113 protein-coding genes and 1 riboswitch (1 of these 114 cut by a window edge) are annotated in these 111,163 nt (G+C 70.8%); of the genes, 64 read left to right on the top strand and 49 right to left on the bottom strand.

Features of this window, described 5'->3' with window-relative positions:
* From ORI60_RS37135 to ORI60_RS37125, 3 genes are all read left to right on the top strand, one after another.
* Window positions 1-714, top strand: partial view of an MFS transporter gene (locus ORI60_RS37135; protein ID WP_266042697.1) — the 3' portion only. 774 nt of this gene lie to the left of the window's left edge; 714 of the gene's 1,488 nt are visible here — the last part of the coding sequence; its start codon lies beyond the left edge, outside the window; the stop codon is at window positions 712-714.
* Window positions 701-1,318, top strand: a complete 618-nt coding sequence (locus tag ORI60_RS37130) for a class I SAM-dependent methyltransferase (RefSeq protein WP_266042696.1) — start codon at window positions 701-703, stop codon at window positions 1,316-1,318. Before ORI60_RS37135 ends, ORI60_RS37130 begins: the two co-directional genes overlap by 14 nt.
* 230 nt (window positions 1,319-1,548) lie before the next feature.
* A complete protein-coding gene (locus tag ORI60_RS37125; protein WP_266042695.1) occupies window positions 1,549-2,019 on the top strand; it encodes a cupin domain-containing protein in 471 nt (156 codons plus the stop codon).
* Window positions 2,020-2,041: 22 nt separating this feature from the next.
* Here ORI60_RS37125 and ORI60_RS37120 read toward each other — a convergent pair whose 3' ends face one another.
* The 4 genes from ORI60_RS37120 to ORI60_RS37105 all read right to left on the bottom strand — a co-directional run bounded on the left by ORI60_RS37120 (window position 2,042) and on the right by ORI60_RS37105 (window position 5,157).
* Window positions 2,042-2,554: a MarR family winged helix-turn-helix transcriptional regulator gene (locus ORI60_RS37120; RefSeq protein ID WP_266042694.1), complete on the bottom strand. Its 513-nt coding sequence runs from the start codon at window positions 2,552-2,554 to the stop codon at window positions 2,042-2,044.
* Between the two features lie 114 nt (window positions 2,555-2,668).
* Window positions 2,669-3,703, bottom strand: coding sequence for an aldo/keto reductase (locus ORI60_RS37115; RefSeq protein ID WP_266042693.1), 1,035 nt, complete (start codon window positions 3,701-3,703; stop codon window positions 2,669-2,671).
* Window positions 3,700-4,122 carry a DUF1761 domain-containing protein gene (locus tag ORI60_RS37110; protein ID WP_266042692.1) on the bottom strand — a complete coding sequence of 141 codons (423 nt, stop codon included), beginning with the start codon at window positions 4,120-4,122 and terminating at the stop codon, window positions 3,700-3,702. Before ORI60_RS37110 ends, ORI60_RS37115 begins: the two co-directional genes overlap by 4 nt.
* Window positions 4,123-4,203: 81 nt before the next feature.
* A complete protein-coding gene (locus ORI60_RS37105) occupies window positions 4,204-5,157 on the bottom strand; it encodes an AraC family transcriptional regulator (protein ID WP_266042691.1) in 954 nt (317 codons plus the stop codon).
* Between the two features lie 133 nt (window positions 5,158-5,290).
* Between ORI60_RS37105 and ORI60_RS37100 the strand changes: the two genes are divergently transcribed.
* Window positions 5,291-5,578: a DUF1330 domain-containing protein gene (locus ORI60_RS37100; RefSeq protein WP_266042690.1), complete on the top strand. Its 288-nt coding sequence runs from the start codon at window positions 5,291-5,293 to the stop codon at window positions 5,576-5,578.
* Window positions 5,579-5,599: 21 nt separating this feature from the next.
* Here the strand turns inward: ORI60_RS37100 and ORI60_RS37095 are convergent, their stop codons facing one another.
* Complete coding sequence (locus tag ORI60_RS37095; RefSeq protein WP_266042689.1) at window positions 5,600-6,403, bottom strand: helix-turn-helix domain-containing protein; 804 nt, start codon at window positions 6,401-6,403, stop codon at window positions 5,600-5,602.
* A gap of 101 nt (window positions 6,404-6,504) precedes the next feature.
* Here ORI60_RS37095 and ORI60_RS37090 point away from each other — a divergent pair, with 101 nt between their 5' ends.
* The 7 genes from ORI60_RS37090 to ORI60_RS37060 all read left to right on the top strand — a co-directional run bounded on the left by ORI60_RS37090 (window position 6,505) and on the right by ORI60_RS37060 (window position 12,223).
* Window positions 6,505-7,359: a helix-turn-helix transcriptional regulator gene (locus tag ORI60_RS37090; protein ID WP_266042688.1), complete on the top strand. Its 855-nt coding sequence runs from the start codon at window positions 6,505-6,507 to the stop codon at window positions 7,357-7,359.
* Between the two features lie 137 nt (window positions 7,360-7,496).
* Window positions 7,497-8,339 (top strand): SDR family NAD(P)-dependent oxidoreductase, encoded by an 843-nt coding sequence (locus ORI60_RS37085; protein ID WP_266042687.1) that lies wholly within the window; start codon window positions 7,497-7,499, stop codon window positions 8,337-8,339.
* A gap of 49 nt (window positions 8,340-8,388) precedes the next feature.
* Window positions 8,389-9,165, top strand: a complete 777-nt coding sequence (locus ORI60_RS37080; RefSeq protein WP_266042686.1) for an SDR family oxidoreductase — start codon at window positions 8,389-8,391, stop codon at window positions 9,163-9,165.
* 31 nt (window positions 9,166-9,196) lie between these two features.
* Window positions 9,197-9,775, top strand: coding sequence for a flavin reductase family protein (locus tag ORI60_RS37075; protein ID WP_266042685.1), 579 nt, complete (start codon window positions 9,197-9,199; stop codon window positions 9,773-9,775).
* A gap of 22 nt (window positions 9,776-9,797) precedes the next feature.
* The gene (locus ORI60_RS37070; protein ID WP_266042684.1) at window positions 9,798-11,171 is read left to right on the top strand and encodes an amidohydrolase family protein; all 1,374 of its coding nucleotides are present in this window, start codon (window positions 9,798-9,800) and stop codon (window positions 11,169-11,171) included.
* 30 nt (window positions 11,172-11,201) lie between these two features.
* The gene (locus ORI60_RS37065) at window positions 11,202-11,450 is read left to right on the top strand and encodes an Atu4866 domain-containing protein (RefSeq protein WP_266042683.1); all 249 of its coding nucleotides are present in this window, start codon (window positions 11,202-11,204) and stop codon (window positions 11,448-11,450) included.
* Window positions 11,451-11,494: 44 nt separating this feature from the next.
* Window positions 11,495-12,223, top strand: a complete 729-nt coding sequence (locus ORI60_RS37060; RefSeq protein WP_266042682.1) for a DUF1990 family protein — start codon at window positions 11,495-11,497, stop codon at window positions 12,221-12,223.
* On the opposite strand, the gene ORI60_RS37055 is transcribed toward ORI60_RS37060, so the two are convergent.
* Window positions 12,201-12,569, bottom strand: a complete 369-nt coding sequence (locus ORI60_RS37055) for a VOC family protein (RefSeq protein ID WP_266042681.1) — start codon at window positions 12,567-12,569, stop codon at window positions 12,201-12,203. The two genes, ORI60_RS37060 and ORI60_RS37055, sit on opposite strands and share 23 nt — an antisense overlap.
* Before the next feature lie 62 nt (window positions 12,570-12,631).
* On the opposite strand from ORI60_RS37055, the gene ORI60_RS37050 reads away from it, so the two are divergent.
* Window positions 12,632-13,084, top strand: a complete 453-nt coding sequence (locus ORI60_RS37050; protein WP_266042680.1) for a MarR family winged helix-turn-helix transcriptional regulator — start codon at window positions 12,632-12,634, stop codon at window positions 13,082-13,084.
* A gap of 4 nt (window positions 13,085-13,088) precedes the next feature.
* Here ORI60_RS37050 and ORI60_RS37045 read toward each other — a convergent pair whose 3' ends face one another.
* The 4 genes from ORI60_RS37045 to ORI60_RS37030 are packed head-to-tail and all read right to left on the bottom strand — an operon-like array spanning window position 13,089 to window position 16,500.
* On the bottom strand, window positions 13,089-14,270 hold the full coding sequence (locus ORI60_RS37045; RefSeq protein ID WP_266042679.1) for a glycosyltransferase: 1,182 nt from the start codon (window positions 14,268-14,270) through the stop codon (window positions 13,089-13,091).
* On the bottom strand, window positions 14,267-15,160 hold the full coding sequence (locus ORI60_RS37040) for a DUF3152 domain-containing protein (protein ID WP_266042678.1): 894 nt from the start codon (window positions 15,158-15,160) through the stop codon (window positions 14,267-14,269). The genes ORI60_RS37045 and ORI60_RS37040 overlap by 4 nt, the downstream gene beginning before the upstream one ends.
* Window positions 15,161-15,175: 15 nt before the next feature.
* The gene (locus ORI60_RS37035; protein ID WP_266042677.1) at window positions 15,176-15,889 is read right to left on the bottom strand and encodes a hypothetical protein; all 714 of its coding nucleotides are present in this window, start codon (window positions 15,887-15,889) and stop codon (window positions 15,176-15,178) included.
* Window positions 15,886-16,500 (bottom strand): hypothetical protein, encoded by a 615-nt coding sequence (locus tag ORI60_RS37030; RefSeq protein ID WP_266042676.1) that lies wholly within the window; start codon window positions 16,498-16,500, stop codon window positions 15,886-15,888. The genes ORI60_RS37035 and ORI60_RS37030 overlap by 4 nt, the downstream gene beginning before the upstream one ends.
* 168 nt (window positions 16,501-16,668) lie before the next feature.
* Here ORI60_RS37030 and ORI60_RS37025 point away from each other — a divergent pair, with 168 nt between their 5' ends.
* Window positions 16,669-17,040 (top strand): hypothetical protein, encoded by a 372-nt coding sequence (locus ORI60_RS37025; protein WP_266042675.1) that lies wholly within the window; start codon window positions 16,669-16,671, stop codon window positions 17,038-17,040.
* A gap of 40 nt (window positions 17,041-17,080) precedes the next feature.
* Here the strand turns inward: ORI60_RS37025 and ORI60_RS37020 are convergent, their stop codons facing one another.
* From ORI60_RS37020 to ORI60_RS37010, 3 genes are all read right to left on the bottom strand, one after another.
* Window positions 17,081-17,611, bottom strand: a complete 531-nt coding sequence (locus ORI60_RS37020) for a hypothetical protein (RefSeq protein WP_266042674.1) — start codon at window positions 17,609-17,611, stop codon at window positions 17,081-17,083.
* A gap of 124 nt (window positions 17,612-17,735) precedes the next feature.
* On the bottom strand, window positions 17,736-18,134 hold the full coding sequence (locus ORI60_RS37015) for a hypothetical protein (RefSeq protein WP_266042673.1): 399 nt from the start codon (window positions 18,132-18,134) through the stop codon (window positions 17,736-17,738).
* 3 nt (window positions 18,135-18,137) lie between these two features.
* A complete protein-coding gene (locus ORI60_RS37010) occupies window positions 18,138-18,953 on the bottom strand; it encodes a lysozyme (protein ID WP_416234554.1) in 816 nt (271 codons plus the stop codon).
* Window positions 18,954-19,171: 218 nt separating this feature from the next.
* Between ORI60_RS37010 and ORI60_RS37005 the strand changes: the two genes are divergently transcribed.
* On the top strand, window positions 19,172-21,487 hold the full coding sequence (locus ORI60_RS37005) for a transglycosylase domain-containing protein (protein ID WP_266042671.1): 2,316 nt from the start codon (window positions 19,172-19,174) through the stop codon (window positions 21,485-21,487).
* 181 nt (window positions 21,488-21,668) lie between these two features.
* On the opposite strand, the gene ligD is transcribed toward ORI60_RS37005, so the two are convergent.
* The gene (gene ligD, locus ORI60_RS37000; protein WP_266042670.1) at window positions 21,669-22,616 is read right to left on the bottom strand and encodes a non-homologous end-joining DNA ligase; all 948 of its coding nucleotides are present in this window, start codon (window positions 22,614-22,616) and stop codon (window positions 21,669-21,671) included.
* A gap of 231 nt (window positions 22,617-22,847) precedes the next feature.
* Here ligD and ORI60_RS36995 point away from each other — a divergent pair, with 231 nt between their 5' ends.
* On the top strand, window positions 22,848-23,252 hold the full coding sequence (locus ORI60_RS36995) for an ATP-binding protein (RefSeq protein WP_266042669.1): 405 nt from the start codon (window positions 22,848-22,850) through the stop codon (window positions 23,250-23,252).
* Between the two features lie 37 nt (window positions 23,253-23,289).
* Here ORI60_RS36995 and ORI60_RS36990 read toward each other — a convergent pair whose 3' ends face one another.
* The 3 genes from ORI60_RS36990 to ORI60_RS36980 are packed head-to-tail and all read right to left on the bottom strand — an operon-like array spanning window position 23,290 to window position 25,678.
* Window positions 23,290-23,622 carry an STAS domain-containing protein gene (locus tag ORI60_RS36990; RefSeq protein WP_266042668.1) on the bottom strand — a complete coding sequence of 111 codons (333 nt, stop codon included), beginning with the start codon at window positions 23,620-23,622 and terminating at the stop codon, window positions 23,290-23,292.
* The gene (locus ORI60_RS36985; protein ID WP_266042667.1) at window positions 23,619-24,869 is read right to left on the bottom strand and encodes a PP2C family protein-serine/threonine phosphatase; all 1,251 of its coding nucleotides are present in this window, start codon (window positions 24,867-24,869) and stop codon (window positions 23,619-23,621) included. The genes ORI60_RS36990 and ORI60_RS36985 overlap by 4 nt, the downstream gene beginning before the upstream one ends.
* Window positions 24,869-25,678: an alpha/beta fold hydrolase gene (locus ORI60_RS36980; protein WP_266042666.1), complete on the bottom strand. Its 810-nt coding sequence runs from the start codon at window positions 25,676-25,678 to the stop codon at window positions 24,869-24,871. Before ORI60_RS36980 ends, ORI60_RS36985 begins: the two co-directional genes overlap by 1 nt.
* A 136-nt stretch (window positions 25,679-25,814) precedes the next feature.
* Between ORI60_RS36980 and ORI60_RS36975 the strand changes: the two genes are divergently transcribed.
* Together ORI60_RS36975 and ORI60_RS36970 are read left to right on the top strand one after the other, a co-directional pair.
* On the top strand, window positions 25,815-26,561 hold the full coding sequence (locus tag ORI60_RS36975) for a GAF and ANTAR domain-containing protein (RefSeq protein ID WP_266042665.1): 747 nt from the start codon (window positions 25,815-25,817) through the stop codon (window positions 26,559-26,561).
* A gap of 97 nt (window positions 26,562-26,658) precedes the next feature.
* Window positions 26,659-27,066, top strand: a complete 408-nt coding sequence (locus ORI60_RS36970) for an ATP-binding protein (protein ID WP_266042664.1) — start codon at window positions 26,659-26,661, stop codon at window positions 27,064-27,066.
* Here the strand turns inward: ORI60_RS36970 and ORI60_RS36965 are convergent.
* The 4 genes from ORI60_RS36965 to ORI60_RS36950 all read right to left on the bottom strand — a co-directional run bounded on the left by ORI60_RS36965 (window position 27,060) and on the right by ORI60_RS36950 (window position 30,861).
* The gene (locus ORI60_RS36965) at window positions 27,060-27,785 is read right to left on the bottom strand and encodes a GAF domain-containing protein (protein ID WP_266042663.1); all 726 of its coding nucleotides are present in this window, start codon (window positions 27,783-27,785) and stop codon (window positions 27,060-27,062) included. The two genes, ORI60_RS36970 and ORI60_RS36965, sit on opposite strands and share 7 nt — an antisense overlap.
* Before the next feature lie 36 nt (window positions 27,786-27,821).
* The gene (locus ORI60_RS36960) at window positions 27,822-28,514 is read right to left on the bottom strand and encodes a GAF and ANTAR domain-containing protein (protein WP_266042662.1); all 693 of its coding nucleotides are present in this window, start codon (window positions 28,512-28,514) and stop codon (window positions 27,822-27,824) included.
* Window positions 28,515-28,698: 184 nt separating this feature from the next.
* Window positions 28,699-29,193, bottom strand: a complete 495-nt coding sequence (locus tag ORI60_RS36955; RefSeq protein ID WP_266042661.1) for a DUF1360 domain-containing protein — start codon at window positions 29,191-29,193, stop codon at window positions 28,699-28,701.
* A gap of 54 nt (window positions 29,194-29,247) precedes the next feature.
* Window positions 29,248-30,861 carry a RecQ family ATP-dependent DNA helicase gene (locus ORI60_RS36950; RefSeq protein ID WP_266042660.1) on the bottom strand — a complete coding sequence of 538 codons (1,614 nt, stop codon included), beginning with the start codon at window positions 30,859-30,861 and terminating at the stop codon, window positions 29,248-29,250.
* 150 nt (window positions 30,862-31,011) lie between these two features.
* Here ORI60_RS36950 and ORI60_RS36945 point away from each other — a divergent pair, with 150 nt between their 5' ends.
* The 8 genes from ORI60_RS36945 (at window position 31,012) to ORI60_RS36910 (ending at window position 37,425) form a co-directional block, all read left to right on the top strand.
* A complete protein-coding gene (locus ORI60_RS36945) occupies window positions 31,012-31,266 on the top strand; it encodes a hypothetical protein (RefSeq protein ID WP_266042659.1) in 255 nt (84 codons plus the stop codon).
* A gap of 157 nt (window positions 31,267-31,423) precedes the next feature.
* On the top strand, window positions 31,424-32,404 hold the full coding sequence (locus tag ORI60_RS36940; protein ID WP_266042658.1) for a transcriptional regulator: 981 nt from the start codon (window positions 31,424-31,426) through the stop codon (window positions 32,402-32,404).
* Complete coding sequence (locus ORI60_RS36935; protein WP_266042657.1) at window positions 32,401-32,616, top strand: sigma factor-like helix-turn-helix DNA-binding protein; 216 nt, start codon at window positions 32,401-32,403, stop codon at window positions 32,614-32,616. Before ORI60_RS36940 ends, ORI60_RS36935 begins: the two co-directional genes overlap by 4 nt.
* Before the next feature lie 68 nt (window positions 32,617-32,684).
* Window positions 32,685-33,413: a GAF and ANTAR domain-containing protein gene (locus ORI60_RS36930; protein ID WP_266042656.1), complete on the top strand. Its 729-nt coding sequence runs from the start codon at window positions 32,685-32,687 to the stop codon at window positions 33,411-33,413.
* Window positions 33,414-33,445: 32 nt separating this feature from the next.
* On the top strand, window positions 33,446-34,177 hold the full coding sequence (locus ORI60_RS36925; protein ID WP_266042655.1) for a GAF and ANTAR domain-containing protein: 732 nt from the start codon (window positions 33,446-33,448) through the stop codon (window positions 34,175-34,177).
* 196 nt (window positions 34,178-34,373) lie between these two features.
* Window positions 34,374-35,066 (top strand): GAF and ANTAR domain-containing protein, encoded by a 693-nt coding sequence (locus ORI60_RS36920; RefSeq protein ID WP_266042654.1) that lies wholly within the window; start codon window positions 34,374-34,376, stop codon window positions 35,064-35,066.
* Between the two features lie 178 nt (window positions 35,067-35,244).
* A complete protein-coding gene (locus tag ORI60_RS36915; RefSeq protein ID WP_266042653.1) occupies window positions 35,245-35,841 on the top strand; it encodes an NADPH-dependent FMN reductase in 597 nt (198 codons plus the stop codon).
* Window positions 35,842-36,615: 774 nt separating this feature from the next.
* Window positions 36,616-37,425 (top strand): AfsR/SARP family transcriptional regulator, encoded by an 810-nt coding sequence (locus ORI60_RS36910; protein ID WP_266042652.1) that lies wholly within the window; start codon window positions 36,616-36,618, stop codon window positions 37,423-37,425.
* On the opposite strand, the gene ORI60_RS36905 is transcribed toward ORI60_RS36910, so the two are convergent.
* The 3 genes from ORI60_RS36905 to ORI60_RS36895 are packed head-to-tail and all read right to left on the bottom strand — an operon-like array spanning window position 37,386 to window position 40,900.
* The gene (locus ORI60_RS36905) at window positions 37,386-37,898 is read right to left on the bottom strand and encodes a YceI family protein (RefSeq protein WP_266042651.1); all 513 of its coding nucleotides are present in this window, start codon (window positions 37,896-37,898) and stop codon (window positions 37,386-37,388) included. The genes ORI60_RS36910 and ORI60_RS36905 overlap by 40 nt on opposite strands.
* Before the next feature lie 25 nt (window positions 37,899-37,923).
* Entirely contained in the window at window positions 37,924-39,756 is a 1,833-nt protein-coding gene (asnB, locus tag ORI60_RS36900; RefSeq protein ID WP_266042650.1) for an asparagine synthase (glutamine-hydrolyzing), read from the bottom strand.
* A 10-nt stretch (window positions 39,757-39,766) separates the two neighbouring features.
* Window positions 39,767-40,900 carry a glycosyltransferase gene (locus ORI60_RS36895; protein ID WP_266042649.1) on the bottom strand — a complete coding sequence of 378 codons (1,134 nt, stop codon included), beginning with the start codon at window positions 40,898-40,900 and terminating at the stop codon, window positions 39,767-39,769.
* 193 nt (window positions 40,901-41,093) lie between these two features.
* Between ORI60_RS36895 and ORI60_RS36890 the strand changes: the two genes are divergently transcribed.
* Window positions 41,094-42,560, top strand: a complete 1,467-nt coding sequence (locus tag ORI60_RS36890) for an MFS transporter (RefSeq protein WP_266042648.1) — start codon at window positions 41,094-41,096, stop codon at window positions 42,558-42,560.
* Between the two features lie 49 nt (window positions 42,561-42,609).
* Here the strand turns inward: ORI60_RS36890 and ORI60_RS36885 are convergent, their stop codons facing one another.
* Window positions 42,610-42,996 (bottom strand): VOC family protein, encoded by a 387-nt coding sequence (locus tag ORI60_RS36885; RefSeq protein WP_266042647.1) that lies wholly within the window; start codon window positions 42,994-42,996, stop codon window positions 42,610-42,612.
* Window positions 42,997-43,147: 151 nt separating this feature from the next.
* Between ORI60_RS36885 and ORI60_RS36880 the strand changes: the two genes are divergently transcribed.
* Window positions 43,148-44,548, top strand: coding sequence for an MFS transporter (locus ORI60_RS36880; protein ID WP_266042646.1), 1,401 nt, complete (start codon window positions 43,148-43,150; stop codon window positions 44,546-44,548).
* Here ORI60_RS36880 and ORI60_RS36875 read toward each other — a convergent pair.
* Genes ORI60_RS36875 through ORI60_RS36855 form a run of 5 tightly spaced genes read right to left on the bottom strand, consistent with a single transcriptional unit; the run spans window position 44,538 to window position 48,403 of the window.
* The gene (locus tag ORI60_RS36875) at window positions 44,538-45,044 is read right to left on the bottom strand and encodes a GNAT family N-acetyltransferase (protein WP_266042645.1); all 507 of its coding nucleotides are present in this window, start codon (window positions 45,042-45,044) and stop codon (window positions 44,538-44,540) included. The genes ORI60_RS36880 and ORI60_RS36875 overlap by 11 nt on opposite strands.
* Before the next feature lie 13 nt (window positions 45,045-45,057).
* Window positions 45,058-45,546, bottom strand: coding sequence for a DUF3224 domain-containing protein (locus ORI60_RS36870; protein WP_266042644.1), 489 nt, complete (start codon window positions 45,544-45,546; stop codon window positions 45,058-45,060).
* Complete coding sequence (locus ORI60_RS36865; RefSeq protein WP_266042643.1) at window positions 45,546-46,457, bottom strand: LLM class flavin-dependent oxidoreductase; 912 nt, start codon at window positions 46,455-46,457, stop codon at window positions 45,546-45,548. The genes ORI60_RS36870 and ORI60_RS36865 overlap by 1 nt, the downstream gene beginning before the upstream one ends.
* Complete coding sequence (locus tag ORI60_RS36860) at window positions 46,454-47,083, bottom strand: antibiotic biosynthesis monooxygenase family protein (RefSeq protein ID WP_266042642.1); 630 nt, start codon at window positions 47,081-47,083, stop codon at window positions 46,454-46,456. The genes ORI60_RS36865 and ORI60_RS36860 overlap by 4 nt, the downstream gene beginning before the upstream one ends.
* 21 nt (window positions 47,084-47,104) lie before the next feature.
* Entirely contained in the window at window positions 47,105-48,403 is a 1,299-nt protein-coding gene (locus ORI60_RS36855; protein ID WP_266042641.1) for an NDP-hexose 2,3-dehydratase family protein, read from the bottom strand.
* A 292-nt stretch (window positions 48,404-48,695) separates the two neighbouring features.
* On the opposite strand from ORI60_RS36855, the gene ORI60_RS36850 reads away from it, so the two are divergent.
* Genes ORI60_RS36850 through ORI60_RS36815 form a run of 8 tightly spaced genes read left to right on the top strand, consistent with a single transcriptional unit; the run spans window position 48,696 to window position 57,517 of the window.
* Window positions 48,696-49,754 carry a glucose-1-phosphate thymidylyltransferase gene (locus tag ORI60_RS36850; RefSeq protein WP_266042640.1) on the top strand — a complete coding sequence of 353 codons (1,059 nt, stop codon included), beginning with the start codon at window positions 48,696-48,698 and terminating at the stop codon, window positions 49,752-49,754.
* Window positions 49,754-50,728, top strand: a complete 975-nt coding sequence (rfbB, locus tag ORI60_RS36845) for a dTDP-glucose 4,6-dehydratase (RefSeq protein ID WP_266042639.1) — start codon at window positions 49,754-49,756, stop codon at window positions 50,726-50,728. The genes ORI60_RS36850 and rfbB overlap by 1 nt, the downstream gene beginning before the upstream one ends.
* Window positions 50,729-50,732: 4 nt before the next feature.
* On the top strand, window positions 50,733-51,884 hold the full coding sequence (locus ORI60_RS36840; protein ID WP_266042638.1) for a 3-deoxy-7-phosphoheptulonate synthase: 1,152 nt from the start codon (window positions 50,733-50,735) through the stop codon (window positions 51,882-51,884).
* A gap of 9 nt (window positions 51,885-51,893) precedes the next feature.
* Window positions 51,894-52,673 (top strand): 2,3-dihydro-2,3-dihydroxybenzoate dehydrogenase, encoded by a 780-nt coding sequence (locus ORI60_RS36835; protein ID WP_266042637.1) that lies wholly within the window; start codon window positions 51,894-51,896, stop codon window positions 52,671-52,673.
* 20 nt (window positions 52,674-52,693) lie between these two features.
* The gene (locus tag ORI60_RS36830) at window positions 52,694-53,347 is read left to right on the top strand and encodes an isochorismatase family protein (RefSeq protein WP_266042636.1); all 654 of its coding nucleotides are present in this window, start codon (window positions 52,694-52,696) and stop codon (window positions 53,345-53,347) included.
* Window positions 53,344-55,185: a chorismate-binding protein gene (locus ORI60_RS36825; RefSeq protein ID WP_266042635.1), complete on the top strand. Its 1,842-nt coding sequence runs from the start codon at window positions 53,344-53,346 to the stop codon at window positions 55,183-55,185. Before ORI60_RS36830 ends, ORI60_RS36825 begins: the two co-directional genes overlap by 4 nt.
* 11 nt (window positions 55,186-55,196) lie before the next feature.
* The gene (locus tag ORI60_RS36820; RefSeq protein WP_266042634.1) at window positions 55,197-56,411 is read left to right on the top strand and encodes a 3-hydroxybenzoate 6-monooxygenase; all 1,215 of its coding nucleotides are present in this window, start codon (window positions 55,197-55,199) and stop codon (window positions 56,409-56,411) included.
* Complete coding sequence (locus tag ORI60_RS36815) at window positions 56,408-57,517, top strand: DegT/DnrJ/EryC1/StrS family aminotransferase (RefSeq protein WP_266042633.1); 1,110 nt, start codon at window positions 56,408-56,410, stop codon at window positions 57,515-57,517. The genes ORI60_RS36820 and ORI60_RS36815 overlap by 4 nt, the downstream gene beginning before the upstream one ends.
* Here the strand turns inward: ORI60_RS36815 and soxR are convergent.
* A complete protein-coding gene (gene soxR / locus ORI60_RS36810; protein WP_266042632.1) occupies window positions 57,514-57,954 on the bottom strand; it encodes a redox-sensitive transcriptional activator SoxR in 441 nt (146 codons plus the stop codon). The genes ORI60_RS36815 and soxR overlap by 4 nt on opposite strands.
* Before the next feature lie 124 nt (window positions 57,955-58,078).
* Here soxR and ORI60_RS36805 point away from each other — a divergent pair, with 124 nt between their 5' ends.
* Both ORI60_RS36805 and ORI60_RS36800 read left to right on the top strand, forming a co-directional pair.
* Window positions 58,079-58,600 carry a hypothetical protein gene (locus tag ORI60_RS36805; protein ID WP_266042631.1) on the top strand — a complete coding sequence of 174 codons (522 nt, stop codon included), beginning with the start codon at window positions 58,079-58,081 and terminating at the stop codon, window positions 58,598-58,600.
* 38 nt (window positions 58,601-58,638) lie between these two features.
* Complete coding sequence (locus ORI60_RS36800) at window positions 58,639-60,069, top strand: multicopper oxidase family protein (RefSeq protein WP_266042630.1); 1,431 nt, start codon at window positions 58,639-58,641, stop codon at window positions 60,067-60,069.
* 49 nt (window positions 60,070-60,118) lie between these two features.
* Here the strand turns inward: ORI60_RS36800 and ORI60_RS36795 are convergent, their stop codons facing one another.
* Entirely contained in the window at window positions 60,119-61,888 is a 1,770-nt protein-coding gene (locus ORI60_RS36795) for a sugar phosphate isomerase/epimerase and 4-hydroxyphenylpyruvate domain-containing protein (RefSeq protein WP_266042629.1), read from the bottom strand.
* Window positions 61,878-62,726 (bottom strand): shikimate dehydrogenase, encoded by an 849-nt coding sequence (locus ORI60_RS36790; protein WP_266042628.1) that lies wholly within the window; start codon window positions 62,724-62,726, stop codon window positions 61,878-61,880. Before ORI60_RS36790 ends, ORI60_RS36795 begins: the two co-directional genes overlap by 11 nt.
* A gap of 112 nt (window positions 62,727-62,838) precedes the next feature.
* On the opposite strand from ORI60_RS36790, the gene ORI60_RS36785 reads away from it, so the two are divergent.
* From ORI60_RS36785 to ORI60_RS36755, 7 genes are all read left to right on the top strand, one after another.
* On the top strand, window positions 62,839-63,483 hold the full coding sequence (locus ORI60_RS36785) for a TetR/AcrR family transcriptional regulator (protein ID WP_266042627.1): 645 nt from the start codon (window positions 62,839-62,841) through the stop codon (window positions 63,481-63,483).
* Between the two features lie 75 nt (window positions 63,484-63,558).
* Window positions 63,559-64,860, top strand: a complete 1,302-nt coding sequence (locus tag ORI60_RS36780; RefSeq protein WP_266042626.1) for an MFS transporter — start codon at window positions 63,559-63,561, stop codon at window positions 64,858-64,860.
* A gap of 230 nt (window positions 64,861-65,090) precedes the next feature.
* On the top strand, window positions 65,091-69,764 hold the full coding sequence (locus tag ORI60_RS36775) for a hypothetical protein (RefSeq protein WP_266042625.1): 4,674 nt from the start codon (window positions 65,091-65,093) through the stop codon (window positions 69,762-69,764).
* Window positions 69,733-70,191, top strand: a complete 459-nt coding sequence (locus ORI60_RS36770) for a hypothetical protein (protein WP_266042624.1) — start codon at window positions 69,733-69,735, stop codon at window positions 70,189-70,191. Before ORI60_RS36775 ends, ORI60_RS36770 begins: the two co-directional genes overlap by 32 nt.
* 42 nt (window positions 70,192-70,233) lie before the next feature.
* Window positions 70,234-70,671 (top strand): hypothetical protein, encoded by a 438-nt coding sequence (locus ORI60_RS36765; RefSeq protein ID WP_266042623.1) that lies wholly within the window; start codon window positions 70,234-70,236, stop codon window positions 70,669-70,671.
* Between the two features lie 64 nt (window positions 70,672-70,735).
* Window positions 70,736-72,169 (top strand): WGR domain-containing protein, encoded by a 1,434-nt coding sequence (locus ORI60_RS36760; protein WP_266042622.1) that lies wholly within the window; start codon window positions 70,736-70,738, stop codon window positions 72,167-72,169.
* Window positions 72,170-72,905: 736 nt separating this feature from the next.
* Complete coding sequence (locus tag ORI60_RS36755; protein WP_266042621.1) at window positions 72,906-73,685, top strand: metallophosphoesterase; 780 nt, start codon at window positions 72,906-72,908, stop codon at window positions 73,683-73,685.
* 217 nt (window positions 73,686-73,902) lie between these two features.
* On the opposite strand, the gene ORI60_RS36750 is transcribed toward ORI60_RS36755, so the two are convergent.
* On the bottom strand, window positions 73,903-75,345 hold the full coding sequence (locus ORI60_RS36750; protein ID WP_266042620.1) for an IucA/IucC family protein: 1,443 nt from the start codon (window positions 75,343-75,345) through the stop codon (window positions 73,903-73,905).
* 22 nt (window positions 75,346-75,367) lie between these two features.
* Here ORI60_RS36750 and ORI60_RS36745 point away from each other — a divergent pair, with 22 nt between their 5' ends.
* Window positions 75,368-76,729, top strand: coding sequence for an IucA/IucC family protein (locus ORI60_RS36745; RefSeq protein ID WP_266042619.1), 1,362 nt, complete (start codon window positions 75,368-75,370; stop codon window positions 76,727-76,729).
* Here ORI60_RS36745 and ORI60_RS36740 read toward each other — a convergent pair.
* Together ORI60_RS36740 and ORI60_RS36735 are read right to left on the bottom strand one after the other, a co-directional pair.
* A complete protein-coding gene (locus ORI60_RS36740; RefSeq protein WP_266042618.1) occupies window positions 76,719-77,732 on the bottom strand; it encodes a hypothetical protein in 1,014 nt (337 codons plus the stop codon). The two genes, ORI60_RS36745 and ORI60_RS36740, sit on opposite strands and share 11 nt — an antisense overlap.
* A gap of 81 nt (window positions 77,733-77,813) precedes the next feature.
* Window positions 77,814-78,164: a hypothetical protein gene (locus ORI60_RS36735; RefSeq protein WP_266042617.1), complete on the bottom strand. Its 351-nt coding sequence runs from the start codon at window positions 78,162-78,164 to the stop codon at window positions 77,814-77,816.
* 177 nt (window positions 78,165-78,341) lie between these two features.
* Here ORI60_RS36735 and ORI60_RS36730 point away from each other — a divergent pair, with 177 nt between their 5' ends.
* The 4 genes from ORI60_RS36730 (at window position 78,342) to ORI60_RS36715 (ending at window position 81,481) form a co-directional block, all read left to right on the top strand.
* Window positions 78,342-78,872, top strand: coding sequence for an NUDIX domain-containing protein (locus ORI60_RS36730; RefSeq protein WP_266042616.1), 531 nt, complete (start codon window positions 78,342-78,344; stop codon window positions 78,870-78,872).
* Window positions 78,872-79,753 carry an ABC transporter substrate-binding protein gene (locus ORI60_RS36725; RefSeq protein WP_266042615.1) on the top strand — a complete coding sequence of 294 codons (882 nt, stop codon included), beginning with the start codon at window positions 78,872-78,874 and terminating at the stop codon, window positions 79,751-79,753. Before ORI60_RS36730 ends, ORI60_RS36725 begins: the two co-directional genes overlap by 1 nt.
* Window positions 79,754-79,836: 83 nt before the next feature.
* The gene (locus tag ORI60_RS36720; protein WP_266042614.1) at window positions 79,837-80,808 is read left to right on the top strand and encodes a D-cysteine desulfhydrase family protein; all 972 of its coding nucleotides are present in this window, start codon (window positions 79,837-79,839) and stop codon (window positions 80,806-80,808) included.
* A gap of 25 nt (window positions 80,809-80,833) precedes the next feature.
* Window positions 80,834-81,481: a GTP pyrophosphokinase family protein gene (locus ORI60_RS36715; RefSeq protein ID WP_323055987.1), complete on the top strand. Its 648-nt coding sequence runs from the start codon at window positions 80,834-80,836 to the stop codon at window positions 81,479-81,481.
* Here ORI60_RS36715 and ORI60_RS36710 read toward each other — a convergent pair.
* Window positions 81,468-82,289 carry a MerR family transcriptional regulator gene (locus ORI60_RS36710; RefSeq protein WP_266042613.1) on the bottom strand — a complete coding sequence of 274 codons (822 nt, stop codon included), beginning with the start codon at window positions 82,287-82,289 and terminating at the stop codon, window positions 81,468-81,470. The genes ORI60_RS36715 and ORI60_RS36710 overlap by 14 nt on opposite strands.
* Before the next feature lie 101 nt (window positions 82,290-82,390).
* On the opposite strand from ORI60_RS36710, the gene ORI60_RS36705 reads away from it, so the two are divergent.
* The 3 genes from ORI60_RS36705 (at window position 82,391) to ORI60_RS36695 (ending at window position 84,332) form a co-directional block, all read left to right on the top strand.
* A complete protein-coding gene (locus tag ORI60_RS36705) occupies window positions 82,391-83,314 on the top strand; it encodes an anti-sigma factor RsbA family regulatory protein (RefSeq protein WP_266042612.1) in 924 nt (307 codons plus the stop codon).
* 216 nt (window positions 83,315-83,530) lie between these two features.
* On the top strand, window positions 83,531-83,881 hold the full coding sequence (locus ORI60_RS36700) for a DUF742 domain-containing protein (protein WP_266042611.1): 351 nt from the start codon (window positions 83,531-83,533) through the stop codon (window positions 83,879-83,881).
* 49 nt (window positions 83,882-83,930) lie between these two features.
* Window positions 83,931-84,332: a LapA family protein gene (locus ORI60_RS36695; protein ID WP_323055986.1), complete on the top strand. Its 402-nt coding sequence runs from the start codon at window positions 83,931-83,933 to the stop codon at window positions 84,330-84,332.
* Here the strand turns inward: ORI60_RS36695 and ORI60_RS36690 are convergent.
* On the bottom strand, window positions 84,286-86,910 hold the full coding sequence (locus ORI60_RS36690) for a helix-turn-helix transcriptional regulator (RefSeq protein WP_266042610.1): 2,625 nt from the start codon (window positions 86,908-86,910) through the stop codon (window positions 84,286-84,288). The genes ORI60_RS36695 and ORI60_RS36690 overlap by 47 nt on opposite strands.
* Window positions 86,911-87,190: 280 nt before the next feature.
* On the opposite strand from ORI60_RS36690, the gene ORI60_RS36685 reads away from it, so the two are divergent.
* On the top strand, window positions 87,191-89,746 hold the full coding sequence (locus ORI60_RS36685) for an AAA family ATPase (RefSeq protein ID WP_266042609.1): 2,556 nt from the start codon (window positions 87,191-87,193) through the stop codon (window positions 89,744-89,746).
* A gap of 218 nt (window positions 89,747-89,964) precedes the next feature.
* Entirely contained in the window at window positions 89,965-90,480 is a 516-nt protein-coding gene (locus ORI60_RS36680; RefSeq protein ID WP_266042608.1) for an EF-hand domain-containing protein, read from the top strand.
* Here the strand turns inward: ORI60_RS36680 and folE are convergent.
* Complete coding sequence (gene folE / locus ORI60_RS36675; RefSeq protein ID WP_266042607.1) at window positions 90,468-91,016, bottom strand: GTP cyclohydrolase I FolE; 549 nt, start codon at window positions 91,014-91,016, stop codon at window positions 90,468-90,470. The genes ORI60_RS36680 and folE overlap by 13 nt on opposite strands.
* A gap of 54 nt (window positions 91,017-91,070) precedes the next feature.
* Here folE and ORI60_RS36670 point away from each other — a divergent pair, with 54 nt between their 5' ends.
* A complete protein-coding gene (locus ORI60_RS36670) occupies window positions 91,071-91,748 on the top strand; it encodes a helix-turn-helix transcriptional regulator (RefSeq protein WP_266042606.1) in 678 nt (225 codons plus the stop codon).
* Here ORI60_RS36670 and cobN read toward each other — a convergent pair.
* The gene (cobN, locus tag ORI60_RS36665) at window positions 91,709-95,275 is read right to left on the bottom strand and encodes a cobaltochelatase subunit CobN (protein WP_266042605.1); all 3,567 of its coding nucleotides are present in this window, start codon (window positions 95,273-95,275) and stop codon (window positions 91,709-91,711) included. The genes ORI60_RS36670 and cobN overlap by 40 nt on opposite strands.
* A gap of 55 nt (window positions 95,276-95,330) precedes the next feature.
* Window positions 95,331-95,403, bottom strand: a riboswitch (cobalamin riboswitch).
* Window positions 95,404-95,452: 49 nt separating this feature from the next.
* On the opposite strand from cobN, the gene ORI60_RS36660 reads away from it, so the two are divergent.
* Genes ORI60_RS36660 through ORI60_RS36650 form a run of 3 tightly spaced genes read left to right on the top strand, consistent with a single transcriptional unit; the run spans window position 95,453 to window position 98,576 of the window.
* Window positions 95,453-96,511 (top strand): hypothetical protein, encoded by a 1,059-nt coding sequence (locus ORI60_RS36660; protein ID WP_266042604.1) that lies wholly within the window; start codon window positions 95,453-95,455, stop codon window positions 96,509-96,511.
* On the top strand, window positions 96,508-97,128 hold the full coding sequence (locus tag ORI60_RS36655) for a precorrin-8X methylmutase (protein WP_266042603.1): 621 nt from the start codon (window positions 96,508-96,510) through the stop codon (window positions 97,126-97,128). Before ORI60_RS36660 ends, ORI60_RS36655 begins: the two co-directional genes overlap by 4 nt.
* Entirely contained in the window at window positions 97,125-98,576 is a 1,452-nt protein-coding gene (locus ORI60_RS36650) for a precorrin-2 C(20)-methyltransferase (protein ID WP_266042602.1), read from the top strand. Before ORI60_RS36655 ends, ORI60_RS36650 begins: the two co-directional genes overlap by 4 nt.
* Here ORI60_RS36650 and ORI60_RS36645 read toward each other — a convergent pair.
* The 5 genes from ORI60_RS36645 to ORI60_RS36625 all read right to left on the bottom strand — a co-directional run bounded on the left by ORI60_RS36645 (window position 98,548) and on the right by ORI60_RS36625 (window position 104,157).
* On the bottom strand, window positions 98,548-99,249 hold the full coding sequence (locus ORI60_RS36645) for a cobalt-precorrin-6A reductase (protein WP_266042601.1): 702 nt from the start codon (window positions 99,247-99,249) through the stop codon (window positions 98,548-98,550). The two genes, ORI60_RS36650 and ORI60_RS36645, sit on opposite strands and share 29 nt — an antisense overlap.
* On the bottom strand, window positions 99,246-99,986 hold the full coding sequence (cobM, locus tag ORI60_RS36640) for a precorrin-4 C(11)-methyltransferase (RefSeq protein WP_266042716.1): 741 nt from the start codon (window positions 99,984-99,986) through the stop codon (window positions 99,246-99,248). Before cobM ends, ORI60_RS36645 begins: the two co-directional genes overlap by 4 nt.
* Window positions 99,983-101,128 (bottom strand): precorrin-6y C5,15-methyltransferase (decarboxylating) subunit CbiE, encoded by a 1,146-nt coding sequence (cbiE, locus tag ORI60_RS36635; RefSeq protein ID WP_266042600.1) that lies wholly within the window; start codon window positions 101,126-101,128, stop codon window positions 99,983-99,985. Before cbiE ends, cobM begins: the two co-directional genes overlap by 4 nt.
* Window positions 101,109-101,498: a TIGR03618 family F420-dependent PPOX class oxidoreductase gene (locus ORI60_RS36630; RefSeq protein WP_416234551.1), complete on the bottom strand. Its 390-nt coding sequence runs from the start codon at window positions 101,496-101,498 to the stop codon at window positions 101,109-101,111. Before ORI60_RS36630 ends, cbiE begins: the two co-directional genes overlap by 20 nt.
* Window positions 101,499-101,607: 109 nt before the next feature.
* Window positions 101,608-104,157 (bottom strand): chitobiase/beta-hexosaminidase C-terminal domain-containing protein, encoded by a 2,550-nt coding sequence (locus ORI60_RS36625; RefSeq protein WP_266042598.1) that lies wholly within the window; start codon window positions 104,155-104,157, stop codon window positions 101,608-101,610.
* A 150-nt stretch (window positions 104,158-104,307) separates the two neighbouring features.
* On the opposite strand from ORI60_RS36625, the gene ORI60_RS36620 reads away from it, so the two are divergent.
* Together ORI60_RS36620 and ORI60_RS36615 are read left to right on the top strand one after the other, a co-directional pair.
* Complete coding sequence (locus ORI60_RS36620) at window positions 104,308-105,147, top strand: helix-turn-helix domain-containing protein (protein WP_266042597.1); 840 nt, start codon at window positions 104,308-104,310, stop codon at window positions 105,145-105,147.
* Window positions 105,122-105,304 (top strand): DUF397 domain-containing protein, encoded by a 183-nt coding sequence (locus tag ORI60_RS36615; protein ID WP_266042596.1) that lies wholly within the window; start codon window positions 105,122-105,124, stop codon window positions 105,302-105,304. Before ORI60_RS36620 ends, ORI60_RS36615 begins: the two co-directional genes overlap by 26 nt.
* On the opposite strand, the gene ORI60_RS36610 is transcribed toward ORI60_RS36615, so the two are convergent.
* The 4 genes from ORI60_RS36610 to ORI60_RS36595 are packed head-to-tail and all read right to left on the bottom strand — an operon-like array spanning window position 105,282 to window position 109,430.
* Window positions 105,282-106,946, bottom strand: a complete 1,665-nt coding sequence (locus ORI60_RS36610; protein WP_266042595.1) for an aminotransferase class V-fold PLP-dependent enzyme — start codon at window positions 106,944-106,946, stop codon at window positions 105,282-105,284. The two genes, ORI60_RS36615 and ORI60_RS36610, sit on opposite strands and share 23 nt — an antisense overlap.
* Before the next feature lies 1 nt (window position 106,947).
* Entirely contained in the window at window positions 106,948-107,706 is a 759-nt protein-coding gene (locus ORI60_RS36605; protein ID WP_266042594.1) for an amino acid ABC transporter ATP-binding protein, read from the bottom strand.
* Complete coding sequence (locus ORI60_RS36600) at window positions 107,693-108,538, bottom strand: amino acid ABC transporter permease (RefSeq protein ID WP_266042593.1); 846 nt, start codon at window positions 108,536-108,538, stop codon at window positions 107,693-107,695. Before ORI60_RS36600 ends, ORI60_RS36605 begins: the two co-directional genes overlap by 14 nt.
* A complete protein-coding gene (locus ORI60_RS36595) occupies window positions 108,528-109,430 on the bottom strand; it encodes an ABC transporter substrate-binding protein (protein WP_266042592.1) in 903 nt (300 codons plus the stop codon). Before ORI60_RS36595 ends, ORI60_RS36600 begins: the two co-directional genes overlap by 11 nt.
* Before the next feature lie 134 nt (window positions 109,431-109,564).
* Here ORI60_RS36595 and trxA point away from each other — a divergent pair, with 134 nt between their 5' ends.
* Genes trxA through ORI60_RS36575 form a run of 4 tightly spaced genes read left to right on the top strand, consistent with a single transcriptional unit; the run spans window position 109,565 to window position 111,017 of the window.
* Window positions 109,565-109,945, top strand: coding sequence for a thioredoxin (trxA, locus tag ORI60_RS36590; protein ID WP_266042591.1), 381 nt, complete (start codon window positions 109,565-109,567; stop codon window positions 109,943-109,945).
* Window positions 109,946-109,978: 33 nt separating this feature from the next.
* The gene (locus ORI60_RS36585) at window positions 109,979-110,368 is read left to right on the top strand and encodes a phage holin family protein (protein ID WP_086665100.1); all 390 of its coding nucleotides are present in this window, start codon (window positions 109,979-109,981) and stop codon (window positions 110,366-110,368) included.
* The gene (locus ORI60_RS36580) at window positions 110,365-110,751 is read left to right on the top strand and encodes a DUF3618 domain-containing protein (protein WP_266042590.1); all 387 of its coding nucleotides are present in this window, start codon (window positions 110,365-110,367) and stop codon (window positions 110,749-110,751) included. Before ORI60_RS36585 ends, ORI60_RS36580 begins: the two co-directional genes overlap by 4 nt.
* Window positions 110,748-111,017 carry a DUF4235 domain-containing protein gene (locus ORI60_RS36575; RefSeq protein ID WP_266042589.1) on the top strand — a complete coding sequence of 90 codons (270 nt, stop codon included), beginning with the start codon at window positions 110,748-110,750 and terminating at the stop codon, window positions 111,015-111,017. Before ORI60_RS36580 ends, ORI60_RS36575 begins: the two co-directional genes overlap by 4 nt.
* Window positions 111,018-111,163: the final 146 nt, after the last annotated feature.

The following is a 111,163-nucleotide window of genomic DNA, read 5'->3' as shown; positions in this document are numbered from 1 at the left end:
CGCACCTTCAGCGTCGCGGTCGGCAGCGTCCTGCTGGTCCTGACCTCGCTGGTCGGCCTGGGCCTGCTCTTCGCCCAGTACCTCCAGCTCGTGCTCGCGCTGCAACCCCTGCCCGCCGCGTTGCGGCTGATGTTCGTCATGGCCTCGGCGGTCGTCGGCAGCATCGTCGCCGGACCGTTGCTGCAGCGGTTCGGGAACCGCCGGATGACGGTCGCCGGGTTCGCCGTCAGCGCGGTGGCCCTGGCGGCCGCCGCGGTGGGTCTGACGGTGACCGAGAACCTGTGGCTGTTCGGGCCGGTGCTGGCGGCGACCGGGTTCGGTGTCTCGATCTCGCTCACCGCCGCCTCCGACGCCCTGCTCGCCGCCGCACCGGCCGAGCAGGCGGGCGCGGCGGCCGCCGTGGAGGAGACCGCCTACGAGCTCGGCGCCGGGCTCGGTGTCACGGTCCTCGGCAGCATCGCCACGCTGATCTACGCCGCCAGCCTTCCCGGCGCGGCGACGCAAGCGCACGACGGCCTCACCGAGGCGGCGGCCGCGGCCGCCGCGCTACCGCCGGAAGAGGGCGCTCAGCTGCTCGAACTGGCCCGTGCCGCGTTCGTGACAGGGGTGCGGGCCGCGCTGATCGTCGGCGTCGTCCTGTTCGTCCTCGCCACGATCGCCGCGGCACGCGCGCTGCCCACAACGAAGGAATCACACAACGATGACCGAGCTTGATCTCAAGACCAGCACGACACATCCGGCCGAGCCCGGTGTCAGCGGCGGCTGGCGCACGCCCGACCGCCTGTACCGGCTGATCAGCAGCCCGGTGCTGCGCATGATCCTCGGGTGGGACCTGCCCCGCCACGACCTGAGGGTGATCAGGCGCCGCACCGGCACGGTCTGCATGGAGGTCGGCAGCGGAGGCGGTTTCTACACCACGGCGCTCAAAAGCCGTCTGGGCGACGAGAACACCCTGATCGCCCTCGACCCGTCACCGTCGGCCATGCGGTCACTGCGGCAGCGGCTGGACGGCGTGCCCGGCGCGCGAGTGTCCTGTTTGGCCGGTGACGGCTGCAAGCTCCCGCTGGCCGACGACCAGGTCGACACCCTGTTCTACGGGTACAGCCTGGAGGAGATGCCCGACCCGCTGGCCGCCATGCGCGAAGCGCACCGCGTCCTGCGGCCAGGCGGAGAGCTCGTCCTGTTCCTGTGGCGCCCCGTGTTCACCCGGCACCGCCGCCGCCCGGTCGTCGCGCTGCTGGACGAGCTCTTCGAACGCCGCCGCGCCTCGGCCGGGCCGCAGAACATCCGCCTGATCTACCGCAAGCCCGTTGAGTGACAGCGTTCAGGCGGCGGCGAGCCGCTCAATGCTGCGGTCAAGCACGAGGCGTGAACTCGGCGTCGTGACCGGATCGGTCCACTGCGGACGGTGAGGTGAATGCGTGACGCCGGTCACTGCACTCGCACCGCAGGAACACCGGGACCGCATTACCTGTTCGAACAGGTAATTGCGTCGACCGCCGCCACCGAGGCCGCGGCCCGCGGTCCCGAGCCGAGGAGAGCAGTCCGATGAGCATCGCCTACCTGGCACAACCCGGGCAGCAGCAGGAGCTGGAGTGGATCGGCGGCAGCACGTTCTCCGTCCTCCTCGACAGCGCGGCCACCGAGGGACAGCTCACCGTCGGCCGTTTCGCGGTCGAGAAGGGGGAAGCGCCGCCGTTCCACATGCACACCAGGGAGGACGAGGTGTTCCTGTTGATCTCCGGCACCGCCCTGGTCTGGTCGGGTGACGACGAGGCGGTGGAGATGGAGGAGGGCGGCATCATCTACCTGCCCCGCAACGTGCCCCACGGTTACCGCATCACCTCGGACCGCGCCGACCTCCTGATGATCGCCACTCCCGGCGGCATCGAGGGCATGTTCCGGATGGCCGGACGGGACAGGTCCACACCGAGGCCGGACGGTTTCGAGCTGTCCCAGGAGCTGATGGCCGCGGCGGCCGACGAGTTCGGCCAGGTCGTCCTCGGCCCGCCGCGCTGAGCGTGCCGGGACGACTTCCCGTTCAGGGACCGACTTCGTCGATCCGGACCCGGCCGAGGTTCTTCTCCAGCCGCTCGAGCACCTGACGCGCCTCGGCCCTCTCACCGTCGTCCAGGCCGCGCAGCGTCATCTCCTCGAGCCGGCGCCAGGTCAGCTCGACCTCCTGGCGCAGGGCCTGGCTCTCCGGCGTCGGCTCGACGACCACGACGCGCCGGTCGGACTCGCTGCGGTTGCGCCGCACGAACCCGGCACGTTCCAGGCGCTGGATCATCCTGGTCATCGTCGCCGAGTCCGAGTCGAGAGCGGTGACCAGATCGGACTGGCTCTGCGGACCCACGTCCCAGAGCCGCATCATCAGCAGCTCCTGGTTCGGGTGCAGCCCGATCCGCCGCAACAGCTGACCGGCCACCATGCGGTGGATGCGGGCGAGCCGGAAGATGGCGTGGCTGACCGGGCCGCCTCGTGCGGCGGCCGGCGCCGTCACGGTCGTGGCGGCGGCTTCGCCGTCCACCGCCTCACTTCCCGGCTCGGGCACGCACGACCCCCTCGCTCCGCGCCGGCCCGCTGCCGGGCGCCGACAGCATCGTATTCGCAGCGTGCGCCACGTCGCCGACCGCGCGTCCCGCCGTGACCTGTGCCGGCGCGGTGATCAGACGGCGGCGCGCTCGCCGGACGGGCGGCGCCGCAGTGCCGGGTTCGCCAGAGCCGGTGGCACGTAGGCGATGTCGAGCGTGCCGAGGTCGGTGCCGGGCGGCACGATCTCGTCGATCCGGTCGAGCACGTCGTCGCCCAGCACCACGCCCGCCCCGGCGATCAGGTCGTCGAGCTGCGCCGCGGTGCGCGGCCCGATGATCGCCGAGGTGACACCGGGATGCGCGACCGTGAACGCCATCGCCATGTGCGTCAACGACATTCCCGCCTGCTCGGCCACCGGGACCAGCCGCTCGACGGCGTCGAGCTTGTGCTCGTCGGTCATGTGCCTCGGCAACCAGTGCATGCGGGCGGGGTGGCCGTCCGACGGGCGGTCCCCGCGGTACCGGCCGGTGAGCAGCCCTCCCGCCAGCGGGCTCCAGACCAGCGTGCCCATCCCGTACCGCTCGCACACCGGCAGCACGTCGCGCTCGACGCCCCGGTTCAGGATCGAGTAGTGCGGCTGCTCGGTGCGGAACCGTTCCAGCCCACGGCGTTCCGATGCCCAGTGCGCCTCGGCGATCTCGGCAGCGGGCAGGTTGGAACAGCCGATGGCGCGGACCTTGCCGGCCCTGACCAGATCGGTCAGCGCCGACAGCGTCTCCTCGACGTCGGTGCGCGGATCCGGGTGGTGCACCTGGTAGAGGTCGATGTGGTCGGTGCGCAGCCGGCGCAGCGAGTGCTCCACCTCGGCGATGATCCAGCGCCGCGAGCTGCCCGACCGGTTGCGGCCCTCCCCCATCACCCCGTTGACCTTCGTCGCGAGCACCACGTCGTCGCGCCTGCCGCGCAGCGCCTTGCCGACGATCTCCTCGGTCTCCCCGCAGGAGTACACGTCGGCGGTGTCGACGAAGTTGATCCCGGCGTCCAGTGCGCGGTGGACGATCCGGACGCAGTCGTCGTGGTCGGGGTTCCCCACCTGCCCGAACATCATCGTGCCCAGGCAGTACGCGCTCACCTCGATGCCGGTGCGGCCGAGCACGCGCGTCCTCATCGGAACGCCACCACGATCAGCGCGGTCACGACGATGCCGACGAGGTGGTACGCACCGGAGATCAGGCCGTAGAACAACGGCCGCGGCATGTTCGGGTTGATCGCGATGATGACGGTGTTCGCGGCCAGGTAGCCGACACCGACGACCAGCGCGAACACCACCGCGTCGGTGACGGCGCCGATGTCCAGCGCGGCCATCAGCGCCGCGGTGGTGATCACGACGAACAGCGTGGCGACGGCCGGTCCGCCGAAGAACAACGCCGGCTGGGCCGGCTGGGGAACGCTCTCCCTGCCGAGAGAGGCGGCGTACGGCTTGGCGAACAGGACCGCGAACCAGACCCCGCCGAGCGCGGAGTACGCGACGACGGCCAGCAAGACCGCGATCCAGTTGATCGAACCCAACGCGCTGAGCACAGACATGTCCGCATTTCCTCCGATACCAACGGCCTGGTGCCGTGAACAGGCGCCACCCTCGCCGGTGAAGAGGACACGGTTCGTCCGCTACCGCACAGGAGCGCCAGTGGCCTGGATCACCACGCCGGTGTCGTCGCGCTGCTGCCGGCGGAACTTGCCGGGCGCCACGCCGAACTCCCGCTTGAAGGCGTTGGAGAAGGCGAACTCCGAGGTGTAGCCGACGGTGCGGGCGATCGCGGCCAGCGGCGCCTGGCCGTCCCGCAGCATCCGCGCGCCGGTGCTCAGGCGCCACCAGGTCAGGTAGGCCATCGGGGACTGCCCGACGAGCGAGGTGAACCGGCGGGCGAAGGCCGTCTTGGACAGTCCGACCTCGGCGGCCAGTTCCTGGACCGTCCACGGGTGCTCCGGCGAGCGGTGGATGCGCTGCAACGCCGTGGCGACCACGGGCTCCGTGAGCGCCACGCACCAGCCTCCGCGTGGGCCGTGGCGCGACGCTTCCTCCTCCAGCCAGGCGCGCAGCAGGTAGACCAGCAGCAGGTCCATCAGGGCGGGTACCGCCGCGGCGGCGCCGGGGCGGGCTTCGATGAGGTCCGCGCCGAGCAGGTCCACCGCGCTGCGCAGGGCGGAGTGGTCACCGAGCCGGGCGGGGAGGTGGACGACTTCGGGCAGGGACCGCAGGAACGGGTGGGCCTGCCCGCGATCGAGCCGGTAGGCCCCGCACAGCAGCTGCGCCTGGCCCGGCGCGGGCTCGTGGTCCGGCGGGCCCGCCTCCGGTGCCAGGGGCAGCTCGGCGATCGTCCTGTCCGGACTGCCGCTCATGCCGTGCACCGCGCCGTGCGGCAGGAACACCACGTCGCCCGCGCCCAGGGCGATGGGAGAACCGGCAGGGGGGATCAACCAGCAGTTGCCCTCGAGGACGACGTGGAAGCCCGCTCCCGGGTAAGGCCCGAACGCGTAGCCCCACTGACCGCTCAGGCGGGACCTGGTGAACTTGGCGCGGCCCGCGCGAACGGTGGCGATCACGTCGCTGAAGACGTCCATCACCCCATAGTACGTCGCGCCTGGTGGTCCGATGGAGTATGAAACTGGTCGTTTGCCGCATTGGAAAGACCACTCCGCGTCCTTAGCGTTGAACCCGAACAACCAACGCAACGCATTCGAAGGAGACTCGGACATGGCCGCATACGTCGTGATCGATCTGAACGTCGCCGACCCGGCCGGCTTCCAGCAGTACGTCGACGGCGTGACGCCGTTGATCGAGAAGGCGGGCGCGCGCAACGTCCTGACCGACGGCGACGCCCTGGTGCTCGAGGGCGACTGGGCTCCGCCGACGCTCGTCATCCACGAGTTCCCCGACCGGGCCGCGGTCCAGGAGTTCTGGGACTCGCCGGAGTACCAGCCGTTCAAGGAGCTCCGCCGCAGGTACTCGACGGTGAAGGTCGTCGTCGGCGAGACCGCCTGACCGCAGCGCCGAGCACGCCGGTCAGGCGGCCAGCGCGCTCAGCACCACCAGGGCGTCGGCGGAGCGGGACCGCGGTTCGGCCGGCTGGGCGACCAGCCGATGGCCGGGCGCGCTGGTGATCGCGAAGATCTCCGTGCGCAGTTCCAGCTCGCCGACGCCGGGGTGGAAGAAGTGGGTGCCGGGCGCGACCCGGCCGCGCGGTTCGCGCTCGGCCCAGAGCCTGCGGAACTGCGGGCTGGCGAGGGAGAGTTCGCCGACCAGCTCTCGCAGTCCGCGCTCGTCGGGGGCGTGGCCGGCATTGCCGCGCAGGTCGAGGACCGCCGCGCGGGCCGTGGCGGTCCAGTCGAGGAAGAACTCGTGCGCCGCGGGGTCGAGGAAGATCATGCGGTGCAGGTTGTCGCTGTGGACGAAGCCGCTGTGCAGTGCGGTGGCGAGGGCGTTGCGCGCCAGGACTTCGCCGAACCGGCCCAGGACGTAGGCGGGCGCCTTGGTCCAGTCGTCCAGCAGCTCGAGCAGGTGAGGGCTGACGCGGGTCCGCCGAGGCGTGGCCGGGCGGGCCAGCCGGTGCAGCTCGACGGTGGCGGTCTCGTCCAGGCGCAGGGCTCGCTTCAGGCTCTCCACGGTCTGGCGGGTCGGTCGCTCGTGCCCCTGTTCCAGCCTGGCGTAGTAGCCCGCGCTCAGCCCCGTCAGCAACGCGACCTCGTCGCGGCGCAGTCCGGGAACCCTGCGGCGGCCCGCGGTCCTGAGCCCCGCCTGCTCGGGCTGGACGAGAGCGCGGTGGCTGCGCAGGAAGGCGCCCAGCGCCGTGTTCCGCTCCCCTCTCATGTGGTCGAGGCTAGGCGGCGGACGGGGGGTCAGCCTGGGTGCGTCCCACCCAGGCTGCCCGCGGTTGACGGGAGACCGCCGCACAGGTTGAGTCTGCCGTCATGACCGGCACACCTCTCGGCGACTTCCTCCGTGCCCGGCGTGCGGCCCTCACACCGCAGGACGTCGGGTTGCCCGAACACGGCCGCCGCCGCGTGCAGGGCCTGCGCCGCGAGGAGGTCGCCATCCTCGCCGGGGTGAGCAGCGACTACTACATGCGCCTGGAGCAGGGCCGCGAGTCCAGTCCGTCGGCACAGGTGGTGGAGGCGGTGGCGCGGGCGCTGAAGCTCGACGCCGCGGCCACCGAGTACCTGTGGCTCCTGGTGCGGCCGGCGGAGGCGAGGACGTGGCGCCGCACCGGGAGCATCCCGGTCAGCGCCCAGCTGCGGCAGCTCATGGACAGCTGGTCCGACTCCCCCGCGTTCGTCGTCGGTCCCGCGCTCGACGTCATGGCCTCCAACGCGATGGCCGACGCGCTGCACGACGCCTTCACCCCCGCGGACAACCTGGCCCGCATGGTGTTCCTGGACCCCGCCGGGCGTGTGTTCTACCGGGAGTGGGATCGCGCGGCGCACTCCTGCGTCGCCGAGATCCGCGCCGCGTACGGCCACGATCCCGACAACGCGCGCATCGCCGAGGTCGTCGCCGACCTGTCGGGCCGCAGCCCGGAGTTCGCCGAGCTGTGGGCGCGGCACGACGTGAAGCCCAAGACCCAGGAGACCAAGCAGCTGCACCACGCGCAGGTGGGCGACCTGGAGATCCAGTTCTCCGCGTTCACCGTCAGCGGCGCTCCGCACCAGCAGCTGATCGTCTACCAGGCCGAACCGGCCTCCCCGGCGGTGGAGGCGTTCCGGCGTCTGCGCGCCCACGCCGACGCGGTGCTCGCCGCGCGCTCCGCGGAGGCTCCGCGCGTCTAGACGGGCCTTGGGTGGGTGCGTTCCTCCCAGGAAACCCGCGGCCTTCTTCCGGCTGTCCCAGGTGGACAAACTCGTTCCTGTCAGCGGCGGGAAACGCCCGCCGCACAGGCGAAACAGCCGGAAGGAACGAGATCGTCATGTCCACCTGGTTCATCACCGGAGCATCCCGCGGCCTGGGCGCCGAGATCGCCCGGGCCGCTCTGCGCGGCGGCGACGACGTCGTGGTCGGCGTGCGCAACCCCGACCGCGTGCCCGACGACCTGAAGACGGCGAACACGCTGGTCGTCGCACTGGACGTCACCGACGCGCAGACCGTCTCCGACGCCGTGCGCGCCGCGACCGACCGCTTCGGCGGGATCGACGTGCTGGTCAACAACGCGGGCCGCGGTCTGCTCGGCGCGCTGGAGGAGATCACCGACGCCGAGGCGCGGTCCCTGTTCGACCTCAACGTCTTCGGCCTGATCACCATGACCCGCGCGGTGCTGCCCGTCATGCGCCGCCAGGGATCCGGCAAGCTCGTCCACATCGGGTCCCGGTCGGGTTTCGAGGGCGAACCGGGCGTGAGCCTGTACAGCGCCTCGAAGTTCGCCGTGGCCGGGATCAGCGAGGCCCTGTCCGCCGAGATGGCGCCGTTCGGGATCCAGTCCATGGTGGTGGAGCCCGGCGTGCTGCGCACGGACTTCCTCGACGCCACTTCCCTGTCGCTCGCGGCGCAGCGGATTCCGGACTACGACGGCACTCCCGCGCACGTGACCCTCGACTGGGCCGGCACGGCCAACCACACCCAGCTCGGCGACCCGGTCAAGGCCGCCGCCCTGATCCACGAGGTCACGAGCGGCACCGGCCTGCCGACGCACCTCTACCTGGGCCCGGACACCCTCGACCGGCTGCAGGTCAAGCTCGCGCAGGTCGAGCAGGACCTGGCGCCGTGGCGCGAGAAGTCCGCCGCCACCGCCCACGAGGACGTCGTCCCGGTCTGACCGGCCACCCCCGATTCAACCCACACCTTCCCGGAAGGGGAACTCAGCCATGTCCGTTCTGCTCAACGGCACCCCGCTGGCCGGCCGCGTGGCCGTGGTCTCCGGTGCCTCCAGCGGCATCGGCGCCGCCACCGCCACGCGCCTGGCCGGACTCGGCGCGAAGGTCGCCGTGCTCGCCCGCCGCAAGGACAACCTCGACGCCCTCGCGGAGTCGATCAACCGCGACGGCGGCACCGCGATCGCCGTCCCCGTCGACGTCACCGACCGGGACGCGGTCCAGGCCGCGGCACGGCAGGTCGCCGACCGGCTCGGGACGGCCGACCTCGTCTTCAACAACGCCGGGGTGCAGCTGATCTCGCCGATCGCCGACCTGCGCCAGGACGACTGGCAGCGCCAGATCGACCTGAACGTCACCGGCGTCATGAACGTCATCGGCGCGTTCCTGCCGCACCTGACCGCGGCCGCCGAGGCGGGCCGGCCCGCGGACCTGATCACCACGTCCTCAATCGCGGCCACCCGGATCCTGGAGAAGTTCTCGGTCTACTCCGGCACCAAGGCCTACATCAGCCACCTCACCCGGTTGCTGCGCGTCGAGCTCGGCCGCAAGAACATCCGCGTGGCGACCGTCGAGCCCGGCATGGTCGACACGGAACTGCCGGACCACGTCACCGATCCCGACGCCAGCAAGCTCATGGCCGACCTCATCGACCAGATCGACGTGCTGCAGTCCGCCGATATCGCGGAGACCGTGGCGTTCATGGCCTCCGTGCCGCGCCACGTGAACCTCACCGAGATCACGATCCTCCCGACGGCACAGGCCATCTAGCCGTTCGGGTTCCCGCAGGAGGGTTTCGACGATGACCACGACCGAGCTCCCGCACCACGGCTTCACCGAGTACCCGATGTGCGACGTGCACCGGCTGATCGAGCCCGGCCCCGTCGTCATGGTGTCCACTTTCGACGGTCGACGCGCCAACCTGATGACGAACGGGTTCAACATGCCGATCGCACACGGTGCGCTCATCGGTCTCATCGTCGGCCCCTGGGACCACAGCTACGAGGCCTTGCGCACCACCGGCGAATGCGTCATCGCCATCCCGTCCGTCGACCTCGCCGAGCGCGTCGTCGGTGTCGGCAACACCTCCGGCCGCGAGACCGACAAGTGGCGGCGGTTCGGCTTCACCCCGACCTCCGGCGCCGTGGTGCGGGCGCCGCTGGTCGAGGAGTGCTTCGCCAACATCGAGTGCACCGTGGCCGACGACCGGCTCGTCGACGACTACCACCTGTGGATCCTCCGGGGCGAACGCGCGTGGATCGACCCCGCCAGGCGAGGAGCCGGCGAGTTCCACCACCGCGGCGACGGGACGTTCTCCGCCAACGCGTCCACTGTGGACCTCCGCGACCGCATGACCAGGTGGCACCACCTCACCCGCTGAGCACCAGAAAGCAGGAACGACCATGACCACCACGCTCGAACTGCTGCGCAGGCACGCCTCGGACCCGCGACGGCGGGTCCTGCTCACCGGCGGCACCGTCGTCACCATGGACCCCGCACTGGGCGTCCTGCACCGGGGTGACGTGCTCGTCGAGGGCGACACGATCACCGCCGTCGCCGCCGAACTGCCCGCCGGCGACGCGATCGTCGTCGACGCCACCGGCTCGATCATCGCTCCCGGCTTCGTCGACACCCACCGGCACGCCTGGGAGGCGCAGTTGCGCCGGGTCATGCCCGACGTCAACGACCTCGGCGAGTACGTGATGTCCACGCTGGCCGGCATCGCTCCGGCCTACCAGCCCGACGACATGTACGTCGGGACGAAGCTGGCCGCGCTGACCGCGATCGACAGCGGCATCACCACGATGCTCGACTTCTCCCACAACTCCCGCACACCCGGCCACTCCGACGCCGCCGTCCAGGCCCTGGTCGACACCGGCATCCGCGGCGTGCACGCCTCGATGCGCCCGCACTTCGGCGAGTGGGAAGGCCAGTGGCCGGCCGACCTCGCACGGCTGAAGGACACCTACTTCTCCGCGGGTGGCCTGGTCACCCTGCGGCTCGCCACGCTGGCCACCGACGAGATCGCCGGGCCCGACCTCGCCTACGGTCCTCACCTCGCCCGGCTCGCGCGCGACCTCGACATCGGCGTCAGCGTCGACGCCGTGTTCGGCACCTCGTCCTCGGCGGCCGTCCTGCGCTGGGCGGAGGAGGGCATCCTCGGTCCGGACGTCTCGCTGATCCACTGCACCGGCCTCACGGGCGCCGCCTGGCAGGCCATGGCCGACACCGGCGCGGCGGTCTCCCTCGCGCCCACCTCCGAGGCGCAGATCGGGCTCGAGACAGCCGTGCCCGCCATCGACGAGGCGTTGGCCGCCGGCATCCGCCCCGGCCTGAGCATCGACGTCGAAGTCGCCCTGGCCAGCGACATGTTCACGCAGATGCGCGCCCTTCACGCCATCCAGCGCATGCGCGCCGTGAACGCCGCCTACGGCACCACCGCCACGCCCACGCGGATCGGCGTCCACGACGTGCTCGACTTCGCCACCCTGCAGGGCGCCAGGAGCATCGGCCTCGGCGACGTCACCGGCTCCGTCACCCCGGGCAAGCAGGCGGACCTGCTGCTCGTGCACGCGGAAGACATCAACAACATGCCGCTCAACGACCCGATCGGCACGCTCGTCCTCGGCTCCGACCCCCGCAACATCCGCGCGGTGTTCATCGCGGGCCAGGTCCGCAAGTGGGACGGCACCGTCCTGGACGTCGACGTGCCCGCGCTCGGACGGGACGTCCGGGCCTCACGCGACCGGATCCTCCAAGCAGCGCACTCGTCCTGAGCACCCCGCCAACCCCGAAAGGTGAAGACCATGTCCAGCACAGCACCACACCCCCACGTCGGCATGTGGGTCACCGCGGACGGCCGCATCCGCCAGGAGCTCCTGCCCCACGGTCGCTACGAGGAGGAACGCGATGGCCGCAAGCGCGCCTACACCGGCCGCTACACCGTCGACGGCGACCACATCGACTACTTCGACGACCTCGGGTTCACCGCGACGGGTGACGTCCGCGACGGGGTCCTCTACCACGAGCACCTCGTGCTGCACCGGGAGCGGTGAGAGCGTCGATCGGGCGGTGACGGGTATCCGCGCGGATGCGCATCATGCGGGCGAAAAACCTGGCGGTTCCCGAAGCCGTGTCCCGGCTTCGGGACAGGGTGGTCAACTACGACGTGGACGAGATCCGGGCGTCCACGTGGCACTTCGACCACCACCGGTTCTTCCTGGGCACCGACCCGCCCGGACGCCCGGAGAAGGACTCCGTCTGGTGGCGTGCGCAGCAGGAGGTGGCCGCCTACTCGTTCACCCCCGGCCGCCTGTTGCGCGCCCACTACGCGCGTGAGGACGACCTCCTGGGACGGGACCTGCTGCTGGTGGGCAGGTTCGCCTTCGCGAGGTTCGTCATGGGTGTGCGGATCACCGAGGCGGGGTTCGACGAGGACGGCGTGCGCTACTGCTGGGGATGGAGCTACGAGACGCTGCAGGGCCACCTGGAACGGGGCCGGGTCGACTACCGCGTGGTCAAGGACCTCCGCTCCGGAGCGGTCACCCTGGAGGTCGGCGGCTACAACCAGGTCAACCCCCGCACGCACCCGCTCCTCCGCCTGGGCTGGTCCCTCTTCGGCAGGCGCGCCCAGCACCGGTTCTACAGCGCCGTCGGCGCGAACCTCCGCCGCCTGGCACGACGACCTCCCGCCGGCGAACCGGACGACCGCGGCGAGCCGTTCGTCGCGGTGCCCCACGACGTCCGTTCGTGGACAGAGCCGTTCTGGGCGGTGGCCGTTGTGGACGGCGCGAACGACCCGGCCGTCAGGCGCGGTCGTGAAGGGTGACGTGGTACCCGTCGGGGTCGGCGAAGGTGAACGTCCGGCCGAACGGGCCGTCGACCGGCGCGGAGACGATGGTGTGGCCGTCGGCGGAGAGAGCGTCGTGCACGGCCTGGACGTCCGTGGCGTGGAACCAGATCGCGGCGCCGATGCCGGGCTGGGCGACGGAGGCGAGATCGGTGCCGGGGACGACCTCGCGGAGCGCGAACGCGATGGGCTTCGTCTCGAAGACGACGGCGTGCGGGGGTCCCGCCTGGGAGCGGACGAGGCCGAGGTACTGCTCGTAGAACGCCTGCGAGGCGTCGAGGTCGCGGGCTTGGAACGAGATGAAGTCGGGGCCGTTGGCAGGCATGGTGCTCTCCTCCTGTGTGTGTCAGTATCCTGACACGAACCAAGCTATGTCAGAATCCTGACATGAGTCAAGACGGTGCCGGCGTCGATCTGCGGACGTCACTGGGCTACCTGCTGAAAGAGGCGTCGAGCGTGCTCCGCGCGGCCATGGAGGAGGTGCTGCGCCCGCTCGGGATGAGCGTGACGCACTACGCCTGCCTCGAACTGCTGGCCCAGCGACCGGGCCTGTCGAACTCCGAGCTCGCGCGCGGCGCGTTCGTGACACGGCAGTCGATGAACGTGCTGCTGCAGAACCTGGAACGAGAGGGTCACGTGACGAGGCCCGCCGAGGCGCCCGTGGGGAAGGTCCTCCCCGCGCGGCTCACGCCCCGCGGGCGGCGCAGCCTGGAGAAGGCGACCGCGGCGGTCCGGTCCGTCGAGGTCAGGATGCTGGCCGACCTGACCGGCGACGACCAGGCGGCCGCGTTCCGGATCCTGCAGAGCATGATCCGTTCCCTGCGCGACGGCGACGCGTAGCCCGTCACCGCGCCGCGGCGGCCACTTCCGCCCCGGTGGCGACCGGTGCGCCCGCGCGCTGGTAGGCACGGCTCATCTCGAGCGCCACCCGTTGCCAGGCGTACCGGACGCGCGCACGGTCCTCCGCGGCGTAGCTCATCTCCTGGCGCCGGACGTCGTTCGCCAGAAGCGAGCGCAACGCCCGCGCCAGCGCGGTGGGCTCCCGCGGCGGGACGTGCACGCCGGTCACGCCGTGCACCACGGTCTCGGCCAGCCCGCCCACCGCCGTCGCCACCACCGGAACCCCGCACGCCATGGCCTCGATCGGCACGATGCCGAACGGTTCGTGCCATTGCGGGCACACCACGACGTCCGCGGAACGCATGAGAGAGGCCATTTCCGCGTGCGGCACACGTCCGAGGAACGTGACGCGGTGCGCCACACCGTGCCGGCTCGCCAGCTCCCGCAGCCGCCGGAGGTTCGCGTCCGGTGCCGGCCGCGAGCGGCTCGGACCACCGGCGACCACCAGCTCGGCCCAGGTCACCGTGGCGAGGGCGCTGATCAGGTCGTCGACGCCGTCGTGCGGGGCGAGTCCTCCCACGGCGAGGAGGCGCGACATCCCCTTTCGCGGCGCGGTGGGGCCGTTCGGCGTGAACGTGCGCAGGTCCACGCCCCAGGGAACGGTCGAGATCTTGGACCGGCGCACCCCCAGCCCGGCCAGCTCGTCCGCCTCGTGGCCGGACGTGGCGATCACGCGGGCCGCCTCGCGGCCCACCACCCGCTCGTGTGCGGCGGAGTCGCCTCCCAGGAGCGCGTGGTAGCTCTGCACGACGGGAATCCCGCTGTGGCGCGTGCTGACCACCGCCGCGAAGCCGGAGGTCCAGTGGTGCGCGTGGACGAGGTCCGGAGCGTCGCCGGTCCAGTGCTCGTGCAGCGATTGCGCGAACTCGCCGATGTGCTGGACGACGTCGTCCCGGCCGAGCTGCCGGGCGGGCCCGGCGGGCAGGTGCACCACCTCGAACCCGTCCGCGACCCGCATCCGCTCCGGCAGGCGCGCGTCCGCCCGGCGGGTGTAGATCGTCAGCTCGTGTCCCTGCTGGTGCAGCGCTTCGGAGAGCTTGGCGACGTACAGGGGCTGCCCGGTCACGTCCCGGTCGCGCAGCGCGGGGAGCGGGCTCGCCTGCAACGAGACCATCGCGATCCTCACCTGGTCACCCCCGGGTTGGGCCACGGGTTCGCCACGCAGGTCTTGCCGTCCCGGGCCACCGCCGCCCCCTGGGGCGCGGAGGCGGTGATGTCAGCGAGCGCGTCGTTCGACACGGAGAAGGTCTGCTGCATCATCACGGGCGCGGGGGCGCCGTCCGCGGGGCAGGGCTCGTGCCCGCGGCCGAGGAAGTGCCCGATCTCGTGGTTGACGAGGTACTTGCGGTAACCCGCCAGGTCGCCCGCGTACGACTGGGCTCCCCGGAACCACCGCGGCGCGCTCACGTACACCACACCGTTGACGTAGCAGGAGGTGTCGTAGGGAATCTCGAAACCGCAGATGGCCCGGGCTGTCTCCTTGGCGGTGAGCCGGATCCGCACGTCCGGCTGGGCGACGTCGACGCGGCGGAAGGCGACGTCGCCCGACGCCGTCCAGCCCCGCGGGTCGGCGAGGGCCTCGTCCACGGCCGTGGCGAACGGGAGCTGGGCCTGCGGCACCACGACGCCCTGTTCGACCTCGACGGAGTAGGTGCGCACCCGTCCGGTGCCGACCTGCGCGGTCGTGCCCGGAACCGTGCGCCACCAGCCTTCGCCCTGGTCGCGCACCGCGACCCCCGGCGGGAGCTCCGGCCCCGGACGAACCACGTCCCTGCCGGCCAGCGCGAGCGGTGCCGTGGTCGACGACGAGGACGGCTGCGAAGGCGGCGCCGAGGAGGAAGGGGCGGACGACGAAGGTGGTGTCCTCACCGAGATGCTCGTGGCCATGACCGGAACCTGCGGCTGCGCCACCTCCCGCTGCGCGGGCGCGTCGACCGGCAGGCTGTCCAGCATGCCGATCGTCACCCCCGCCAGCATCGCGGCGAAGACGTACATGACGATTCTTCCGACGGTCACGAGGTCACTCCCCCATCACGAGCAGCTGAACAGCACTGGACACGGCGCGTGGTGCAACGCCGCCCTCGCGGCGGGCTGGAGGCCCTCCGCGGCACCGCGCTCCCGGCCGGACACCACGAGCAGGTCGCTCGGGAACAGTCGCGTCTCCTCCTGCACCGACCTGATCTCGCGCACCAGCTCGACGATGACGTCGGGACAGGCGGCGTGGACGAGGTCCGCGGCGGCGTCGAGCGAGTCGGCGGCGTTGATGTACGGACGTGCCAGCACGCGGAGCCGGGTGGCTCCCCGCGCCCGGCAGAAGGTCGTCGCGCGCTGCAGGACGCCCTCGCCGCCCACCGCGTCGAGGACGGCGGTGACCACGCCGAAGCGGCAGGCGACCGAGGCGGGAGAGCCGCCCACGACGACGACGTCGCGGAGGTCGCGGCCCGCGAGCGGCGGCACGGCCAGGGCACGGTCCCGGGAGATGACCACCAGGCCACCCTCCCAGCGGCCGGGGGTGCACTCGGAGTGTTCGATGTGGACGGTGAGATCGGGGTGCTCCGCGAGCAGTGCCGCGACGGCGGAGTGCGTCGGGTCGTTCTTCGGGCCCGCGTGCACCACCAGGCCGACACCGAGCGCCTCGGCGCACGCGGCGGCCCACCGGACGCCCGTGGAGCCCGAGTCGCGCACGTCCACCAGCACGCAGGTCGCGGCCGTGACACGTACGGACTCGTTCGCGAGCGCGGTCATCGCGTCACGCTCGGCGCGTCGGCGGTGGAGAGCACCGTCTCGGCCGCCGGCAGCTCGGGACTCCTCGGTGACGGCATGTCCGGCGCGCCGGCGACCTCGGCGTACCACTGGTCCAGCAGCCGCTGCCGCTCGGCCAGGTCGGCGAGCATGACGCGGGACCGCTCCAAGGCCTCGCCGACGATCTCCTGGGCGCGGCGGCTCGCCTCGGCCAGCCTGCGTTGGCTCTCCTGCTCGGCCTCGTCCAGCAGGGTCGCCTGGCGGACGGCTGCCTCCTCCGCGCGCTGCACGGCGTCCTCGGCGCGGGCGCGGGCCTCGGCCTCGATCTCGTCCGCCTTGCGCCTGGCCACGTGCAGCAGATAGCGGATGCACCCGGAGACGGCGTTGTCCTTGTCGTGCCCGGCGTGCAGCGTGCGGTACTCGGCGAGCTCCGCACGCGCCTCCTCCAGGTGACGAGCGAGGTCCTCGGCCGTTTCGAGGGCGGCGTCGCGGTCGGTGCAGGCCAGTTCGAGCTGTGCCTCCAGCCGGGCGTACTCCTCGTCGACCTGGGCCCGGTCGTAGCCGAGCCACCGGGTGCGGAAGTGCCTGGCACCCTCGTTCAGGAGATCGTCCATAGCCATGCTCGTGTCCCTTTCCTGAACGTGGGCGGTTCTCTGGTACGTGGCAGGTACCCGTGCACCGGCCCGCCAGACATCGCTGACCAGTAAGCACCCTGTCTAGTGAATTCCTCACGGACCGTCATCGGCACGGGTATCCGGTGCGGACCTGACCGGAGGTGTCCCGTGAACGAACACGAGTCCGCTACCGAGCCGGACGCGGCCTGGCAACCGTTCGTCGACGCGCTCTGCACGGCGTCCTCCACCTGGGACGCCGGCCCCGGACGATCTCCGGACAGCGAGCGGCACGACCCGATCAGCCCCTGTCAGGCCGGGAACGTGATGCTCGCGATCGCCGCTCTCACCCAGCGGATGGCCACGGCGACGGCGTCGATCGTGCGCGCGGTCGCGGACACGAGGCTGGCACCCGTGACCGGCGCGGACGACCTGTCGGACGAAGTGGAGTCGCTGGGGCACATGGCGTCGTGCGCCGACACCCTGCTCCGCGCGGCCGAGCTCGCGCGGGCGGTCGCCGGTCAGCAGCACGACGACGTGTAGGCGCGCCGGATGTCTCCGGCGCGCCTGCACGTCGTTCAGGTCAGTTCTGGCGGTCCCTCAAGAACTCGATGTAGGCCTCCGCCGCGGCGCGTGCCCGCTCGCGCAGTGCCCGCGGGTCGGTCGCCGCCGCGGCCTTCAGCCCTTCGCAGCTGGAGGCCAGCGCCTCGGGGCCCAGCGCGTTCATGGCGGCGTCCGGCAGTTCGTCCTTCATGCACCGCGTGGCCCGCCCGACGGCGTCCGGGCTGCAGAAGTCCTCCGGCGAGTAGCACTTCTCGACGACGGCGTCGAGCGCGGGCCTGCTCTGGCGGTAGATCATCTCCATGCTGCCCAGACCGGAGACCGCGTTCGGCAGCACGACGTCCTTGAGCTCCCGCACGTCCCGCTGGTCTGTCCCGGGTCGGAGTTGTGCCTGGCAGACACGTGACACGAACTCCTCGCGCGTGATCTTCGTCAGCGTGCCGACTGTGTCGCTGAAGTCGCCGTAGCACGCGATCGCGTTCGCGGCCGCGGGAGCGAGCACCACCGGGATCGCGGCGAACAGCGCGGCCAGTGCGGTCGTCCTGGGCTTCATGTCGTCCTCCTGGGCATCAGCCGATCGGTCAGCCGCCTGGTACCCGCACGGCCGCGTGACCCGTCGTCACTCGCTGAAGTCGACCACATCGGGTGACACCCGCAGGAGTCCACATCGGAGGGTCTCATCGGGACGGTGCGGTGTTGTCGACCGTGAACTCGTGGTCCACGACGGCGTCCATGATCAACGGCGTGGTGCTGCGGACGCGAGCCGTCAGCGCGTGGTTCCCCTCGGTCGGCGTGAAGCCCTCCAGGGTCAGCCGGTCACCGTCGCGTCGCGTCGCGATCATGGTGTCGTCCACGAGGACCTCCACCCGCTCCAGGGTGTCCGGGTGACCCGTGCTGATGCGGACGTCGTGCAGGGCCACCGCCCTCAGCACCGCGCCGTCCTCGAGACCGTCGATGGTCAGGCCGATCTTCTCGATGTGCGTCACGGAGGCCACGACGACGGTCGACGACACCGCGAACACCACGCCGAGGAAGACGAGCAGGAGAAGTTCGGACCTGCGGACCGGGGCGCACATCGGTCATCCCGACGCCAGGGCGGCGAGCCGGTCGGCGCCCCCGTTGAAGACGTTCTGGTCGATCGGCGACGAGGTGAACTGCCAGATGGTGTGGACCGGCCACTTGTAGGGCATGGGGCCGACCGAGGCCGCGTACCTGGCGAGCCACAACGGGTTGGTGGAGCTGAAGTCGCCGCTGCGTCCCGTGCACTTGTCCCACCACAGCGTGGACGTGTAGATCACCGGCCAGCGCTTGGTCAGCGCGTGGTAGGTGTCGCTGAAGCTGCGGATCCAGTTCACCATCGCGGCAGGGGTCAGCCCGTAGCAGGTGTCGCCGCCGTAGGGGTTGTACTCGATGTCGAGCGTTCCGGGGAGGGTCCGGCCGTCCCGCGACCAGCCACCCCCGTTCTGCACGAAGAACCGCGCCTGCGTCGCGCCGTCGGAACGGTTCGGCAGCGCGAAGTGGTACGAGCCGCGGATCATGCCGACGGCCGCGGAACCGTTGTACTGCTGGGTGAACTTGGGATTGCGGTAGCCGGTGCCCTCGGTCGCCTTGATGTAGACGAACCGCTTGCCCGCACGCCACCAGTGTCCCCAGTCGACGTCACCCTGGTGGCTGCTGACGTCGATCCCGTCCACGCGGCCCACGTTGTCGACGCCGAGATCCGGTGGTGTCATGAGCATTTCGCCGGTGCCCTCGTGCTTCGCGATCTGCGAGCCGGCCGAGTGGTCGTCCGAACCTTCGGACGCGTGCACGTGCACGGGGCTCAGCAGGCTCGCGACCAACGCGATCGCAGCGGTGCGAACAACGCGAGAGCCTGCACTTGGTTGCGACGGCATTGGCTTCCTCCCCTTGCGTGAATGTTCCTGTTGGGCAGCTACCCGTGCCAGGAACGGAAAAACCGGACACACATTTGTTGCCACGAGAGGGTGAGGGATTCCGTGTTCCGGCACGCTGGGTGACGATTTCCCGGCCTGCGGTTCATTCGATGTGGGCGGCTGACCAGTGATTTGCCGGGTAACCGTCGGAAGCCGCATTCCGTGAGGGGAGTCTCGCCGTGGATCGCAAGAAGATCGCGTCCTGCACCGGCAAGCTCGCCGGTCTCTGCCTGCTCGCCGGCGCGCTGGTCGCCGGGCTCATGTTCCCCGCCACCGCGACGCTGGGCGCGCTGTCCAACAGGCTCAGCGACCAGGTGCAGTCCACATTGGCCCAGATGCTGACCAACGAACCACCGCTGATGACGACGGTGACGGACAAGGACGGGACGGCGATCGCTTACCTGTACGACCAGTACCGGGTGCGCACCCCGCCGGACAGGATCTCCCCGCACATGAAGGACGCGTTGCTCGCGATCGAGGACCGCCGCTTCTACGACCACCACGGCGTCGACTGGCTGGCGAGCCTGCGCGCCGCGGCGCGCAACAACGCGAGCGGATCGGTCGAGCAGGGAGCGTCCACGCTGACCCAGCAGTACGTGAAGAACTACCTCGTGCACGTGCTGGCGCGCACCGACAAGGGCGCTCAGGGCGCGGCTCAGGAGCAGAGCATCACCCGCAAGCTGCGGGAGGCGCGCATCGCGGTGGGCATCGAGACGGCCCTGAGCAAGGACGAGATCCTCGCGCGGTACCTCGACCTCGTGCCGTTCGGTTCGACGATCTTCGGTGTCGCCGCCGCCTCGCAGGCCTACTTCGACACCACACCGGACAAGCTGACCATCCCCCAGGCCGCGACGCTCGCGGGCATGGTGAACAGCCCGACCGCGCTGGACCCCGAGGCACGGCCGGACAAGGCGGTGGAACGCAGGAACCTCGTGATCGACGCGATGCTGGCCGAGGGAAAGGTGTCCAAAGAGGATGCGGACCGGCACAAGAGCGCACCGCTCGGCCTGCAGGAGCCCGTTCGTCCCTTGCAGACCGGATGCGTCGGCGCGGGACCGTCGTACGGGTTCTTCTGCTCGTTCCTGGTGGAGTACCTGACCGAGTCCGGCTTCAACCTGGAAGAGCTGAAGATCGGCGGCTACCGGGTGGAGACCACTTTGGATCCGAAGATCACCGAGCACGCGAAGCAGGCGGTCGAGGCGCAGGCGCCGAAGAACACCCCCGGCGTGGCGAACACCATGGCCGTCGTGCGACCGGGAAAGAACGCGCACGAGGTCGTGGCGCTGGTGGCCAACCGCGACTACGGCCTGAAGAAGGAGGAGTTCCAGACGCAGTTCGACCTGCCGAGCGGTGTGGAGAACAAGTTCGGCACGGGCTCGGTGTACAAGATCTTCACCGCGGCCGCCGCCTTGGAGAAGGGAGTCGGCATCGACACGGTGATCCCCTCCCCCAACTCCTACACCTCGAAGGTCTTCAAGGGCGGTGCCCCGTCCTGTCCGGCCACGGGTGAGCCGAACACCTACTGGTACTGCCTGTCCAACCACAACGACCGCTACCCGCCGCAGATGCCGTTGAAGCAGGCGCTCGCGACATCTCCCAACACGGCGTTCGTCATGCTGGAGGAGAAGACCGGACTGGAGGCCGTGGTGAACATGGCGTCCCGGCTCGGCATGCGCAAGACGATGTCCACGAACATCGCCGGAGTGCTGCCGGATCCGAACGGCCCCAAGGACCTGCGGGTCAGCCAGGCGCAGTTCTACGCGGGCAACGGCAACGCCTCCTTCACCTTGGGTCCCGCACCGTCGAGCACCCTCGAACTCGCGAACGTGGCCGCGACGATCATGAGCGGGGGCACGTGGTGCAAACCCACCCCGATCCGGCAGGTCCTCGACCGGGACGGCAAACCCGTTGAACTGAAACGACCTCCGTGCGAGCAGGCGGTGCCCGAACCTCTCGCGAACGCGCTCGCCGTCGGTCTCAGCGAGGACAGCAAAGGCCAGGGCACCGCGGCACTGGCAGCGCGCAAGGTGGACTGGAAGCGTCCGATGATGGGCAAGACCGGGACGACCGAGGAGTACAAGTCCGCGGCGTACGTGGGAGCCACGCCCGACTACGCCGCCGCCGTCCAGGTGTTCAACGACAGCACCTCACCGAAGGGCATCTGCGTCGGCTCGGGACCGCCGCGGCTGTGCCCCGAGGGCAACATCTACGGCGGTACCGTGCCCGCGGCGACCTGGTTCGACACGATGGTGAAGGTGCACGCCGACCTGCCTGAGAAGCCCCTGCCGCAGGTCGAGGAACGCTTCCTGCGCGGTGACGGGAGCAGCGCGCCTCCTCCCCCTGTCACGACGGCGCCCCAGCCGGAGGCAGCGGTGCCTCCGGCGGCCACGGCGCCGCCGTCGCCCGCTCCCGTATCCCCGTCCCCGCCGCCTCCTGCGGCCACGGCGCCGCCGTCGCCCGCTCCCGGATCCTCGTCCCCGCCGCCTCCTCGTTGAGGACCGGCCAGCCGGGGAAGGGCGCCCCCGGGCCACGGCACCTGCGTGGGCACCGGGTCGCCGCCCGCGTGCGGGCCATGCGAGCGGACCCGCTCGGCACGACGAGCCCCTCGTGCCGAGCGGGTCCGCGGTTGTCCGGACGGCTTGTGCAGGTGCTGAGCCGGCAGCCCGTCCGCCACCGTCACGCCGGTGGAGGGAGTCTCACGCTGGACGGGTCCCGGTCCGGACGCATTCCGCGCCAGGCCGGATGCCGCAACCGACCGTCCGATGTCCACTGTCGATACTCGACCTCGCCCACCAGCTCCGGCTCGACCCAGCGGGCGTCGCGGGCGTGCTCGCGCGGCACCTCTGCGGAGAACGGGCTGGTGGGCCGCTCCCGCTTCTGCAGCTCTCGCTGCAGGTCGGCGAGCACGGTCCGGCTGAAGCCCGTGCCGACGTGGCCGACGTACACCAGGCCGCCCTGGCCGTCGTGGGCGCCGAGGAGGAGCGACCCGAGCCTGCCCGCGCGGTTGCCCTGCCCGACGCGCCATCCTCCGATCACGACCTCCTGGGTGTGCCGGAACGGCGTTTTCACCCACGCGGGCGACCTGCGGCCCGGTTCGTACCGGGACTTCACGCGCTTCGAGACGATGCCCTCGAACCCGTACTGGCTCGCGACGTGCAGGACGTCCGCCGGATCGGTGCTCATGAACGCCGGAGGCACCTGCACCGCGTGATCACCGGGCAGGGCCAGGTCGGCGAGCATCGCCCGCCGCGCGTCGTACGGCACCGACAGCAGCGACCGCCCGTCCAGGTGCAGCAGGTCGAAGACGAAGTAGGCGATGCGCGGCCGGCTCGGCCGCAGCTCCCGCACGCCGGGAACGAGCTTGTCGCGCTGCTGGAGCAGGCCGAAGTTCGGCCGTCCCTCCCGGTCCAGGGCCACGATCTCGCCGTCGAGCACGGCTGTCCGGCGGTGCAGCAGGTCGGGCAGGACGTCCAGCTCCGGGAAGCGCCGCGTGAAGTCGAGGTCGTTGCGGCTGATCAGCTGGACGGTGCCGCCCTGGCAGTGCGCGACGCCGCGGTAGCCGTCCCATTTGAACTCGACGGCCCAGCCCTCGTCCTGCGGCACGCTGCCCGCGGTGGCGAGCATGGGCCTGACGAGATCGAGCGGCCGGCCCGCTGGTGCGGCGCTTTCCACCTGGCAACCCTCCTCCGTCCGCCCTCCCAGTCATGGTCGGCGAGAATCACCGAGGTCGCGACACGAAATCCGACCGGCTCGCTCGCGGCGCCGGCGCTGTGACGCACCGTCGCTCCGGGGGAGTTTTGATCGCCGCGGGCGAGGTACCCCGTCCAGGTGATGCCGGCAGAACGGAGCCATGTCTTGGCCAACGGAGATCCTGCTGATGCGTGGCTCACGCTGGAGCTCACCGACACTGGCCCTGACACCGGGAACGTTCGGCGCTGGGCCGAGTCGGTCCTGGGCAACCTGCACGAAGACGATCTCCTGGACGTGCTTCTGGTGATCACGGAGCTGGTGTCCAACGTGTACGACCACGCCCGGTTCCCCGCACGTCTCAAACTGCGCAAGTCGACCAAGCCCTGCAGCGTCAGCATCGTCACCGAGGACGCTTCGCCGGCGCTGCCCCAGCTGCAGCCGTCCGCGCCCGGTTCGGTGCGCGGCCGCGGCCTGATCATGGTGGACAAGCTGTCCAAGCAGTGGGGCGTCGCCCGGCGTGCGATGGGCAAGTGCGTGTGGGCCGTCGTGCCCTGCCCCGCCACGCCCTGACGGAGGCCGGTGTCCGGGCGCGGGCTCAGGCCGTGACCTAGGTGTGGTCGGCGTTCGGGAGGGTGGTGAACAGATCCGCGAGGCCGAGCAGCCCGAGCACCTTGCCCAGGTGCCGTGGCACGGCCGCCAGCGCGATGGTCGCACCGGCCCTGCCGGCGAGCGACCGTGCCGCGATGAGGGCGGCGATCCCGCTGGAGTCGCAGAACTCCAGCCTGGCCAGGTCGACGATCAGCCGATCACCGGCGCGCAACGTGAGCCGCCGGATGGCTTCCTGTGCCGCGGGGGCGGTCGACGAGTCGAGCTCGCCCACGAGAGCGAGAACCAGTCCGGCCGGAACGGCACTGGTCGTGGTGCTGAACCTGGTGCTCACGAGTCCCCGTCCCGGGGCAGGGGGATGCTCAGGGCGAGCAGAGCCGTGTCGTCCTCCACGCCGTCGCCGAAACCGGTGAGCAGCTCGGTCAGCGAAGCGATGACCTCGGACGCGCCGTGCGCCGCCGACGCCGCGAGGTGGTCCAGGAGTTCCTCTTCGCTGTACCGCTCGCTGCTGCCGCCGACCGGGCGGGCCTCGGTGAGACCGTCGCTGTAGAGCAGCAGGGTGTCGCCCGGGCCGAGGTGTGCCGTGATCTCGGTGAACCTGGCGTCGGGGATGGCGCCGACGAGCATGCCGCCGTGGGTGTGCAGGAACTGCGTCGTGCCGTCGGCCCGCACCACGATCGCCGGCGGGTGCCCGCCGCTGACCAGGGTGATGGCGCAGCCCGTGTCGTCGGGGACGAGACAACCGTAGACGACGGTGCAGAACCGGATCTCCCCGCCGCGGTACTGCTGTTGCAGGACGGTGTTCAGGTTGTCCAGCACCTTGACCGGTTCGGGGTTGTACACCGCGGCGGAGCGCAGGGTGTACCTGGCCAGCGAGGTCACCACGGCCGCCTCGGCACCCTTGCCGGACACGTCGCCGAGGAAGAACCCCCAGCTGTCGCCGGTGAGCGGGAAGAGGTCGTAGAAGTCGCCGCCGACCTCGTCGACCGAGGCCGGGTGGTAGTAGGCGGCCACCTCCATGCCCGGCACCGTCATCAGCGAGGGCGGCAGGAGGGTCCGCTGCAGGGTCGAGGCGAGCTGCCGCGCCCTGTCGCGGTCGGCCTCGGACTCCTGGCGCGCCCGCAGCAACTCGCGTTCGTACGCGCGGCGGTCGCGGGCGTCGAAGAGGGTGATGCGGATCAGCTGCGCGGAGCCGTCGGCGCCCGTCTTCACCCTCGACGTCGCCATCACCGGCAGCCGCGTCCCGTCCGCGGCCTTGAGCTCCAGCGCGAGACCGCCGGCTTCGCCGTGCATCGTCAGCATCGGCCCGATGTGGGTCTCGTAGTACATCCGGCCGCCCACGGTCAGGAGGTCGCTGAAGCGCCGCCGGCCGACCAGCTCCTCACGCCCGATCCCCAGCCAGCCGAGCAGCGTCCCGTTGATCTTGGCGATCGTGCCGTCCATCAAGGTGGAGAGATAACCGCACGGAGCGTTCTCGTACAGGTCCTCGGCGCTGTCCTCCAGCAGCGCCGAGAACATCGCGCCGACCCGGTCCTCGTCGCGGCCTTCGCCGGCACCGCCGGCGTCGTCCGCCTGGCACATCACCGCGCACCCGCGAACCCGATGATCGCCGCTGCGGTGGCCTCGGGAGCGCTCAGCTGCGGGCAGTGCCCGGTCGCGTCCAGCGTCACCAGCTCGCTGCCGGCGATCTGCTCGTGCACGAACCGGCCGACCTCCTGCGACGCGATGGCGTCCTGCGCGGTCTGGACCACCAGCGTCGGCGTCGCGACCTTCGGCAGGTCGGCGCGGTTGTCGGAGAGGAACGTCGCCCTGGCGAACACCCCGGCGATCATCGGGTCGGTGCGGCAGAAGCTGTCGGTCAGCTCGCCGCCGAGCTCGGGACGGTCCGGGTTGCCCATGATCACCGGTGCCATCGTCGCCGACCAGCCGAGGTAGTTCGAGTCGAGCGACTCCAGCAGCTCGTCGATGTCGTCCCGGCTGAACCCGCCCCGGTAGTCCCCGTCGTCGACGTAGCACGGGGAGGGCGTCAGCAGCACCAGCTTCGCGAACCGGTCCGGCTCGCGGTTCGCCGCCAGCACCGCGATCATCGCCGACACCGAGTGGCCGACCAGCACGACGTCGCGCAGGTCCAGCGCGGAGCAGATCTCCAGCACGTCCTCGGCGTAGCCGTCCAGCGTCGAGTACCTCCCGGCCGACCACGCGGACGAGTCCGACCTGCCCGACCCGACGTGGTCGAACAGCACCACCCGGAACCGCTCGGCCAGCGCCGGCACGACCAGCCGCCACAGGTTCTGGTCACAGCCGAAACCGTGCGCGAGCACCACCGCCGGGCCGTCTTCACGCCCGAGCACGGTCACGTTGTTCCTGGTCGTCACGTCCACAGCGCTCATCTTGCCAGTGGTTCGCCCCGGGCAAGCTCTTGATGCGAGCGCGGTGCGTCGGAGGAGGCTCGCCGACGGCAGTATGATCACCCGACTTCGCGTCAAGCAGCCGGCGCCCTGATCTCAGCGAACGAGGGTACGGGGTATGACCGCCAGTGATCGTCCTGATCCGCTCGTGCGCCTGGACGAGACGACCGAAGCGCTGGGACTGCTGCGCGACGCGTTCGCCGGCGAGGAAACGCTCGGCGACTCGCTGCAGCGGCTGGCGGAGACCGCGGCCAGGGCGATACCCGACGCGGACGCCGTGACCCTCTCGGTGGTGACCACCGAACGGCCGCGCACGGCGGCCACCACGGACGACCGGCTCGTCGAGCTCGACGAGCAGCAGTACGGCGCCGACCGCGGACCGTGCCTGGAGGCCGCCCGCTCGTTGCGGGCCGTGCGCGCGGTGGTCGGGGAGCACCTCGACGAGTGGCCGGAGTTCGAAGCCGCGGCGGCCGCGCACGGTGTCCGCGCCTACCTGTCCGTGCCCGTCGTGCTGGCGGCCGCGGGCGACCGGCTGGAACGCCACATCGGCTCACTCAACGTCTACAGCCGTGCCGCGACGGCCTTCGACCCGTTCGACGAGGGGCTCCTGCGCCTGTTCACGGTCGCGGCGACCGCGACGATCGGCAACGCCGAACGGTGGCAGCGTTCCCGTGAGCGCATCGAGCACCTCGAACTCGCGCTCGGCTCGCGCGCCGTGATCGACCAGGCCAAGGGCGTGCTGATGGCGGTGCACACCTGCACCGCCGACGAGGCCTTCGCGCTTCTCGTGCAACGGTCCCAGCGCCAGAACATCAAGCTGCGCGACGTCGCGAAGAAGGTTCTCGGCGAGGTCTCCCGCGCCTGACGTGCCGGTGACCTGATCGGGTTCCGCGGTTTGCGGCGGCGCGCGGCCGGGTATCGGAGCACTTCGAACGTCTTCACAGAAGTGGACCGGTTCGGCCATGGCCGCGAGCGACGAACCTCCCTCCGCACCGACGACCCTCTCCCTGGAGCTGCACGAGCACACACCCTCGCTCTCCGCGATGCGCCGCTGGATCTCCGGCGCGTTCAGCCACCTGTCCCAGGACCTGGTCGAGGACGTGCAGCTGGCCGTGACCGAGCTGGTCAGCAACGCCTACGACCACGGGCGGCATCCCCGTCAGCTCCGCCTCCGGCGCATCGAGGCCACCGGTCGTCTGCGCATCGAGGTGGACGACGCCTCACCGGACCTGCCCACCCTGGGGCGCTCCCGGCTCAACGACTCACGGGGACGGGGCCTGATCATCGTGAACAAGCTCGCCGAGGAGTGGGGCGTCGTGACGCACTCGATCGGGAAGACCGTCTGGGCCGACCTCGCCTGCGACTACTGAGTCGCGGCCACCGCGGCGGGGTCGACGTCGCCGTTGGTGAGCCCCCTGGCGACGTCGCGCACCGAGCTGCCGTGCTCGCGGGCGTGGTCGAGGATCAGGGTCCGCGCGACGTCGACACCGACGTCGAGGGTGCCCGCGACCAGGCCGACGGCGTGGGCGAGTTGCACGCGGTCGTTCATCGTGGTCAGCGTGCGCTCGGTGAGCCGGTGCACGCGCGCCGGGCCGGTCTCCTGGGACAGTCCCAGCACCGCCAGGTCGGCCAGCACCTGGCCCAGCCGCTGCTGCCAGGGCTGCAGGGCGACGGGCTCGGCGTAGAGCAGGTTCAGTCCCCCGGCCACCTGCCGGTCCAGCCGCATGGGAACGGCGTGCACCGCGCGGTACCCGGCGTCGAGCGCGGCCGGCCGGAAGGCGGGCCACCGGTCCTCGGTGGCGAGGTCGGTGGCGGTGACGGCCACGCCGTCCTCGATGCAGTCGACACAGGGACCTTCGTCGGCCTGGGCCTGCAGGAGCTCCACGAACCGCGACCGCTCGTCCGAGGCGGACACGACGCTGATGCCACCGCGCGGGTCGCTCAGCACCACGCCGGTGGCGGAGGCGCCGAGCAACCTCGTGCACGCCGTGGTCACCAGGCGCAACACCGCGTCCGGGTCGTGATGGTCGATCAGGCTCGCGGTGAGCTCGCTCAGCGCGGGAACGACCTCATCTCGAACATCGGACACGCTCACAGCATACGACCCGCCCTCGCACGACACCGTTCAGTCCGCCAGCCGGTCGAGGGAAATCCGCTGGTCCAGCACGTCGCGCGAGACCTCCAGCACCGACCGCCGCTCGGCGAACGCGTGCGCCCGCAACCGGGCGAAGGCATCCTCGAGGCTGATGCGCAGCTTCGCAGCCAGCACACCGGTCGCCATGTGCACGTCCTGATAGGACACTTCCATCCGCAGCCTGTCCTCGTCGTCCGCGAGCTCGTTCTCCAGCAACGCGAGCGTCGCGAGATCGGCCAGCAGGGCCGCGTCCGCCACCGCCTCCGCGGACAACCCGCCGGGACGGCGCCGGTACAGGTCCAGGGTGCCGAGCCGGATGCCGCCGACCTGCAGCGGGAACGCGAACATCGCGGCGAGGCCCTGCTCCGCGGCCGCGTCGGCGAACCCGGGCCACCTGCCCTCCTCGGTGCTCACGTCCCGGACGAGCACCGGGCCGCCACCGCGGAAGGCCTCCACCGCGGGGCCTTCGCCGAGCGTGTACTGGAGCTCCTCGATCGACGCCGCCCACCCGTCGCTGGCGCTGACCATCTCCTGTGCCCGCGCATCGCCCCGCAGGACCAGCGCCGCCGCGTCCACCCCGGGCAGAACCTGCACGCACACCGCGCACAGCGCCAGCGGCCACTCGGAACCCGTGGTGCGTTCCGCGATCATCCGCTCGAGCCGGTCTCGACGCTGCCCGTCCACTCTCGGCCCCTCGCACCGACGCTGTTGTGAAGCACCAGGATACGAACCCCTGCCACCTCCGCGCACTTCGCGTGCGGGTAACCGGCGGGCAGCAGCCGCCCAGGGGACTCGTCACTCCACTGTGGACACGAGCCGGACGGACCGGGCCGGCGGCCGGGTTTCCGGTCCTCGTGCCGATCGGGTGCTACTTGGCGGCGTCGTAGGCGAGGTGCAGCCAGTCCGACGCCGCGACGGCCGACAACGTGGTCGCGACGAGCCGGGTGGCCTTCGGCGCGAGCACCATGCCCGCGGCGAGGGCGCTCGCGACCCACACGCCCGAGCAGAACGGACAGGTCAGCAGTTCACCGGCGGCGTGGCGCACGCCGTGACCGCGCACGCTCTCGTTGACCTCGGCGGCACCGGCGGGCTGCTCGTAACGGGTGAAGGGCGCCCGCAGCACGCTGGTGATGGAGGACTTGGTGACGAGCCTGCTCGCCTTGTGGGTGGCCACCGCGAGCAGCACGGTGTCGCCCGCCGTGAACCGCTCGGGAAGCCGTATCCCCCTGCGCCGCCCCACGGCCGTGGCGACGCCCGCCAGCGCGCCGAAGGCGCCCAGCGAGGCCAGGTATCCGAGCAGCGGGCGACGTTCGTCAGCGGCGTAGGCGCCCTGGACGCGCTTGAAGGATTCGGCGATCGGCATGGCGAAGGTGTTGCCACGACCGGTGCCGCCAAACCCCCGGCCCCGCGTCGATCGTCACAGCGGCACGAGCGCGCCGTTGTCCCGCACCGCGGCGAGCGACAGCGTCTTGTAGCCGACGTCGTCGAACAACACGACGAGCCGGTCCGCCTCGGCGTGCACGACCGTGCCGCGGCCCCACTTCTCATGGCGTACAACGGTGTTCGGCGGGTACCCGGTGGGCTCCCCCGCCTCGGCCGGCAGGCCCTCGTCGCAGGCGTCGCAGTTCCCGCACGGCTCGTCGAGCCGCTCTCCGAAGTACCCGAGCAGGAACCGCCTGCGGCACGAGCGCGTCTCCGCGTAGCCGTGTGCCACCTCGATCCTGGAGCGGTCGCGTCTGCGCCGCCGCTCGACGTCCTGCTCCACCGCGGCGACGGCCCGCGCGGGAGCGGGAGCGTCCGGGACGTACCGGACCCTGTCGTCGGCGGTGCGCACGACAGCGGCGCCCTCCAGGAGGTTCACCAGGTTCGTGACCTTGCGGCGGGACAGCCCGAGGCTCTCGGCCAGCTCGCCGATCCGCACGCCCGGACGGCGGCGGCGCACCGCCGCGGCGACCTGCCGCACCCCGTCGCGGTCCAGCCGCCCGCCGGTGAGGAACCGGTGCAGGCCGCGGTCCTCCGCGCGGTGGAACAACATCACCTCGGCCGGAGCGCCGTCGCGGCCCGCACGGCCGATCTCCTGGTAGTAGGCGTCCAGCGACCCGGGCATCGCGGCGTGCGCCACGAACCGGACGTCCGGCTTGTCGATGCCCATCCCGAACGCCGACGTGGCCGCCACGACGCCGATGCCGCCGGACATGAACTCGTCCTGCACGTGGCGCCGGTCGGCCGCCTTCATCCCGGCGTGGAAGGCCGCCGCGGAGACGCCCCGGCCGGCCAGGGCGTCCGCGTACCGCTCGGCGTCCTTGCGCGTCGGCACGTACACCAGGCCCGGCCCCCGCCGCTGCGCCACCCAGTCGACCACCGCGTCCGTCCGCGTGGCCTCGTCGGCGCGGAACCGCGCGGCAAGGTGCAGGTTCGGCCGGTCGAAGCCGGCGACGATCACCGCCGGATCCCGCATGCCCAGGTGCTCGGCGATGTCGGTCCTGACCGGCCCGCTCGCCGTGGCGGTCAGCGCCAGCACCGGCGGGTGGCCCAGCCGTTCGACCACGTGGCGCAGCCTCAGGTAGTCGGGCCTGAAGTCGTGGCCCCACGCGGACACGCAGTGGGCCTCGTCCACGACGAACAGCGACGGCTTGGCCCGCTCCAGGCGGTCGAGCGCCTCCTCCTTGGCCAGCTGCTCGGGAGAGAGGAAGAGGTACTCCGCGTCCTCGTCGGTGAAGGAACGCCACGAGGCCTCGTTGTCCTGCGCCGGTTGTGCCGAGTTCACCGCGGCGGCCGCGGGCGCGTCGTTCGCGCGCAGGCCGGCCACCTGGTCGCGTTGCAGCGCGATCAGGGGCGACACCACCACCGTCGGTCCGTCCAGCAGCATCGCCGTGACCTGGTAGATGGCGGACTTCCCGGCACCGGTGGGCATGACGACCACCGTGTCGCGCCCCTCCAGGAGGTGCTGCATGCCGGCCAGCTGCTCGGCGCGCAGCTCGGTCCAGCCGAACGCCTCCGCGGCCGTGCGCCGCAGTTCCGATTCGCTCACACGGGCTCCCTCGTCAGCGGGTCCACTGCTCGCCCGCGTCCCAAGGACCTACCCGCGGATCAGCAGTTCAGTCCCGCACACGTCCTTCTCACACCACTGTTTTCCCGTCCCACCTCGCTTTTCCCACCGACCTGGAGCATGGTGGAAGTCATGAGCCCTTCCGCGCGCGGACCTGCCCAGCGCGCCGCCGCCGCGCGCCGGATCGCCGACTGGGTGAGCCTGCGCGCAGGTCTCCACGAGGCCGTCGGCGTCGCCTGGGCGCAGGGTGCCGGGGGCCTGGGCGACGGGCTGGAGACCTACTCCGCCGGGCACAGCGCGGTCGAGTGCACGCGGGAGGCGGCGCGGGTGCGGGGCAACGTCGACGCGGCGGCCGACGACCGCGCCGACCCGGACTGGCGCGACTAGGCCGTGTCCCGGCCCTGGGCGGCCGGAAACTCGACCCGAACGGCCACCCGAAGCCGGTCTATCATCGGCTTTGCACCTGGTTCGTCCAGGTGACCCGTTCACCGCTCCAGACCCCGGCGGCGCCCGCTTCTCCCGTCCTGGTGTCAGGAGTGCCGCCGTGGCCGTGCCAGATCGTCTCCCGTTCGACCAGCAGTCCCCTCGATCGATCGGGGCCTCCGAGGTCACAGGGCTGGAGGCGGACACACGAGCGTTGCGTGCGACGGACTACCGGCACGGCGGCGAGTCCTGTTTGACAGCCCTCGACGCGCTGCTCCTCGCGGGTGACCAGATGCTCACCGCGTCCGCGTCCGGGAAGGTGCGGCGGCAGCTGTACGTGGCTCTGGCCGACCTGCACAACGTCGCCGGCTGGGCGTACTTCGACGCCGGATTCGCGAGCAAGGCCCGGACGCGTTTCTGCCACGCCCTGGTGCTGGCGGGGCTCGGCCGGCACTCCGGGCTGACGGCGAACGTGTGCTACCGGCTGGGCCGCGTGTGCCTGCACCAGGAGAGGCTCGACGACGCTTCGGCGTACTTCCAGCTCGGGCTGGTCGCGGCGAAGCAGTCCGGCGACGAGATCGGCGGGAGCATCCTGTCCATGAACTCGGCGTGGGCCTGGGCGAAGAAGGGCTCGTGGGACGGCGCCCGGACGCTGCTCGACCGCGGCCGGGGCCAGCTCGCCGCCGCCGACCACAGCCAGGTGCCCGACTGGGCGAGGTTCTTCACCGCGGCGGACCTGTCGGCGCTCACCGGCGCGGTCCACACCGACCTGGCCCGCACCGTGGACCGGCGGCACGCCGGAACCGCCGTTCCGCTGCTCGTCGAAGCGATCGACGGCTACGGCGACGAGATGGCCCGTAGCCGCGCGTTCAGCCTCATCCTGCTGTCGACCAACCACCTGGTCGAGGGCGATGTCGACCAGGGCGTGGCCGTCGGGTTCCAGGCACTCGTGTCAGCCGGCGCGCTGGGCTCGGCGCGCGTGCGGGACCGCATCCGCCCGCTCGCCGCGCACGCCCGCCTGCACGGCTCCCACAGCGGTGCACGGGAGTTGGCGGCACGCGTCAGCGCCCTGCCCGCTCCACCGGACGGGAGGCGGCCGTGAACGGCAGGCAGGCCGCCCAGTTGCTGGGGCTGCTGCCCGGCCCGCAACGAGAAGTGCTGAGGCTGCGTCTCCTGTGCGGACTCTCCGCCGAACAGACCGCGACGGTACTGGGTTCCACGCCTGCTGCCGTCCGCCTGGCCCAGCACCAGGCTCTTGAAGTGCTGCGCGAGGAGCTCGCCGGGCGACGCGGCCCCTTCGGGGCGCTCCCCTGAGGGACTAGGGTGGTTTGCCCTACGGGGTTCGCGACGGTGACATGCTCCTGATCACGGGAGGCTGAGCGGTGAGCGGTGAGCGGCTGGCCAAGGTGCTGGGGTACCTCGCCGCCGACGCGGCGGCCCGGTGCGCCGAGGTGTCCAGCGAGTCGGCCTGTGATGCCGGTGTCCGCCTGGCCGGGGTGAGCGGCGTTCAGCTCACCCTCATGAGCGGCCCGGACCGTGGCGAGTCCCGGTACGCCACGGACGAGGTGGGCGTCCGCCTGGAGGAACTGCGGTTCACGCTGGGCGAGGGGCCTTGCGCGGACGCGTTCCGCACGGGTGTGCCGGTGCTGGCGGGCGACTTGGACACCGGGCACAACCACCGGCGGTGGCCGCTGTTCGTGCCCGCGGCGCTCGAGATCGGTGCACGGGCGGTGTTCGCGTTCCCGCTGCGCAGCGGAGCCATCCGGATGGGTCTTCTCGTCCTGCACCGCGCTCGGCCGGGCCCGATGACCCACGAGCAGATGTCGGACACCCAGGTCCTCTCCGACGTCATCCTGTCGCTGCTGCTGGACGAGCTCACCCGCGTTCAGGTCGAGAACACCACGCCAATGGCCGACATGCCGCTGCGCCGCGCCGAGGTCCACCAGGCCACGGGAATGCTGTCCGTCCAGCTGGGAGTCGGCGTCGAGGAGGCTCTGGTGCGGTTGAGAGCGCACGCGTTCGCTGAGGAAAGGCCGGTGATCGACGTCGCGCGCGACGTGGTGGCCCGGCGTCTGCGACTAACCCCGGAAGCACGGCCTGATCCCGCGTGATCGGCCGGCGACCGACCAACAGAGGTGGCCCGATGTCAGTGGAGAACATGGCCGAGACGTTCGTTCAGCTTGCCGACACCCTGGTCGCCGACTTCGACTCGGTCGAGTTCATGCACCTGTTGGCGGACCGGTGCGTCGACACCCTGGAGGTCGACGCCGCGGGCATTCTTCTCGCGGACCACCACAACGAGCTGTACGTGGTCGGAGCCTCCAGCGAGCGCACCAGGCTGGTGGAGCTGTTCGAGCTCCAGCACCGCCAGGGCCCGTGCATGGAGTGCTACCTCACCTGCGCGCCCGTGACCGTGGCCGACTTCACGGAGGCTCCGCAGCGCTGGCCGGAGTTCTCCGCGATCGCCGCGGAAGCCGGGTTCCGCGCGGTGCACGCCCTGCCGATGCGGCTGCGGGACCAGACCATCGGCGCGCTGAACCTGTTCACCGCCGCTCCAGGCGCGCTGAGCAGTTCGACCGTCAGGGTGGCGCAGGCGATGGCGGACGTGGCCACGATAGGCCTGTTGCAGGCCAAGCTGCTCAACCAGCAGGAACTGCTCGCCGAGCAGCTGCAAGGCGCGTTGCAGAGCAGGGTGCTCGTCGAACAGGCCAAAGGGGTGCTCGCCGAGCGACTGCAGATCGGGATGGGCCAGGCCTTCGAGACGCTCCGGCGTTACTCCCGCAGCCACAACCAGAACCTCAGCGAGGTCGCCGAGTCGGTCATCGCCGGCACGGTCGACGTGGCGGCGTGGGCAGATCCGGGTGCGCCCGGCTGACGCGCTATGACGTCCGGCGGGTACGGGTCGACCGAACGGGTTCCGTTGCGCGGCACGACGTGCCGACCTGCACTCGGATGGCTCAGCCGTGCCCTGGCACGACGTGGAAGCATGGACGAGGAGTGCGCTCGCCCCGGCCCCTGGTGATGACGCCGATGCCAGAACCTGCGAATTGGGGCGTGTCGTGGACCACCGGGTGACGCAGACCTTCGTCGAGCTGGCGGACACGCTGGTGCTCGGGTTCGACACCATCGACTTCCTGCACACCCTGACCGAACGTTGTGTCGAGCTGCTCCACGTGGATGCCGCCGGCATCCTGCTGGCCGACCAGCACGGCGCGCTCAACCTCGTGGCGGCCTCCACCGAGAAGGCCCGGCTGCTGGAGTTGTTCCAGTTGCAGGAGGACGAAGGCCCGTGCCTGGACTGCTTCGGCACCGGCACGCCGGTGGGGTGCGACGACCTCGGTGCGGCACCGCAACGCTGGCCCCGGTTCTCCACGGCGGCTCGCGCGCAGGGGTTCGCCGCGATCGACGCCGTGCCGATGCGGCTGCACGACCAGGTGATCGGCGCGCTCAACCTGTTCCGGACGTCACCCGGCGCCCTTCCGGCGGACGTCCCCGTGCTGGCGCAGTCGTTCGCGAACGTCGCGGCGATCGGCATCCTCCACGTCCGCGCACCGCGGCAGAACGAGATGATCACCGAACAGGTGCAGAACGCGCTCGACAGCGGCGTCACGATCCAGCAGGCGACGGGCATCCTGACGGTGCGCCTGCAGGTCGACCTCGCGGACGCGCTCTCGTTGCTGCGGACGCATGCCCGCAACTCCGGCCAGCTGCTGTCCGACGTCGCCCAGCAGGTGATCGACGGTCGCCGGAAGTCCTCGCTCTGACACGACCGCCCGGAACGGAACCGCCCGAGTCTTCGCAGGTGGACACCCATTTGCCAGGTGGGTTTGCGGTGATCGGAAAAGCCTCCCCGCAGGGCTTGACCTGAACCATTGTTCACGTATTAGCGTGGTCGCAGCGGGTAGCCGAGCGGCTACGGCAAGATCGCCCAAGGGGAGACCGGTGACCGCAGAACCACCACTGCACCTGGCATTGATAATCGGCAGCACCAGAGAGGGCAGGTTCGGCACGACCGTGGCCGAATGGGTCCTCGGGCACGTCCGGCGGCGCGGGGACGTCTCGGTCGACGTGATCGACCTGGCGGAGGTGCCGTTGCCCACCGTGCAGCAGGCCGTCCCGGTGGTGACCGGGGTGTACCCGTCGCCGGACGTCCAGGCTTTCGCGCGGCGGATCGGCGCGGCGGACGGGTTCGTCGTGGTGACCCCGGAGTACAACCACGGCTATCCGGCCTCGCTCAAACTCGCGATCGACTCGGTGTACGTCGAGTGGAACGCAAAACCTGTCGCATTCGTGTCCTACGGCGGTCTGGCAGGCGGCTCCCGGGCCGTCGAACAGTTGCGCCAGGTGTTCGCGGAACTGCACGCGACCACCATTCGCGAAACCATCTGTTTCGCCATGGCTCACTCGCTGTTCAACGAAGACGGTGAACTGCGCGACCCCGAAGGCCCGGACCTGGCGGCGAAATCACTGCTCGACCAGCTCACCTGGTGGGCCGGCGCGCTTCGCGACAAGCGCGAGAAGCACGCTTACAACACCTGAGCACCGCTCGGGGCATCATCCGAGTGATTCTGGCCACGACCGGAATGGACGAATCCCGTCCATTCCGGTCCGCGCCATAGGTCGGGGACATCTGCCTATCATTCGCGTCCCACGACATGGACCCACTTGCACCGCGGCAGGAGTTTGCCTGAACGCTTGAATTCACAACGACCCGGTCGGCACGACGTCCGGCTCTCTAACGCACGCACGAGTCCGCGACCTGCGGCGACATGTTTTGAATAGTCCGGCGACGGGCTTCTTCGGCGACGGCACGAGTGGCGACAAAGTCACCCGGATGGCCGAATCGCCTGTTTTTTCTTGCCGTTGTCAATGCGCGTCCTGGTAGGCTCTAACCAAGTGAGCACCTTATTGGTCAGGCCCCAGGTCGGAATACGCTACCAGCACCACGGGGCGCATCGCATGAGGCAATGGGGGATCCATGGAGTAGGCACTTCCTCACCGGCGAGCGACCGGCCTGCTGGCGTGACCGAAGGCGCCGGCGAGCCGCGGTAATCGGAATCTGGGGTGGGGCTTCGGAATTCTGCAGTGCCTGGGGGGTCTGGGGAATTATTGGGGCATCTGACCCCGACCAAGTGAATGTCGCCGGTCGTGCCGGTGCGCGCCACGCTGATCCCGTTCCAACGGCGGAACCGGTCGATCCCGTGCGCGCCGGCACGTTCACCGGCGCATCGCTTCGCTCTGCCTTTCACACACCTCAGTTCAGCCATGACAACACATGACTATCAGAAGAGGCTTGTCGTGAAATTTGGCATCTTGGGTCCGCTGACCATGCACGACAACGGGGTCTCCTACCTGCCGACCGCCCCGAAGCAACGGCAGCTGCTGGCCCTGTTCCTGCTCAACGCCAACAGGTTCGTCGCGATCGACGCCGCCGTCGAGGAACTTTGGGAGGGCAACCCGCCCCGCACGGTCATCCCGACGCTCCAGACATACGTGCTCCAGATCCGCCGTGCTTTAGCCGCGTCCCCCACACTCGGTTCCCTCACCGAGGCGCACAAGAGCCTGATCACCGGCAACCGCGGCTACTTCCTCATGGTGCCGCCGCACTCGCTCGACCTGATGGAGTGGGACCAGCTCGTCGCCGAGGGCCGGGAGGCCCAGCGGCGGGACGACGACGCCGACATGGCCAGGAAGTTCCGGCGGGCGCTGAGCCTGTGGCGCGGCCCCGCACTGGGGGACGTCCAGGCGGGGCCGTTGCTGCGGGCGCACGTCAACCGGTTCGAGGAGGCGCGGTTGTCGGTGACGGAACAGTGCTTCGAGGCCGAGCTGCGGCTCGGTTACCACCACGACATCCTCAGCGAGATCGGCGACGTCGCCGCGCAGCACCCGCTGAACGAGAACCTCCAGGCGATGTACATGCTCGCGCTGTACCGCGCCGGCCGGCAGGTTCGCGCCCTGGAGGTGTTCCGGCACCTGCGCCGCAGCGTCTCCGACGAGCTGGGCGTCGAGCCCTCGGCGCAGCTGCGCCGGTTGCACGAGGCCATCCTGTCCGCGGACGACAGGCTGGAGATGACCACGCACGATCAGCGGTTCGCCACGACGTCCAGGGTCAGCGTGAGATAACGGGCGGTCATGCCCTTGGCCTTGGTGACGCCGAAGGCGTACCGGTCGATCCGGGTCGTCGCGCGCGCGACCAGTTCCTGGTCGTCGCCGCCGACCCGGTGCAGCGCCAGGGAGATCGGCTGGGTCACACCGCGGACGGTCAGCGTGCCACGCAGGACGCGCTCGCCGTTCGCGGCCCGGTCGACCCGCTCACCGCGGAAGACGATCTCGGGATGCGCGTCCACGTCGAGGAAGTCGGCCGAGCACACGTGCGCGTCGCGCTCGGCGTTGGCGCTGTCGAAGCTGGCCGCGGCCACCACCGCGTCCACTGTGGACGCGGTGGCCGGCTCGGCGACCGAGATCTTGCCGTGGCCCACCCGGAACGTGCCGCGCACTCGCAGCAGCCCGTAGATCGCCCTGGTGGTGAACGAGATCACCGACCGGTCGGGGTCGATCAGGTACTCGCCCTTGGCCGGTTCGCCAGTGACTGACATCGGAACACCGTCCTCACCTCGGCCGTCAGTCCTCATCGGACAGAACGAGCCGCACGTCGTACTCGGTCATCCACGTGTTGAACTCGACCAGTCGTTCCAGCACGGCCCTGGCCGCCCAGGGCCCGCCCATCACGTAGGCGCCGTCCGGCCGCGCGAGCAGCCGGCGGATGCCCTCCTCGGACACGAGCTGGAGCACCGGCGAGTCGGGCGTGCAGAGCTCCTCCACCTGTTCGCGCAGCGCCACCTCGTACTTGTCGTCCTGTGTGGACGGGTACGGGTTCTTCTTGCGGTCGAGCACGCTGTCCGGCAGCACACCGCGCATGGCCGCTCGCAGCAGGCTCTTCTCCCTGCCGTCGAAGTTCTTCATCGCCCACGGCGTGTTGAAGACGTACTCGACGAGCCGGTGGTCGCAGAACGGCACCCGCACCTCCAGGCCGACGGCCATGCTGATCCGGTCCTTGCGGTCCAGCAGGAAGTTCTCCCACCGCGTGAGGTTCAGGTAACCGACCTCGCGCATCCGGGCCTCGGTCCCGGTCTCCCCCGCCAGCCTGGGCACCTCGGCCATCGCCTCGTCGTACCGGCGCCGGACGTACTCGCCCAGCCCGAGCCGGTCCCACAGGCCGACCTCCTCGAGCGCGCCGATCCCACCGGCCTTCTCGAACGGGTGGTGCCACGGGAAGGAGCCGTTGTTCACCGCCTCCTGGTCGTGGAACCAGGTGTAGCCGCCGAACAGCTCGTCGGCCGCCTCACCGGACAGCGCGACGGTCACCCGCTCGCGGACCGCGCGGCACAGCAGGTAGAGCGAGTACTCCATGTCGCCGGTGGAGATGGGCAGGTCCTGCGCGACGAGCGTCGCCCTGCGCACCGACGGGTCGAGGATGTCGTCGTTGTCGAGCATGATCGTGATGTGCTCGGCGCCGACGCGCTCCGCCACCTCGATCGCGAACGGCGTGTCCGGGTCCTCCCACTGGACGTTGGCCTCGAACCGGTCGTCGTGCCCGGTGAAGTCGACCGAGAACGCGGGCAGCTCCCCCGTCCTGCGGGCGGCCAGCGCGGTGACGGCGCTGGAGTCGAGCCCTCCGGACAGCAGGGTTCCCACGGGGACGTCCGCGAACAGCTGGCGTTCCACGATGTCCTCGAGCAACGTGCGGACGTTCGCGATCGTGGTGTCGAGGTCGTCGGTGTGCTCGCGGCTCTCCAGCCGCCAGTACCGGCGTTTCGTCAGCCCGTCGCGGCTGACGCGGACGACCGAGCCGGGGCGGACCTCGTACATGCCGCGGAAGATCGCGTGCCCCGGCGTCTTGACGATGGTGAACATCTCGCACAGGCCGTCGCGGTCGACCACGGCCTCGGCGTCGGGGTGCCGCAGGATCGCCTTGGGCTCCGAGCCGAACAGCACACCGCCGGCGGTCGGGTAGTAGTAGAGCGGCTTGATGCCGATCCGGTCGCGGACCAGCAGCAGCTCCTCGGTCCTGGTGTCCCAGATGGCGAACGCGTACATGCCGTTGAGCCGGTCGACGAAGTCCTCGCCCCACTCCAGATACGCGCGCAGCACCACCTCGGTGTCGCTCGTCGTGCCGAAGGAGTGGCCGAGCCCGCGCAGTTCGTCGCGCAGCTCGCGGAAGTTGTAGACCTCGCCGCTGTAGGTGATCACGGCCTCGTCGGCGGCCATCGGCTGCTGACCGGTCTCCAGGTCGATGATGGACAACCGGCGGTGGCCGAGCACGGCGTGCTCGCCGATCCACTCGCCCGACGCGTCCGGGCCGCGGCACGCCATGGTCTGCGTCAGGGCGTCCGCCAGCTCGCCCTGACCCGTCAGGTCCCGGCGGTAGTCGACCCATCCGGTGATTCCGCACATGTTCGAGCTCCTAGACGAGTTCCTCGACGACGGCGAGCACGTCGACGGGCAGGGGCTGGGAGCGGATCTCGTCGGCGACGACCCGCGCGCGTTCGGTGTACGACGGGTTCTCCAGCAGTTCCTGGCAACCGGAGACGACCGCGTCGAGCGTGTCCTCGCCGGGCATCAGCATGAGGGACGCGCCGAAGTCGGTGAGCCGTTGCGAGGGCGCGACGGACGAGGGCATGTTCGGGATGAGCAGCTGCGGCAGCCCGGCCGCCATGACGAGCAGCGACGTGCCGCCACCCGCGTGGTGCACGAACAGGTCGCACGTGCGCGCCACGACGTCGAGCGGGAGCCAGCCGGCGTGCACGTTGTCGAGCCCGGCGGTCAGGTCCCTGGCGACGTCCTCCGGCGCGGCGACGACGATCTCGGCGCCGAGCGGGGCGACCTTGCCCGCCAGGTCGCGCAGGAAGTCGAAGTACTGGTCCTTGGTGACGCGGCAGCCCGCGGTCACGCAGATCCGGCGACGCTCCGGCCTGGTGTACATCCACGGTTCGAGCGTCCTCTGTGGACTGGATGCGACGTACCGCATGTGCTGCAGGTTGGCCGGTGCCGGACCGGGCGGCAGCAGGCTCGGCGGGCAGAGCTCGACGTGCAGGTCCGCGACCGGGAACCCGTCCAGCCCGAGTTCGCGGAACTCCGGCTCCAGTTCCTCGGCGGCGCCCAGGTCGGCCTCCGGCGGCTCGCCGCTGTCCCAGGTGTGCCGCACGTACGGCACGCCGAGCCGCTTGGCGAGCAACGGCGCGACGAACGCGAGCTGACCGCCCACGACGAGGTCCGGCCGCCACGACCGGGCCAGGTCGAGCAGCGGTTCCATGCTCGCGCGGGCCAGCCGGCCGAAGCCGCGGCCGATGAAGAGCTTCCAGTCCTCGGGGTCCGGCGGCCATTCCAGAGAATTGCCGTGCTTGTCGTTGGTGAAGAAGTCGAGCATCGTCAGCGGACTCACCGACAACGCGGGCAGACCGGCGCCGGATATCGACGAAGTGATTCCTTCGGTCCCCGCCATCAACACCTCGTGGCCCGCGTTGCGTGCGGCGGTCGCCAGCGGTACCAGCGGGAAAACCGTTGCCGGACTTCCTCCGGCGAGGAACAGAATTCGCATGAGACCCACGCTAACGGGCTGACTTCGGGGCGAGATCGAGGCGAACAAAAGCCCGCACAGTGGTTGCATAAAGGCGCTTGAACGGCGCGGCCAGCCGCGTTAGCTTGAGGACGCCGGCCACAATTCCGGCCCTGAATTCCACCGTCTTCGCCGAATTCACGGCGGGCGTTTTCCTCCTGCCTAGGAGAGCTGTATGAGTGCTGTTCCCGACACGTTGACCAGGCGGTCGAGCCCCGCTCTCACCCTGGCGGTCGTGCTCGTGGGTGTGTTCGCCGTGGCGATGTCGATCTCGGGTGCCGGTGTCGCGGTGCCGCAGATCGGCGCCGAGCTCGACGCCAGCGGCGCCGCGCTGCAGTGGGTGATCTCCGCGTACAACCTCGCGCTGTCCGCGTTCACCCTGGTGTGCGGGTCGCTGTCGGACCTGTTCGGCCGCAAGCGGGTGTTCGTGCTCACGACGACGTTGTTCGCCGGCGGCTCGCTGGTGTGCGCGCTGGCGCAGGACATCGTGGTGCTGGACCTCGCGCGGGCGGTGGCCGGCATCGGCGCGGGCGGCGTGATGGCCAGTGGTGGCGCGATCCTCGCCGTCACGTTCGACGGCAGCGCCAGGACGAAGGCGTTCGCGGCCATGGGAACCACGGGCGGCGCGGGCGTGGTGACCGGCCCGTTCCTGTCCGGGTGGCTCGTCACCGAGCTGGGCTGGCGTGCCAGTTTCGTGTCCTACGTGGTCATCGGCGCGGCGATCCTGCTGGGCACGTTGTTCGTGGCCGAGTCGCGGTCGGCGGAACGGCCGAAGGTGGACCGGGCGGGCGTGGTCACGTTCGTGCTCGGTCTCGGCCTGCTGATGTTCGGCCTGATCCAGAGTCCGCAGGGCGGCTGGGGCGGCACGTTCGGGCTCGTCGCGGGTGTGGTGCTGCTGCTGGTGTTCGTGGTGGTCGAGCGCAGGCAGGCGTTCCCGGTGCTCGACCTCTCCCTGGTGCGCAACGCGAAGTTCATCGGCTGGTGCCTGGGAACGGTGTCCACGTCGGTCGGCTTCGTCGGCATCCTGGTGTTCCTGCCCACCTACTTCCAGGGCGTGGACGGTGCCACCGCGCAGGAGGCGGGCCTGACCATGCTGATGCTCACGCTGCCGATCCTGGTGATCCCGATGGCCGGTGGCTGGCTCGTGAACCGCGGCGTGTCCGCGCGGTGGCTGATGACCTCCGCGCTGCTGCTGGTGGCGGGCGGCAACGCGTGGCTGACTGTGCTGCGTCCCGGTATCGGCGTGAGCGAGCTGATCGGGCCGCTGCTGTCGGTGGGCATCGGGCTGGGCATCTCCTTCGGCATCACCGACGCGCAGGCGATGAACCAGGTCGACCCGGCCCGGCTGGGCATGGCCGCGGGCTTCCTCAACACGATCCGCAACGCCGGTGAGGCACTGGTGATCGCCGTGTTCGGCACCGCGCTCATCGCGTTGATCCAGGCAAGGGTCGGCTCCGCCGAGCTGGCCAACGACGTCGCCGCCGGCGAGCTCACCGGCGGGGACCCCGCGGTGCTGGCCGAGCAGTTCACCGACGCCTGGCGGGTGGCGCTGTGGATCGTCGCCGGCATCTGCCTGGTCGCGGCGGTCGTGGTGCACGCGCTGCTGGGGACGCGCAGGACCGTTGCGCGCGAACGGGTCTGACACGCGGAAGGGACGGGGCCGGCAGCCGGCCTCGTCCCTTCCGCCGTGCTCAGGCCGGCAGGGTGGCGTAGACGTCGACCTCGTTGCCGTCCGGGTCGCTCACCGAGGCGTAGCGCTGGCCCCAGAAGGCGTCCCACGGCTGCCTGGTGACCACCGCGCCGCCCGCGGCGAGCTCCGCCACGACCTCGTCGACGGCGTCGGGGCTGTCGACCTGGAACGCCAGGCTGACGCGGGGGCTGCCGGTCGCGCGGGTCCAGTCCGGCGTGAAGGACCTGACCGCCGCCTCGGTGTCGAGGGTCAGCTTCACCGCCCCCGTCAGCTCGCACTCCCGGTGGTCGTCGTCATCGCCGAACTTCAGGCCCAGTCGCTCGTAGAACGCCGTGGCCGCTGCCATGTCGGCGACGACGAGGCCGATGGTGGTGAACGTCGGTGTCATGGTCACGACGCTAGGGCCGGTGGACAGTGGCTTGATCGAGGCTCGATGAAGACTTGACCTGAACAAAGGTTGAGGTTGCACGCTGGAGTGGCCGCGGGCGCGTCACCAGCGCCCGCAAGCCCAGGCACTACCGCGTTGAACAAGGGGAATCGTGCGAAACAACCCGGCAGTCGTCCTCGTGGCCGTCCTGCTCTCCAGCCTCTCGCTACCGATCACGCTCACCGGCGCGTCGGTGGCGCTGCCCGACATCGCCACCGACCTCAACGCCGACCTGCCCGCCGTGCAGTGGGTCGTGAACGGCTACATCGCCTGCTTCGCGAGCTTCATGCTGGCCACCGGGTCGATGGCCGACATGTTCGGCCGCCGGCGGGTGTTCGCCACCGGTGTCTCCATCTTCGCCGCCGGCGGCGTGCTGAGCGCGCTGTCGTGGAACGTCGTCATGCTCGACGTCCTGCGCGTGCTCGCCGGCATCGGCGCGGCCGCCGCGGCCGCCAGCTCGGCCGCCATCCTCGCGTCCGCCTTCACCGGCAGGGCCCGGATCCGGGCGTTCAGCTACTTCGGCACGGCGCTGGGCGTGGGCCTCGCGTTCGGGCCGACCGTCGCCGGACTGCTCGTCGAGGGCTTCGGCTGGCGGGCCGTGTTCGCCGGGCCCGCGCTCGCGTGCGTCGTCGTGCTCTGCCTCGTGCCGATGCTGCCGGAGTCGAAGGAACCGGGCTCCCGCAAGGTCGACTGGGCCGGGACGGCGACGTTCACGCTCGCGTTGCTGCTGCTGATCGCCGCGTTCGTGCAGGGACCGGCGTGGGGCTGGGCGTCGCCCGCGGTGCTCGTCGCGTTCGCCGGGTCGGTCGTGCTGCTGGTGGCGTTCGTCGTCGTGGAACGGCGCCAGGCCCAGCCGATGTTCGACCTCGCCCTGCTGCGCAACGGCAAGTTCATCGGGATCTCGCTGGCCGGCGCGATGATCGTGTCGGTGCCGTTGCCGCTGATCGTGTACCTGCCGTCGTACTTCACCAAGGTGCTGGGCATGTCCACCGGTGAGGCGGGCGTCGTGCTGGTGCTGCTGACCGGGCTGACGCTGCTGCTGCCGCCGGTGGCACCGCTGGTCACCAAGGTCGTTCCCCCGCAGGGCGTCGTGGTGCTGGCGGTCGCCCTGGTCGGCGTCGGCGCGGCCTGGCTGACGGTGATCGGGCCGGGATCGTCGGTGCTGTCGATCGCGGGACCGCTGCTCACCATCGGCGCCGGGTTCGGGATCTCGACCGGGCTGATCGACGGGGTCGCGATCGGCAGCGTGGATCCCGCCCGCGCCGGGACCGGCGCCGGGATGTTCAACACGGTGCGCCTCGCGCTGGAGACCATCGCCATCGCCATCGCGGGTGCCGTGCTGGCCACGATGACCGGCGGCAGGCTCGCCGAACCCGGTTACACCAACGGCCTGCACGTCGTGCTGTGGTGGATGGCCGGTCTCGCCGGGGTTCTGGCGCTGGTACTGGTGAAGGTGCTGCTGCGCCGCAGTGACGACGCGGCACAGCAGCACCCGGAACGCTCTACGGTGTGACGAGCACCCGCTCGCGGGTTTCGGTCTTGAACAACCGGAACCCGCGAGCTTCGTAGCTGGCCTTCGCGTGCGGGTGGTCGTGCGAGGACGTCCGCAGCCACACCCTGGTGGCGCCCGCCTCCCACGCCGTCCGCGTGACGACGGTCAGGAAGTGGCCGCCCAGCCCGCGCCCCGTGAACTCCGGTGCGAGGCCGAAGAAGTCGATCTCGACGTCCCCGCCGGGGTCGAAGCACAGCAACGCGAACCCGGCGTCGGCGCCACCGACCCGCGGCACCCACGTCCGCACCCCCGGCCGGTCCAGGGACTCCCGCCACTTCTCCGCCGTCCAGGCCAGCGACATCCAGCCGTACGGGCCGGCCACGCGGTCGTGGACGGCCCTGATCGTGTCCACATCGGACACCTCGCGCAGCTCGACCTCGGCGCCGCGGTCCCGCGCCGGGCGCAGTTCCTCCAGCGACTTCATCTCCAGGTAGCTGACGACGTCCTCGACGAGCACGTGTCCTCCGCTCTCACTCGAAGTAGTAACCGAGGCGGTACCGGGCGACGAACTCCTCGCCGATCTTCTCGGCCGTCTCGGTGCCCTTGCCCCGCAGGCCCTTCAGCTCACCGCTGCCCGAGCCCGGCACGATCGTCCAGACGCTCGACACGTTCTTCCCGTCGAACGAACCCGCCGTCTCGATGACGAACCCGCCGGACCTGCCGGCCAGCGTGCCCTGCACGTGGATGAACCCGGTGTCGCGGGTGGACCCGTCGGCGCGGCTGAACAGCTCCGCCTCGGCGGTGGCGTGCCCCTGGATGTCCCCGTGGAAGCGGTCCACGATGCTGAGGTGGCTCAGGCTCGCGCCGTCCGGCAGCTGCTTGTACGGGGTGCTCGTGTAGCTGGTGACGTCGAAGCCGCCCTCCGCGTACCGGACGGCCGGGCCGCCCGCAGCGGCGGATCCGGACAGGGTGAGCATGATCGCCACCGGCACCAGCGCCAGGGACCTCGTCGCGCGCATCAGGACTCCTCGCCTTCCTGCAGCAGGGACTTGGCCTCGGCGAGCAGTTCGCACTGCCGCCGCCACGAACCGCCGAACGGCACCAGGACCGCGTGCTCGGCGCCGAGCTCGGCGTGCTCGGCCAGCCGTTCGGCGACCTCGGCGGGCTTGCCGCCGAGCACGACCGCGTCGGCGTGGTCACGGGGGAAGCCGAACCCGCCGGCGCACAGGTCGACCAGTGCCTCCCGGCTCATCCCGCCGACGTGCGCGTCGAGCGTGGCGAAGATGGACACGCCGGTGCGGACGGCGGGGCGGCCCGCCTGCCCGGCCAGCTCGCGCAGGGTGGCCTGCCCGGCCCTGATCTGGTCCGGGGTGACCGCCGCGGGCAGCCAGCCGTCACCGAAGGCGGCGGCGCGTGTCAACGCGGCCGGCGAGCCACCGCCCACCCACACCGGGGGCATGGGCGCCGCCGGGGTGAGCGTGACCGGGGCGCCGTCCACGTCCGGCAGCGCGACCGTCTCCCCCGCCAGCAGGGCGGGCAGGACGCGCAGCGCGTCGTCGGTCCGCCTGCCGCGGTCAGCGAGGGACATCCCGGCGGACGCCCACTCCTCGTGCGGGTGGCCACCGACGCCGACACCGAGGTTGACGCGGTTGTGCGAGATGGTCTGCAGGGTCCCGACCTGCTTGGCGATCCACGCCAGGCGGCGCAGCGCCAGCTGCAGGACGGCGAACCCGACCTCGATCCGCTCGGTGACGGCGGCGGCCGCGGTGAGCGTCAGCACGCTGTCGAGGATCGGGGTGTCCCAGGCGAGGTGGTCGCTGACCCAGAACGAGTCCAGGCCGAGGTCCTCGACGAACCGCGCGACCGCGACGGGATCGGCGACCGTGCCGTCGTCCTCGGTGAACGTGGTGTGGCTGACGCCGACCTTCACTTGTCCCCCCGCACGACGCACTCGTGGTTCTCGATCTCGATCTTGTCGTTGACCTGGGCGAAGATCGCGGTCAGCTCGTCCAGCCCGTCGAGTGCGCGGTAGGCCTCGACGTCGGTCCACTCGGCGATGCTGAAGTACACGTCCGGCTCGGTCGTCGAGCGGACCAGCTTGTGCCGGATGTGCCCCGGCTGACGGGCCATGTAGTCGCTGCCCTCGCGGTACACCCGCTCGTACTCCTCGGCGGGAAGGCCGGTGACGGTGATCCGGTTGACGCACACCATCGCGCCGGTCGGGTGGTCGGGCAGGGTGTTCTCCGCGTACACCACCTCGGGCTTGTGGTGCTCGACCGCGATCTTGTCACCGTCCGCCGCGTCCGGGTCGTTCAGCGAGATCACCTGGTCGAAGATCGCGACGAGCTCGTCGATGCCCGCCAGCGCGGTGTAGTGCTCGACGCTCTCCCACAACGCGACGGCGAAGTACGTGCCGGGGTGGTTCTCCGAACGCAGGAACAGCTGGCTGATGTGGCCGGGCCGGGTGGCCATGTAGTCGCTGGCCTGCTTGTAGACCCGCTCGTACTCGTCGACCGGGCAGCCGGTCACGGTCACTTTGTTCAGGCTGATCATCATGGTGTTTCCTCGAGTGGGTTTTTAGGTGAAGAGCAGGCAGGCCAGCAGGTTGCGCGCCTCGACGTTGACGTAGTTGCCGTACCGGGCCAGCTCGGCGAGCTGCGACAGGGTCATCCAGGCGAAGTCGGGGCCGGTCTCCGCGGGGAAGTCCGGACCCGCCTCGACGAGGAGGTAGCGGTTCTCCGCCTGGTAGAACCGGCCGCCCTCCTCGGAGTGCAGCGCGTCGAACAGGACCCGCTCGCGACCGGCGGACAGCACGTGGTCCAGAAAGGACGGTCGCCGGTCCGGCGGGGTGTCCTCGTAGTTGCCCGGCGCGCACTGCACGGTCGGCGCCATCTCGACCACGTCGTGCGTGCCGGCCTGGGTGTGGGCGTGCACGAGGACGCGGGGCTCGTCGCCGTCGTGCCGCGTCACGAACGCGACCACGCCGGGGTGGCGCGGTTCGATCATCGGCTGGGACCAGCCGGCGACCTCCCGGCCGGCGCCCTCCACGTCCACGCCGACGATGGCGAAGTAGGCGTCGTTCTCGTGGACGATCCGCTCCGGCGAGATGATCCAGTTCTTCACGTTCGTCAGCGGGATGCGCTGGCGGGTGAGCTGGTAGCGCGACTTGGCCTCGGTGAACCAGCTCAGCAGCTCCGACAGCTGGTCGCGGTCGACGGCGGCGTCGCGGCCCCAGTGGGTCTCGGCGAGCGGCCATCCGGCGAGGACGGTGCGCGAGTCCATGTTGACGACGTGGTCCCAGCGCAACAGCTCACCGAGCTGCGCCGCCGTGAGCCAGCAGAAGTCCTCCAGGACCTCGACGTCTTCGGTGACCTCGATGATCATGTTGCGGTTGCGCTTGTGCAGGAACCACGAACCCTGTTCGGACTGCAGCACGTCGGACAGGATCCGGCCGCGCCGGGGCGCCTGGAAGTACTCCAGGTACGGAACCGCTTTGCCCTTGTGCACCCGCGTGTAGTTGCTGCGGGTGGCCTGCACGGTCGGGGAGAGCTGCAGCAGCCCGATGTTCCCCGGTTCGACCTTCGCCTGCATCAGGAAGTGCGGGACGCCGTGGAACCGCTTCACCAGGATGCCGAGGATTCCGGACTCCGGCTGGATGATGATGGGCTGGGTCCACGAGCTGACGGGCGCGTGGTCGGTGCTGATCTCCAGTCCGTCCACCGCGAAGAACTTCCCGCTGTGGTGCTGGATCGTGCCCGTCCCCTGCTGGATCTGCCAGCCGTCGAGCTGGTCCAGACGGGCGCGGGTCACCGAACAGGCGCTCGCCGCCCTGCGCTCGGCGAACCATTCGTGGAAATCCGCTATTCGCTGGAACACAAGGTTTTCCTCCGTCAGATCGGCTACTCGACGGCACGCCGGGGCGGCCGCGACCACGTGTCTCCCAGCATCGGCCACACAGTTAGTGGGACGAGAACGAGTTGCTAGAGGCGACCTAGTGGCGTGGCCCGGAAAACCGCCGCTGTGTTCGTGGCGGGACGGGCACGTGGTCGTGGGTTCCGATTCCCCGGCCGTTTTCCTGGCGAGCCTTTAAGTCGCCTCGAACTGCCCGCGTTGCGCCTCGTGCATCGTGAGTCGCGGTAACCACATGCGAAGAGCGAAAGGGTCACCGATGAAAGCGCTGGTGCTGTCCGGAGGGTTGGGCACGCGACTGCGACCGTTCACCCACTCCATGGCCAAGCAGCTGGTCCCGGTCGCCAACAAACCGGTTCTCCAGCACTGTCTAGAGAACATCCGGCAGATCGGCGTCGAGGAGGTCGGCGTGGTCGTCGGCGACCGGGCCGCCGACATCCGTGCCGCCATCGGCGACGGCTCCGAACTGGGTCTGCGCGTGACGTACATCCACCAGGAACAACCGCTCGGCCTCGCGCACTGCGTCCAGGTCGCCCAGGACTTCCTCGGGGACGACGACTTCGTGATGTACCTGGGCGACAACGTGCTCGCCGACGGGATCACCGCCGCGGCGGCCGCGTTCGAGCAGCGCCGGCCCGACGCGCAGCTGCTCGTGGTGAAGGTTCCGGACCCGCGCCAGTACGGCGTCGCCGTGATCGACCGCGACCACGTGGTCCGCGCGCTGGCCGAGAAACCGGCCGTGCCCCGCAGCGACCTGGCGATCGTCGGCGTGTACTTCTTCACCTCCGCCATCCACGACGCCGTGCGCGACCTGCCCCCGAGCGCGCGTGGCGAGCTGGAGATCACCGACGCCGTCCAGGTCATGGTGGACGGCGGAAAGCTGGTGACCGCAGAGGAGTACGCCGGCTACTGGAAGGACACCGGCAGCGTCGACGAGCTGCTGGAGTGCAACCGCGCGCTGCTGGAGCGGATCACGCCCGCCGTGCACGGCGACGTCGACGCCGAGTCCACGACGTTCGGCACCGTGGTGGTCGAGGCCGGCGCCGTGGTGACCCGGTCGCGGCTGGTCGGTCCGCTGGTGGTGGGCGCGGGCAGCGTCGTCACCGGCAGCTACCTCGGCCCGTCGACCTCCGTGGGCACCGGGTGCGTGGTGACCGACTCGCACGTCGAGGACTCGATCCTGCTGGAGGGTTCGGACGTCAACGGCGTGCGGGAGCTCCGCGGCTCGATCATCGGCAGGTGGGCGAAGGTGTCGGCCACCGGCGAGCAGCACAGCCTCGTCATCGGGGACCACGCCTCCGCCGAGGTGGCGGCCTGATGCGGATCCTGGTCACGGGTGCCGCCGGCTTCATCGGCTCGCACTACGTGCGCACCCTGCTCGACGACGGCTACCCCGGCTGCGAGGGCGCCGAGGTCACCGTCGTGGACAAGCTGACCTACGCCGGCTCCACCACCAACCTGCCGATGGACCACCCGCGGCTCACGTTCGTCGTCGGGGACATCTGCGACGGCCCGGTGCTCGCCCGCGTGATGGCGGGCCACGAAGCCGTCGTCCACTTCGCGGCCGAGTCGCATGTGGACCGTTCGATCGACGGGCCGCTGGCGTTCATGCGGACCAACGTGGAAGGCACGCAAAGCGTGCTGACGGCGGCGAAGGAAGCCGGCGTGCGGACGGTCGTGCACGTGTCCACGGACGAGGTGTACGGCTCGATCGGCACCGGCCGCTGGACCGAGGCAGAGCCGGTGGCCCCCAACTCGCCGTACGCCGCCTCGAAGGCGGCCTCCGACCTGGTGGCGCTGGCGTACTGGCGGACCCACGGGCTCGACGTGCGGATCACCCGCTGCTCCAACAACTACGGGCCGTACCAGCACGTCGAGAAGCTCATCCCCCGGTTCGTCACCAACCTGCTCTCCGGTGAGCCCGTGCCGCTGTACGGCGAGGGCGTGAACGTCCGCGAGTGGCTGCACGTCGACGACCACTGCCGGGCCGTCCACCTGGTGCTCACGAACGGACGCGCGGGCGAGGTCTACAACGTGGGCGGTGGCACCGAGTTGTCGAACAAGGAGATGACCGCGCGGCTGCTCGACCTGTGCGGCGCGGACTGGCGGATGGTGCGGCACGTCGAGGACCGCCTGGGCCACGACCTGCGCTACGCCATCGACGACTCGAAGATCCGGTCGGAGCTGGGATACGCCCCCCGATGGTCATTCGACGACGGACTGAGCGGTGTCGTCCGGTGGTACCGGGAGAACCCGGGCTGGTGGCAGCCGCTCCTGCGGACAACAAGGTGATCAAGTGGAACGTCTGACGGCCACCCTGCCGACCGCCCACCAGCAGCCCGCCTGGGAGGACACCGCGCTCCTCGCCCAGGTGAGGGAGGAGCTCGCCGATCTGCCGGGCCTCGTCACGAGTGCCGAGGTGCGCAGGCTGCGCACCCTGCTCGCCGGCGTCGCCGCGGGCGAGTACCAGGTGCTCCAGGCGGGCGACTGCGCGGAGGACCCCACCGAGTGCACGCCGAGACACGTCGAACGCAAGACCGCGCTGCTCGACATCCTCGCCGACGTGCTGATGCTCAAGTCCGGCCGGCCGGTGCTGCGGGTCGGCCGGATCGCGGGCCAGTTCGGCAAACCCCGCTCGCAGCCGGTCGAGGTCGTCGGCGGCCGGCAGCTCCCGGTCTACCGCGGGCACATGGTCAACAGCCCCGACCCCGACCCGGAACTGCGCCGGCCCGACCCGAAGCGACTGCTGTCCGGGTACTGGGCGGCGAGCACGGCGATGGACGCGATCCGGGCCCGCGACGGCGGCGAACCGGCGGTCTGGACCAGCCACGAGGCACTCCTGCTCGACTACGAGGTGCCGATGCTGCGCGAGGACGCCGGCGGCGTGCTGTTGTCGTCGACGCACTGGCCGTGGATCGGCGAACGGACCCGGCAGCTCGACGGCGCCCACGTGACCGTGCTGTCCACGGTGGTCAACCCGGTGGCGTGCAAGGTCGGCCCCGGCATGACCACCGACGACCTGCTCGGCCTCTGCGCACGGCTGGACCCGAACCGGGAACCCGGCAGGCTCACGCTCATCGCCCGGATGGGTTCGGAGTCGGTCGCCTCCCGGCTTCCCGGTCTCGCCGGCGCGGTCCGCGCGGCCGGGCACCCGGTGATCTGGATGTGCGATCCGATGCACGGCAACACGGTCCAGCTCGCCGGCGGCCTCAAGACCCGGTACGTCTCCACGGTCATCGCCGAGGTGGAACGGTTCACCGCGGTCATGGCGCGGGAGGGCACCACCGCGGGCGGCCTGCACCTGGAGGCCACCCCCGACCACGTGACCGAGTGCGTCGCGGGCCCGGACCACGTGCACGAGGTGATCACCGGTCCTTACACGAGTTTGTGCGATCCACGTCTGAACGTGGCCCAGGCGGTCGAAGTCGTGTCCGCCTGGCCCGAATAGGAGCGGAACATGACCGAACTGGGTGGACGGACGGCCGTGGTCACCGGAGCCGCGGGCGGTATCGGAGTGGAGATCGCGCGCGCACTCGCCCTGCGTGGCCTCGCGGTCGCGGCCGTCGACAACGACGCCGACCAGCTGCGCGACTCCGTCGAGAAGCTCCGCGGCGAGGACCTGCGGGTGCACGGCTTCACCGCCGACGTGACCTCCGGCGCCGAGGTGGAGGCCGTCGTCGACCGGATCGAGCAGGAGCTCGGGCCGATCGACTACCTGGTCAACGCGGCCGGTGTGCTGCGCGTCGGCCAGGTGACCGAACTGTCCGAAGAGGACTGGACGCGCACGTTCCAGGTCAACACCAACGGCGTCTTCCTCACCTCCCGCGCGGTGGCCAGGCGGATGGTGCCGCGCCGCACGGGCGCGATCGTGACGGTCGCGTCGAACTCGGCGTCGACCGCGCGGGTCGGGATGGGCGCGTACGCCGCGTCCAAGGCGGCGTCGACGATGTTCACCAAGTGCCTCGGCCTGGAGGTCGCCCGGTACGGCATCCGCTGCAACCTGGTGGCTCCCGGCTCCACCGACACCCCGATGCTGCGCGCCCTGTGGAACGGCGGCGACGCGACCGCGACGTCCATCGAGGGCAAGCTCGACGCCTACCGCGTCGGGATCCCGCTGCGCAAGCTCGCGCGGCCGGCCGACGTGGCCAACGCCGTCCTGTTCCTTCTGTCGGACCAGGCCGCGCACGTGACCATGCACGATCTCACCGTCGACGGCGGCGCCACGCTCGGCGTCTGACCCCTGCGAGGTTCTTCCCCATGCCCATTCCCGCCATCGTCCCCTACCCGATGCCCGCCGCCGACTCGCTCCCGGCCAACACCGCGGACTGGCGGATCGACCCGGCCAGGGCGGTGCTGCTGGTCCACGACATGCAGCGCTACTTCCTGCGGTTCTTCCCCCAGGGCGAGACACCGCTGACCGACCTGGTCGCCAACACCGCTCGGATCCGGGAGAGCTGCGCCGCCCTCGGCGTCCCGGTGGCGTACACCGCCCAGCCCGGCGACATGACCGCGGAACAACGCGGTCTGCTGCGGGACTTCTGGGGCTCCGGGATGTCCGGGGACCCGGCACACCGGGACGTGGTGGCCGAGGTCGCGCCGCGGCCGCAGGACTGGGTCCTCACCAAGTGGCGCTACAGCGCGTTCTGCCGCACGGACCTGCTGGCGCGGATGCGGGAGGCTGGCCGTGACCAGCTCATCTGCTGCGGGGTGTACGCGCACGTCGGCCTGCTGATGACCACCGTGGACGCGATGTCCGAGGACGTGCAGGCGTTCCTGGTGGCCGACGCGATCGCGGACTTCTCCGAGGAGCACCACCGGATGGCGCTGTCGTACGCCGCCGAGCGCAGCGCCGTGGTGACCACGACCTCGGGCGTGCTCAGCACGCTGGACGCCGTGGAGGCGGTGGCATGACCGGGTTGCTCGACCTGGTCGCCGCCGCCGACCCGCCGCCGTTCGCCCTGCTGCACCGCCGCGGCACCGACCCGGACAGCCTCGACGTCATCGTCGGGAAAGTGTCCTCGGTGGACACCCTGGCGGACGTGCCGCTGACCGCCACCGGGCCGGGGCACGAGGTGCTGGTGCTCATGCCGTACCGGCAGATCGCGGAACGCGGCTACAGCTGTGTGGACGACGGCACCCCGTTGCTGGTGCTGGAGGTCACCGGGCAGGAGGTGCTGCCGCTGGCCGAGGCGCTGCCCCGGCTGCCGGACGTGCCGATCGCGATGACCGGCGGGGAGTTCGACGTCGACGACGACGGGTACGCCGAGATCGCCCGGCAGGTCGTCGGGCAGGAGATCGGCCACGGCGAGGGCTCGAACTTCGTCATCAAGCGCTCGTTCGTCGCGGACATCACCGGCTACTCGACGCACAGCGCGCTCACCCTGTTCCGCCGGCTGGCCCGGCTGGAGTCGGGCACCTACTGGACGTTCGTCGTCCACACCGGACAGCGCACGCTGGTCGGCGCCAGCCCGGAGCGGCACGTCAGCCTGACCGGCGGCACGGCGGTGATGAACCCGATCAGCGGGACGTACCGGTACCCGCCGACCGGGCCAACCCTGCCGGACGTGCTCGACTTCCTGGGCGACGCCAAGGAGACCGACGAGCTGTTCATGGTCGTCGACGAGGAGCTCAAGATGATGGGCCGGGTGTGCGCGACCGGCGGACGGGTCCACGGGCCGTACCTCAAGGAGATGACCCGGCTCGCGCACACCGAGTACCTCATCGAGGGCCGCACCTCGCTCGACGTGCGCGACGTCCTGCGCGAGACCATGTTCGCGCCGACGGTCACCGGCAGCCCGCTGGAGAACGCGTGCCGGATCATCAGCCGCTACGAACCCGACGGCCGCGGCTACTACAGCGGGGTGGCCGCGCTGATCGGCCGCGACGCCGCCGGTGAGCGGACGATGGACTCGGCGATCCTGATCAGGACCGCCGACATCGACCCGGCCGGCCGGATGCGGATCGGTGTCGGCTCGACCCTGGTCCGGCACTCCCGGCCGGAGTCGGAGGCGGCCGAGAGCAGGGCGAAGGCCGCCGGGCTGCTCGCCGCGTTCAGCTCGCCGGGCGCGGGGACGTTCGGCCGCGACCCGTCGGTGCTGCGGGCGCTGGGGCAGCGCAACGAAAGGGTCGCCGGCCACTGGCTGCGGCCGCAGGCCCACGACGTGCCGGAACTGGCAGGACGCACGGTGCTGGTCGTCGACGCCGAGGACACGTTCACGTCGATGCTCGGCCATCTGCTGCGATCGCTCGGGCTGACGGTCACCATCGCGCGGTTCGACGAGCCGTACGCGGTGGCGGAGCACGACCTGGTGGTGATGGGTCCAGGTCCGGGTGACCCGTACGACGACGATGACCCGCGCATCCAGGCGCTGACCGCGACCATCCGGCACCTGCTCGACGAGGACCGGCCGTTCCTCTCGGTGTGCCTGAGCCACCAGGTGCTCAGCCGGCTGCTCGGGTTCCCGCTGCACCGCAGGCCCGTGCCCAACCAGGGCGCCGGACGGGAGATCGACCTGTTCGGCCGGCGCGTGCGGGTCGGGTTCTACAACAGCTTCGCCGCGCTCTGCGACCAGGACAAGGTGGACTGCGACGGGCGCGTCGTCGAGGTCAGCAGGGACGAGCACACCGGCGAGGTGCACGCGCTGCGCGGCAACGGTTTCCGGTCGCTGCAGTTCCACGCCGAGTCCGTGCTGAGCAAGGACGGCCTGTCCATCATCCGTGAACTTCTGGTCGAGCTCGTCGGCCGCTGAGAGGAGAGCAGATGGCGAACATCCTCGTCGCCGGGGGCGGCATCGGCGGACTGGCCGCCGCGTTGAGCATCGCGCGGCACGGCCACCACGTGCTCGTCGCCGAACGCAACCGGGACTTCAGGGAGCTGGGCGCGGGCATCCAGCTGGCTCCCAACGCGTTCCACGCGCTGGACCTGCTCGGGGTGGGCGCGGACGTGCGGGCCACGGCCGTGTACATCGACGAGCTGCGCCTCATGGACGGCACCACCGGCGAGCGCATCACGAGCATGCCGCTGACCGGTGAGTACCGGCAGCGGTTCGGCAACCCGTACGCGGTCGTGCAACGCGGTGACCTGTACCAGCCGCTGCTGTCGGCGTGCCGGGACCACGACAACATCGAACTGCGCACCGACAGCCAGGTCACCGCCTACGAACAGGACTCCGGCGGCGTCACGGCCGTCCTCGCCTCCGGCTCGCGGCTCAGCGCGGATCTGCTGGTCGGCGCGGACGGCATCCGGTCCGCGGTCCGGCGGCAGCTGGTCGGCGACGGCGCGCCCCGCGTCTCCGGCCACACCATCTACCGGTGCGTCATCCCGATGTCCGAGGTGCCCCCGCAGCTGCGGTCGAACTCGGTCACGCTGTGGGCGGGACCGAAGTGGCACATGGTGCACTACCCGATCGGCAACGGCCGGTTCTTCAACATGGCGATCACCCGCGACGACGCCGCCACCGAGGTCGTCGTCGGTGAACCCGTCGAGACCCCGCACGTGCACGCCCGGTTCCCGGTGCTGAGCGAGCCCGCACGGCGCCTGCTCGAACTCGGAAAGGGCTGGCGCACCTGGGTTCTGTGCGACCGGGACCCCGTGGCCGACTGGACCGACGGCCGGGTCGTGCTGCTCGGCGACGCGGCCCACCCGATGCTCCAGTACGCGGCGCAGGGCGCGTGCCAGGCACTGGAGGACGCGGTCGTGCTCGGCGACCTGCTCGACCACGGCGCGGACGAGTTCGCCGCGTGCGCGTTGAAGTACAACGCGGTGCGCCGGGACCGGACCGCCCGCGCGCAGCACGTGTCCCGCGAGATGGGTTCGCGGCTGTTCCACCCGTCGGGCGTGGAAGCCAAGGCGCGCAACGACATGTTGTCGTCGTTGTCGGCAACCGACCTGCACGACGAGGTGTCCTGGCTGCACGGCGCCAGGGACTTCACCGACATCGATCAGCTGACTGGGAAAGGTGCGGCACTGCAATGACTACGCGCGTATGGGACTACCTGGCCGAATACGAGCAGGAGCGCGACGACGTCCTGGACGCCGTCGACACGGTGTTCCGGTCCGGCCTGCTCGTGCTCGGTGAGAGCGTGCGCGGGTTCGAGCGCGAGTACGCCGACTACCACGGTGTGCGGCACTGCGTCAGTTGCGACAACGGCACCAACGCCATCGTGCTCGCCCTGCGCGCACTGGGCGTCGGCCCCGGCGACGAGGTGATCACCGTGTCGAACACGGCGGCGCCGACCGTGATCGCGATCGACCAGGTCGGGGCCACGCCGGTGTTCGTGGACATCAGGCCGGACGACTACCTGATGGACACCAGCCAGGTCGAGGCCGCCATCACCCCGCACACGAAGTGCCTGCTGCCCGTGCACCTCTACGGCCAGTGCGTGGACATGGCACCGCTGGAAGCGTTGGCGGCCAAGCACGATCTCGCCCTGCTGGAGGACTGCGCTCAGTCACACGGCGCCCGCCACCACGGCCGGCTGGCCGGCACGATGGGCGACGCGGCGGCGTTCTCGTTCTACCCGACGAAGGTGCTGGGCGCGTACGGCGACGGCGGCGCGACGATCACCAACGACGACAAGGTCGACGCGAACCTGCGCCGGCTGCGCTACTACGGCATGGAGAAGCAGTACTACGTCACGTCGACACCGGGTCACAACTCGCGGCTGGACGAGGTGCACGCGGAGATCCTGCGGCGCAAGCTCACCAGGTTCGACTCGTACCTCGCGGCCCGCCGCCGGGTGGCGGACCGCTACGCGGAAGGCCTGGCGGACACGTCGCTGGTGCTGCCGTCGATCACGCCCGGCAACGACCACGTGTACTACCTCTACGTGGTCCGCCACCCGAAGCGGGACGAGATCATCGAGCGGCTGCAGTCGTACGACATCATGCTGAACGTCAGCTACCGCTGGCCGGTGCACACCATGAGCGGCTTCGCGCACCTCGGTTACGAGACCGGGTCGCTGCCGGTGACCGAACGGCTGGCCGACGAGATCTTCTCGCTGCCGATGTACGCGTCGCTGTCGGAGGACGTGCAGGACAAGGTGATCAGCGCGATCCGCGAGGTGCTGGCCACCCTCTAGCCGAGTCTTCTGGGGCCGGGGCCCTGCTCGCCCAGCACGTCGTCCGGGTTGGCGAGCAGGCACCGGTCGATCGACAGGCACCCGCAGCCGACGCATTCGGTGAACTCGTCGAGCAACTGCTGCAACCGGTGGATCCGCTCCTCCAGCTCCGACCGCCACTGCTCCGACATCCGCTGCCAGTCCACCCGGGACGGCACCCGGTCGTCGGGCAGCGTCGACAGCATCTCCCGGACGTCGGCGAGCGAGATCCCGACGCGCTGGGCGATGCGGATCAGCGCGACCCGGCGGAGCGTGTCGCGGGAGTAGCGGCGCTGGTTGCCGGCGGTCCGGCGGCTGGAGATCAGGTGCTGCCGCTCGTAGAAGCGCAATGCGGAAATGGGTACACCACTGCGATCGGACAGCTGCCCGACCGTGAGCTCCGCCGCGGGCCGTTCCATACCGCGATTATCGCAAATCCCAATGACACCGGCACCACCGCCGTCCCCCCGATGTCACCGCTAGAGATCCTCTAGATCCGGTGCATATGTTCGTCCGCAGGGACACTTCGTCTTGGGGGGAAAGATGTCGACCGAGGTCCTGACGCCTGGTGCTGCCACGCGCCCGGCGATCCGGTTGCGCGTGCCACTGGTGCTCGTGTTCGCGCTGGGCAGTGCCGCGCTCATGGCGTGGGTGCTGCGCGGGAAGGCTTTGTTCCTGCCGACGGACTCCATTCCGACCGCCACCCAGCTCGGGCTCAGCGGGCACTCGCACAGCAGCGCGTCCCGGCAGGTCGCGCCCATCACCGGCGACGCGATCGCGAACTACCCGGGCCTGGCCGTGCTGGGCATGCACCTGATGCTCGTGGCGGTCGCCCTGGTGGCGTACGCCGTGCGGCGGTTCCGCTGGCAGCCCGACGGAACGGCGGCGCGGCTGGGGTTCTCGTTCCTGGTGGCGGTCGCCACCGCGCCGGTGACCCTGCTGGTGGCGACGCTGGCACTCGGTCCGGCGATCTCCTTCGCCAACACGCTCGCCGCCGCCGTGGTCGTACTCCAGTACACCTTCGTCTTCGCGATCGTCGGCGTTCTGTTTTTCGGTGTTCCGTAAGAGGGTTTCCCGAGTTTTCCGGAAAGGTTCCCGAAAGAATGTTCAGCCGAAGAGACGCCCTGAAACTCAGTGCGGTCGCGGGGGTCGGCATGGTTCTGCCGGCGCAGCAGCTCGCGTCGGCGCTGTCGGACGACCCGCCCGTGGTCACACCGTTCTCGGTGCCGTTGCCGATTCCGCCCGTGCTCAGGCCCGTGACGTCCTCACGCAGCGCCGACCACTACGAAATGGTGGTCACCCCGGCGACGGCCCGGATCTTCCCCGGCCTCGACACGCGGGTGCTCACCTTCAACGGCAGCTTCCCCGGCCCGACCATCCGGTCCCGCCGCGGCCGCGCGGCCGTCGTCAAGGTCACCAACAAGATGTCCACGCCCGCCGCGGTGCACCTGCACGGCGCGAACGTGGCCCCCGAGAGCGACGGCCACCCGCTCGACACGATCGACCCCGGCGCGTCGCGCCTGTACCACTACCCGAACTCCCAGCCCGCGGCCACGCTCTGGTACCACGACCACGCCCACCACGTGGAGGCCGAGCAGGTCTACAGAGGACTGACGGGCGCGTACATCATCAGCGACGCGGAGACCGACGCGCTGCGGCTGCCCAGCGGGGAGTTCGACATCCCGCTGGTGATCAGGGACGCCCAGTTCGACGGCGACGGCCAGCTGGTCTGGAAGCTGGACGACTTCGCCAACCGCAAGACGGTGCTCGTCAACGGCGCGATCCAGCCGACGCACAAGGTCAAGCGGCGCAGGTACCGGCTGCGGTTGATCAACGCGGCCAACTCGCGGCCGTTGCGCCTGGCGCTGAACCCGGCCTCGGACGTCATCCAGATCGCCTCGGACGGCGGTCTGCTGGGACGCCCGGTCACCCGGCCCGAGGTGGAGCTGTGGCCCGCCGAGCGCGCCGAGATCGTCATCGACTTCAGCAAGTTCCCCTCGGGCACGAACGTGATCCTGGAGAACACGTTCAACGGCCCGGAGACGCCGGGACGGCAGCTGCTCCGGTTCGAGGTCACCGGCTCGGCGGTGGCGGACGACAGCCTGGTCCCGGCGAAGCTGCGCGACCTCGAGGACCTTGGTACGCCCACCGTGACGCGGCGGATCGTGCTCGCCAGGGACCCCACGAACACGTTCTACGCGATCGACGGCAAGGCCTACGACCCCAAGCGGATCGACCTGACCGTCAAGCGCGGCACGACGGAGCTCTGGGAGGTCGTCAACGACGACGGCCAGTACAACTTCCCGCACTCGATCCACCTGCACCTGGTGCAGTTCCGCGTGCTGGAGCGGGCGGGGCAGCCGGTCGGCGAGTGGGAGGCGTACCCGAAGGACACCGCCAGGGTGCCCGCCGGGCAGACCGTGAAGATCCTGGTCAAGTTCGACTCGGAGTTCACCGGCGTGTACCCGTTCCACTGCCACTTCTTCGACCACTCGTCGATGGCGATGATGGCCAACATGCAGGTGCTGCCCTAAAGCGCGGACAGGCGGGGCCGGGGCGAACCCGGTCCCGCCACCTCAGCCGTCAGCGCACCCCGTTGCGGACGGCGTGGTGGGCGGCCATGCGGACCGGTGCGTTCACCACACCGAACCCGCGGTAGTCACCGATGCGCTGCACCACCTCGAAGAACACCCTCGCCCCGGCCAGCTCGGTGTAGAAGTGCAGGTACTCGCCGCGCTCGTCGCTGTCGTAGAGCACCGACTGCTCGCGCAGCGCGCTGACGCGCCCGGCCGGCAGACCGGTGCGCGCCAGCAGGTCGTCGTAGTAGTTGCCGGGGATGTCCAGCAGCCGCGCGCCCAGCTGCCGCAGGGCCTTGGCGCACTCGACGGCGTCGACGCAGGTGAAGGCGATGTGCTGGGGTTCCTCGACGGCGGGCGCCCAGCCTCCTCGCCGCACCAGCGCGGCGTCCAGGGTGAGGCGGACACCTCCGCCGCTCACGCCGCGGCCGCGCACCAGGCCGAACGGCGCCGCGAACTCCGCCGTCGCACCCGGTTCCAGGCCCAGCACCGAGCGGTAGAAGAGGCCCGCCTCGTCGAAGTTGTCGAAGGGCTGGGTCAGCGCCACGTGGTCGATGCCGGTGATGCCCGCCCGCGGGGCCGACTCCCCGGTGGGCACGAAGTCGCCGAGCCAGTCGTCGTCGGCGCACAGGAAGATCTGCGTCCCGTCGGGCGCGGCGATCGCGGTCAGCGGCGCCTCGCCGGGGCCGGTCTGCCGTGACAGCGGCGGCGCGAGCATGACCTCCGCACGTCGCGCCGCGGCCGCCGGGTCCGTCACGGAGAGGCCGAGTGCCCCGATCGCGCCGGGCTCGCCCTCCGCGTTGACGAGCACGCGCGCGTCGCCCTGCGTCCACAGCTCCACCGGCTTCGAGCGGTGCACACCTTCGCGGGCGAAGCCCAGCAGCGCGAGGTCCGACTCCCCCACGACCTCGGCGAAGGCGTAACCGGCGGGGACGGGGGCGGCGGGAACGTCCAGCTGCCGCAGGGAGTCCTGGAGGCTCAGCAGCGACCGCCTGGCGTCGACCGCGGCGCGGTGCGGGTCGGACTGGCGGAAGACGTCGTTGAACACCTCCAGCGAGAGCGGTCCGCGGTACCCGGCGTCGAGGACGTTGCGGGTGAAGGTCGTCAGGTCGAAGTCGCCCTGTCCCGGGAAGAGGCGGTGGTGGCGGCTCCACTGGAGCACGTCCATCGGCAGCGTCGGCGCGTCGGCGAGCTGCAGGAAGAAGATCTTCTCGCCGGGGATCGCGCGGATCGCCCTGGGATCGTCCCCTTTGGACAGGATGTGGAAGCTGTCGAGGCAGACGCCGAGCGACGGGTGGGCGGCGCGGCGGACGATCCGCCACGCGTGCTCGTAGCCGTTGACGTACCTGCCCCAGGCGAGCGCCTCGTAGGCGATGCGCAGACCGCGTTCGGCCGCACGGGTCGCGAGCAGGTGCAGGTGCTCGGCCGCGAGGTCGTCGTCGTCGATGGCGTCGGGCGAGACCGACGAGCACACCAGCACGGTGTCCACGCCCAGCTCGGCCATGACGTCGAACTTGTGCCCGGCGCGGCGCAGGTTGGCCGCGAGCACGTCCGGCGGCACGGCCTCGAAGTCGCGGAAGGGCTGGTACAGGTCGATGCCCAGGCCGAGATCGGCGCAGCGTTCGCGGATCTGCGCGGGCGTGCGGCGGTCCGCGAGCAGGTCGTTCTCGAAGAGCTCGATGCCGTCGAAGCCCGCCTCGGCGGCCGCGGTCAGCTTGTCCTCCAGCGTGCCGGACAGGCACACGGTGGCGATGGCGGTGCGCGGGTCAGGACGCATGCGCCGGTTCTCCTTCCAGTTCCGCGAAGTGGGCGAGCATCCGGCCGGCGTCCGGCTCGGCGCCGGTGAACAGCCGCAACGACTCCGCGGCCTGGAGCACGACCATGCCGCCCCCGTGCAGCACCCGGCAGCCCCGTGCCCGTGCTGCGGCGAGGAGCCCGGTCTCCAGCGGCCGGTAGACGATGTCGGCGACCCAGAGTTCGCCGCGCAGCAACGACTCATCGATCGGCAGGCCCGGATGGGCGGCCATGCCGGTGGGGGTCGCGTGGACGAGGCCGTCCGCGGTGCGCACCGCCTCGGGACCGCAGACGGCGGCACGGCCGGCGCCGAACCTGCTTTCCAGCGCCGCCACCAGCCGCGCGCTCCGGTTCTCGTCGACGTCGTGGACGCCGAGGTGCCCGGTGCCGAGCGACAACAGCGCGTGGGCCACGGCGGCACCCGCCCCGCCCGCTCCGACCAGGACGACGTTCGCCATCGCGGCGCCCGGCAGGCCCAGCCTCAGGCTGCGGGCGAACCCCGTCGCGTCGGTGTTGTGGCCGATCGCCCTGCCCTGGTCGAAGACCACGGTGTTGACGGCGCCGAGGGCGGCCGCCTCGGGGACGATCTCGTCCAGGTGCGGCAGGACGGCCTGCTTCGCCGGATGGGTGATGTTGAGCCCGTCGAACCCCTCGGCCCTGGCCGCGGCCAGCACGTCGCCCACGGGTTGTCCGATGACGTCGAGGTCGAGGAGCCGGTACTCGTACCCCAGTCCGAGCTCGGCGGCCTCGCGCTCGTGCAGCGCCGGGCTCAGGGACGGGCCGATGCCGGAACCGATGAGCCCGATCAGGTAGTTGGCCACCCGGCCTCCCCGATTAATGTACGAACTAGTGAGTTCACGTTAGCGCACCGAGTCGCCGTCAGGAAGTGCTGGACTAGAGTTGGCTGGTCATCAGCAGATCGAAGGGGGCTCGGTGGCCGTACCGCCGTCATCCGACGCCGAGCGCCAGCGGGACAAGGACCGCACGCGCGCCGACATCCTGGAAGTGGCCACGCGCGAGTTCGCCGACAAGGGCTACACAGGGGCACGGGTCGACGAGATCGCCGAGCGCACCAGCACGACCAAGCGGATGATCTACTACTACTTCGGCGGCAAGGAACAGCTCTACATCGCCGTGCTGGAGCAGGCCTACCTGGCGATCCGGGCACTGGAGGCCGAGGTCGACGTCGAGCACCTGGAGCCGGAGGAGGGCATCCGCCGGCTCGCGGAGCTGACCTTCGACCACCACGAGGCGCATCCCGACTTCATCAGGCTCGTCAGCATCGAGAACATCCACCGCGCCGAGCACATCGCCCGGTCGGAAGTGCTGGCGGGCCTCGCGAACCCGGCGCTCGAAGGCCTGACGAAGCTCCTCGAACGGGGCCGCGCCGCGGGGCGGTTCCGCGCCGACGCCGACCCGCTCGACGTGCACATGGTGATCAGCTCGTTCTGCGTCTTCCGGCTCGCGAACCGGCACACGTTCGCCGCGATCTTCGGACGGGACATGCTCGACCCCGGCCGCCGCGAGCACCACCGACGCATGCTCGGTGACATGCTGATCAATTACTTGACCAGCTGAAATCTGACCCTTGACACGCGGGGGTGGCGTATCCGACCTTGTATTAACTAACTAGGCCGTACATAGGAGTACGCCGTGACCACATCGATGGCCCGCAAGACTGCGCTGGCAGCCTGGATCGGCAGCGCCCTCGAGTACTACGACTTCTTCATCTACGGCACCGCCGCCGCGCTGGTGTTCAACAAGGTCTTCTTCCCCGCCGCCGATCCGGCGACCGGCACCCTGCTCGCCCTCGCCACGTTCGGCGTCGGCTACGCCGCCCGGCCGCTCGGCGCGTTCGTGCTCGGGCACGTCGGCGATCGCTTCGGCCGCAAGAAGGTCCTCGTCTTCACGCTGCTGCTGATGGGCGTGGCGACCTTCGCCGTCGGCTGCCTGCCCACCTACGACACCGCCGGCGTCATCGCGCCGATCATGCTCGTCGTCCTCCGCCTGCTGCAGGGACTCTCGGCCTCGGGCGAGCAGGCGGGCGCGAACTCGATGTCGCTGGAACACGCACCGGAGAACCGCCGGGCGTACTTCACCAGCTTCACCCTGAGCGGCACGCAGGCGGGGCAGATCCTCGCCACGGCGATCTTCCTGCCCGTGGCCGCGCTCCCCCAGGAGGACCTGCTGTCGTGGGGCTGGCGGGTGCCGTTCTGGTGCAGCGCCGTCGTCGTGGTGGTCGGCCTCGTGATCCGGCGCAAGATCGACGAGACCGCGGAGTTCAAGCGCACCAAGCCGGCCAAGCTGCCCGTCGCGACGCTGTTCCGGACGCACTGGGCCGACGTCCTGCGCGTCGTCGTCGCGGCCACCATCGCCTCGGTCAGCACGATCTTCACCGTCTACGCCCTGAGCTACGCGGTGAACACGATCGGCCTGGCGCGCACGCCGATGCTCTGGGTCGGCGTCCTCGCCAACGTCGTCGCCCTGGCCGCGATCCCGTTGCTGGCGGGGCTTTCCGACCGGGTCGGCCGCAAACCGGTGTTCCTCGCCGGCTGCGGCGCGTGCGCCGTGCTGATCTTCCCCTACCTGTGGTCGATCTCCATCGGCGCGTACGGACTGGTGTTCGCGCTCGGCATCCTGCTGTTCGGCGTGGCCTACTCCGCGATCAACGGCATCTGGCCGTCGCTGTACGGCGAGATGTTCAGCACCGAGGTCAGGCTGTCCGGCATGGCGATCGGCACGCAGATCGGGTTCGCCGTCGCCGGGTTCGCCCCCAGCGTGGTGGCGGCGATCGGCTCCGGCCGTGACGACTGGATCGGCGTCGCGATCTTCACGGCCGCGGTGTGCGCGGTCAGCGCCACCGCGATCGCGACGGGACGCGAGACCTTCCGGCGTCCGACGGCGGAGCTCGGGCGCCTGCCGCAGGAGCCCGCGGTCGAGACCGCCAAGGCCTGACGCGTTCTTCCCCCGTGCCCGTCCCCGCACCTCGCGGGGACGGGCACGGGCTTTTGTCGCGGCCTGATCCCACCGGAGCAACGCGGCTGCGCCGCACGGCCTATTTGGACACCTGGTGGAACCGGCGCGACCGGCGCTGCGTCATCCTGGGGAACCACCACGGTCCGCTGCGTTTCGGGGGAAGGACGGCACGTGCCGGAGGACATCACCAAGACCATCGGAGACATGTGATGTCGAACCCCCTGGTGGTCAAGCCAGACGCCGAACCGTCGGGTTTCATGAACGCGGGGACGGGCGACAACGGCTGGGCGACGGGCATCTCCATCGCCGAGTCCGCGATGGACACGTTCAACGGCATCAAGGACGGCAACTGGGTCGAGGGCGGCCTGGGCATGGTGGGCCTCGTCGCGGACGCCGCGTCGATGGCGATCGACCCGTTCGGCACGCTGCTGTCCTCCGCGGCCTCGTTCCTCATGGAACACATGCAGCCGTTGAAGGAGGCCCTGGACTGGCTGGCCGGTGACCCGCCGGTGATCGAGTCGTACTCGGCCACCTGGAACAAGGTCTCCGAGGAGCTCGGCAAGATCGCGCAGGACTACCAGCAGTCGGTGCAGGGCACCACCGAGTGGCAGGGCACCGCCGCGGACGCGTACCGGGCCGCCGCGGGCGCCCAGGGTGACGCGCTCACCGGCGCCGCGTCCGCCGCCGGTTCCGTCGGCACCGTCGTCGGCGTGATGGGCATGGTCGTCGCGTTCGTGCGCGAGATGGTGCGCGACCTGATCGCCGACCTGGTCGGGAAGCTGATCACGTGGGTGCTCGAAGCCGTGTTCACGCTCGGGTTCGGCACGCCGGTGATCGTGGCGCAGGCCGTGACCGCGATCTCGAAGTGGGCCACGCGCATCGGTGAGCTCATCCAGAAGCTCATCAAGACCATCAAGAAGGTCTCTCCCCTGCTCGGCAGGATCGTCGAGATCTTCACGAAGATCATGAAGGTCGTCGGCAAGCTGGTCGGCAAGGTCACCGGCCTGGACGTCATCTCGACGAAGTCCATCAAGCCCGGTGGCCTGTTCCAATCGACGAGCACGCCGGACCTCCCGAACGCCGGCGGCACGCACACCAGCGGCTCGCCCACCTCGTCTTCCCCTGACGCGCCAACGACTTCGTCGCCTTCGTCGCCTTCGGCGCCGCCGTCCTCCCCGTCTTCTCCCTCTTCTCCCTCTTCTCCGTCTTCACCGTCCTCTCCGGACGGTCCGAGTCCGGCGTCGCCGTCACCGGGTTCGCCGTCGGCTTCCGCGCCTTCGCCGGGCGCGCCTTCTTCCACTCCGAACGGCCCCTCGTCCTCGCCTGGACCGGACGGCCCCAGCACGTCGAACGCCCCGTCACCGGGTTCGCCGGGTTCGCCGTCGAGCGGCGGGCCGTCTCCGTCCGGTGGCCCGTCGGGCCCGAGCACGAACGGACCGTCGTCACCTCCCGACGCACCGGCACCCCCGCCGCGCAACGCGGGCCAGACCACCCAGGCAGGCGTCGCGGCACCGGAAGCACCGTCGCAGCACGCCCCGTCCGCACCACGCGACAGCGCACCACCGGCGGGCTCCACGACCACTCCGCAGCAGGGCCCGATGGGCGGCCCCGCGGGAGGCCCGGCCGGAGGACCCGCGGGAGGCTCCCCGGCAGGAGGCGGCCCACGTCCGGGTTCCGCCGGAGGCTGGACCGGCACGCCGGGCGCCCGCGGCGACCTGGGCTCGGGAATGCCCTCGCAGCGCACCCCGGACATGTCCCCGTCGTCGGCCCGGCCGTCGGCTCCCGCACAGCCGGGCTTCGGCCCGTCCGCACCGCACACAGGCGCACCGAACGCCCCCAGCGCGCCCCACAGCCCCAACGGCCCCTCGGGACCGAACTCCTCCTACGGCAGCCCTGGTGCGCCACACGCACCGCACGGCGGCCTTAGCGCGCCATCGGGACCGAGCGGTCCCGGTATGCCTCACAGCCCCAACGGCCCCTCGGGCCCGAACTCGCCCTATGGCGCCCCTGGTGCGCCACACAGCCCCAATGCACCGCACGGCGGTCCCAACACACCATCGGGACCGAGTGGTCCTGGCACGCCCCACAGCCCCTCAGGCCCCAGCGCGCCCTACGGCGGCGCTGGCGCACCACACAGCCCCAACGCACCGTCAGCACCGCACGGCGGCCCCAACGCCCCTTCGGGTCCTGGTGCGCCGCACAGTCCCAACGGCCACACCGGACCCAGCTCGCCCTACGGCACCCCCGGTGCGCCGCACAGTCCCAACGCACCGCACGGCGGCCCCAACACGCCGTCTGGTCCCGGCGGCCCTGGCGCGCCGCACTCGCCTGACGGCCACGGCGGTCCTGGGACCACGTCGCCGTCGGCGCGGACGGACACGCCGACTCGTCCGCAGTCGACCACTTCGCCGACCTACGCGGACACCCCGCACGCCGGGCCGAGTGGCCCCGCAAGCCCGCACACGCCGCAGCAGCCCGGCTTCGGGCCGGCTCCGGGTGGTCCCGGGGCACCGCACGCCGGTGGTCCCGGCCCGCACACGCCTGGCGGTCACGGCCCCGGCGGGCCGAGCAGGCCGGACTCGCCCGCACCGCACCAGCGTCCGGACGCCCATCGACCCGACGCCACCCGACCCGACGCCGCCAGGCCCGATGCCACCCGGCCCGACGGCGCTCGCCCGCGTGGTGCCGACGGTCCCGTCACGCATCCCGGTCAGCGTCCCGACGCACCCGGCCAGCCGCACCACCGTCCCGACGGCACCCGGCCCGACGCGTCACGTCCGGACGGCACCCGGCCCGACAGCACCAGGCCCGACACGTCACGTCCGGACGCCAACAGGCCCGACACCAACAGGCCGGACAGCACTCGGCCCGACGGCAACCGGCCCGACAGCTCGCGTCCTGACAGCAACCGCCCTGACAGCAACCGTCCCGACGGCAACCGGCCGGACAGCACTCGGCCCGACAACACCCGACCGGATGGCAACCGTCCCGACAGCAACCGTCCCAACGACAACCGTCCCAACGACAACCGTCCCGACGGCGGCAGGCCCGACGGCGGCAGGCCCGACGGCGGCAGGCCCGACGCCGCGCATCCCGACGCCGCGCGGCCCGACGGTCCCGGCGACGGGCCCGGCAGCCCGCACCGCGACACCGACGGCCCCGGCCACCACGACACCGACAACCGGCCCGACAGCGACGCGCCGCAGTCGCACGCGGAAGAGCGGCCCTCCCCGGAGCAGGCGCACGAGCGGCACGCCGAGCAGACCCCCGCCGGTGTCTCGCACCACGGCGGCGACCCCGACATGGGCGACCTCCCCCACCGGGTGCCGGAGGACCCGCGGTTCTTCACCGCCGACGTGCACGTCACGCCGGACGGCCGGGCTCGCATCGGCGGGCACGACTACACGCCCGCCGAGTACGCGGACATGTTGCGGCGCAGCGGGTACGACGGCAGCAGGCCCGTCCGGCTGATCGGGTGCGACGCGGGCAGCAACGACTTCGCGCAGCAGTTGTCGCGGCACCTCGACGCGCCGGTCGTGGCGCCCACCAAGCCCGCCTGGACCGACAGCAGCGGCCGGGTCTTCACCAGCGACCCCGAGATCTCGCCCGACGGCACGCGTTCCCCCAGGATCCCGCCGAACGGCGAGTGGGAGACGCACCACCCGGACGGGTCGAGGACGCGGGCGAGCGACGACGGGTACGCGCCCGGCAGCGACCGCGACACCGACGGCGCCGACGCCGTGGACCGCGGGGACGGCGCGCAGGGCAACGACCCGGACGCCGATCCCGAGTACACGCCTCCGCCGAAGGACCGGATCATCCCGGCGGACGACCCGGCGTTCAACGAGCGGTTCGTCGACTTCGACAGGCCCACGCACCAGCCGGTCGACCCGGCCAACCCGGACGCTCCGCGGCAGCCGCTCAACCGGCACGAGGAGATCCAGGCGCCGCACCGCGACCGCGAGACCGTGCCGGACGGCAACACCCAGCCCGACCGGCTCCAGCCGATCGAGAACCCCGACCCGGTGCCGGTTCCGCTGCGCGACCACCAGCCGTTGCAGCCTTGGACCGAGTACCCGGTGGTCAACCAGAACGGCACGCGCACGACGTTCATCACCGACGGCGACGGCAACGTCAAGTGGGTCGAGGCCACGCCCGGCCGGCAGGACATGGCCATCGACGGCAAGGGCAAGTGGTCCGGGTTCAACCCCGACCTCAGCCACCCGTTGCTGCCGGACGCCAAGTACCAGGTGCCGAACTACCACAACAGCGAGAAGATGCTGGCGTTCCACACGGACCAGCACGGTCAGACCGACTCGATGACCGGCGACGTCGAGGCGGGCGGCCAGAACAAGAACTACCGCGACGACGACGGCGGCAAGGGCGCCCAGCAGCGCGCCTACCAGGAGGGCGAGGCCGCGTACCCGAGCAACCCTCCGGACCGCACGCTCACGCCGGAGGAAGTGGAGAACTCGCGCGTCAAGTGGGCGGGCGGCCACCTGCTGGCCAACGAGCTCGGCGGCTTCGGCGAGTACCTCAACATGCACGGGCAGATGGCGGGGTCCAACTCCGGCAACGCGAAGGACGGCTGGTTCCACGAGCCGTCGTGGCGCAACAAGGAGACGGAGCTCGTCGAGTTCTCGAAGCAGCCGCACCAGGACGTCCAGAACTACCAGGTGCGGGCGACGCGCGAGGCCGACGGCGTGCCGTCCGAGGTGACGATGCGCTGGCAGGAGGTCACGTACGCGCGCAACGCGGACGGTACCGTCCAGCTCGGCCCGGACAACAAGCCGGTCGTGGAGAACGTGGTGACCAAGGAGCGCGTCTTCCCGAACCGGCCGGAGGTGAACTATGGACCCCAGGACCGGTACAAGGGTCGCTGAGATCTGCGCGCTGCTGGAGGCGGGTGCCCCGGTCGGGTGGAACCGCGTCACCCTGGACGTCTGGGCGAACGTCATGGCGTACGAGCTCGCCACGTCCGCGCAGGACGCCCAGGGCAGGTTCGCGGGCGAGGTGCGGCTGGCGGAGATCACCGACCAGCTGCAGGAGCTCCGCGAGCAGATGTACGAGGAGGACCGCGGCACGTGGCTGTCGGCGCGGTTCGTGCTGCGCCGCGGTGCCGAGCCCGAAGTGACGTTCAACTACGACGAGGACCCGCGGTGGTCGCCCGAGCTTCACCCGATGATGTTCGTGCGCGACCTGGAGGCGTTCCCGCGCTCCGACGAGCACCTGCGGGGCTGGCTGCGCGAGACCGTCGAGCGCGGGCTGGAACTGCAGCGCGCACACGAGGCGAGCCTGGCCGATCAGTAGGCTGGCCGGGCCCGACCGCGATCTAGGAGGAAGCGAACAACCATGGCGAACTGGCCGGCGCTCAGTCCGATCGAGCAGCAGGAGAAGCTCGCGGAGATCACCCAGGAGATCCTGCCGACCCTGCCGCAGGGGTGGTCGCGCCTGGTGCTGCGTGCCAAGATGATCGGCCCGCACAGCGAGGCCGACACGGGTGTGAAGATGGCGGACGGGACCGTGCGCGGCTGGTCGTTCCCGCCTGAGGTGTGGCGGAAGTTCCAGCAGCTGCGCAAGGGCATGTACTCCGAGGGTCTCGGTTCCTGGGTCGAGTTCGAGTACGTCTTGGACCCTCCGGGCACTTTCTCCATCCGCTACAACCGCGACGAGGCGCCGAAGTTCGACGCGGCGCCGTCCCCGGAGAACTTCGCCACCGAGCAGAAGTGGTTCCCGCGCAACGACGAGCAGATGCCGGACTGGTTCCGCGACGGGCTCGCCAACGCTTGACGTCAGGAATTGTCAGACCCCCTTGCTACGGTCGTTCCAGCTGATCAACGCGAGGGGGAAGACCGTGGCCGTTGCCACCACGTACCTGGAGCTGTCCGAGGCGAGCGGAAGCGCGCACAAGTTCTACGAGGTCGTCGTCGACGGCACGAAGGTGAGCATCACGTTCGGCCGCATCGGTGAACGGGGCTCGACGCGCGAGTCCACGTTCGCCGACGAGGCCAAGGCGGTGAGCGCGGCCGAGAAGAAGATCGGCGAGAAGGTCCGCAAGGGCTACGCGCCGGCGGTCAAGGGCCAGCGGCAGCGGCGGGCGATCACCCGGCGCGAGATCACCAGTGTGCAGTCCAGCGCGCGGCAAGCGCCTGTGCTGTGGCGGTTCCACTCCGGTGCGCCCGCGTTCGGCATCTTCATCGGCGAGGACGAGGCCTGGGTCGGCAACGAGCGCGGCGACGTCTTCACGCTCGCGCACGACGGCCGGGTCACGGGGCGCTACGGCTTACCGGACGGCGTGAAGTGCATCGTCGCCGACGACTTCTGGATCTACGCGGGCTGCGACGACGGGCGCGTGTACGACCTGGGCGGCAAGGTTCCGCGCGTCGCGTACGAGATCGCCCAGGACGTCGACATCTACTGGCTCGACATCGACGACGGCGTGCTCGGTGTGTCGGACCGGCAGGGCGGCATCACGATCGTCGACCACGAGGACGAGTTCCAGTGGTCGCGCCGCAGCGCGGGCGACAGCGCGTGGATGGTGCGTTGCGCTCCGGAAGGCGCGTTCCACGGGCATTCCCGAGGCGTCACGCACTACGCGGCGCGCACCGGCGATCCCGTGTGGCACGCCGAGACGACGGGTGCGGTGCTGTTCGGCTGGCAGGAGCCGGCCGAGGTGTTCGCGGGCACGAGCCGCGGGTGGGTGCACCGGCTGTCGCGCGCCACCGGGGCCGAGACCGCGCGTTACCGTTGTGACGCGGCGGTGTTCTCCTGCGCCACCTCGCCGGGTGGCGACTACGTGTTCGCCGGCGACAACCACTCGTCGGTGTACTGCTTCGCGGCCGACGGCACGCGCCTGTGGAAGCTCGCCACGGGCTGCGGTTCCGCGTTCTCCATGCAGTACCGCGACGAGCGCCTCTACATCGTCACGACGGACGGCTCGCTGGCGTGCATCGACGCCAGCCCGGCGGCGATCCACGCGGCGGAGCAGGGCGAACTGCCGCAGCGCAGCGACATCAAGGCCGACCACTGGCAGCGCGTCGAGGCGACGGCCGAGGTGGAAACCGTTGTGGCCAGCGCGGTTCCGGCCGGTGGCGTGGTCGTGGAGTGCGTGCAGGAAGGCGGCCGCATGCGCGTGCACGTGATCTCCGACGGCTACGACCGCTCTCGCGCCGTGCAGTTCCCGAAGGACATCCGGGTGCCCGGCGCGCGGTACCTGGTGACCGAGATCCACACGTCGGCGAGCGGCGGCTTCTACCGGGCGAGGGGAGAGATCAAGCGCCTTCTCTGAGCAGCCGCAGGAGCGCGCCGGGTGGGCGCAGGTGAACGAAAACCGTGCATTGCCGTGCCCGCCCTGCTTCCTGTCGCCGACAAACCGGCGGCGGCACATCGTGGTCGCGCAACCGTTCCGCAGCACCGGCCTTGTGCCCAGGCGGGCCGCGAGCGCCGCGCCCGCCTCAGGCAGGTCGTCCCCACCTCACCGACATCCGCAGAGGTAACGTGGATTGCGGGTGATGTGGGGTGGGCATGCCAGGATTGCCGTCATGGGCGACGTCGGCGGGCACGCGGACCCGTTGCGGGACCGCGCGATGCCGTGCCCGCCCTGCTTCCCATCGCCGACGAACCGGCGGCGGCACGTCGCGGTGGCGCAACCGTTCCGCAGCACCGGGTCATTTGCCTAGGCGGCCAGGAGCGCCGCGTCCGCCCCAGGCAGGTCGTCCCCGCCTCACCGACATCCGCAGAGGTAGCGTGGATCGCGGGTGATGTGGGGTGGGCATGGCCAGGATTGCCGTCATGGGCGACGTCGGCGGGCACGCGGACCCGTTGCGGGACCGCGCGATGCCGTGCCCGCCCTGCTTCCTGTCGCCGACAAACCGGCGGCGGCACGTCGTGGTCGCGCAACCGTTCCGCAGCACCGGCCTTGTGCCCAGGCGGGCCGGGAGCGCCGCGCCCGCCTCTGGCGGATCGTCCCCACCTCACCGGCACCCGCGGAGGTAGCGTGGACCGCGGGTGATGTGGGGGTGGGCATGGCCAGGATTGCCGTCATAGGCGACGTCGGCGGACACGCCGACCAGTTGCGGCAGGCGTTGCGGGACCTCGGACCCGGCCTGGTCGTGGTCCAGGTCGGCGACCTGGTGGACCGCGGGCCGGACAGCCTCGGGGTGCTCGACGCGGTCGGCGAGCGGCTCGGCCCGGGCTGGGTGCAGCTGGTGGGCAACCACGAGGCCCAGTACCTGCCCGGTCGCGAGGTCTTCTGGCCCGATCCCCTGCCACCGCGGGGCGTCGAGACGGTGTGCGCGTGGTGGGCCGACGGGCGGATGCAGGTCGCCGCGGCCATCACGGCGGGCGGGGACGAGTTCCTGCTCACCCACGCGGGGCTGACGCTCGCCGCGTGGCAACGGCTGGGCGAACCCGCCACCGCCGCAGAGGCGGCGGACCTGCTCAACGAACGGCCCGACCTGATCTGGCGCATGGGTGCGCACGGCCGTGATCCGGAAACGGGGCCGTTGTGGGCGGAGTCAGGAGCCGCGTTGCACGAGCCGTGGATGCGGTACGGAGGCATCGTCCCGTTCGGACAGATCCACGGCCACTCCTCGATCGTGCACTTCGCCGACCAGAGGTGGACGTGTGACGGCCGGACCAGGCAGCGCGCCACCGTCGACTGGCAGGCGCGGCACGTGCGGGTGCGCGTCGGCGGGCGCGTGTTCGTCGGCGTTGATCCCGGCCACGGCCGCGCGGGCGCCGGTGCGTGGCGGCCGCTGGTCTTCGACGACGCCGTGGTGCACGCGGCACCGGCGCGGGCCTGAGTTCGCGCGCGAGGCGCAGCAGCCGCTTTCGTGCGCGACGAAACCGAGGCACGCGTGCATGGTCGCCTCCTGGCGCAGGCGCGACACGAAGCTGTGCAGGCTCGTGCGCCCGCGGCGCCGCGTCGGCACCCCAGACCCGATTGAGCGGCACGCCCCCGTCAACCGCGGAACCTTCACGCGGCAGCGGGCGTCCAGGCCGTCGTGCCGCCGGTGACCGTCACGGAGCCCGGTACAACGGGTTCGGGCAGTCGACGTACCGGCTCGCCGCACCCTCCGCGCGCGTCCAGCGCAGCAGGAGGTTCGCCTTGGCGGGCACGAACCGGTCGTCCAGCAACGACATCACCTGTGCTTGCCCGTGCTCCCTCGCGTACGCGACGAAGACGAACCGCGCCTCCTCCCACACGTCGAGGCCGGGGTGCCGGTCCAGCACCGCACCCGCGATCTCGATCAGGTGGTTGACGACGAGGCAGTACCGCAGCCGCTCCCAGCCCTTCTCCTCGGACACTCCCCGCGCTCCGCCCGCACCGTCCGTTGTGGACAGCAGCTCGGCGTGCCGAGGCAGCAGCCGCATGCCCTCGGGGTCGCGGTAGATCGCCTGGACCGGCATGCCCTCGGCGTCGACGCCCACCACGACGTTCTGCAGGTGGCACTCCATCACGACACCGTGTGCGAAGAACGCGTGCAGCACAGGAGGAACGACCACCGAGACGTACTGGCGGAACCACCGCAGCGCGCCGTCGGAGTCCAGGCCGTCCAGGGGACTGCCCTCGAAGCCCTCGCTGATCCCGGCCGCCAGCAACGGGGTCACGCCGGGGAGCGCGTGCTGCCGGATGCCGTCGCGCACCACGACCGCCAGGCCCTCGAAGGAGTCCGGTGAAGTGCGGTAGCCGCGGTCGGTCAGAAAGGCCGCGCCGGGGAAGACCGAGCCGATGTCCGCGAACACCGGTCCGAGCAGGCGCGCGAGCGGCGGGATCCAGCGCAGGTCGTGCGCCCACAACCGGCGCACGTCGTTGGTGATCCGCACGTCGAGGCTGAACTTGTAGAACAGGTCGGCGGCCGGGTCGTAGACCGTGCGCACCGAGGACGTCGGCCACACCTCGGGCCCGGACACCGGAGCTTCGAGCCCCAGCAACGAAAGCTGCCACGGATGCGCCGGGAGGACGCCGGCGGGCAGCGGCACCTCGCCGTCGTCGACGAACGAGCCCTCCAGCTGTGCCAGCGAGAAGCTCGCGTGCACCTCGGGCGCGTACGGCAGCCACTGCGACGCGGGCAGGCCGCCGCGGCCCTTCGGCGCGGGGTGGTAGCGGTGCCCGGCGACCAGGGCCTGCTCGGAGCGCCGGTAGAGGTCCTCGGGCGGGGCTGTGCGGGCGTCGAGCACGGCGGCGATGGCCGACCGCGACCCCGCGATCTCGTCCAGGAAGCCGACCGGCGGGTCACCGAGCTCCTTCGTGACGAGCACGGCGAGCTCGTGCCACGACAACGGCTGCCACGAACCGGTGAACACCTCGGGGTCCGACAGCCAGCGCCCCTCCCGCACGCGCAGCAGGGTGCCGGTGCGGGGCAGCCGGAGCGTGCCGTCCGCCCATTCCCCCACCTCGCGGCGCAGGCAGTTCAGCAGCGCCGTCGAGGTGATGCCGTCGGGGTCAGTGCTCGGTTCCACCGGTGTCCGCTTCCCTCCGGCGATGTGTCAGGATCAGATCATTCTGACGCAGACACCGGTCGAGTCCGAGTTCGCCGCCGCGCTGGACGAAACACGTGCCGAAAGGTTCATCGCGGCGCTGCCCGGAGCCCGTGCGGCGATCCTCGCGCGCCTGCGCCGGGCCTTCGCGGTCGAGCCGTTGCCGCCGGTCGGCGTCGACCCGGCCGAGTACTCGCACCCGGTCGGCCTCCTCACCGCGCTGCGCTGGCCGCACTCGGAGAACCTGATCGCCGAGGTCGCCCACAGCGTGGCCGGACTGGCCCTGTCCCGCACGACGAGCCCGCTCACGACCCCGTTCGCGCAGAGGTCGCTGGAGGAGCACGAGCAGAGCGTCGTCGACGGCCATCCGCTGCACCCGTGCTGCCGCAACCGCACCGGGTTCACCGCCGCCGACCACCTCGCGTACGGCCCCGAGCACCGCCCGGTCGTGCCGTTGCGGCTGCACCCCGCGGCACGGCACGTGGTGTTCGGCGACTGGCCGGACGAGCTGCGCGACGGCGGGCGGATCCTGCTCCCGGTGCACCCCTGGCAGGCGGACCGGCTGACCGTCCCCACCTCCGGCACCCTCGACGCCCAGCCACTGATGGCGCTGCGCACGCTCTCGGCCGGTGCCTGGCACGTCAAGACGACGCTGAGCGCCCAGATCACCTCGGCCGTGCGGGACATCTCGGCCGGCTCGATCGCCACCGCGACGACGGTCTCCGACTTCCTGGACGCGACCGTCGAGGGCATCGAACTGCAGCACAACCGGGCGTCCGCCGCCGTGCTCACCGACGGCGAACCGGACCGGAGGCTCGGCGTGGTCCTGCGCGACAGACCTGTGCCGCGCGAGGGTGAGACGCTGCTGCCCCTGGCCGCGCTGACCGCCGGCGACCCTCCGCCCGTCCGCGCGCTGGGTAACCCGTTCGAGTGGCTCGCGGAGTTCTGCGAACTGGCCGTCCCACCGTTGATGACGCTGCTCGCGCGCGGAGTGGCGCTGGAGGCCCACGAGCAGAACCTCCTGGTGGGCCTGGTGCACGGCCGGCCGCGCCGGTTGATCTACCGCGACCTGGCGGACATCCGGGTCAGCCCGCGCGCCGACCTGCCCGAACGCCTGCACGCGAGCCCTGAAGCGTTGCGCGCCAAGACGTTCGCGACGTTCTTCGCGACCGCGCTGACCGGGCTGGTCGGAGCACTCGACGCCCCGGACGCCGCACTCTGGCAGGTCGTGGCCGCGACGGTCCCGGACACCCCGGACCGCCACGCCCTGCTGCACGACCCGTTGCCCGCCAAGCCGCTCACGCTGATGCGGCTCGACCCGGGCACGACGAGGTGGGCGCGCCTGCCGAACCCGTTCAGGTCTTGAGCAGTTCCTCCCGGTGCCGCCAGGCCAGCGACAGCAGCGCGGCACCGGCGGCCTGAGTCGGTTCGTGCCGGACGAAGCGCTCGACGTTCCCGGCGGTGAACGGAAGTCCGCGCAGCACCTGGCCCTCTTCGTTGTGCGACACCAGATCACCGAACAGCTCGTCGAACCGCGACGCCTCGATCACCGCCACGGTCAGCATGTCGGTGGCGAACGTCAGCGGGTCCACGCCCATGCCGAGGTAGAACACGCGGGCCGCCTCCGTGAGCCGCCGCGCGAAGGGCCAGGCCGCGTAGTCGGCGTCGTGGATCTCCTCCACGCCGAGCATCTCCTCGGCGAACTCGCGGATCATGCAGTGCCACAACGAGAAGTCCGCCTCGGACGACCCCTGGAACACCCCGACCGGCAGCACCTGGAACATGCCGCCCGCGTGCCCGACGCGCTTCGGGTCCCGCCAGTGCAGGAAGAACGTCGCCTCCCCGGAGGCCTCGTCGTGCCGCAGGGTGAGCGTGCTGACGGCGACGTTGACCGGCCTCCGCCGGGGATCGCACGGATCACCGACGGCCGATCGCGCCGGCAGCGAGCCGATCCTCCCGAGGTCGCGCGCCGCGTACTCGTGCGCACAGGCCTCGCCCACGTCGATGCCGTCGAAGTAGCTGCCGAGCCCGAACGTCAGGTGCCGCCCGGTGAAGCCGAGCAGCCGATAGGTCTCGCGGTTCTGGAACACGGTGGGCGCGGCGAGCGCGGCCATCGCCTCCGAGTAGCTGCCGAACCCGCTGGGAAGCGCCGAGGCCGGCGGCCTGGGCAGCGCGGTGGACGCCTTCAGCTCCAGCGAGAGGCCGGCCAGCGGGATCGGCCCGGCCGGCATCCAGTCCGGCGACGTGAGCAGCGGCGTGCCGGCGACCCTGGGCACGTCCGGATACTCGGCGACGGCCGCGACCGCCAGCGCGTGGCGGTGTTCGAGCAGGTGGGCGCGCACTTCGAGCCACTCGGCAGACGTCGGCATGGCCCCATTCTGCGGGTGCGGGCCCCGGCCACGACGAGATGACCGGACCACCCCGTGGCCCGGCCTCCGCTCATGAGGCCCTCAGGCCCGCCAGCGCCGTGACGCGTGGACGACTTCGCCGACCGCGCGTGCCAGGCTTCCGTCGGCGTCGACGTGGCTCTCGTGGTGCGCTGCCGGAAGTGGCTGGGCCACCTCGGACGGTGCCTCGTACGAGTCGCTGTCTTCCCAACGCAGCCTGCGCGCCGTCTTCACGAACGCGACCGCCACTGCCAGCAGCAGCACCCCGACCACGGCCGGCCACCAGACCGATTCCGCGATCGCGATGGCGAACTGGACCTGGGCCACCACGACGAACACGACGGTCAGACCGACCACCGACCACGGGGCCTCTCCACCGTCACGTCTGCGCTTGGCGGCACCGGTTGCCCCCATTGGCGTCACCTCCACCGATGTTGCCTGGACATCGGCGATTGATCGCACGGAGTTACAGGCCTAAGCGTACTCCCCGATCGTTTGGTTGCAGACCGTCATCTTCCGCAGGTCCGCTCACCAGCGCGTAGACGGCGTGCGGGACGTGCGCCATTCACTCCGTGGTGTGATCATCGGCTGATGTCCGCACTGCACGCGGGGGACCCCGCCTCATTCGCCGCCGATGTTCTCGACGAGGGTCCGCCCGAACTCGAGCACGTGCCGGGGGTGGCGTCCCGCCGGCCCACCAAGACGTGCGCGGGAGGCGCGCTGATCCGCGACTCCGCCGGGCGCGTGCTGTTCGTCGTGCCGGCGTACAAGGCGGTGCTGGACATCCCCGGCGGCATGACCGAGGACGACGAGTCCCCGAAGGCCGCGGCGCTGCGGGAGGTCCAGGAGGAGCTCGGCCTGTCCCTGGCCCTGGGGCCGCTGCTGGTGGTCGACTGGACGCCGCGCAACGGGGTCTGGCGCGACTGCCACCAGTTCGTGTTCGACGGTGGCGTCGTGGACGGTGCCGCGGCGTGCGATCCCGAGCTGGAAGGCGTGCTGTACCTGACGCTGGACGAGGCGAGGCCGCGCATCTACCCGTCACTGCACCGCCGCCTCACGCTCGCTCTGGAAGCCCTTGAGAGCGGTTCCACGCGGTACGCCGAGTTCGGCAGGGAGGTCTGATGCGGATCGTCTCGCTGCTGCCGGCGGCCACCGACATCGTCGCCGAGCTGGGCTTGGCCGGACACCTGGTGGGACGCACCCACGAGTGCGACTGGCCGGCCGAGGTGGCCGGCGTCCCCGTCGTCACGAGCACCGGCGTCGACCAGGACGCCCTGAGCAGCAGGGAGATCAACTCCACCGTCCACCGCGGGTCGTCGCTCTACGGGTTGGACGCGGACCTGCTGCACGACCTCCAGCCGGACGTGATCCTCACGCAGGACCTCTGCGACGTCTGCGCGATCTCCTACCGCAGGGTCACCGGCACCGTCCGGGTGATGGACGCCGGCCCGACGGTGCTGAGCCTCGAGCCTTCCACGCTGGACGAGGTGCTCGGCTGCCTGAAGACCGTGGGCGACGTGCTCGGCGTCGACAGCGCGGACAGGATCGCCGCGCTGCGGCAGCGCGTCGGCGACGTCGAGCGGCGGACCAGGGGCCTCGCCCGGCCGCGCGTGGCCGCGATCGAGTGGCTCGACCCGTGCTGGCCCGCCGGGCACTGGGTCCCGGAGCAGATCGCGGCCGCCGGCGGTGTCCCGCTCCTCGCCGGGAAGGGCGAGCACACCGGGCCGATCACCTGGCAGGCGGTCCACGACGCGGAGCCGGACGTGGTCCTGCTCATGCCCTGCGGCTTCCCGCCCGAGCGGACGCTGCGGGAACTCCCCGATCAGCCGCTGCCCGAGACCTGGGTGCTGGACGGACCGGCCTACTTCAACCGGCCGGGTCCCCGCGTGGTCCGCGGTGTCGAGATCCTCGCCCACGTCCTGCACGGTGTCGGCGAAGAACCCTCCGAACGCGAGGCACTCAGGGTCTGTGTCGAAGTCGGGTTCGACGAGAGTCGCGCTTGAGGTGGTTTCTGGTGGTGCGGCAGGGGCCGCCTCGGGCCCGGCTGTCGCGGACCGGACTTCGACGCAGACCCTAAACTCGCCCCATGGATCTGAGCGCGTTCCCCCGAGTCTCCCTGGGCACCTGGCCGACCCCGCTGGAGGACGCCCCCAGGCTCGCGGACACGCTCGGCGCCCCGCCCGTCCTGATCAAGCGCGACGACGTCAACGGACTCGGCGCGGGCGGCAACAAGCTGCGCAAGCTCGAGTTCCTGCTCGGCCAGGCGATCGAGCAGGGCGCGGACACGATCATCACGTTCGGCGCGCTGCAGACCAACCACGGCCGCCAGACCGCGGCGGCGTGCGCGAAGCTCGGGCTGCGCTGCGAGCTCGTGCTGACGGCCAAGGTGCCGATGGCGGGCGCCGCGTACGAGCGGTCCGGCAACATCGTGCTGGACCACATGTTCGGGGCGAACGTGCACGTCTGCGCGGACGCCGACGAGACGGTCCGGACGTACGAGAAGATCAACCACGACAAGGCCGTCACGCTGCCCGTGGGCGGCTCGAACGGGCTCGGGACGCTGGGGTACGTCGCGGCGGCCGCCGAGCTCGTCGGGCAGCTGAACGAGCGCGGCATCGACAACGCCACCATCGTCGTGCCGGACGGCAGCGGCGCCACGGCGGCGGGAGTGGCGCTCGGCACCGAGCTGCTGGGCTGGCGCGGCACCGTCCACGCCGCGAGCGTCTCGCACACCGCCGCGGACGCCGAGCAGGAGCTCCGCGCCCTCGCCACCGACGCCGCCGCCCTCCTCGGCGAACCGGCCCCGCGGCTCGGCCACGTCACCGTCACCGACGACACGATCGGACCGGGCTACGGCGTGCCCACGCCGGAGATGTGGAACGCGCTGAAGCTGTTCGCGGAGACCGAGGGCGTGGTCCTCGACCCCGTCTACACCGGCAAGGCCGCGGTGAAGTTCCGCGAGATCGCGCCGCGCAGCGACGTGCCGGTCGTGTTCCTCCACACAGGTGGTCTTCCCGGCTTCTACGGCTACGCCCCCGAGGCCGTCGCGCAGTTCTGACGAGCGTGATCAGTACTCTGGTGTGGTGACCGACCTCGCCGACGACCTGGGCCTGCTGCGCGACCTCGAACGGCGGCTGCTCGTCTACAAGTTCGCGATCGAGGAGCTCATGACGAAGCTCCGGATCCTGAGCGAGGAGTTCGACTCGGTCCACCAGCACGACCCGATCGAGCACATCACCAATCGGGTGAAAAAACCGGAAGGCATCCTGGAGAAGCTGCGGCGCAAGGGTTTTCCGCTCGACCTCGACTCCATCGGCGACTGGCTCGACGACATCGCGGGCGTGCGGGTGATCTGCCCGTTCGTCTCGGACGTCTACCGGGTCAAGGCGATGCTCGCGCGCCAGCACGACGTGGAGATCCTGCTCACCAAGGACTACATCGCCTCACCGAAGCCGAACGGCTACCGCAGCCTGCACCTCATCGTGCGCATCCCGGTGTTCCTGTCGGACCGCGTCGAGCACGTGAAGGTCGAGGTGCAGCTGCGGACGATCGCGATGGACTTCTGGGCCACGCTGGAGCACAAGCTGTTCTACAAGTACGACGACAGCCCGCCCGCGGACTTCGTGGGCGAGCTGATGTCGACAGCGATGATCGCGGCCCAGCTGGACGAGCGCATGGAGTCCCTCCACCGCCGCATCCACCAGGACGAGCCGCCCGCTACGGCCTGGTGATCTCCAGCTGCAGCTCGGTCATCCAGTCCGCCGGGTCACCCTCGCCGTAGTTCAGGTACACCTCGCGGGCGAACCCGTTCTGCTTGTACCCGTGCGCCTCGATCCACGCCGCCACAGCCTGGTACGAGGTGTCGACGTCGTCCATCGCGCCGCGGTGCACGATGGTCGCCGCCTCGGCCAGCGCCGGCAGGTCGACGACCTCGAAGTCGTAGGCGGCGGACGGTTCCACGGCCACGGTCACGCCGGCCCGCACGACCACCTGGTCTCCGTCGGCGGACTCGTAGGTCGCGATCCCGTGGCCGGACGGCGTGACCCCCGCGCGGCCCAGGCGTTCGAAGAGCTGCGGGTACAGCGGCTGGATGACCGGGCCGATGTCCTCGGGCTCGTAGGACGCGGCGGTGGCGGTCAGGCGGGCGACCCGGACGGCGGGGACGGGCTTCACGACGATCTCGTCGGTGGGCATGGCGCCTTCTCTTTCCATGGCGCGGAGACGTGCCTCGACCCGGCGCAGCCGCGACTCGTCCGCGAGGATCTGCTGCCGCAGCTCGGCCCGTCGCAACGAAAGCATGCCGTGCAACTGCTCGACGGAAAGCTTTTCGTCGAGCACCACACGCACCTGGTCGAGCGTCAGACCGAGGTCCTTCAACGCGACCAGGCGGTTCAGCCGTTGCAGCTGGGCGGCGGTGTAGAAGCGGTAGCCGCTGGCCGGGTCGACGCGTGCGGGCGGGAGCAGCCCGACCGCGTCGTAATGGCGCAGCATCCGCACCGACACCCTCCCCAGATGGGCGAAGTCTCCGATGGTGAACATGACTGCTCCTGTGTAAGGGCTGACACGGTGTGAGGGTCAAGAAATGATGGTTTGAGCAACGTGCCGGGTGCGCATCCTGGGATGTTGACGAGAGGTGGCACATGACGTTCGCACATCCGGCGCTGTTCTACTCCGACGAGGAGTCCTACATCGACGGGACAGTCCCGTTCGTGGTCGAGGGCCTCGCGAGCGCCGAACCCGTCGCGGTGGCGGTACCGGGCAGGAACCTCCAGCTCCTCCAGGAAGCGCTCAGCGGTTTCGCCCACCTCGTGACGTTCCTCGACATGACGGACACCGGCCGCAACCCAGGCCGGATCATCCCGGAGCTCCGCGCGTTCGCCGACCGGCACCGCGGGGCCGTCCGCATCATCAGCGAGCCGGTGTGGGACCTGCGCACCGACGTCGAGTACCCGGCGTGCACGCTGCACGAGGCCCTGGTCAACTACGCGTTCAGCGGACGCGACCTGAGCATCCTGTGCCCCTACAGCACCACCACCCTCACCCACGACATCCTGGCCGACGCCGAGAAGACCCACCCCGTCGTGATCGACGCGAGCGGCCACCGCCCGAGCGACCACTTCCACCCCGCGCGGGTGGTCGTCGCCGCCCACTCACTGCCGTTGACCATCCCGTCCGACGCGGCGAGCACGTCCGTCGGCGCCGGCGCGATGGCGGCGGTGCGGGCGTTCGCGCGGGAGCAGGCCGTCAAGCTGGGTCTGGCTCATGATCGGGTCGACGACTTCACGCTCGCGGTGACCGAGCTCGCCACGAACAGCGTGCGGCACGGCGGCGGCGAGAGCACCGTCCGCGTCTGGGCGGAAAGCAGAAGTATTGTTTGCCAAGTCAACGACAACGGCCACATCACGGATGTTCTCGCTGGCCGGACGCCTGTTCACGCAAACGAACCGGGCGGTCGCGGTCTGTTGCTCGTCAACCGTTTGGCGGATCTCGTGCGCACCCAAACGACGTCGTCGGGCACTGCAATCCAAGTCAGATTCGATCTGACCGACAAAAAGACAACGTGATCCACATACATTTGGGCGACTTCGTTATAGCTTGAGCACGTGCACGACGAGGAAGCGACGGAAATCGGTTACACGGGGGCCCGTTTCGGCTCCCCGGCGACCCGTAGACGGCTGCGCGCCGACGGAAGTGAAGACTTCACCGGCGCGGAGACGCAACAACTGCCCCGTCAGCAACCGTTGCGCCAACGCCCACCGGAACCGCCACCGGAGTGGCCTGTGCCAGAAGAGCAGAACGACAGCCCCGCGAGGGACAGCTCGCTCATCCGTCCCTACGCCCGCACCGGCGGCCGCACGACGGCTCGCCACGACCTGCGCCTGGAAACGCTGCTCTCCACCGACGAGGACCGGCTCTACCGCGCGACCAACGACCAGGCGGCGATGATGCGGCTGTGCCTGCAGCCGCGGTCGGTCGCCGAGATCTCGGCGCTCATGAAGATCCCGCTCGGCGTCACGCGGGTGCTGCTGAGCGACCTGATCACGCTGAACCTGGTCGCCGTGCACGAGCCGAGCGCCCAGCCGAACATCGCGCTGCTCGAACGCGTGCTGTCCGGGTTGCGCAAGTTGTGACCCGTTCGCCAGCGCGCGGGATCACGCCTGGTCGCCGATAATTCTCCTCGTGGCGACCTCCAGCGACGAGACCCCGAAGACACCGGTCACGGAACCCATCCCGGCCGCTCCCCCGACCGCCGCACCGCCCGCGCAGGTGGCCGCACCGAAGAAGCTGCGGCCCACCCGGATCAGCGGCACCTGGATCGCCGTACTGGTGGCGATCGTCGTGCTGATCTTCCTGCTGATCTTCATCCTGCAGAACGGCGGCAACGCCACCATCCACTTCCTGTGGGGCCAGTTCAGCCTGCCCCTGGGCGTGGCGCTGCTGTTCGGCGCGATCGGCGGCGCGCTGCTGGTCGCCGTCGTCGGCGCCGCCCGGATCCTGCAGCTGCGGCGTCAGGCCAAGCGGGCCGTGCCGGCGCCTACTGGTCGTCCCTCGACCTCATCACCAGCTCGACGCGAGAGCTGATCCCGAGCTTGCGGAAGATCTTGCGCAGGTGGAAGTTCACCGTGTGCGGCGACATGAACAGCTGCGTGGAGATCTGCCGGTTCGTCTGACCCTTCGCGACCAGGTTGGCGATGGCCCGTTCGGTGTCGTCCAGGCTCGACCACCCGGACTCCGGGCGCGCCGGAGCGGCCCTGCGACGCCGGCCGAGCTTGCGCAACCGGCCGAGGACCCGCGCGCCGTCCCGTGACGCGCCGATCTCCCGGTAGAGCTCCAGCGCGCTCTCCAGCGCCTTCACCGACTCCGCCCGGTCCGGCGAGTCCGCGAGCAGCACGCCGAGGTCCTCGGCCGCGTTCGCCCGCGCCCACAGGTCCCGGTGGTCGCGCGCGGCGAGCTCCAGCGACTTCGCGTCGCCGTCGAGCAGGCCGCGGGCGTGCACCGCGGCCGCCCTGATCGCCGGGAACTCCGGATGTTCCTGGGCGAGCCGTTCCGCGTGGTCCACGACGGCCCGCGCCAGCCGCTCGTCCCCCGCCTCCAACGCCCGGCGCAGGAACCACCCGGCGGCACGGGGTTCCTCCGCGAGGAGCCCCGACGACACCAGGTCCGGGTACTCCTCGGCGAGCAGTGCGAGCGCCTTCTCGAGCCCCGAGCCGACGTAGGTGACGAGCACGTCGGTCCACTGGTAGTAGGCGTGCGAAAAAAGGACGCCGTCGGCCGGGACCTGGTCGCGGCAGCGCTCGACGTGCTCGACGGCCGCGGGCAGGTCGCCGGTGTGGATCGCGACCATCGCCAGCACCGCCAGCGCCGGCGCGACCACCGTCTCGTGCCCGGTCTCCTCCGCCACCGCCAGCGCGGCGCGCGCCTCGGCGGCGGCCTCCTCGATCCGTCCCGCCTGCAACAGGATCCGCGCCTGCACGGCCGCGGTCATGACCTCCCTGGTGACCACCGCGGACGGCCCGACGCGGACCCGCCGCACCACGGTGTCGGCGTCGGCGAGCTCCCGCAGCCCCGCGAGCAGGGTCGCGAGCAGCAGCTGCGGGTAGGCGCCGAGGTCGTGCGAGGTGCTCGACCACGCGGCCTCGCGGGCCAGTTCCAGCGCGGCACCGGGGCGGCCGGTGTCGCGCGCGATCGCCGCCAGCACGGCCAAGGCCGTCGCCAGCACGTCGTCCGGCCCGCTCTGACGGCTCCGCACGACGGCCTCGGCCAGCTCCCGCGCGCGCTGCCGGTCGTGGCCGAGCAACGCCATCAGCCGGGTGATCTCCACCCAGGGCGCGAGGTCCGGCGCCAGGTCGGGTTCGCGCAGCACCGCCTCGGAGATCGCCAGCGACTCCGCGTGCCGGGCCCTCAGCAGCATCGTCGTGGCCACGCAGTGCCGGAGCTTGGCGGCGGCCTCCGGGGTGACCTGACGGGACAGGGCCTCCTCCGCGAGCGCCTGCGCGGCGGTGAGCCGGCCGGCCGCGGTGAGCGCTCTCACCGCCATGACCGTGCGGTGGACCAGCGAAGCAGACGCTTGGTCGGTCAGTTCGAGCGCGCGCACCGCGAGTTCGGCCGCGGCCTCGGGAGCGTTCCACAGCACGGCTTTCGCGGCCGCGACCAGCCCGTCGATCGACCGGGCGTCACCGCGCTGGGCACCGTGCAGCAGGTGCTTCGCGGCGAGGACGGCGGAGTCCCCGCGCCCCAGCAGCATCTCGCCGGCCTCGCGGTGCAGCGCGCGCCGCACGGGCGGCGGCACGGAGTCGGCGGCCAGGCGCCAGAGCAGGTCGTGCCGGAACGCGAGCCTGTCGTCCAGGGCCGTCACGACGCCCGCGCTGATGACCTCGTCCAGGGCGGGCAGCAGGATCGCGGTGCTCGACGCCAGCATCTCCGCGACGTCACCGGGTTCGAAGCGCGGCCCGAGCACGGCGGCGATCTGCAGGAGGTGCCTCGCCTTGCCGCCCAACGCACCCATGCGGTCGCGCAGCCACGTCTCGGTGCGGTGCGGCGGCCGGTCGGCCCTGAGCGAGGCGCGCCCGGCGCCGACCAGTAGCAGGTCGTCCTCGTGCAGGGCCTCGAAAAGGGTGATCAGCGCGGCGGGATTGCCCTGGGCGGTGGAAGCAAGCGCTTTCAGGTCGTGGTCCGGGTCACCGCCCGCGAGGTCGGCGACGAGGTCCGCGACCACGTCGTCCGCCAGCGGCCGCAGCTCGATCCTGGTGGCACCGCGCTGGGCTGCGGCACCGAACAGGCGGTCGGCGCCCTCGCCGCGGCGGCGAGCGAGCAGCCACACCACCTTCTCGTGGGTGGAGGCGGGTAGCAGAGCGCGCAGTGCGGCCAGGGTGCCGGGCTCGGCCAGGTGGAGATCGTCCAGCACGACCACGGCGGGACCGCCGAGCTGGCGTTCGGCGAGGCGGGCCAACAGGAACGGCTGGTCGAGCTCGTCCTGCGCGGTGGCGACCTCGAAGCCGCGGCCGGCGGCGACGGCGGCGACCTCGGCCAGCAACCGCGTCTTGCCGGTGCCCGCCGCGCCGTCGATCAGCACCACGCCGGTGCCCGCGTCCAGCACGCCGTTCAGGAGCTCCCGTTCTCCCTCACGGCCGCGGAACATCCCGTCCCGATTCCCCGACACCCATTCTTCCTTTCGCTCCGCGGCGGCGGAGAACAAGCGCTGCAATACCACAACGACCAGCATCGCGACCAGCCCCGAGCGGCCCCCCTACGCCGTCGGGACGACCTCGAAGCGCAGTCGCCGGTCTTCACGCTACCCATTCGAGTAGTAGCCCGCGGGATCATACGGGCCGCCATCGTGTTGAGACGCCCATAGCTCAGGAAGCTTTACCTGGGCAAGTGGAGCGCTTTCTCCTAGCATCAATTCCGCTGAGCTTTCAGCGGCGGATTGTGGAGAGATCTTGGAAAACCGGCTGAAAGTGTGGTGCGCCGGAATCAGCGATCAGGCGGCGCCGGGCACGACCACGGTGGTGGAAGGCGCACCCGGCACGGGGAAGACGGCGGCCCTGGACGACCTCGCCGCGCGCTGGGAGGCGTCCGGCAAGCAGGTCGTGCGAGCGCGCGGAAGCGCGTTGGAGAGCGATCTTCCCTTCGGGATCGTGGCCCAGCTGTTCGACCAGGTCGACCCCGGCCTCGTGCCCGCGGAGGCGAGCGGCGCGCTGCAGCTCACCGCGATGACGGCCGACTTCCCCGTGCTGCACGGCGTCTACCGGCTGGCCGCGGCGCTGGCCGCGCGCGGCGACCTGCTCGTCGTCGTGGACGACGCCCAGTGGGCCGACGCCGCTTCCCTGCGCTGGCTCGCCTACCTGGCGTTGAGGGTGCGGCGGCTGCGCATCGCCGTGGTGCTGGCCGTCGGCCTGGGCGAGCGGTGCGACGACCCCTCGTTCGGCGAGATCATGGCTTCGTGCCAGCGGGTGACGCTGGACAACCTCACCTCCGCCGAGACCGGCCGGCTCGTCTCGGCGGCACTGGGCGAGGCCGCGCCCGAGTTCACGGCCGCCTGCTTCGACGCGACCGGCGGCAACCCGCTGGCGGTGACCCGGCTCGTCAGGGCCCTGGTGGAGGACGAGGTGCCGCCGACGGCCGAGGCCGCCTGGCGGGTGGCCCGGCACGGCGCCGAGGTGTCCGGCGAGATCATGGCGGCCCGGCTGCGCCGCCGTTCCGCGTCCGTGGTGACCGCGGCGCACTGCCTGGCCGTGCTCGGGCCGTCCCCGCACCCCGGTGTGCTGGCCGAACTGACGCGGTTGAGCCCCGTGGAGCTGGCCGAGGCCGTCCGCGCCGTCGAGCTGCTCGGCGTGGCCGGGCCCGCGGTGCTCGGCGACGTGCCCGCCGCGGCACGGGCCGAACTGCACCTGCGGGCCGCACGGTCGTTGCGGTCGCACGGCGCCTCCGACCGCGCGGTGGCCGATCAGCTGCTGGAGACCTCGCCGGGCCTGGAACCGTGGGCGGGCGAGGTGCTCGACCGCGCCGCGCAGGAGGCGGTGAACCACGGCGACACGGCCGGTGCGGCGCGGTTGCTGTGGCGGGCGTTGCGCGAGCCGGTGGCGAACCCGGCACGGGCGTTGCGGCTGCTGGGGATCGCCGAACTGGTCGGCAACCTGCCCGGGGCGACGGCCCGGTTGCGCGAGGCGCTGCAGTCCGATGTGGACGACGCCGAGTCCGCGATCGCGCTGTCCTACGCCCTGCACGCCGAGGGGAACCCGGCCGAGATCCCGGCGATCCTGTCGCGCGAGTCCGCTGTCGCACAGGCACATCTGGTGGTGCACGGGCTGGTGTGGCAGGAGGCCGTGCCGCCGGCCGTCTCGCTCGACACCCCCGCCGGGGTGCTGCACCGCGTGATGGTCGGGGACATCAGCGCCACCGAGGCGGTCGGGCTCGTCTCACCCGACGGGGTCCTCGCCTCGCTCGCGTCCGCGATGACGCTGAACCTGGCCGACTCGCTGGACGAGGCGCTGGCCGTGCTCGACGAGGTGGACCGGGCGCAGGCACCGGCGCTGCGCGCGCTGACGAACGTGATGCGCGCGAACGTCCAGCGCCGCAAGGGAGATCTCACCTCCGCCCGCGCGGACCTGGAGGTGGCGGCCGACCACCTGAGGCAGGACCGGCGCTGGCACGCCGTCTCCACCTGGCACGCCGCGCTGCTCGCCGACATCCTTCTCGAGGAGGGCCGTCTCGACGAGGCCGCCGCGGTGATCGCCGAGGCCTCGACGGACGAGGCGCGGCGCACGTGGTCGTTCGGCGGCGTGCTGACCGTGCGCGGCCGCGTGCTGACCGCGCGAGGCGACGATCGCGATGCCCTGGAAGCGTTCCTGGCCGCCGGACGGCACTGCGCCGCGTGGCCGTACCGCAACCCGGCGGCGCTGTCGTGGCGTTCGGGAGCGGCCCTGGCCTGCGCGGCGATGGGCGACGGCGAACGGGCGCGCGAACTGGCCCAGGAAGAGGTGGCGCTGGCGCGCGTCTGGGGCGCCCCGAGAGCGCTGGGCATGGCGTTGCGCGCGGAGGGCAGGGTGACCGCGGGGGCCGCCGGGCGGACGTTGCTGGAGGAGGCCGTGCGGGTGCTGCGCGCCTCCCCCGGCCGCCTGGAACTGGCACGCGCGCTGGTGGACCTCGGCGTCGTGGTGCGGCGCCAGGGCGACACGGCGTTCGCGCGGACGTGCCTGCGCGACGCCGTCGACCTGGCGCAGAAGTGCGGCTCGGCCGCGATGGCCGCACGGGCGTACTCCGAACTGGTGGCGACGAGCGCCGGACCTCGGCGGATGCGGCAGACCGGGCCGACCGCGCTCACCCCGACGGAGCACCAGGTCGCCGAGCTGGCGGCACGGGGCCGTTCGGACGACGAGATCGCATCGACGCTGCTCATGGCCCCTTCCGCGGTCGAGGGCGCGCTCTCGGGGATCTACCGCAAGTTGGGGGTGTCCGGCCGTTTGCAGCTCGCCGATGCCCTGTTCGTGGACTAGTGCCGTGGTGTGAGATCTCGCCGGCCATTTCGCGGTCAGACGGGCGCATCGTGGTGCCGCCCCCACGTCCTCGTACTGGATGTATGGGGGCGTGGGGGCGGTGCCGCGAGGTGTCCTGCTGAGCGTGAAATGGCACGCCGAGATTTCACACCACGGCACTGGTTCGGACCCGTTCGGCCTATGGTTGCGGTTGCGGCATTCGGCCTATCGTCCTGCGCATGGCGAGCGACTTTCAGCGCAGCAAGGTGGTTCTGGTCTTCGGGGCCCTGGACGTCACCGGTGACGGATACCTGACGGAGGAGGACTTCCGGCTCCTCGCCGCGCGCTGGGCCGGCCTGCGCGGCAGCGACGACAGGTTGCTGTCGCAGGTGATGCTGAGCTGGTGGACGACCCTGCAGGCCGCCGCGGGCGGCGCGGACAGGGTCACGCTGGACGACGTGCTGAACGTCGTCGACGTGCTGCCGGACAACATCGAGCCGGTTCTCGGGACGGCGAACGCGATGTTCGGTGCCGTGGACGCGGACGGCGACGACTACGTGTCCGAGGCCGAGTACCGGGTGATGGTCGAGGCCTGGCTCGGGCGCGAGGCCGCGACAGACTTCGCCCTGCTGGACTCCGACGGTGACGGCAGGTTGTCGCGGGCCGAGTTCGCCGCGCTGTGGGCCGAGTTCTGGGCGGGCGACAACGCCGCCGCCGCGGGCTCCTACGTGTTCGGGCCCGTTCAGGCCGCGTGAACGAGGGTGAAGAACTCCTGACGTGACGCGGGATCCTCCCGCAGCACGCCCTTCAACGCCGACGTGACCGTGCGGGACCCGCTGACCCGCACGCCCCTGAGCGCCATGCACTGGTGTTCGGCCTCGATCACGACACCGACGCCCAAGGGCCGCAACTGGTCCTGCAGCCAGTCGGCGACCTGCTTGGTGAGCCGTTCCTGCACCTGGAGGTCGCGCGCGAACATCTCCACGACGCGCGCGAGCTTCGACAGGCCCAGGATCCGTTCCCCCGGCAGGTATCCGACGTGCGCGACACCGTGGAACGGCAGCATGTGGTGCTCGCACAACGACTGCACGGGGATGCTGCGCGCCAGCACGAGCTCGTCGTAGCCCTCGTCGTTGGGGAACGTCGTCATGGTGAAGGCGCGCGGCGTCAGCATCTCCGCGTAGGCCTCGGCGACGCGGCGCGGGGTGTCGGCGAGATGCACCGAGTACGGGTCCTTGCCCAGCGCCTTGAGCAGGTCCGCGACCGCCTGCTGTGCCGCTTCGACGTCCATGCCGCCACGGTAGAGTCGCTGGCCGAATTTAGTCAACAGGAGTAGTTTTTAGAGATGGCCGACCCCGTCGCCGCCGTAGCGGCCCTCGACGAACCGAACCGCCGCAGGCTCTACGACTTCGTGGTGCGCCAAACCGCTCCCATCAGCAAGGACGAGGCGGCGCAGGCGGTCGAGCTGCCTCGGACGACGGCTGCGTTCCACCTCGACAAGCTGGTCGACATGGGCCTTCTCACAGTGGTGCACCAGCGGCGGACCGGCCGCAGCGGGCCCGGGGCCGGTCGCCCGGCGAAGCTCTACCGGCGTTCGAAGGAGCAGATCGAGGTGTCGCTGCCCGACCGCCGCTACGAGGCCGCGAGCCATCTGCTCACGGACGCGCTGGTGGAGGCCGAGAGCACGGGCGAACCGGCCCGCGAGATCCTCCACCGCCGCGCCTACGAGTGGGGAGCGGACCTGGCGGCGCAGGCCTCGGGCGGCGTGACCGAGACGTTGGCGGACTTCGGTTTCGAACCGCGAGAGGCCGACGGGACGATCCTGCTGGGCAACTGCCCGTTCCACAGCCTGGCGCACCGGCACACGCAGCTGGTGTGCGGCATGAACCTCTGCCTGGTCAGCGGGCTGCTGGACGGGATCGAGGCGAGCGGTGCGTCCGCCCGCCTCGACCCGTCACCGGGTCACTGCTGCGTCCGGATCGATCAGGCGCCGTCCTCGAGGTCGCCCTCGGTCTCCAGGTAGGCCGCCCGCAGCGCGTCCAAAGTGGACTCCTCCGGGTGCTCCCACATCTTGCGCTCGGCCGCCTCCAGCAGACGCTCGGCGATACCGTGCAACGCCCACGGGTTCGACGTCTGCAGGAACTTCCGGGTCTCCGGGTCGAGCACGTAGCTCTCGGTCAGCTTCTCGTACATCCAGTCCGCGACGACGCCGGTCGTGGCGTCGTAGCCGAACAGGTACTCGACCGTCGCCTGCAGCTCGAACGCACCCTTGTACCCGTGGTTGCGCATCGCGCCGATCCAGCGCGGGTTCACCACGCGGGCGCGGAAGATCCGCGAGGTCTCCTCGGTCAGCGTGCGCGTGCGGACGGCCTCGGGACGCGTGCTGTCACCGACGTACGCGGCGGGTGCCTTGCCCGTCAACGCCTTCACCATCGTGACCATGCCGCCGTGGTACTGGAAGTAGTCGTCCGAGTCGGCGATGTCGTGCTCGCGGGTGTCGATGTTCTTGGCCGCCACCACGATCCGCCGGTACGCCGACTCCATGTCCGCCCGTGCCGCCACACCGTCGACGCCGCGGCCGTACGCGTAGCCGCCCCACACCGCGTAGACCTCGGCGATGTCGGACGAGTCGCGCCAGTTGCGGCTGTCGATCAGCGGCAGCACGCCCGCGCCGTACGCGCCCGGCTTGGAACCGAAGACGCGCAGCGTGGCGCGGCGCTGGTCGCCGTGCTCCTCCAGGTCCTTGAGCATGTGCGCCCGCACGAAGTTGTGCTCCGCGGGCTCGTCCAGCGCGGCCACCAGCTGCACGGCGTCGTCCAGCATGGACACGACGTGCGGGAAGGCATCGCGGAAGAAGCCGGAGATCCGGACCGTCACGTCGACGCGCGGCCGCCCCAGCTCCTCCAGCGGGACCACTTCGAGGCCGGTGACGCGGCGGGACTGGTCGTCCCACACCGGCCGGACGCCGAGCAGCGAGTACACCTCGGCGATGTCGTCACCGGCGGTGCGCATCGCGGACGTGCCCCAGACCGACAGGCCGACCGACGGCGGCCACTCGCCGTCGTTCTCGGAGCGGTAGCGCTCCAGCAGCGAGTCGGCCATCGCCTGGCCGGTCTCCCACGCCAGGCGCGACGGGATGGCCTTCGGGTCGACCGAGTAGAAGTTGCGGCCGGTCGGCAGCACGTTCACCAGGCCGCGCAACGGGGAGCCGGACGGGCCGGCCGGGACGTAGCCGCCGTCCAGCGCGTGCAGGACGTTCGTCATCTCGTCCGTGGTGCGCGCGAGCCGGGGCACGACCTCGTCGGCCGCGAACTCCAGGATCCTCCGCACGTCCTCGGACTCGTGCAGACCCGCCGCGGCGGAACGGTCCCAGCGCGCGTCCTCCATCGCCTGGACTAGTGCGCGCGCCTGTTCCTCCACGGCGTCGACGTCCTCGCGGCCCGTGGTCGTGAGCCCGAGGGCCTCGCGCAGACCGGGCAGCGCGGCGACCTGACCGCCCCACATCTGCCGTGCCTGCAGCATCGCCAGCACGAGGTTCACGCGGACGCTGCCGGTCGGCGCCTCGCCGAGGACGTGCAGGCCGTCGCGGATCTGGACGTCCTTGACCTCGCACAGCCAGCCGTCGACGTGCAGGATGAACTCGTCGAACTCCGCGTCGTGGGGCCGGTCTTCGAGCCCCAGGTCGTGGTCGAGCTTCGCGGCCTTGATCAGCGTCCAGATCTGCGCGCGGATCGCCGGCACCTTGGCCGGGTCCATCGCGGAGATGTTCCCGTACTCGTCCAGCAACTGCTCCAGGCGCGCGATGTCGCCGTAGCTGTCGGCTCGGGCCATCGGCGGCACGAGGTGGTCGACCAGCGTGGCGTGCGCGCGCCGCTTGGCCTGCGTGCCCTCGCCGGGGTCGTTGACGAGGAACGGGTAGATCAGCGGCAGGTCGCCGAGCGCCGCGTCCGTGCCGCAGGACGCCGACATGCCGACCGTCTTGCCCGGCAACCACTCCAGGTTGCCGTGCTTGCCGACGTGCACGACGGCGTCGGCGCCGAAGTTCGACTCGATCCACCGGTACGCCGCGAGGTAGTGGTGCGACGGCGGCAGGTCCGGGTCGTGGTAGATCGCGATCGGGTTCTCGCCGAACCCGCGCGGCGGCTGGACGATCACCGCGACGTTGCCGGACCGCAGCGCGGCCAGCACGATCTCGCCGTCCTTCGACTTCGAGAAGTCGACGAACAACGAGCCCGGCGCCTCGCCCCAGTGCTCGCGCATCGACTCGCGGAACTCCTCGGGCAGCGTCTCGTGGAACTCGCGGTAGTCGGCCGCGGCGATGCGGATCGGGTTGCTCTCGAACTGCTCCTGCGTCAGCCAGTCCGCGTCCTGGCCGCCGGCGGCGATCAGCGCGTGGATCAGCTTGTCGCCGTCGAGCTCCTGCACGCCCGGCAGCTCGTCACCGATGTCGTAACCGTGCTCCTGCATGGCCTTGAGCAGCCGGACGGTCGACGCGGGCGTGTCGAGCCCGACCGCGTTGCCGATGCGGGAGTGCTTCGTCGGGTACGCCGACAGCATCACGACGACCTTGCGGTCGGCGACCGGGATGTGGCGCAGGCGGCCGTGCCGGACCGCGATGCCCGCGACGCGCAGCGCGCGTTCCGGGTCGGCGACGTAGACCGTGAGGCCGTCGGAGTCGATCTCCTTGAAGGAGAACGGAACCGTGATGATCCGGCCGTCGAACTCGGGGATCGCGACCTGGGTCGCGGTGTCCAAAGGAGACAGTCCGTCGTCGTTGGAGTCCCACGACTCGCGGCTCGACGTGAGGCACAGGCCCTGCAGGATCGGCACGTCGAGCTCGGCCAGCGCACCGACGTCCCACGCGTCGTCGTCGCCACCGGCGGACGCCTTGGCGGGGTTCGTGCCGCCGGCCGCGAGCACCGTCACGACCAGCGCGTCGGCCTGGCGCAGCGTGTCGAGCAGCTCGGGTTCGGCGGTGCGCAGCGAGGAGCAGTAGACCGGCAGCGGCCTGCCGCCCTTGGCCTCGATCGCGTCGCACAGGGCGTGCACGAACGCCGTGTTCCCGGCGACGTGGTGCGCGCGGTAGTAGAGCACCGCGACCGTCGGGCCCTCCTCCGGCCGGGTCTCCCGTTCCAGCACGCCCCACGAGGGCGTGGCGGCGGGGGCCTCGAAGCCGTGGCCGGTCAGCAGCACGGTGTCGGACAGGAACTTGTGCAGCTCGGTGAGGTTCGCCGGACCGCCGTGGGCGAGGTACAGGTGCGCCTCGGCGCACACACCACCGGGCACCGTCGACAGCTCCATCAGCGCCGCGTCGGGCTGCTGCTCACCGCCGAGCACCACGACGGGCAGCCCGCCGGCCAGCAGCCAGTCGAGGCCCTCCTCCCACATCCGGCGGCCGCCGAGGATGCGCACGAGGACGAGGTCGACGCCGTCCACCAGCGCGGGCAGGTCGTCGACGGTGAGCCGGGCGGGGTTGCCGAGCCGGTACTCGGCTCCGCTCGCACGCGCCGACAGCAGGTCGGTGTCGGAGGTCGACAGCAGCAGGATCACGCAGGCTCCATCCCTCGTGGGGTCCTCGCCCCAAAGTGCGGGTGACGGCGAAGCGGAGTTCCTGACTCCCAGCGGTGTTCGCTGGTCACAGTGGCGGGACCGCGCCGGATTCGCACCGGCTTCCTCCTGCGCTTCGTCGTTCGGGCTCACCCTAACCGGCGGGTTACAGTCCGACCTATGCGTAGTCACCCGGACGCCTGCCCCGGCGCCGTCGAGCTGCACGCCGCGGCCGACGGCGGGCTGGCGCGCATCCGGGTACCGGGAGGCACTCTTTCCGCTGCTCAGTGGGATGCCGTCCGCCTTGCCGCCGCCGAACTGGGCAACGGTTCCATCGAGCTGACCTCGCGGGCGAACCTCCAGATCAGGGGGCTCGCGGACGGCGTCGAGCTGGGTGAGCGGATGCGTGCGGCGGGCCTGCTGCCCTCCTGGTCGCACGAGCGCATCCGCAACATCGTCGCGGCGCCCCTGGACGACAACCAGGCCCTGGTCGACGCGCTGGACGCGGCCCTGTGCGCGGACCCGGTGCTGGCCTCGCTACCAGGGCGTTTCCTCGTCACGGTCGGCGCTTCGGTGAGCGGGCTGGGCGGTGACATCGGCCTGGTCGGCGACGTGCTCCTGCTCGCCGGTACCGATACAGGTGTCCGCGTGTCCGACCCCGTCGACGCCGTCGTGACCGCCGCCCGTCTGTTCCAGTCGCTGCGCGGGCCCGCCTGGCGCCTGTCCGAAGTGGACGACGGTGTGCGAAAGATCACCGCTCACTTCGGCACCACCGACGCCCCTCGCCTCACCCCGGCTGTGACTCCTGTCGCACCTTCACCGTTGACCCCGGGCGTTCCGCTGGGCCGGCTGGACGCCTCACAGCTCCCCGGCGCCGCGTTCCGGCTGACCCCGTGGCGCAGCCTGGTCGTGCCCGCCGGTACCGACGTGACCGGTCTGATCACCGACCCCGCCTCCCCCTGGCACGGCGTCAGCGCCTGCACCGGCCGCCCCGGCTGCGCGAAGTCGCTCTCCGACGTACGGGCCGATGTGCACGCTTGGGTCGATGCGCCCGCACAGACCGATGCCTCGCACCACACACACGTGCCGGGCCGGGTACCCCCAATTTCAATTCTAGGGACCAGGTCCGACAAGCCCGGCGCGGTGCACTGGTCCGGCTGTGCCCGCCGGTGCGGTCGTCCCGCCGGCGATGTGATCGAGTTCGTCGCGACCGGCGACGGCTACGAGGAGATCAGGTGACGCAGTACATCAAGGACGGGGCGGAGATCTACCGCCAGTCCTTCGCCACCATCCGCGCGGAGTCGGACCTCACCAGGTTCCCCGGTGACGTCGCGAAAGTCGTCGTCCGCATGATCCACGCGTGCGGCATGACCGACCTGCCGGACGACGTCGCGTTCTCGCCGAACGTCGTGCGGGACGCGCGCGAGGCACTGCACAACGGTGCCCCGATCCTGTGCGACGCCAACATGGTCGCGTCCGGCGTGACCCGCCGCCGCCTGCCGAAGGACAACGAGGTCCTCTGCTACCTCCAGGACCCGCGCACTCCCGCGCGGGCCCAGGAGATCGGCAACACCCGCAGCGCCGCCGCCCTGGAGCTGCTCGCGGACCGGTTCGACGGCGCGGTGATCGCGATCGGCAACGCCCCCACCGCGTTGTTCCACCTCCTCGACCTGATCGCCGCCGGAGCACCGCGCCCCGCCGCGGTCCTGGGCATCCCGGTCGGGTTCATCGGGGCGGCGGAGTCCAAGGAAGCTTTGGCCGCAACGGATCTGGAGCACCTCGTGGTGCGCGGCCGGCGCGGCGGCAGTGCCATGACGGCGGCGGCTATCAACGCGATTGCGAGCGAAGAGGAATGACGGGCAAGCTCTACGGCGTCGGCCTGGGTCCGGGCGACCCGGAACTCGTGACGGTCAAGGCCGCGCGACTGATCAGCGAGGCCGACGTGGTGGCGTTCCACAGCGCCCGGCACGGCAAGTCGGTCGCGAAGACCATCGCGGCGCCCTACTTCCGTGACGGCCAGGTCCTGGAACAGCTCGTCTACCCGGTCACGACCGAGGACACCGACGACTACCAGGGCGAGATCGACGCCTTCTACGAGGAGGCCGCGGGCAAGCTGGCCGCGCACCTCGACGCCGGGCGGAACGTCGTCGTGCTGGCGGCGGGAGACCCGTTCTTCTACGGCTCCTACATGCACATGCACAAGCGGCTCGCCGACCGCTACGAGTGGGAGGTCGTCCCGGGCGTGACGTCGGTGAGCGGCGCGTCCGCGGTCCTCGGCACCCCGCTGGTGGAACGCGACGAGGTGCTCACGATCCTGCCCGGCACGCTGCCGCCCGACGAGCTCGCGGCCCGCCTCGCCGACACCGACTGCGCCGCGATCCTCAAGCTCGGCCGCACTTTCGGCAACGTCCGCGAGGCGCTGGAGAAGGCAGGCCGGCTCGACGGCGCCTGGTACGTCGAGCGCGCCACCAGCAGCCGTCAGAAGATGGCGCCGCTGGCCGACGTCGACCCGGCGACCGTGCCGTACTTCTCCATCGCCGTGCTGCCGAGCCAGTCCCGGCCGGCGAAGCCGAAGGGCGAGGTCGTCGTCATCGGCCTCGGGCCGGGAGCTCGCACGTGGCTCACGCCCGAAGCACGCCAGGAGCTCGAAGCCGCCGACGAACTGGTCGGCTACAGCACCTACCTCGACCGGGTTCCCGAGCGTCCCGGCCAGAAGCGGCACTCCTCGCACAACCAGGTCGAGTCCGAGCGCGCGGCGTTCGCCCTGGACCTGGCGAGGAAGGGCTCACGGGTCGCCGTCGTGTCGTCGGGCGATCCGGGCGTGTTCGCGATGGCCACCGCCGTGCTGGAGGTCGCCGCGGAGTCCGCGGACGTGCCGGTCCGCGTCCTCCCGGGCGTCACGGCGGCGAACGCCGTCGCGGCCAAGGCGGGCGCACCGCTCGGCCACGACTACGCGGTGATCTCGTTGAGCGACAGGCTCAAGCCGTGGGATGTGATCGCCGAACGCCTTGAGGCCACGGCCAAGGCCGACCTGGTCATCGCGATCTACAACCCGGCGTCCAAGGCCCGCACGCACCAGGTGGCGGACATGCGCGACCTGCTGCTCAAGCACCGCGGCCAGGACACCCCGATCGTCGTCGGACGTGACGTCGGCGGGCCGGAGGAGGAGATCCGCGTCCTCACGCTGGGCGCCCTCGACCCGGCGACGATCGACATGCGCTGCCTGCTGATCATCGGCTCGTCGCAGACGGTCGTGACGCCCCAGGGCGTCGTCTTCACGCCCCGGCGGTACCCAACCAGCTGACGGCGGCGTCGACGTCGGCCACCGTCTCCGCGGGTGGGAGCGGTGGCCGGCGCACGATCACGACCGGCACGCCGAGCCGACGAGCGGCTTCGAGCTTGGCCGACGTCATCGAGCCGCCGCTGTCCTTGGTGACGAGCACGTCGATCTCGTGCGAGCGCATCAGCTCCAGCTCACCGTCCACGGTGAACGGACCGCGCGAGAGCAGCACCTCGATGCGGTGTGGCATCGGCGGCTCCGGAGGCTCGACCATCCGGGCCAGGAACCACTGCGGGCACCCGGCGAACTCCGCGAGGTCCTGCCGCCCGGTCGTCAGGAACACCCTCTCCCCCGGCAGGTCCCGCGCGGCGTCGGCAACGCTGTCCACCCACCGCCATCCGGGCTGCGGGGTGAAGCCCGGCCGCCGCAGGATCAGGAACGGCACACCCACCCGTGAGCAGGCCTCGAAGGCGTTCGCGGTGATCTGCCGCGCGAAGGGGTGGGTCGCGTCGACCACGGCGTGGACGTCGTTGTCCCGCAACCACCGCTCGAGTCCGTCGACCCCGCCGAACCCGCCGATCCGGACCTCGCCGGCGGGGAGGGCGGGATTGCTCACCCGGCCCGCCAGCGAGGACACGGCGGGCACGCGGGAGGCGAGCGCGCGTGCTTCCCCCGTGCCGCCGAGGATCAGGATCATCGAACCCGCGTGGCCGAGTACAGGTGGCTGTCCGGGAACTGCGTGGCGCCGAGCGTCCGCCCGACGATGATCACCGCGGTCCGCTTGATCCCGGCGGCCTCGACCTGCGCGGCGATGTCGTCCAGCGTTCCCCGCAGCACGACCTCGTCCTCCCGTGACGCGTAGGCGACCACCGCGACCGGGCAGTCGAGCCCGTAGTTCGGCACCAGTTCCGCGACCAGGTCCGAGATCCGCTGCACGGCGAGGTGCAGCACGAGAGTCGCGTGACTGCGGCCCAGCGTGTCCAGGTCCTCGCCCTCGGGCATCGGCGTGGCGCGCTGCGAGGTGCGCGTCAGGATGACCGTCTGCCCGACCCCGGGCACGGTCAGCTCGCGCTGCAACGACGCCGCCGCGGCCGCGAAGGCCGGGACGCCGGGAGTCACGTCGTAGGCGATGCCCAGCGCGTCCAGCCGGCGCATCTGCTCGGCCATCGCGCTGAACACCGAAGGGTCCCCGGAGTGCAGCCGCGCCACGTCCAGCCCCTGCTCCGAGGCGGCGACCAGCTCGGCGACGATCTCGTCCAGCGTCAGCGACGCGGTGTCGACCTTGCGCGCGCCCGCGGGGCAGAAGTCCAGCAGCTCGACCGGCACCAGCGCTCCCGCGTACAGGCACACCGGCGACGACTCGATCAGCGACCGCCCCCGCACCGTGATCAGGTCGGCCGCTCCGGGCCCGGCCCCGATGAAGTGCACGGTCACTTCGTCACGCTCCACGTCGTCACGGGCATGTGCGGCCGCCACCCGGTGAACTTGCCGACCGCGGAGCCGCGGTTCACCGAGATCCGCACCAGGTCACCGCCAAGCCTCGCGTACCACTGGGCGACCACGGCCTCGGACTCCAGCGTCACCGCGTTGACGACCAGACGACCGCCCGCCGCCAAAGCGTCCCAGCAGGCCTGAAGCAGACCGGGCACCGTCACGCCGCCGCCGATGAAGATCGCGTCGGGCTTCTCCAGCCCTTCCAACGCCTCCGGTGCCCGTCCGATGTGGACCTCCACACCGGGCACACCCAGAGACGCAGCGTTACCGGCGATTCGCTCTGCGCGTTCGACCGACTGCTCGACGGCGATCGCCCGGCACGTCGGATGCGTTCGCGCCCACTCGATCGCGATGGAACCCGACCCCGCCCCGACGTCCCACAGCAGCTGCCCGGGCAGCGGCGCCAATCTCGACAGCGAAATAGCCCGCACCTCTCGCTTCGTCAGCTGGCCATCGGATTCGTACACGTCGTCGGGCAGTCCGGGGACCCGTGAGAGAGCGCTCCCGCGGTACTCGACCGCGATCACGCACAGCGGGTCCGAGTCCTGCCCGGACCAAGGGTAAACCCGCTCGGCGGGCCCACCTAGCTGTTCGAGCACAGTGATGTCCCCGGCCAGTGCCGCAACGGTTGCCGGGTCGCCACCGAGCACGAGCACGCGCTGTCCCGGCGTCAACACGGGGCGTAGCAGGTCGGCGGATCGGGCCACCAGCGACACGACCTCGACCTCGTTCAACGCCCAGCCGAGGCGGGCGCAGGCGAGCGACACGGAGGACGGGTGCGGGATCACCGTCACGCGGTCGCCCAGCAGCCGCACCAGGGTCGTGCCGATGCCGTGGAACATGGGGTCGCCGGAGGCGAGCACGCACACGTCGCGGTACTTCTCGAACAGCTCGGGCAACGCCGGTACCAGCGGCGACGGCCACGCGACCCGCTCGAACTCCCCCGGCACCAGGTCGAGCTGACGGCGCGAGCCCATCAGCACGCGCGAGCGGGACACCGCCTGCTGGGCGGCGGGGGAAAGCCCGTCCCACCCGTCGGCCCCGATGCCGACGACCACGACGTCAGACGGTGCCGGTGACACGCTTCACCTGGATCTCGATCACGACCCGCGCCGGGTTGACCCGCGGCTGCCGGTAGCGCACCGCGTACCGCCGCTCGGCCTCCCGCACGGATTCCACGTCGTCGCGCACGACGGCCGGACCCTCCAGCGTGGACCAGCGCCGACCGTCCACCTGGCACACAGCGGCGTACCCGGCCTTGCGGACGTGCTTGACCTTCCACGACGCGCCGGAGGTGATGACCCGCGCGATGCCGTTCTCGGCGTCGAGCGTGACGCCGACGGGCACCACGTGCGGAGTCCCGTCGGGACGGACGGTGGACAACGTGCACAGGTGCCGTTCGGTCCAGAACTCGGCGAACTCGGCACCCCGGTCGATCGACATGGCACGCATCATCGCAATGACGCGTGCCCGACACGAAATCGGCTGGATGGCGGCCGATGCCGCTCGATCACGAATACGGCCCGCCACCTGAGGTGACGGGCCGCATGTCGAGGTGTGACTACGGGTAGCTGACGACGTTCACCGGCACCGTGCCCGGTGGTGTCACCCCACCCACGTTGTTGATCACGTGGGTGATCGTGCCCTGGTAGTTGAGCGACACGGTCAGCAGGTTGTGCATCCTCACGCCGGGGCGGTTGGGCACCTCGAACGCGTTCTCGGCCCGCACGGACGGGTTGACGTTGAAGAAGCAGTAGCTGCCGAGCCCCCACGCCTCGTGCGTGGTGACGTTGTCGCCGACCTTGTAGGCCGCGTACCCGGCCTGCCCGTTCGGCCTGTTCCAGATCGCCTGGTTCGGCACGTCGTACGGCATCTCGTTCTGGTAGAAGATGGTCCGCCCGCGCTCGCCGTTCCAGATGGTCTGGTACTTCTGGTAGTGCTCGACGAACAGGCCGGTGGCCAGCACGTCGTTGCCGTTCACGACCAGGCCGGTGTCACCGATGGCCTCGTCCCAGCCCCAGGTGCCGGCGTTGCCGTGGTCGGCCCGCCAGATCCAGCTGTGGTCGATGATCGTGTTGTGGCTGTTGACGACGAGGCTGTTCGTCGCCTTGCCCGCGATCGCCCCGCCGACGCGGAAGAACACGTCCTGCAGGGTGGTCGGGTTGGACGCGTGCGACGCCGACGAACCCGCCGGGCCGACGGTCAGCAGCGAGTTCGACAGGGTCGTGCCCGCGTCGAACAGGATGCCCTTGATCCGCACGCCGTCGACGTCCGCGACCTGCATGGCGGTGACGCCGTTCTGCGGCACGATCGTCGCGTAGCCGATGCCCAGCACGACGGTGTTGGGCCGCGTGATGTTGATCGTCTGGTTGACGTTGTAGATGCCGGGCGTGAAGAACAGGTTGCAGCCCTGGCCCAGCGCCGCGTTGATGGTCGCGGCGGTGTCGCCGGACTTCACGACGTAGAACTGGCTCATCGGCAACGAGGTGCCGGGCGTGCCGCCGTTGATCCACGACGCACCGGAGGCGTTGGTGCGCAGGGAGGGCAGGAACACCCTGTACTGGTTGCCGTCGAGGTAGAGGTAGGGCACGTCGCGCGAGATCGGCGTCGTCGCGAGGTTCGTCGACGGCGGGTTCGGGAACGTGGTCGCGGGTGCGCCCGGCGTTCCGGAGAACACCATGTTCCACACGCCGCCGTTCCAGCTGCCGTAGTTGGTGTCGCGCGTGTACCACTGCTGCTGCGAGACCGACGCCGTCTGGCCGGACACGCGGGTGTCGGCCGTGTAACCACCGGACGCGAACCCGTAGCTCGCCGGGTAGAGCGCCAGGTTGCCGCGGACGTCCATGCGGCGGAACGGCGCCGCCTGGGCCACAGCCCAGCGGTTCGTGCCGCTGGCCGGGTTGACGGCCATGTTCTCGGCGGAGCGCCAGAAGTTCTGCAGTGCCACGCCCTTGTCGGACTCGTTGAACGCGTCCACGGTGATGTCGCCGTTGATCAGCACGTCACCGGGGTTCTTGCCGAGGCCCGCGACGGACGTGTAGTAGCCGACGTCGTCGTGGATGCCGTTGTAGGTGCCCGGCTTGAACAGGTGCGCGACCCGCCGCGGCGCCATCTGCGCGGTCAGCGTGTCCTTCTGGTTGTTGAAGTCGATGTCGAGCTGCGTCTGGATGCTCGTGGCGGACATGCTCGGGTCGAAGATGCGCGTGTTCGGCCCGAAGTTCGGGTTGTCCGACTGCACACACCCCTGCTGCGTGCCGATCGTGTAGGTCGCGCTGGCCACAGCCGAGTTGGCGAGGCCGGACTTGATCCCGATCGCGCTGACGGTCCTGTTGCTGGACACGGAGATCGGCCCGCTGTAGACCGGCGACGACGCCGTCGGCGTCGAGCCGTCCACTGTGTACCGGATCGTCGCGCCGGAGGTCGCCGTCGAGATCGTCACGGTCTGCGCGGACGCGTAGGCGCCACCCGGCGGGCTGAACGTCGGCGTCGCCACCGGCGTGCCGATCACGTACGAGGCGGAGCCCACCGACGAGTTCGGCTGCCCCGACTTGATCCCGATCGCGTTGACGGTCCTGTTGCTGGGCACCGAGATCGGCCCGCTGTAGACGGGAGAACTGCTGGTCGGCGTCGAGCCGTCGACCGTGTAGCGGATCGTCGCACCCGAGGTGGCGGTGGAGATCGTCACCGTCTGGGCCGTCGCGTACGTGCCGCCAGGCGGGCTGAAAGTCGGCGTCGCGACCGGTTGCGGCGCGCTGTTGTGCGTGTAGCTGAAGTGCGGGGTGTCGTACTGCGGCCCGGACTTCTCGTAGGTGAACCAGTAGTCGATCACCGTGCCGGCCGACAGCGACCCGACGGTCTTCTGCCAGGTCCCGGCGTTGTTGGTCATCCGGAAGTTCTGCTGCGATTGGCCGGAGATCAGGTAGTGCACGTCGACGTAGAGGGCAGGGGTCGTCGGCGTGAAGTTGATCCGGGCTTGAGTCGCGTCGATCGCGGTCACGTTCTGCGTGTAGTCGTCGGCCGCGTCCGCGGCCTCGACCGTCGCCAATGACGACAGGGCAATCGCTACGGCGGCCAGTCCGCGCCGCCATCTCACCTTTGAGAGCGCTCTCACACCTGGAACGGTAAAGCCGATGTGACGAGGAGGGAAGGGGAAAGTTTCAGGAAAGGTGCACGGCTCCAGCGGGACACGAACGGAGCACCGCGGTTGTTTTCACCCGAACGAGCAGCTGCTTGGATTGAATACAACCCATAGCGTCGGCCTATGACTCCCTCCACCGCGTACAGCAGGGACCTGGGTGACGAGCTCCGGAGCCTGCGCGAGACCTGCACCGGCCTCAGCGGCAACAAGCTCGCCGTGAAGCTGGGCTGGGACCCGAGCAAGGTCTCGACCATCGAGCACGGCAAGGCCCGCGCCAGCGAGGTCGACCTCATCCAGTACTTGTCCATGTGCGGCAAGGACATCGACTTCCTGAACGACTTCAAGCGCCGTTACGAGCGGGCCTTCGACGAGTACTTCGTTCAGGTGTCGGGGAATCTCCGCACGGTCACCATGGCGGAGTCCACCGCCATCACGATCACGAGCTACTCGCCGCAGTCGATACCCGGCTTGGTTCAGATTCCGGAGTACGCCGATGGCCTCTACCGGATGACCGGAGTCGTGACCGAAGAGCGCATCCCCACTCTCGTCCAGTTCCGGACCGACCGCCAAGCGATCCTTCGCCGACACGATCGGCCGACTTGCTTGTTCTACATCCATGAGCATGCCCTGCAGCTGCAAGTGGGGAGCAGCGAGATCATGGAGGATCAGTACGCCCGGCTGCTGTTCGACACGCACACTGTCCGGATCGTGCCCGCGAACGCGCCGATCGCAGCCACGGGCTGCGTGCTGTGGGAGTATGAGAAATCGCGGCCGATCGTCTTCAGCGAGACCAACCTCGCGAAGGTCTTCGTCCAGGACCCCGGCGCCATCGCGCGGACCAGGCTCCTCTTCGATCGCTTGGATCAGGTCGCCTTGAGTGCGGAACAATCGCGGAGCAAGCTGGCGGAGTACGTCAGCCGACCGCGAGAGGGACACGATGACTCAGGACCGCACCTGGCGTAAGAGCAGCTACAGCGACGGCACCGAGGACGGCGAGTGCGTCGAGGTCTCGCTGGCCCACGACGCACTGGTCAGGGACTCGAAGAACGCGAGCGGCGGCGTGCTCGCGTTCTCCTCCCCCGCCTGGCAGGACCTGCTCAGGTCCCTCGGTTCTCGTTGAGGTAGTTGTAGATCGTGTACCGGGTGACCTCCAGGACACCCGCCAGGTGGTCGACCGAGTCGCGGATGAGGAAGAACCCGGCCTCGTCCAGCACCCGGACGACCTGGGACTTGTGCACCTTCTTCATCAGCTCGACCGGCACGCCCACGTCGGCGATCGCCTTTTCCACGAGCACCCGCTGAAGCGTGTCCACGTCCTGCGGAAACGACTCCACCGGACCGGAAGCTTCATGCGCGGCGAGTTTGTTGACGCACAGGCACCCCACGGCGACGCCCGCCGCATCGCGCACGAACGTCGTCGACGACCAGATCGCGCGCCCGTCCGGCGCGTAGGTCTCGTAGCCGGGCATGTCCGTGGTCGTGCCGCGCCGGACCAGGCCCAGCAGCAGGTCGGTCATCGGGCCGCCCACCTTGCGGCCGGTGAGCGAACCGGCGATCGCGATGATCGAGTTCGGCAGCCTGGTCAGGTCGTGCACGACGACCTCGGTGTCCGGGCCCAGGGCCGAGGCGAGGCTGTCGATGGTCGGCACCAACGCCGACAGCGCCGCCGGGATCGGCGAGGAGGCCGTGCCGGACAGCGACTTCAGGGCTGCGCGCAGCCGCTCCAGCGTTCCGCGCGAGGTGGTGGCGTGTGGTGACAGGCGGACGTGCTCCGGGCGGACCGTGGCGGTGATGCCGAAGGCGTTCAACGCCTCGCCGACCACCGAGGCGGCCTCGGGCATGGTGAAAGCCAGGATTCCGGCGCGGCGTTCGCGCGCGGAGACGATCTTGCCGCCGCTCGCCAGGACGATCTCCTCGACCTCCGCGACGATCTCGGCCACCGCCGAGTCAAGCGAGGAGACCCCGGCCAGTTCGACGAGTTCCAGCGCTTCCGCGAAGGCGCCCGACACGACCGGCGAGAGGTTGGTGATGTTCCAGGAGGCGGCGTCCGGGGCGGCGTCGTGGACCGAGTCGTCGAACAGGCCGGCGTCCACGGCGCCCGTCCAGCCCGACAGCACCGGCGACAGGCGTTCCAGGGCGCGGTCGGACAGCACGACGAAACCGGTGCTCCACCCCGCCCGCAGCCACTTCTGGCCGCCGACCACCAGCACGTCGGCGGCCTCCCACGGTTCGTCGACCACGCCGAAGCCCTGGATGCCGTCCACGACCAGCAGCCGGTCGCCGACGGCCTCGCGCAACGCCGCCAGGTCCGCGCGGTAGCCGGTGCGGAAGTCCACAGCGGACACCGACAGGGCGGTGACCTCGGGCGTGAGGTGGGTCGCGACGGCCGCGGGGTGCACCGGGCCGTCGAGAACGACCGACGGGAGGCCCGCCCGCACCCACGGGTAGGTGTTGGACGGGAACTCCGCCGCCGAGTACATGACCGTCCCGGACAGCCCGAAGGCCGCCTGGAACAGGCCGATCGACGTGTTCGGCACCAACGCGACGTGGTCGGTGTCCGAGCGGCAGAGCCGCGCGACGGCGGCCTTCACCCGCTGTTCCTCGCGCATCAGCGTGTCCACTGTGGACGGTCCGGCGAGCGAGGCCTGTTCCATCAGGCGGGCGGTGGCCGTGACCACCGGCAGCGACGGCGGGCCGAAGCGGGCGAAGTCGAGATACCCCTCCGGTTCGCGGAACTGGGCGAGGTACGAGGCGTCGATCAAGTCAGAGCACCTTTGCGAGGAACTGTTGCGTGCGCGGCTGCTGCGGATTGTCCAGCACGTCCGTCGGTGTGCCGGACTCCACCACCGCGCCGTCGACGAGGAACACCACGCGGTCGGCGACCGAGCGGGCGAAGCCGATCTCGTGGGTGACCACGATCATCGTCATGCCGTCGCGGGCCAGCGAGGTCATCACGTCGAGCACCTCGCCGACCAGCTCCGGGTCCAACGCGGACGTGGGCTCGTCGAACAGCATCAGCTTGGGCTTCATCGCCAGAGCGCGCGCGATCGCAACACGTTGCTGCTGACCGCCCGACAGCTGGGCCGGATAGGCACCGGCCTTCTCGGCCAGTCCCACCCTCTCCAGCAACGCCAGCGCCTCCGCGCGCACCTCCGCGCGACCGCGCCCGAGGACCTGCACCGGGCCCTCCATGACGTTCTCCAGCGCCGTGCGGTGCGGGAAGAGGTTGAACCGCTGGAACACCATCCCGACGTCCCGCCGCTGGTGGGCGGCGTCGCGTTCGCGCAGCTCGTAGAGCTTGCCGCCCGCGGCACGGAACCCGACGGGCACGCCGTCGACCCAGATGCGGCCGGCGTCGATGGTCTCCAGGTGGTTCACGCAGCGCAGGAACGTCGACTTGCCGGCGCCCGAGGGGCCGAGCAGGCAGACGACCTCGCCGCGCTCGACCTCCATGTCGATGCCCTTGAGGACCTCGGTGTGGCCGAACGACTTGCGGACCCCAATCGCCTCAACGAGGGCCATAAGCACGCTCCAGGTAGTGCTGCCCGACCGACGCGAGGGACACCATCACGAGGTACCAGGCCGCGGCGGCGAACAGGGTTTCCATGATCTCCAGGTTGCGCGACGAGATGTTGTTCGCGGCGTGGATGAGCTCCAGGAAGGCGATCACCGACGCCATCGAGGTGCCCTTGATCATGTTGATGAAGTTGTTGCCGGTCGGCGGGATGATCACGCGCATCGCCTGGGGCAGCACGACCCGGCGCAGTGTCGTCATCGGTGTCATCCCGATCGACTTGGCCGCCTCGGTCTGCCCCTCGTCGACGCTGCTCAGGCCGGCGCGGACGATCTCGGCCATGTAGGCGCTCTCGTTCAGGCCGAGTCCCAGCAGCGCCGCGACGAACGCGGTCATGACCACGTTGGTGGGCACGGAGAACACACCGGGGATGCTGATGTTCTGGAACACCAGCGCGAGGTTGAACCAGATCAGGATCTGCAGCAGCACCGGCAGGCCGCGGAACAGCCAGATGTAGCCGACCGCGAACCACCGCGCGACGGGGTTGGCCGACAGCCGCATCAGCGCGACGACCACGCCGAGGACGATCGCGCCGCCCTGCGCGGCGAGCGCGAGCACGATGGTGTTGAGCAGGCCTTCGAGCATCACGGGGTGCGTGAAGAACCCCGGCACGTCCTCCCACTGGATCTGGGCCTCGGACATCGCCCAGCCCAGACCCGCGATCACCAGCACGATCACCGCGCCGCTGAACCACCGCCAGGGGTGGCGCAGCGGCACGACGACCAGGTCTTTCCCCGTCAGTTCTTCTCCGGCGTCGTTCAGGCGGGTGTCACTTGCCATTGATGGTGGCCTTCGTGATCGCGCCCTGCTTGATGTCCCAGGTGGTGACGATCTTGTCGTAGGTGCCGTCGTCGATCAGGGACTGCAGCGCGCCCTTGATCGCCTCCGACAGCTTGGCGTTCTTCTTCGCGACGCCGATGCCGTACGGGCCGCCGTTGATCGGCGCGAGCGGCACGACCTCGAAGTACTGGCCGTCCCCCGCGGTCTTCGCGACGTAGACGGCGGTCGGCAGGTCGTTGAGGATCGCGGCGACGCGGCCGGTGCGCAGCTGGTTCTGGTTGCCGGTGTCGCTGTCGGTGACGCTGAGCGTGACCTCCGGCTTGCCCGCGGCCACGCACTTCTGGCTCTGCTCCTTGCCGAACTGCTCCTGCGAGCTGCCCAGGTTCACCGCGATGCCCTTGCCGCACAGGTCGTCGACCGTCTTGACGCCCTGCGGGTTGCCCTTCTGCACCATGATCGTGATGCCGGAGGTGAAGTAGTCGACGAAGTCGATCTTCTGCTGGCGCTCGGCGGTGTCGTTCATCGCGGCCATCGTCACGTCGACGCGCCCGGTCTCGAGGCTCGTGATCAGCGAGCTGAACGCCATGTCGCTGTGCTCGGCCTTGAGCCCGAGCTTGGCGGCGATCGCCTTGATCAGGTCGACCTCGGACCCCATCGGGGTCTTGCCGTCCTGGTCGTAGAAGTTGTTCGGCGGGTTCTGGATGTTCGACCCGACCTTCAACGTGCCGGCCGAGGCGATCTCGGGCGGCAGCAGCGCGGCGAGCGCGTCGTCCTTCTTGACCGTGGACAGGTCGGACGACGGCGGAGTGGACGTCTGAGTGGACTCAGGCGTGGACCCGCAGGCGGCGAGCCCCAGTACGAGCAGCGAGGTCACGAGCAGGCGCGGCTTCATGGCGGGGACCGTACAACGTCGAGTTGAAGACGTCCACAAAAAGTTGAAACCAGGCGTGACCGGGCGCACGCGGGGAATTCCGTCGGGGCCTGCTCCGTTGGACGGGGTGCCCCCAGCGAACGAGGAGGACCAACATGGCGACGGTCGAGCTGACCAAGGAGAACTTCGACGAGGTGGTCGGTGGCTCCGACGGCTCCGGCATCGTCCTGGTCGACTTCTGGGCCGAGTGGTGCGGCCCGTGCCGCGCGTTCGGGCCCACTTACGAGGCCGCGTCGGACAAGAACGAGGACATCGTGTTCGGCAAGGTCGACACCGAGGCGCAGCAGGAGCTCGCGGCCACGTTCGGCATCCGGTCGATCCCGACGCTGATGATCGTGCGCGACGGCGTCGTGCTGTTCTCGCAGCCGGGCGCGCTGCCCGCCCCCGCCCTGGACGGCCTGATCCAGCAGGCCCGCGAGGTGAACATGGAAGAGGTCCACGCGAAGGTCGCGGAGGCCCAGGCCCAGCAGGGCTGATTGGTCCCCCACACGTGTGGGTACCTGACGTGCATGAACACCGACACGTCGACCGCACAGCTGGTTCACCAGCTGTCCGAGCAGGTGAGCAGGCTCGCGCGCGATGAGATCCGTCTCGCCGTCGCGGAGTTGAAGGACAAGGGCAAGCACGCCGGTGTCGGCGCCGGGATGTTCGGCGCGGCCGGCGTGTTCGCGTGGTGGGGCGGGCTCAGCGTTGTCGCGGGCCTCATCCTGCTGCTGGCACTCGTAGTACCGCCGTGGGCGGCCGCTTTGATCGTCGCGGCCGCCCTTCTGCTGTTCGCGGGCATCTTCGCGCTCGTGGGCAAGGGCCAGGTCAAGCAGGCCGCCCCGCCGGTTCCCAGGCAGGCGATGGACAACGTCCAGCAGGACATCGCGACGATCAAGGAGAGTGCGCACCGATGACCGAACCCAAGGACCAGCTCCAGCGCGACGTCGAACGCACCCGGCGTGAGCTGGGCGAGACGGTGGAAGCGTTGGCGCACAAGGTCGACGTGCCCGCCCGCGTGAAGGAGCAGGCGCACGAGACGGCCGGCCGGGTCAAGGAGCAGGCGCAGGTGACGGCCGAGCGGGTCAAGGAACAGGCCCAGGAGACGGCCGGGCGCGTGAAGGAGCAGGCGCAGGAGACGCGCCAGCGCCTGACCGCCGCGACCGACGACGCGATCGGCTCGCTGCCCGAGCCCGTGGCCGAGCAGGTCGAGAAGGCGCGCCGCCACCCTGGGGCCATCGCGGCGGCGCTGATCGCGCTGATCGTCGCGATCTGGGCGATTTCCCGGAGGAACCGATGAAACTGCTGTACCGCCCTCTTGGAATGCTGTTCGGTGCGCTCGGCGGTTTCCTCGCCACCGCGATCTTCGGACAGGTGTGGAAGCTCGTGGCGGGCGACAAGGAAGCGCCCAGCGCCACGATGCGCAATCGCGCCTGGACCGAGGTGCTGATGGCCGCGGCCATCCAGGGCGCGATCTTCGGCCTGGTCAAGGCCGCCATCGACCGCGGTGGCGCCAAGGGCTTCCAGAAGCTGACCGGGGAATGGCCCGGCGACGAGGAAGACTGAGCGCCGGCGGGCCCGGTCGAGACGACGAGATGCGGCCGGATCGTTCTCCGAACTGATCTGGCCCGGTCCCCTCTGCGAGGGCCCGTCCTGACTCGTCGGCCGCCGGCCCGCGCGCTGTCTTCGGCGTTCGACCCGCTCACCGCCGT

This window comes from Lentzea sp. NEAU-D7, assembly GCF_026242055.1.
In the GTDB taxonomy this organism is placed as follows: domain Bacteria; phylum Actinomycetota; class Actinomycetes; order Mycobacteriales; family Pseudonocardiaceae; genus Lentzea.
Note: the sequence above shows the minus strand (reverse complement) of the source record. Positions and strands in the feature narration are given on the sequence as shown.

Bases quoted from the DNA above. Each gene is read 5' to 3' on its own strand.
- ORI60_RS37130 (WP_266042696.1), top strand. From the start codon at position 701: ATGACCGAGCTTGATCTCAAGACCAGCACGACACATCCGGCCGAGCCC.
- ORI60_RS37125 (WP_266042695.1), top strand. From the start codon at position 1,549: ATGAGCATCGCCTACCTGGCACAACCCGGGCAGCAGCAGGAGCTGGAG.
- ORI60_RS37115 (WP_266042693.1), bottom strand. From the start codon at position 3,703: ATGAGGACGCGCGTGCTCGGCCGCACCGGCATCGAGGTGAGCGCGTAC.
- ORI60_RS37110 (WP_266042692.1), bottom strand. From the start codon at position 4,122: ATGTCTGTGCTCAGCGCGTTGGGTTCGATCAACTGGATCGCGGTCTTG.
- ORI60_RS37105 (WP_266042691.1), bottom strand. From the start codon at position 5,157: ATGGACGTCTTCAGCGACGTGATCGCCACCGTTCGCGCGGGCCGCGCC.
- ORI60_RS37100 (WP_266042690.1), top strand. From the start codon at position 5,291: ATGGCCGCATACGTCGTGATCGATCTGAACGTCGCCGACCCGGCCGGC.
- ORI60_RS37095 (WP_266042689.1), bottom strand. From the start codon at position 6,403: ATGAGAGGGGAGCGGAACACGGCGCTGGGCGCCTTCCTGCGCAGCCAC.
- ORI60_RS37090 (WP_266042688.1), top strand. From the start codon at position 6,505: ATGACCGGCACACCTCTCGGCGACTTCCTCCGTGCCCGGCGTGCGGCC.
- ORI60_RS37085 (WP_266042687.1), top strand. From the start codon at position 7,497: ATGTCCACCTGGTTCATCACCGGAGCATCCCGCGGCCTGGGCGCCGAG.
- ORI60_RS37080 (WP_266042686.1), top strand. From the start codon at position 8,389: ATGTCCGTTCTGCTCAACGGCACCCCGCTGGCCGGCCGCGTGGCCGTG.
- ORI60_RS37075 (WP_266042685.1), top strand. From the start codon at position 9,197: ATGACCACGACCGAGCTCCCGCACCACGGCTTCACCGAGTACCCGATG.
- ORI60_RS37070 (WP_266042684.1), top strand. From the start codon at position 9,798: ATGACCACCACGCTCGAACTGCTGCGCAGGCACGCCTCGGACCCGCGA.
- ORI60_RS37065 (WP_266042683.1), top strand. From the start codon at position 11,202: ATGTCCAGCACAGCACCACACCCCCACGTCGGCATGTGGGTCACCGCG.
- ORI60_RS37060 (WP_266042682.1), top strand. From the start codon at position 11,495: ATGCGGGCGAAAAACCTGGCGGTTCCCGAAGCCGTGTCCCGGCTTCGG.
- ORI60_RS37055 (WP_266042681.1), bottom strand. From the start codon at position 12,569: ATGCCTGCCAACGGCCCCGACTTCATCTCGTTCCAAGCCCGCGACCTC.
- ORI60_RS37050 (WP_266042680.1), top strand. From the start codon at position 12,632: ATGAGTCAAGACGGTGCCGGCGTCGATCTGCGGACGTCACTGGGCTAC.
- ORI60_RS37035 (WP_266042677.1), bottom strand. From the start codon at position 15,889: ATGACCGCGCTCGCGAACGAGTCCGTACGTGTCACGGCCGCGACCTGC.
- ORI60_RS37030 (WP_266042676.1), bottom strand. From the start codon at position 16,500: ATGGACGATCTCCTGAACGAGGGTGCCAGGCACTTCCGCACCCGGTGG.
- ORI60_RS37020 (WP_266042674.1), bottom strand. From the start codon at position 17,611: ATGAAGCCCAGGACGACCGCACTGGCCGCGCTGTTCGCCGCGATCCCG.
- ORI60_RS37015 (WP_266042673.1), bottom strand. From the start codon at position 18,134: ATGTGCGCCCCGGTCCGCAGGTCCGAACTTCTCCTGCTCGTCTTCCTC.
- ORI60_RS37010 (WP_416234554.1), bottom strand. From the start codon at position 18,953: ATGCCGTCGCAACCAAGTGCAGGCTCTCGCGTTGTTCGCACCGCTGCG.
- ligD (WP_266042670.1), bottom strand. From the start codon at position 22,616: ATGCTCGCCACCGCGGGCAGCGTGCCGCAGGACGAGGGCTGGGCCGTC.
- ORI60_RS36985 (WP_266042667.1), bottom strand. From the start codon at position 24,869: ATGTGCCAGGCGGACGACGCCGGCGGTGCCGGCGAAGGCCGCGACGAG.
- ORI60_RS36980 (WP_266042666.1), bottom strand. From the start codon at position 25,678: ATGAGCGCTGTGGACGTGACGACCAGGAACAACGTGACCGTGCTCGGG.
- ORI60_RS36975 (WP_266042665.1), top strand. From the start codon at position 25,815: ATGACCGCCAGTGATCGTCCTGATCCGCTCGTGCGCCTGGACGAGACG.
- ORI60_RS36970 (WP_266042664.1), top strand. From the start codon at position 26,659: ATGGCCGCGAGCGACGAACCTCCCTCCGCACCGACGACCCTCTCCCTG.
- ORI60_RS36955 (WP_266042661.1), bottom strand. From the start codon at position 29,193: ATGCCGATCGCCGAATCCTTCAAGCGCGTCCAGGGCGCCTACGCCGCT.
- ORI60_RS36945 (WP_266042659.1), top strand. From the start codon at position 31,012: ATGAGCCCTTCCGCGCGCGGACCTGCCCAGCGCGCCGCCGCCGCGCGC.
- ORI60_RS36925 (WP_266042655.1), top strand. From the start codon at position 33,446: ATGTCAGTGGAGAACATGGCCGAGACGTTCGTTCAGCTTGCCGACACC.
- ORI60_RS36905 (WP_266042651.1), bottom strand. From the start codon at position 37,898: ATGTCAGTCACTGGCGAACCGGCCAAGGGCGAGTACCTGATCGACCCC.
- asnB (WP_266042650.1), bottom strand. From the start codon at position 39,756: ATGTGCGGAATCACCGGATGGGTCGACTACCGCCGGGACCTGACGGGT.
- ORI60_RS36895 (WP_266042649.1), bottom strand. From the start codon at position 40,900: ATGCGAATTCTGTTCCTCGCCGGAGGAAGTCCGGCAACGGTTTTCCCG.
- ORI60_RS36890 (WP_266042648.1), top strand. From the start codon at position 41,094: ATGAGTGCTGTTCCCGACACGTTGACCAGGCGGTCGAGCCCCGCTCTC.
- ORI60_RS36885 (WP_266042647.1), bottom strand. From the start codon at position 42,996: ATGACACCGACGTTCACCACCATCGGCCTCGTCGTCGCCGACATGGCA.
- ORI60_RS36870 (WP_266042644.1), bottom strand. From the start codon at position 45,546: ATGCGCGCGACGAGGTCCCTGGCGCTGGTGCCGGTGGCGATCATGCTC.
- ORI60_RS36860 (WP_266042642.1), bottom strand. From the start codon at position 47,083: ATGATGATCAGCCTGAACAAAGTGACCGTGACCGGCTGCCCGGTCGAC.
- ORI60_RS36850 (WP_266042640.1), top strand. From the start codon at position 48,696: ATGAAAGCGCTGGTGCTGTCCGGAGGGTTGGGCACGCGACTGCGACCG.
- rfbB (WP_266042639.1), top strand. From the start codon at position 49,754: ATGCGGATCCTGGTCACGGGTGCCGCCGGCTTCATCGGCTCGCACTAC.
- ORI60_RS36835 (WP_266042637.1), top strand. From the start codon at position 51,894: ATGACCGAACTGGGTGGACGGACGGCCGTGGTCACCGGAGCCGCGGGC.
- ORI60_RS36830 (WP_266042636.1), top strand. From the start codon at position 52,694: ATGCCCATTCCCGCCATCGTCCCCTACCCGATGCCCGCCGCCGACTCG.
- ORI60_RS36825 (WP_266042635.1), top strand. From the start codon at position 53,344: ATGACCGGGTTGCTCGACCTGGTCGCCGCCGCCGACCCGCCGCCGTTC.
- ORI60_RS36820 (WP_266042634.1), top strand. From the start codon at position 55,197: ATGGCGAACATCCTCGTCGCCGGGGGCGGCATCGGCGGACTGGCCGCC.
- ORI60_RS36815 (WP_266042633.1), top strand. From the start codon at position 56,408: ATGACTACGCGCGTATGGGACTACCTGGCCGAATACGAGCAGGAGCGC.
- soxR (WP_266042632.1), bottom strand. From the start codon at position 57,954: ATGGAACGGCCCGCGGCGGAGCTCACGGTCGGGCAGCTGTCCGATCGC.
- ORI60_RS36805 (WP_266042631.1), top strand. From the start codon at position 58,079: ATGTCGACCGAGGTCCTGACGCCTGGTGCTGCCACGCGCCCGGCGATC.
- ORI60_RS36800 (WP_266042630.1), top strand. From the start codon at position 58,639: ATGTTCAGCCGAAGAGACGCCCTGAAACTCAGTGCGGTCGCGGGGGTC.
- ORI60_RS36795 (WP_266042629.1), bottom strand. From the start codon at position 61,888: ATGCGTCCTGACCCGCGCACCGCCATCGCCACCGTGTGCCTGTCCGGC.
- ORI60_RS36775 (WP_266042625.1), top strand. From the start codon at position 65,091: ATGTCGAACCCCCTGGTGGTCAAGCCAGACGCCGAACCGTCGGGTTTC.
- ORI60_RS36770 (WP_266042624.1), top strand. From the start codon at position 69,733: ATGGACCCCAGGACCGGTACAAGGGTCGCTGAGATCTGCGCGCTGCTG.
- ORI60_RS36765 (WP_266042623.1), top strand. From the start codon at position 70,234: ATGGCGAACTGGCCGGCGCTCAGTCCGATCGAGCAGCAGGAGAAGCTC.
- ORI60_RS36755 (WP_266042621.1), top strand. From the start codon at position 72,906: ATGGCCAGGATTGCCGTCATAGGCGACGTCGGCGGACACGCCGACCAG.
- ORI60_RS36745 (WP_266042619.1), top strand. From the start codon at position 75,368: ATGTGTCAGGATCAGATCATTCTGACGCAGACACCGGTCGAGTCCGAG.
- ORI60_RS36740 (WP_266042618.1), bottom strand. From the start codon at position 77,732: ATGCCGACGTCTGCCGAGTGGCTCGAAGTGCGCGCCCACCTGCTCGAA.
- ORI60_RS36735 (WP_266042617.1), bottom strand. From the start codon at position 78,164: ATGGGGGCAACCGGTGCCGCCAAGCGCAGACGTGACGGTGGAGAGGCC.
- ORI60_RS36730 (WP_266042616.1), top strand. From the start codon at position 78,342: ATGTCCGCACTGCACGCGGGGGACCCCGCCTCATTCGCCGCCGATGTT.
- ORI60_RS36725 (WP_266042615.1), top strand. From the start codon at position 78,872: ATGCGGATCGTCTCGCTGCTGCCGGCGGCCACCGACATCGTCGCCGAG.
- ORI60_RS36720 (WP_266042614.1), top strand. From the start codon at position 79,837: ATGGATCTGAGCGCGTTCCCCCGAGTCTCCCTGGGCACCTGGCCGACC.
- ORI60_RS36710 (WP_266042613.1), bottom strand. From the start codon at position 82,289: ATGTTCACCATCGGAGACTTCGCCCATCTGGGGAGGGTGTCGGTGCGG.
- ORI60_RS36705 (WP_266042612.1), top strand. From the start codon at position 82,391: ATGACGTTCGCACATCCGGCGCTGTTCTACTCCGACGAGGAGTCCTAC.
- ORI60_RS36680 (WP_266042608.1), top strand. From the start codon at position 89,965: ATGGCGAGCGACTTTCAGCGCAGCAAGGTGGTTCTGGTCTTCGGGGCC.
- folE (WP_266042607.1), bottom strand. From the start codon at position 91,016: ATGGACGTCGAAGCGGCACAGCAGGCGGTCGCGGACCTGCTCAAGGCG.
- ORI60_RS36670 (WP_266042606.1), top strand. From the start codon at position 91,071: ATGGCCGACCCCGTCGCCGCCGTAGCGGCCCTCGACGAACCGAACCGC.
- ORI60_RS36660 (WP_266042604.1), top strand. From the start codon at position 95,453: ATGCGTAGTCACCCGGACGCCTGCCCCGGCGCCGTCGAGCTGCACGCC.
- ORI60_RS36650 (WP_266042602.1), top strand. From the start codon at position 97,125: ATGACGGGCAAGCTCTACGGCGTCGGCCTGGGTCCGGGCGACCCGGAA.
- ORI60_RS36645 (WP_266042601.1), bottom strand. From the start codon at position 99,249: ATGATCCTGATCCTCGGCGGCACGGGGGAAGCACGCGCGCTCGCCTCC.
- ORI60_RS36630 (WP_416234551.1), bottom strand. From the start codon at position 101,498: ATGCGTGCCATGTCGATCGACCGGGGTGCCGAGTTCGCCGAGTTCTGG.
- ORI60_RS36620 (WP_266042597.1), top strand. From the start codon at position 104,308: ATGACTCCCTCCACCGCGTACAGCAGGGACCTGGGTGACGAGCTCCGG.
- ORI60_RS36615 (WP_266042596.1), top strand. From the start codon at position 105,122: ATGACTCAGGACCGCACCTGGCGTAAGAGCAGCTACAGCGACGGCACC.
- ORI60_RS36605 (WP_266042594.1), bottom strand. From the start codon at position 107,706: ATGGCCCTCGTTGAGGCGATTGGGGTCCGCAAGTCGTTCGGCCACACC.
- ORI60_RS36600 (WP_266042593.1), bottom strand. From the start codon at position 108,538: ATGGCAAGTGACACCCGCCTGAACGACGCCGGAGAAGAACTGACGGGG.
- ORI60_RS36595 (WP_266042592.1), bottom strand. From the start codon at position 109,430: ATGAAGCCGCGCCTGCTCGTGACCTCGCTGCTCGTACTGGGGCTCGCC.
- trxA (WP_266042591.1), top strand. From the start codon at position 109,565: ATGGCGACGGTCGAGCTGACCAAGGAGAACTTCGACGAGGTGGTCGGT.
- ORI60_RS36585 (WP_086665100.1), top strand. From the start codon at position 109,979: ATGAACACCGACACGTCGACCGCACAGCTGGTTCACCAGCTGTCCGAG.
- ORI60_RS36580 (WP_266042590.1), top strand. From the start codon at position 110,365: ATGACCGAACCCAAGGACCAGCTCCAGCGCGACGTCGAACGCACCCGG.
- ORI60_RS36575 (WP_266042589.1), top strand. From the start codon at position 110,748: ATGAAACTGCTGTACCGCCCTCTTGGAATGCTGTTCGGTGCGCTCGGC.